The sequence below is a fragment of the Winogradskyella pacifica genome (genome assembly GCF_003386275.1).
Lineage (GTDB): Bacteria > Bacteroidota > Bacteroidia > Flavobacteriales > Flavobacteriaceae > Winogradskyella > Winogradskyella pacifica.
The window spans coordinates 1-115,343 of record NZ_QREI01000004.1; the positions used below are offsets into that span (position 1 = coordinate 1).

91 protein-coding genes and 7 tRNA genes (1 of these 98 running past the window's edge) are annotated in these 115,343 nt (G+C 33.4%); 68 read left to right on the forward strand and 30 right to left on the reverse strand.

Annotation, left to right across the window (positions count from 1 at the left end; all coding sequences use genetic code 11):
* Nucleotides 1–525: 525 nt before the first annotated feature.
* On the reverse strand, nucleotides 526–2,046 hold the full coding sequence (locus DFQ09_RS09515) for an OmpP1/FadL family transporter (protein ID WP_115809765.1): 1,521 nt from the start codon (nucleotides 2,044–2,046) through the stop codon (nucleotides 526–528).
* A gap of 35 nt (nucleotides 2,047–2,081) precedes the next feature.
* Entirely contained in the window at nucleotides 2,082–3,092 is a 1,011-nt protein-coding gene (locus DFQ09_RS09520; RefSeq protein WP_115809767.1) for a hypothetical protein, read from the reverse strand.
* 165 nt (nucleotides 3,093–3,257) lie between these two features.
* Between DFQ09_RS09520 and proS the strand changes: the two genes are divergently transcribed.
* The 4 genes from proS (at nucleotide 3,258) to era (ending at nucleotide 6,315) form a co-directional block, all read left to right on the forward strand.
* Nucleotides 3,258–4,736 carry a proline--tRNA ligase gene (proS, locus tag DFQ09_RS09525; protein ID WP_115809769.1) on the forward strand — a complete coding sequence of 493 codons (1,479 nt, stop codon included), beginning with the start codon at nucleotides 3,258–3,260 and terminating at the stop codon, nucleotides 4,734–4,736.
* 105 nt (nucleotides 4,737–4,841) lie between these two features.
* A tRNA-Glu gene (locus tag DFQ09_RS09530) sits at nucleotides 4,842–4,913 on the forward strand.
* A gap of 25 nt (nucleotides 4,914–4,938) precedes the next feature.
* A complete protein-coding gene (gene rpsT, locus DFQ09_RS09535) occupies nucleotides 4,939–5,190 on the forward strand; it encodes a 30S ribosomal protein S20 (RefSeq protein ID WP_020896549.1) in 252 nt (83 codons plus the stop codon).
* A gap of 243 nt (nucleotides 5,191–5,433) precedes the next feature.
* Nucleotides 5,434–6,315: a GTPase Era gene (gene era / locus DFQ09_RS09540; RefSeq protein ID WP_115809771.1), complete on the forward strand. Its 882-nt coding sequence runs from the start codon at nucleotides 5,434–5,436 to the stop codon at nucleotides 6,313–6,315.
* Here the strand turns inward: era and DFQ09_RS09545 are convergent.
* From DFQ09_RS09545 to DFQ09_RS09565, 5 genes are all read right to left on the reverse strand, one after another.
* Entirely contained in the window at nucleotides 6,306–6,806 is a 501-nt protein-coding gene (locus tag DFQ09_RS09545; RefSeq protein WP_115809773.1) for a GTP-binding protein, read from the reverse strand. The genes era and DFQ09_RS09545 overlap by 10 nt on opposite strands.
* A 19-nt stretch (nucleotides 6,807–6,825) precedes the next feature.
* Nucleotides 6,826–8,709 carry an OmpA family protein gene (locus DFQ09_RS09550; protein ID WP_115809775.1) on the reverse strand — a complete coding sequence of 628 codons (1,884 nt, stop codon included), beginning with the start codon at nucleotides 8,707–8,709 and terminating at the stop codon, nucleotides 6,826–6,828.
* A gap of 10 nt (nucleotides 8,710–8,719) precedes the next feature.
* Nucleotides 8,720–9,658, reverse strand: coding sequence for a PorP/SprF family type IX secretion system membrane protein (locus DFQ09_RS09555; RefSeq protein ID WP_115809777.1), 939 nt, complete (start codon nucleotides 9,656–9,658; stop codon nucleotides 8,720–8,722).
* 15 nt (nucleotides 9,659–9,673) lie between these two features.
* A complete protein-coding gene (locus DFQ09_RS09560; RefSeq protein ID WP_115809779.1) occupies nucleotides 9,674–15,340 on the reverse strand; it encodes a gliding motility-associated C-terminal domain-containing protein in 5,667 nt (1,888 codons plus the stop codon).
* A 321-nt stretch (nucleotides 15,341–15,661) separates the two neighbouring features.
* On the reverse strand, nucleotides 15,662–17,881 hold the full coding sequence (locus DFQ09_RS09565; protein ID WP_115809781.1) for a muramidase family protein: 2,220 nt from the start codon (nucleotides 17,879–17,881) through the stop codon (nucleotides 15,662–15,664).
* 352 nt (nucleotides 17,882–18,233) lie between these two features.
* Between DFQ09_RS09565 and der the strand changes: the two genes are divergently transcribed.
* The 3 genes from der (at nucleotide 18,234) to DFQ09_RS09580 (ending at nucleotide 24,860) form a co-directional block, all read left to right on the forward strand.
* Nucleotides 18,234–19,538 (forward strand): ribosome biogenesis GTPase Der, encoded by a 1,305-nt coding sequence (gene der, locus DFQ09_RS09570; RefSeq protein ID WP_115809783.1) that lies wholly within the window; start codon nucleotides 18,234–18,236, stop codon nucleotides 19,536–19,538.
* A 15-nt stretch (nucleotides 19,539–19,553) separates the two neighbouring features.
* A complete protein-coding gene (locus tag DFQ09_RS09575; protein WP_115809785.1) occupies nucleotides 19,554–21,992 on the forward strand; it encodes a T9SS type B sorting domain-containing protein in 2,439 nt (812 codons plus the stop codon).
* An 87-nt stretch (nucleotides 21,993–22,079) separates the two neighbouring features.
* Complete coding sequence (locus DFQ09_RS09580) at nucleotides 22,080–24,860, forward strand: outer membrane beta-barrel protein (RefSeq protein WP_115809787.1); 2,781 nt, start codon at nucleotides 22,080–22,082, stop codon at nucleotides 24,858–24,860.
* Here the strand turns inward: DFQ09_RS09580 and DFQ09_RS09585 are convergent.
* The 6 genes from DFQ09_RS09585 to DFQ09_RS09610 form a co-directional block, all read right to left on the reverse strand.
* Complete coding sequence (locus DFQ09_RS09585; protein ID WP_115809789.1) at nucleotides 24,857–25,366, reverse strand: TPM domain-containing protein; 510 nt, start codon at nucleotides 25,364–25,366, stop codon at nucleotides 24,857–24,859. The two genes, DFQ09_RS09580 and DFQ09_RS09585, sit on opposite strands and share 4 nt — an antisense overlap.
* A 70-nt stretch (nucleotides 25,367–25,436) precedes the next feature.
* Nucleotides 25,437–26,261, reverse strand: coding sequence for a TPM domain-containing protein (locus DFQ09_RS09590; RefSeq protein ID WP_115809791.1), 825 nt, complete (start codon nucleotides 26,259–26,261; stop codon nucleotides 25,437–25,439).
* Nucleotides 26,261–26,698, reverse strand: a complete 438-nt coding sequence (locus DFQ09_RS09595) for a TPM domain-containing protein (RefSeq protein WP_115809793.1) — start codon at nucleotides 26,696–26,698, stop codon at nucleotides 26,261–26,263. The genes DFQ09_RS09590 and DFQ09_RS09595 overlap by 1 nt, the downstream gene beginning before the upstream one ends.
* A gap of 12 nt (nucleotides 26,699–26,710) precedes the next feature.
* Complete coding sequence (locus DFQ09_RS09600; RefSeq protein WP_115809795.1) at nucleotides 26,711–27,307, reverse strand: LemA family protein; 597 nt, start codon at nucleotides 27,305–27,307, stop codon at nucleotides 26,711–26,713.
* A gap of 12 nt (nucleotides 27,308–27,319) precedes the next feature.
* Entirely contained in the window at nucleotides 27,320–27,649 is a 330-nt protein-coding gene (locus tag DFQ09_RS09605) for a MerR family transcriptional regulator (RefSeq protein WP_115809797.1), read from the reverse strand.
* A gap of 1 nt (nucleotide 27,650) precedes the next feature.
* Nucleotides 27,651–28,622, reverse strand: a complete 972-nt coding sequence (locus tag DFQ09_RS09610) for a M23 family metallopeptidase (RefSeq protein WP_115809799.1) — start codon at nucleotides 28,620–28,622, stop codon at nucleotides 27,651–27,653.
* Nucleotides 28,623–28,764: 142 nt separating this feature from the next.
* Between DFQ09_RS09610 and alaS the strand changes: the two genes are divergently transcribed.
* Together alaS and DFQ09_RS09620 are read left to right on the forward strand one after the other, a co-directional pair.
* Nucleotides 28,765–31,377, forward strand: coding sequence for an alanine--tRNA ligase (gene alaS, locus DFQ09_RS09615; RefSeq protein WP_115809801.1), 2,613 nt, complete (start codon nucleotides 28,765–28,767; stop codon nucleotides 31,375–31,377).
* A gap of 228 nt (nucleotides 31,378–31,605) precedes the next feature.
* Entirely contained in the window at nucleotides 31,606–32,556 is a 951-nt protein-coding gene (locus DFQ09_RS09620; RefSeq protein WP_115809803.1) for a GSCFA domain-containing protein, read from the forward strand.
* A 77-nt stretch (nucleotides 32,557–32,633) separates the two neighbouring features.
* On the opposite strand, the gene DFQ09_RS09625 is transcribed toward DFQ09_RS09620, so the two are convergent.
* From DFQ09_RS09625 to DFQ09_RS09635, 3 genes are read right to left on the reverse strand one after another with little or no spacing between them, the layout of a single operon-like run.
* Complete coding sequence (locus DFQ09_RS09625) at nucleotides 32,634–33,296, reverse strand: hypothetical protein (protein WP_115809805.1); 663 nt, start codon at nucleotides 33,294–33,296, stop codon at nucleotides 32,634–32,636.
* Between the two features lie 34 nt (nucleotides 33,297–33,330).
* Nucleotides 33,331–33,789, reverse strand: coding sequence for a pantetheine-phosphate adenylyltransferase (coaD, locus tag DFQ09_RS09630; RefSeq protein WP_115809807.1), 459 nt, complete (start codon nucleotides 33,787–33,789; stop codon nucleotides 33,331–33,333).
* Between the two features lie 59 nt (nucleotides 33,790–33,848).
* Entirely contained in the window at nucleotides 33,849–34,826 is a 978-nt protein-coding gene (locus DFQ09_RS09635; RefSeq protein WP_115809809.1) for a D-alanine--D-alanine ligase, read from the reverse strand.
* Between the two features lie 125 nt (nucleotides 34,827–34,951).
* On the opposite strand from DFQ09_RS09635, the gene DFQ09_RS09640 reads away from it, so the two are divergent.
* From DFQ09_RS09640 to DFQ09_RS09690, 11 genes are all read left to right on the forward strand, one after another.
* Nucleotides 34,952–35,500, forward strand: coding sequence for a PASTA domain-containing protein (locus DFQ09_RS09640; protein ID WP_115809811.1), 549 nt, complete (start codon nucleotides 34,952–34,954; stop codon nucleotides 35,498–35,500).
* Nucleotides 35,501–35,508: 8 nt separating this feature from the next.
* Nucleotides 35,509–36,546, forward strand: a complete 1,038-nt coding sequence (locus tag DFQ09_RS09645) for an RluA family pseudouridine synthase (RefSeq protein WP_115809813.1) — start codon at nucleotides 35,509–35,511, stop codon at nucleotides 36,544–36,546.
* 337 nt (nucleotides 36,547–36,883) lie between these two features.
* A complete protein-coding gene (gene yaaA / locus DFQ09_RS09650) occupies nucleotides 36,884–37,642 on the forward strand; it encodes a peroxide stress protein YaaA (protein ID WP_115809815.1) in 759 nt (252 codons plus the stop codon).
* A gap of 30 nt (nucleotides 37,643–37,672) precedes the next feature.
* Entirely contained in the window at nucleotides 37,673–38,395 is a 723-nt protein-coding gene (locus tag DFQ09_RS09655) for a TRAFs-binding domain-containing protein (protein ID WP_115809817.1), read from the forward strand.
* Nucleotides 38,396–38,957: 562 nt separating this feature from the next.
* Nucleotides 38,958–40,289, forward strand: coding sequence for an MBOAT family O-acyltransferase (locus tag DFQ09_RS09660; RefSeq protein ID WP_245940341.1), 1,332 nt, complete (start codon nucleotides 38,958–38,960; stop codon nucleotides 40,287–40,289).
* Nucleotides 40,289–41,950 carry an alginate O-acetyltransferase AlgX-related protein gene (locus DFQ09_RS09665; protein ID WP_115809821.1) on the forward strand — a complete coding sequence of 554 codons (1,662 nt, stop codon included), beginning with the start codon at nucleotides 40,289–40,291 and terminating at the stop codon, nucleotides 41,948–41,950. Before DFQ09_RS09660 ends, DFQ09_RS09665 begins: the two co-directional genes overlap by 1 nt.
* Before the next feature lie 203 nt (nucleotides 41,951–42,153).
* A complete protein-coding gene (locus DFQ09_RS09670) occupies nucleotides 42,154–44,247 on the forward strand; it encodes an ATP-binding protein (protein ID WP_115809823.1) in 2,094 nt (697 codons plus the stop codon).
* A 4-nt stretch (nucleotides 44,248–44,251) separates the two neighbouring features.
* Complete coding sequence (locus DFQ09_RS09675) at nucleotides 44,252–44,893, forward strand: response regulator transcription factor (RefSeq protein WP_115809825.1); 642 nt, start codon at nucleotides 44,252–44,254, stop codon at nucleotides 44,891–44,893.
* Nucleotides 44,894–45,254: 361 nt separating this feature from the next.
* Nucleotides 45,255–45,674: a hypothetical protein gene (locus DFQ09_RS09680; RefSeq protein WP_115809827.1), complete on the forward strand. Its 420-nt coding sequence runs from the start codon at nucleotides 45,255–45,257 to the stop codon at nucleotides 45,672–45,674.
* A gap of 35 nt (nucleotides 45,675–45,709) precedes the next feature.
* Nucleotides 45,710–46,327 (forward strand): SIMPL domain-containing protein, encoded by a 618-nt coding sequence (locus DFQ09_RS09685; protein WP_115809829.1) that lies wholly within the window; start codon nucleotides 45,710–45,712, stop codon nucleotides 46,325–46,327.
* Nucleotides 46,328–46,371: 44 nt separating this feature from the next.
* Nucleotides 46,372–47,052, forward strand: coding sequence for a Lipl32 family lipoprotein (locus tag DFQ09_RS09690; protein WP_115810344.1), 681 nt, complete (start codon nucleotides 46,372–46,374; stop codon nucleotides 47,050–47,052).
* An 85-nt stretch (nucleotides 47,053–47,137) separates the two neighbouring features.
* Here DFQ09_RS09690 and DFQ09_RS09695 read toward each other — a convergent pair whose 3' ends face one another.
* A complete protein-coding gene (locus DFQ09_RS09695) occupies nucleotides 47,138–47,704 on the reverse strand; it encodes a hypothetical protein (protein ID WP_115809831.1) in 567 nt (188 codons plus the stop codon).
* A gap of 228 nt (nucleotides 47,705–47,932) precedes the next feature.
* Between DFQ09_RS09695 and DFQ09_RS09700 the strand changes: the two genes are divergently transcribed.
* The 4 genes from DFQ09_RS09700 to DFQ09_RS09715 all read left to right on the forward strand — a co-directional run bounded on the left by DFQ09_RS09700 (nucleotide 47,933) and on the right by DFQ09_RS09715 (nucleotide 50,637).
* Nucleotides 47,933–48,730, forward strand: a complete 798-nt coding sequence (locus DFQ09_RS09700) for a tryptophan-rich sensory protein (RefSeq protein WP_115809833.1) — start codon at nucleotides 47,933–47,935, stop codon at nucleotides 48,728–48,730.
* Nucleotides 48,731–48,842: 112 nt separating this feature from the next.
* Nucleotides 48,843–50,138 (forward strand): DEAD/DEAH box helicase, encoded by a 1,296-nt coding sequence (locus DFQ09_RS09705; protein ID WP_115809835.1) that lies wholly within the window; start codon nucleotides 48,843–48,845, stop codon nucleotides 50,136–50,138.
* Between the two features lie 64 nt (nucleotides 50,139–50,202).
* Nucleotides 50,203–50,415 carry a DUF6500 family protein gene (locus DFQ09_RS09710; protein ID WP_115809837.1) on the forward strand — a complete coding sequence of 71 codons (213 nt, stop codon included), beginning with the start codon at nucleotides 50,203–50,205 and terminating at the stop codon, nucleotides 50,413–50,415.
* The gene (locus tag DFQ09_RS09715; protein WP_115809839.1) at nucleotides 50,416–50,637 is read left to right on the forward strand and encodes a VF530 family protein; all 222 of its coding nucleotides are present in this window, start codon (nucleotides 50,416–50,418) and stop codon (nucleotides 50,635–50,637) included.
* On the opposite strand, the gene DFQ09_RS09720 is transcribed toward DFQ09_RS09715, so the two are convergent.
* The 6 genes from DFQ09_RS09720 to trpA all read right to left on the reverse strand — a co-directional run bounded on the left by DFQ09_RS09720 (nucleotide 50,634) and on the right by trpA (nucleotide 54,382).
* Nucleotides 50,634–51,293 carry a hypothetical protein gene (locus DFQ09_RS09720; RefSeq protein ID WP_115809841.1) on the reverse strand — a complete coding sequence of 220 codons (660 nt, stop codon included), beginning with the start codon at nucleotides 51,291–51,293 and terminating at the stop codon, nucleotides 50,634–50,636. The two genes, DFQ09_RS09715 and DFQ09_RS09720, sit on opposite strands and share 4 nt — an antisense overlap.
* Nucleotides 51,294–51,555: 262 nt before the next feature.
* Nucleotides 51,556–52,446 carry a YitT family protein gene (locus tag DFQ09_RS09725; RefSeq protein WP_245940342.1) on the reverse strand — a complete coding sequence of 297 codons (891 nt, stop codon included), beginning with the start codon at nucleotides 52,444–52,446 and terminating at the stop codon, nucleotides 51,556–51,558.
* 196 nt (nucleotides 52,447–52,642) lie between these two features.
* The gene (locus tag DFQ09_RS09730) at nucleotides 52,643–53,095 is read right to left on the reverse strand and encodes a tRNA (cytidine(34)-2'-O)-methyltransferase (RefSeq protein WP_115809843.1); all 453 of its coding nucleotides are present in this window, start codon (nucleotides 53,093–53,095) and stop codon (nucleotides 52,643–52,645) included.
* Entirely contained in the window at nucleotides 53,085–53,309 is a 225-nt protein-coding gene (locus tag DFQ09_RS09735) for a hypothetical protein (RefSeq protein ID WP_115809845.1), read from the reverse strand. The genes DFQ09_RS09730 and DFQ09_RS09735 overlap by 11 nt, the downstream gene beginning before the upstream one ends.
* Nucleotides 53,310–53,370: 61 nt before the next feature.
* Entirely contained in the window at nucleotides 53,371–53,514 is a 144-nt protein-coding gene (locus DFQ09_RS18910; RefSeq protein ID WP_179349495.1) for a hypothetical protein, read from the reverse strand.
* Between the two features lie 97 nt (nucleotides 53,515–53,611).
* Nucleotides 53,612–54,382, reverse strand: a complete 771-nt coding sequence (gene trpA, locus DFQ09_RS09740; protein WP_115809847.1) for a tryptophan synthase subunit alpha — start codon at nucleotides 54,380–54,382, stop codon at nucleotides 53,612–53,614.
* 334 nt (nucleotides 54,383–54,716) lie between these two features.
* On the opposite strand from trpA, the gene DFQ09_RS09745 reads away from it, so the two are divergent.
* From DFQ09_RS09745 to DFQ09_RS09755, 3 genes are all read left to right on the forward strand, one after another.
* Entirely contained in the window at nucleotides 54,717–57,740 is a 3,024-nt protein-coding gene (locus tag DFQ09_RS09745; protein ID WP_115809849.1) for a tetratricopeptide repeat protein, read from the forward strand.
* Nucleotides 57,741–57,797: 57 nt separating this feature from the next.
* The gene (locus DFQ09_RS09750) at nucleotides 57,798–59,528 is read left to right on the forward strand and encodes a TonB-dependent receptor (protein WP_115809851.1); all 1,731 of its coding nucleotides are present in this window, start codon (nucleotides 57,798–57,800) and stop codon (nucleotides 59,526–59,528) included.
* Between the two features lie 117 nt (nucleotides 59,529–59,645).
* Nucleotides 59,646–61,310, forward strand: a complete 1,665-nt coding sequence (locus DFQ09_RS09755) for an amidohydrolase (protein WP_115809853.1) — start codon at nucleotides 59,646–59,648, stop codon at nucleotides 61,308–61,310.
* A 75-nt stretch (nucleotides 61,311–61,385) separates the two neighbouring features.
* Here DFQ09_RS09755 and DFQ09_RS09760 read toward each other — a convergent pair whose 3' ends face one another.
* Complete coding sequence (locus DFQ09_RS09760) at nucleotides 61,386–61,757, reverse strand: GxxExxY protein (protein ID WP_115809855.1); 372 nt, start codon at nucleotides 61,755–61,757, stop codon at nucleotides 61,386–61,388.
* 323 nt (nucleotides 61,758–62,080) lie between these two features.
* A complete protein-coding gene (locus tag DFQ09_RS09770) occupies nucleotides 62,081–62,779 on the reverse strand; it encodes a class I SAM-dependent methyltransferase (protein ID WP_115810347.1) in 699 nt (232 codons plus the stop codon).
* A gap of 71 nt (nucleotides 62,780–62,850) precedes the next feature.
* On the opposite strand from DFQ09_RS09770, the gene DFQ09_RS09775 reads away from it, so the two are divergent.
* The 4 genes from DFQ09_RS09775 to DFQ09_RS09790 are packed head-to-tail and all read left to right on the forward strand — an operon-like array spanning nucleotide 62,851 to nucleotide 66,000.
* Nucleotides 62,851–63,342 carry a YkgJ family cysteine cluster protein gene (locus DFQ09_RS09775; protein WP_092469023.1) on the forward strand — a complete coding sequence of 164 codons (492 nt, stop codon included), beginning with the start codon at nucleotides 62,851–62,853 and terminating at the stop codon, nucleotides 63,340–63,342.
* Between the two features lie 57 nt (nucleotides 63,343–63,399).
* Nucleotides 63,400–64,299 (forward strand): hypothetical protein, encoded by a 900-nt coding sequence (locus DFQ09_RS09780; RefSeq protein WP_147298343.1) that lies wholly within the window; start codon nucleotides 63,400–63,402, stop codon nucleotides 64,297–64,299.
* Nucleotides 64,300–64,304: 5 nt separating this feature from the next.
* Nucleotides 64,305–65,144 (forward strand): sterol desaturase family protein, encoded by an 840-nt coding sequence (locus tag DFQ09_RS09785; protein WP_115809859.1) that lies wholly within the window; start codon nucleotides 64,305–64,307, stop codon nucleotides 65,142–65,144.
* A complete protein-coding gene (locus tag DFQ09_RS09790) occupies nucleotides 65,134–66,000 on the forward strand; it encodes a glycerophosphodiester phosphodiesterase (protein WP_245940343.1) in 867 nt (288 codons plus the stop codon). Before DFQ09_RS09785 ends, DFQ09_RS09790 begins: the two co-directional genes overlap by 11 nt.
* Nucleotides 66,001–66,002: 2 nt before the next feature.
* Here the strand turns inward: DFQ09_RS09790 and DFQ09_RS09795 are convergent, their stop codons facing one another.
* Nucleotides 66,003–67,280, reverse strand: a complete 1,278-nt coding sequence (locus DFQ09_RS09795; RefSeq protein WP_115809861.1) for an exo-beta-N-acetylmuramidase NamZ family protein — start codon at nucleotides 67,278–67,280, stop codon at nucleotides 66,003–66,005.
* 8 nt (nucleotides 67,281–67,288) lie between these two features.
* On the opposite strand from DFQ09_RS09795, the gene DFQ09_RS09800 reads away from it, so the two are divergent.
* The 29 genes from DFQ09_RS09800 to DFQ09_RS09940 all read left to right on the forward strand — a co-directional run bounded on the left by DFQ09_RS09800 (nucleotide 67,289) and on the right by DFQ09_RS09940 (nucleotide 97,974).
* A complete protein-coding gene (locus DFQ09_RS09800; RefSeq protein WP_115809863.1) occupies nucleotides 67,289–68,521 on the forward strand; it encodes an ABC transporter permease in 1,233 nt (410 codons plus the stop codon).
* 691 nt (nucleotides 68,522–69,212) lie between these two features.
* Nucleotides 69,213–70,193 carry a PLP-dependent cysteine synthase family protein gene (locus tag DFQ09_RS09805; protein WP_115809865.1) on the forward strand — a complete coding sequence of 327 codons (981 nt, stop codon included), beginning with the start codon at nucleotides 69,213–69,215 and terminating at the stop codon, nucleotides 70,191–70,193.
* Nucleotides 70,194–70,362: 169 nt separating this feature from the next.
* Entirely contained in the window at nucleotides 70,363–71,475 is a 1,113-nt protein-coding gene (locus DFQ09_RS09810; protein WP_317124901.1) for a methyltransferase, read from the forward strand.
* 310 nt (nucleotides 71,476–71,785) lie between these two features.
* On the forward strand, nucleotides 71,786–72,913 hold the full coding sequence (locus DFQ09_RS09815; protein ID WP_115809867.1) for an FIST signal transduction protein: 1,128 nt from the start codon (nucleotides 71,786–71,788) through the stop codon (nucleotides 72,911–72,913).
* Nucleotides 72,907–74,637, forward strand: a complete 1,731-nt coding sequence (locus tag DFQ09_RS09820) for a PAS domain-containing hybrid sensor histidine kinase/response regulator (RefSeq protein WP_115809869.1) — start codon at nucleotides 72,907–72,909, stop codon at nucleotides 74,635–74,637. The genes DFQ09_RS09815 and DFQ09_RS09820 overlap by 7 nt, the downstream gene beginning before the upstream one ends.
* Nucleotides 74,638–74,670: 33 nt before the next feature.
* The gene (locus DFQ09_RS09825) at nucleotides 74,671–75,948 is read left to right on the forward strand and encodes a DUF2851 family protein (protein ID WP_115809871.1); all 1,278 of its coding nucleotides are present in this window, start codon (nucleotides 74,671–74,673) and stop codon (nucleotides 75,946–75,948) included.
* A gap of 40 nt (nucleotides 75,949–75,988) precedes the next feature.
* Nucleotides 75,989–76,216: a PspC domain-containing protein gene (locus tag DFQ09_RS09830; RefSeq protein ID WP_020896655.1), complete on the forward strand. Its 228-nt coding sequence runs from the start codon at nucleotides 75,989–75,991 to the stop codon at nucleotides 76,214–76,216.
* A 15-nt stretch (nucleotides 76,217–76,231) separates the two neighbouring features.
* Nucleotides 76,232–77,254 (forward strand): potassium channel family protein, encoded by a 1,023-nt coding sequence (locus DFQ09_RS09835; protein ID WP_115809873.1) that lies wholly within the window; start codon nucleotides 76,232–76,234, stop codon nucleotides 77,252–77,254.
* A 110-nt stretch (nucleotides 77,255–77,364) separates the two neighbouring features.
* Nucleotides 77,365–79,065, forward strand: coding sequence for an alanine/glycine:cation symporter family protein (locus tag DFQ09_RS09840; protein WP_115809875.1), 1,701 nt, complete (start codon nucleotides 77,365–77,367; stop codon nucleotides 79,063–79,065).
* 17 nt (nucleotides 79,066–79,082) lie between these two features.
* The gene (locus DFQ09_RS09845; RefSeq protein WP_115809877.1) at nucleotides 79,083–79,970 is read left to right on the forward strand and encodes a ComEA family DNA-binding protein; all 888 of its coding nucleotides are present in this window, start codon (nucleotides 79,083–79,085) and stop codon (nucleotides 79,968–79,970) included.
* Nucleotides 79,971–79,983: 13 nt separating this feature from the next.
* Nucleotides 79,984–81,150, forward strand: a complete 1,167-nt coding sequence (locus DFQ09_RS09850; protein ID WP_115809879.1) for an acyl-CoA dehydrogenase family protein — start codon at nucleotides 79,984–79,986, stop codon at nucleotides 81,148–81,150.
* A 204-nt stretch (nucleotides 81,151–81,354) separates the two neighbouring features.
* Nucleotides 81,355–82,734 carry an alpha-amylase gene (locus tag DFQ09_RS09855; protein WP_115809881.1) on the forward strand — a complete coding sequence of 460 codons (1,380 nt, stop codon included), beginning with the start codon at nucleotides 81,355–81,357 and terminating at the stop codon, nucleotides 82,732–82,734.
* Between the two features lie 109 nt (nucleotides 82,735–82,843).
* Nucleotides 82,844–83,734, forward strand: coding sequence for a tyrosine-type recombinase/integrase (locus tag DFQ09_RS09860; RefSeq protein ID WP_115809883.1), 891 nt, complete (start codon nucleotides 82,844–82,846; stop codon nucleotides 83,732–83,734).
* A 72-nt stretch (nucleotides 83,735–83,806) separates the two neighbouring features.
* A complete protein-coding gene (gene hpf, locus DFQ09_RS09865; RefSeq protein WP_092469053.1) occupies nucleotides 83,807–84,109 on the forward strand; it encodes a ribosome hibernation-promoting factor, HPF/YfiA family in 303 nt (100 codons plus the stop codon).
* Nucleotides 84,110–84,220: 111 nt separating this feature from the next.
* Nucleotides 84,221–84,294: transfer RNA gene (locus DFQ09_RS09870), tRNA-Thr, on the forward strand.
* 65 nt (nucleotides 84,295–84,359) lie between these two features.
* Nucleotides 84,360–84,441, forward strand: a tRNA-Tyr gene (locus tag DFQ09_RS09875).
* Nucleotides 84,442–84,589: 148 nt separating this feature from the next.
* Nucleotides 84,590–84,662 (forward strand) — tRNA-Gly (locus DFQ09_RS09880).
* Between the two features lie 70 nt (nucleotides 84,663–84,732).
* Nucleotides 84,733–84,804: transfer RNA gene (locus DFQ09_RS09885), tRNA-Thr, on the forward strand.
* 70 nt (nucleotides 84,805–84,874) lie between these two features.
* Nucleotides 84,875–86,062 carry an elongation factor Tu gene (gene tuf, locus DFQ09_RS09890; RefSeq protein WP_115809885.1) on the forward strand — a complete coding sequence of 396 codons (1,188 nt, stop codon included), beginning with the start codon at nucleotides 84,875–84,877 and terminating at the stop codon, nucleotides 86,060–86,062.
* A 63-nt stretch (nucleotides 86,063–86,125) separates the two neighbouring features.
* Nucleotides 86,126–86,198: transfer RNA gene (locus DFQ09_RS09895), tRNA-Trp, on the forward strand.
* A 52-nt stretch (nucleotides 86,199–86,250) separates the two neighbouring features.
* Nucleotides 86,251–86,445, forward strand: a complete 195-nt coding sequence (gene secE / locus DFQ09_RS09900; protein WP_020896663.1) for a preprotein translocase subunit SecE — start codon at nucleotides 86,251–86,253, stop codon at nucleotides 86,443–86,445.
* A gap of 20 nt (nucleotides 86,446–86,465) precedes the next feature.
* On the forward strand, nucleotides 86,466–87,011 hold the full coding sequence (gene nusG / locus DFQ09_RS09905) for a transcription termination/antitermination protein NusG (protein ID WP_092469059.1): 546 nt from the start codon (nucleotides 86,466–86,468) through the stop codon (nucleotides 87,009–87,011).
* 65 nt (nucleotides 87,012–87,076) lie between these two features.
* Nucleotides 87,077–87,517 carry a 50S ribosomal protein L11 gene (rplK, locus tag DFQ09_RS09910; RefSeq protein WP_020896666.1) on the forward strand — a complete coding sequence of 147 codons (441 nt, stop codon included), beginning with the start codon at nucleotides 87,077–87,079 and terminating at the stop codon, nucleotides 87,515–87,517.
* 10 nt (nucleotides 87,518–87,527) lie between these two features.
* Nucleotides 87,528–88,217 (forward strand): 50S ribosomal protein L1, encoded by a 690-nt coding sequence (gene rplA, locus DFQ09_RS09915; protein ID WP_115809887.1) that lies wholly within the window; start codon nucleotides 87,528–87,530, stop codon nucleotides 88,215–88,217.
* 19 nt (nucleotides 88,218–88,236) lie between these two features.
* Nucleotides 88,237–88,758: a 50S ribosomal protein L10 gene (rplJ, locus tag DFQ09_RS09920; RefSeq protein WP_020896668.1), complete on the forward strand. Its 522-nt coding sequence runs from the start codon at nucleotides 88,237–88,239 to the stop codon at nucleotides 88,756–88,758.
* A gap of 59 nt (nucleotides 88,759–88,817) precedes the next feature.
* Entirely contained in the window at nucleotides 88,818–89,189 is a 372-nt protein-coding gene (rplL, locus tag DFQ09_RS09925) for a 50S ribosomal protein L7/L12 (protein ID WP_115809889.1), read from the forward strand.
* Nucleotides 89,190–89,310: 121 nt separating this feature from the next.
* Entirely contained in the window at nucleotides 89,311–93,123 is a 3,813-nt protein-coding gene (gene rpoB / locus DFQ09_RS09930) for a DNA-directed RNA polymerase subunit beta (protein ID WP_115809891.1), read from the forward strand.
* A gap of 44 nt (nucleotides 93,124–93,167) precedes the next feature.
* A complete protein-coding gene (gene rpoC / locus DFQ09_RS09935) occupies nucleotides 93,168–97,469 on the forward strand; it encodes a DNA-directed RNA polymerase subunit beta' (RefSeq protein WP_115809893.1) in 4,302 nt (1,433 codons plus the stop codon).
* A 181-nt stretch (nucleotides 97,470–97,650) separates the two neighbouring features.
* Nucleotides 97,651–97,974, forward strand: coding sequence for a DUF3467 domain-containing protein (locus DFQ09_RS09940; RefSeq protein ID WP_020896672.1), 324 nt, complete (start codon nucleotides 97,651–97,653; stop codon nucleotides 97,972–97,974).
* A 190-nt stretch (nucleotides 97,975–98,164) separates the two neighbouring features.
* Here the strand turns inward: DFQ09_RS09940 and DFQ09_RS09945 are convergent, their stop codons facing one another.
* A complete protein-coding gene (locus tag DFQ09_RS09945; protein ID WP_115809895.1) occupies nucleotides 98,165–98,395 on the reverse strand; it encodes a (4Fe-4S)-binding protein in 231 nt (76 codons plus the stop codon).
* Between the two features lie 140 nt (nucleotides 98,396–98,535).
* On the reverse strand, nucleotides 98,536–100,125 hold the full coding sequence (locus DFQ09_RS09950) for a peptide chain release factor 3 (protein WP_115809897.1): 1,590 nt from the start codon (nucleotides 100,123–100,125) through the stop codon (nucleotides 98,536–98,538).
* A gap of 595 nt (nucleotides 100,126–100,720) precedes the next feature.
* Between DFQ09_RS09950 and DFQ09_RS09955 the strand changes: the two genes are divergently transcribed.
* From DFQ09_RS09955 to DFQ09_RS09990, 8 genes are all read left to right on the forward strand, one after another.
* Nucleotides 100,721–108,490 (forward strand): DUF7507 domain-containing protein, encoded by a 7,770-nt coding sequence (locus DFQ09_RS09955; RefSeq protein ID WP_115809899.1) that lies wholly within the window; start codon nucleotides 100,721–100,723, stop codon nucleotides 108,488–108,490.
* 14 nt (nucleotides 108,491–108,504) lie between these two features.
* On the forward strand, nucleotides 108,505–109,440 hold the full coding sequence (locus DFQ09_RS09960; protein WP_115809901.1) for a PorP/SprF family type IX secretion system membrane protein: 936 nt from the start codon (nucleotides 108,505–108,507) through the stop codon (nucleotides 109,438–109,440).
* A 12-nt stretch (nucleotides 109,441–109,452) separates the two neighbouring features.
* Nucleotides 109,453–111,408 carry an OmpA family protein gene (locus tag DFQ09_RS09965; protein ID WP_115809903.1) on the forward strand — a complete coding sequence of 652 codons (1,956 nt, stop codon included), beginning with the start codon at nucleotides 109,453–109,455 and terminating at the stop codon, nucleotides 111,406–111,408.
* Between the two features lie 125 nt (nucleotides 111,409–111,533).
* A complete protein-coding gene (gene idi, locus DFQ09_RS09970; RefSeq protein ID WP_115809905.1) occupies nucleotides 111,534–112,058 on the forward strand; it encodes an isopentenyl-diphosphate Delta-isomerase in 525 nt (174 codons plus the stop codon).
* Complete coding sequence (locus DFQ09_RS09975) at nucleotides 112,058–112,468, forward strand: 6-pyruvoyl trahydropterin synthase family protein (RefSeq protein ID WP_115809907.1); 411 nt, start codon at nucleotides 112,058–112,060, stop codon at nucleotides 112,466–112,468. The genes idi and DFQ09_RS09975 overlap by 1 nt, the downstream gene beginning before the upstream one ends.
* 11 nt (nucleotides 112,469–112,479) lie before the next feature.
* Nucleotides 112,480–113,442: a type I phosphomannose isomerase catalytic subunit gene (locus DFQ09_RS09980; RefSeq protein WP_115809909.1), complete on the forward strand. Its 963-nt coding sequence runs from the start codon at nucleotides 112,480–112,482 to the stop codon at nucleotides 113,440–113,442.
* An 82-nt stretch (nucleotides 113,443–113,524) separates the two neighbouring features.
* On the forward strand, nucleotides 113,525–113,794 hold the full coding sequence (locus DFQ09_RS09985) for a hypothetical protein (protein WP_020896681.1): 270 nt from the start codon (nucleotides 113,525–113,527) through the stop codon (nucleotides 113,792–113,794).
* A 69-nt stretch (nucleotides 113,795–113,863) separates the two neighbouring features.
* Nucleotides 113,864–113,937: transfer RNA gene (locus tag DFQ09_RS09990), tRNA-Thr, on the forward strand.
* Nucleotides 113,938–114,137: 200 nt separating this feature from the next.
* Here the strand turns inward: DFQ09_RS09990 and DFQ09_RS09995 are convergent.
* Both DFQ09_RS09995 and DFQ09_RS10000 read right to left on the reverse strand, forming a co-directional pair.
* Nucleotides 114,138–114,848: a DUF4369 domain-containing protein gene (locus tag DFQ09_RS09995; protein ID WP_115809911.1), complete on the reverse strand. Its 711-nt coding sequence runs from the start codon at nucleotides 114,846–114,848 to the stop codon at nucleotides 114,138–114,140.
* A gap of 51 nt (nucleotides 114,849–114,899) precedes the next feature.
* A protein-coding gene (locus tag DFQ09_RS10000) for a DUF819 family protein (protein WP_115809913.1) crosses the window boundary here: on the reverse strand, nucleotides 114,900–115,343 show its 3' end. It continues 867 nt past the right edge of the window; only the last 444 of its 1,311 coding nucleotides appear in the window; its start codon lies beyond the right edge, outside the window; the stop codon is at nucleotides 114,900–114,902.

Sequence of the window (115,343 nt, forward strand, 5' to 3'; positions counted from 1 at the left end):
TAATAATGAAGCTATGCCAACAAGTGACTACTGGTTTACAGTAGAGTACGACGAACCAAGCGACGGAGTACGTAAAGAATTTAAAGCCCATTTTAGTTTAAAAAGATAAATTGAATTGTAAATACAAAAAGCCTGAACATTTTAATGTGTTCAGGCTTTTTTTTGCTTCAAAGTGTTTGAAGTAAAGACCATATTTACTTTTCTTGTCTACGAACAGGTAAATTCATTAAGAGAAGTATAAAGTTTACCTTAAGCATTGCTAGATGGCTGTATAAGCTAAATTTTTATAAGTTGATTTTCTTATAAGATAAGTATATAAAACTTGGACTCATACTAAGGTTTAATAAATACATTTGATCAATATCTAGTATGTATTTAAAATCACTGTTAAGTCTGAATTTTAAATCATTAGAATATGAGTTCTTAAAAGGAATAGAATGGCCTTTTCTAATATGAAACAAAAAAAAGACGCGAACATATTGAATACGTTCACGTCTTTTTTTTTACTTTTTAAGTTGGCTTTATTTATAAATTAAAGCCTAATGTTAAAACAAAGTCAGTAAGTTTAGACTCAATTTGTGCCGTATCTGTTAAACCTTCTGTGTATAATTGGTAATTATAATCACGTTCGGATTGGCTGAAGGCAAAATCTATATTAAGATTACCAAAACTATATCCTAAACCTAAAGAGTATCCGTTAAGGTCACCATAAAAATTATCATTCTTATAAGGGCTTTCTTCAAAACGATAACCTCCTCTAAAACTAATTTGCTTAAAACGATATTCGCCTCCCAGTCTATAAGATACAGCCGAGTCTAAGTTATTGCTGATACTATTATTTAAACTAGAGAAAAGAGCTTCTGTTGTTGGTTTAAATTTTGAATTACTATAATCTTTTACGGCATAATCAAAACTTAATAAACCTGTTTTTCCAAAAACATAAGCCAAGCTTCCGGTAACTTTACCAGGAGTTTGTAATTTATATTCTTCATAAATATTAATTACATTCGGGTTTACAACTTGACTAAGGTTAGATCCACCCTCTAGCCTAGAAGTTGCTAGATATTGTGATGTTTCGTCAGAAATTCTATACCAAGTAGGTGAGTTGTAAGATAAGCCTACTCTTAATTCTTCAGTAATTTTAGCAATTCCGCCTAATTGAAAAGAAAAGCCACTACCTGTAGTTAGTAAATTGTTTTCAAAATCCACACGATTAACTAATGAACTCGCATTTGAATTGGACTCGTTAAGAAGTGTCGTTCGTTCATAATTAATAAAGTGTGAGTTCAGATTCAACCCAAAATAAAGTCTATCATTATAACTTGTTGCAACGTTAAATGCTAGTTTCCCATTATAGCCTCTGCTAGAGTAAGCATAACGTTGATTATAGTTGCCACCATTTATATTTGTAACATATTCTGTGTTTTCATCTGCATTATTTGAGGGATCAATGATAAATCCTTCATAACCTAAAAATGCTTGCTGGTTTCTATAGCCATAAAATGATCCTATTTCAGAATAAGCTTCTGATATTGACTCACCAGGCAAGGCTGAAATTTCATCTAATCGTAACCCTTGCGCATTAGACAGAAAATAATCACCTATTGTTCGGTTTGGGTTTACACCATTAGCAACCCAGTCGTTATCAAAATCAGCAGAACGATCATAGGCAAAACTTAACGCGAATTTATTCCAACCTGAGTTTCCGTTCGTGTTTTTAAAAATAAATGCAGCACCAAGCTGATTTAAATCGACATTAGAATTTGAAGAGGAATTCATCCCATTAAAATAACTAACATCATTATTCGTATTCAATAAACCTAATGATATTGAACCATGACTATTATTAAATACAGCAGAACCGGCAGGGTTAATATTAATACTAGACATGTCACCCCCTAAGGCTCCAAATGCACCACCCATCGCTCTATAGCGAGCTGTGCCTTGAATTTCATCCATGGAATACCTAAGTGCATCTGTAATGTCTTGAGCTAAAATATAAGACGTGCTTAGTAAGCTTATGCTTAACATAAGTAACTTTTTCATATGTAATTTTTTTTATTTTGGACGTACTATTATTTTTATCCTCTACCACCTCGTCTACTACTGCTAGAAGAACTACCACCGCTCGATCTAGAACTACTTGAAGAAGATCTTACAGTCCCAGAAGATCTAGATGAACTACTAGAACTTGAACGAGCAGTTGATGAAGATCTTGTGCTTCTTGTTGGAGCTGTAGATCTTGTGGTTGTGGTTCTACTTGTACTTCTAGTTGTAGTAGGTCTTGTTACTCTTCTATTAGAATTTGATCTTGTCGTTGTAGAAGAATTTCTAATAGTACGAGTGGGGCTAGTTGTCGTTGCACTTCTAGATGTTCTTATTCTACTAGATGTATTCGATCTCAAACTACTATTAAGACTATTTCGAGATAGACTAGAAGAATTCGACAATCTACGAGATGAATAATCACTTCTAGATAATGCAGAGTTACTTCTACGACTTAAGTTACTATTGTATAATAAAGACCCTCTTCTAGTGTTGTTATAGGCATATCTGTTATTTCTGTAATAATTAGTATTCCAACCATAATTGTTATAACCATATCCCCAAGGGCTATAATGACCATAACCATAGCCATAACCGTTACCATAGTATCCGCCATAAGACCAATGATTATTCCATCCCCAATTATTCCATCCCCAAGGTCGTGCCCAACCATAGTGGCCATAGCCCCATCCGCTATTCCAATTCCATGGACTATTATATCCATACCAACCGTTATCGATATAATTAATAGTAACCGTATTGCTGTTTTGTCCCCAACCTCCGTAGGCAGGGCGTTGTTCTAAAGTATCTATTATTTGTTCAGTATAATTCCCTTCATAAGAATCTATATCTGTAAAAACTTCAGATTCTTCTTGTATAGCATCTACTTCAGCCGAATTTTCAGCGAAATAATTTTTATAATAATTAGAATCATTAGTTGAAGTCGTAATTACAGGTTCTTCTGTATTATTTTCGTACTCTTCAGTAGCATAAATGCCGTCATTGTCATAACCTGCATACTGAAACGAACCACAAGAAGTTAACACGGTTAATAAACCGAATGCAACAAAAAAATGGCAATTTTTGAGTTATTATAGTTTTAAATTGCATATCTCTTTTATTTTATTGTTGAACATAGCAAAAATAGTTAGTTTTGCTGTATTATTTAATACATTTAACACAAGCACAATATTTGTGCCAAAACAAGGAAAATGAGCAAAAATCTTACGAGTAGAGCTGAAGATTATTCAAAATGGTACAATGAATTGGTTGTAAAAGCTGATTTAGCAGAAAATTCTGCCGTTAGAGGTTGTATGGTTATTAAACCTTATGGTTATGCTATTTGGGAAAAAATGCAAGCAGAATTAGATAGAATGTTTAAAGAAACAGGACATCAAAATGCGTATTTTCCATTATTTGTTCCTAAAAGTTTATTTGAAGCAGAGGAAAAGAATGCTGAAGGTTTTGCTAAAGAGTGTGCTGTAGTCACACATTATAGATTACAAAACGACCCTGATAACCCAGGAAAATTAAGAGTAGATCCTGAAGCTAAGCTTGAAGAGGAGTTGGTTGTAAGACCAACGAGCGAAGCTATCATATGGAATACTTATAAAGGTTGGATTCAAAGTTATAGAGATTTACCGATATTAATAAATCAATGGGCTAATGTTGTACGTTGGGAAATGCGAACGCGTTTGTTTTTACGTACAGCCGAATTTTTATGGCAAGAAGGACATACAGCACATGCTACTAAAGCTGAAGCATTAGTAGAAGCAGAGCAAATGAATGATGTTTATGCAGCGTTTGCTCAAAATTTTATGGCAATACCTGTTGTTAAAGGTGTGAAAACGGAAAGTGAGCGTTTTGCAGGTGCAGTAGAGACTTATTGTATAGAAGCTTTAATGCAAGATGGAAAAGCACTCCAAGCAGGGACATCTCATTTCTTAGGTCAAAATTTTGCAAAAGCTTTTGATGTTAAGTTTACTAATAATGAAGGTAAATTAGACCATGTATGGGCAACGTCTTGGGGAGTATCTACAAGATTGGTAGGGGCATTGATTATGACGCATAGTGATGATAAGGGTTTAGTGTTACCACCAAACTTAGCTCCATTTCAAGTGGTTATTGTACCTATATTTAAAACAGACGAACAGTTTGAAGCGATTTCAGAAAAAGCAGAAAGTATTATTAAAGAGCTAAAAGCATTAGGTGTTAGTTGTAAGTATGATAAAAGAACAACACATAGACCAGGAGCTAAATTTGCACAGCATGAATTACAAGGTGTGCCATTGCGAATTGCTATTGGTCCAAAAGATTTAGAAAATAATACCGTTGAATTGGCTAGACGTGATACTTTAACGAAAGAGAGTGTTCAAATTGATGATATAGCTTCAACTATAAAAGAGCTTTTAGAGGTAATTCAGGACGAATTATTTTCTAAAGCTAAAAACTTTAGGGATGAACATACTACAGAAGTAAATGATTTTGAAACATTTAAAAAGATTTTAGAGACGAAAACTGGTTTTATCTCAGCACATTGGGATGGAACTGCAGAAACAGAACAAAAAATTAAGGAGCTTACAAAAGCGACCATTAGATGTATTCCTATGTCAAATAAAATGGAAAAAGGCACTTGTGTTTATAGCGGAAAACCATCGACGCAGCGCGTACTTTTTGCAAAAGCGTATTAATTTTCAAAAAAATTTAATTTGGTGTTGCAAAAGTAAAATATAGTTGTATATTTGCACCCGCAATGCAAACATTGCAGGTTCATTTAAATATTTTAATAACCAAATGGCCCGTTCGTCTATCGGCTAGGACGCATGGTTTTCATCCATGTAAGAGGGGTTCGATTCCCCTACGGGCTACAATTTTTAATAAGAAAATAATATAATGGCAAATCACAAGTCAGCTTTAAAAAGAATAAGAAGTAACGAAAAAAGACGTGTACTTAATAAATATCAGCATAAGACAACTCGTAATGCTATAAAAAAATTACGTGATATCACTGATGCTAAAGAAGCGCAAACTATGTTACCTTCTGTTATCAGTATGTTAGATAAATTAGCAAAGAAGAATATTATTCATGCTAATAAAGCTGGTAACTTAAAATCTCAGTTAACTAAGCATGTTGCTGCAATCTAATTGTAGTTTCTACTAAAATACTTAAAGTCTTTCCTTTTGGAAAGACTTTTTTTGTTTCTACTATTTTTTAATAGTGAATAATAGTCTTAATCCATAAGTAGTGTTATTGTTAATATAAGATAGGATTTTCATTATATCATAATAAGACGTTTCTGACGTATCTATAGCGCTTTAAGTTTAGATATGCAGATTCTTTAGCGATACAATCATTATTAATCTTAACTTTGCATTAAAATAGTTAATATGCATAAAGCAGGTTTTGTAAATATTATAGGTAATCCAAACGTTGGTAAATCCACTTTGATGAATGCTTTTATTGGTGAAAAATTATCAATAATTACATCAAAAGCACAAACAACAAGACATCGGATTTTAGGAATTGTGAATGGTGATGATTTTCAGGTTATATTAAGCGATACTCCAGGAATAATTAAACCAGCATATGAACTGCAAGAATCTATGATGGATTTTGTGAAATCAGCTTTTGATGATGCAGATGTTTTAATCTATATGGTTGAAATTGGAGAAAAGGAACTAAAAGATGAAGCCTTTTTTAATAAAATTACCAATTCTAAAATTCCTGTTTTATTATTATTGAATAAGATTGATAAATCCAATCAAGAACAATTAGAAGAACAATCTGTATTATGGCAAAGTAAAGTACCTAATGCTGAGTTTTTCCCTATATCAGCAACTGAAGGTTTTAATGTTCAGAATGTATTCGATAGAATTATAGAATTATTACCTGAGTCTCCTGCATTTTACCCAAAAGACCAATTAACAGATAAGCCTGAACGGTTTTTTGTAAACGAAGCTATTAGAGAAAAAATCTTAATTCATTATAAGAAGGAGATTCCGTATGCTGTTGAAGTAGATACAGAAGAGTTTTTTGAAGAAGATGACATTATTAGAATGCGTTCTGTTATTATGGTGGAGCGTGAAACTCAAAAAGGTATTATCATTGGTCATAAAGGCTCGGCGTTAAAACGTGTTGGAGTAGAAGCGCGCAAGGATTTAGAAAAATTCTTTGGAAAACAAGTGCACTTAGAATTGTATGTGAAAGTAAATAAGAACTGGAGAAGCAATCAGAATCAGCTAAAACGTTTTGGTTATAATCAACGATAAGCGCTAAGGGTTTCTTTCATAAAATTATTTAGTCGGTGCATTTCTGGTTTTCCTTTTGCACGTCCTAATCGACCTGCAAAATATAAGATGAACCAAAGGATAATCATAAATAGCGATGCAAATAATTGTATGGCATAATCGTTTCCCAGGTTAGCATTCGTATATGCCCAAACTCCAAACCCTAAACATAAAGCTGCTACTATAAAGTGAAAAAACATAAACATAGTCCAAACCGTTGGACTAGGTCCAAATAAGCCATGAACAATTGCTTTATGGCTTGTTTCTTCATTAATTTCTAAATGCAACTGCGGAGACCAAAAATGTTGCTCTTTTTTAGGGAACTTTATAAAAACATGGTCATCTATCCTAGAGACTATAAATTCTTTTTCAGACGTATTCATACCCTCGAAAACTTTTAATATCGTTTCATTGCTCGAATTAATTTCAAACTTAAATCGTGGTCTTAAAACGATATCATTAGGCAGTGCCATAGTTTATAGTGTCGCCATTTTAACGTAGAATAAGGAATTCACAACGTCTATTAATTGAGAATTCTGTTTCCGTACAGTTTTCACCGCAAGGAACTAATGGCTTCGTTTCCCCATAACCTTTAGACGTTAATCGTGTTCTAGGGATTCCGTTCTCTACAAGATATTCCAATGTAGCACGGGCTCTTTTCTCAGAAAGATCCATATTAAATTCATATCCTGCTCTAGAATCTGTATGTGCACCAAGTTGTATTTCCATCCTAGGGTATTTTGTCAGTAGTGCAACCAATACATCTAATGTTCTTGCGGCTTGTGGTTTAATATCCCATTTCGCAAAATCAAAATAAATATTCTCTAATTCGATATACGTATTGCCTTCGTCATCATCCGTAACGATTTCTTCAGCATCCTTATAAGATTCAATTTCTAACTCAATATTAAACTCAATATTACCTTTGTCATTAGTGTCAAAAAATTCAAGTTGAGGAATGTACTTTGGTTGAAACCCTTCAACGGAATATTTTTGACTTGGTTGCGTCGGAAGTTTATAGCGTCCATCTTCTCCGACTAATTGTTCGGCAATTACATTACCATCCTTATCAAATAATGTTACTGTGGTATTTGGAAGTATTTTTCCTGTGACTTTGTCTGTAACTAAACCTTCAATAAAATAGGTTCTTTCATTTTCGATACGTTTAAAAGTATAGATATTATCTAATCCAGATCTGTTAGACGATATATATCCTGTATTTATAGAATCGGCGATGACAAAGGAAAAATCATCTTTTTCACTATTTATAGTTTCTCCTAAATTAAGGGCATCTAAAAATTCATTATTACTAACACTACTTGCAAATAAATCTAAACCGCCAAAGCCATGTTTACCATTTGAAGAAAAATACAGCGTACTATCTGCAGCAATAAAGGGGAATTGTTCTCTGCGAATTGTATTAATATTTTCGCCTAAGTTAATGGGTGCACCAAAAGTATGATCGGCATAAACATCCACATAAAAAATATCAAATGAGCCTAAAGTACTTGGCATATCACTTGAAAAATATAACCGAGTTTCATCACTATTTAATGACGGGTGCATTGTAGAGTAAGTTTCACTTGAAAAAGAAACAGGTTCTATATTTTTCCATTCATCATCAATGAGTTCTGCTTTAAAAATACTTACAACAGCAATTTTTGTTGAATCTAAGTCAATTCGTTTTTTTAGGTTTCTAGAAAAATACATGGTTTTGCCATCTTTGGTAAACACAGCATTACTTTCGTGTTGTTTTACAGTATTGATTGCATCGCTAAGTGGTTGTATGCTGTCTAAGGTTATATCATCGCCTTTTGAAACCACTCCTTCATATAAATCTAAATAAGGTTTACCATTCCAATTATAATTTGGGTTCTCTATGTTTTTAGTGGATGCAAAAACAACTTTATCTCCATGAAGTCCAATTCCAAAACTAGAACCACCAACATCTTCTGTTAGATTCTTTAATTCATATTTATAAGGAACAATACGTTTTAGTAACTCCTTTAATTCAGGTGTGTTTATAGTATCATTTAGATGTTGTGTCGAAATTTCATCTGCTTTTTCGTAATTCTTAGTGCCTTTTAAAACTTGAAAATATTTAAAATAAAAATCTTCGGTTAGCTCAGTATTAATTTTGGCATCATAAACCTGTTTGTATGCTTTGTAAGCTTTATCAAACTCGGAGTTATAATAATAACAATCTCCTAATTTTTCTAAATTTTCAGCCGTTTTGGGTAGGCTTGAAAAAATCTCGGCTGCCTCAATATATGCTTTGTTTTCATAAAGAATGTTTGCTTTTTTTGATGATTGAGAAAAACACAGGGTTCCTGTTATTAAAGCCGCTAATAGTATATATAGTTTAAAGGTTTTCATGTGTATTCAATTAGAAAAATCTAGGGGATTTATCGTAGCCTTTGCCGAGATTACCGATGTTAAATAATAATAATAGTTCATGCGAACCAGAATTAAATCGTCCTAAATTAGAGATTGTGTGGTCGTAAGCATAACCAATACGAACCGCTGACGACATAGAAAAATTAACCATACCTGTTACCGAATCATCATAGCGATAACCAACACCAAATTCTACTTTTTCATACATTAAGACATTAGCTGTTACATCTACAGATAATGGTGCATTGTTAACATACTTAGCCATAAAAGCAGGTTTAAATTTAAAGTTATCTCCAAAATTTAGAACATAGCCACCAGTTAAAAATAAATGCATGTTTTCTGAAGCTTCAGAAACAACTCCACTATCATCTTGAAGATATTTGGTCTGTAATAAATTAGGTGCTGATAAGCCTAAGTAATAATTTTCTGAAAAATAATATAAACCGGCTCCAACATTAGGAAGGGTTCTATTTATATTTTCTGCAAATAAAGGATCAGGCAGTGGATCTGAATACACAAATCCATCAAAATTAGTACTGTAAAATGTGGCTCCTGCTTTTATTCCAAAAGATAAACTTGAATTATCACCTGCAGGAATAACATAGGCAATATCAGCATAAGCACTTGTTTGTTTAACAACATCACCAATTTCATCATGAACAAAAGAAAGACCACCTTCTAAACGATCTGCAATCTTAGAATGTATAAATAACGATCCGGTTGTTGGTCCGCCAATAGATCTAGCCCATTGTGATCTGTAAAGTAAACCGATGTTCATCGAAGTATCATCATCAGTTGCGTATGCAGGATTTATGACACTCATATTATACATATACTGTGTGTATTGCGGATCTTGTTGTGCATATGAAGAGAACCCTAAAAATAGAGTTATAATCGCAATGCTATATGTAGTTAATTTACGTATCATTTTAGTATGTCATAATTATCTGTTTAGATAGACTCGTCCTTGTACTGCTTCGCGTTCACCATTGTTAAATTCTAAAATATAAAAATAAACACCAGCAGGAAGCGGCTTATTACTATTTTTCCATGTACCATCCCATTTAGGTGAATTAATATCACCTTCATAAAGTATGTTACCGTATCTATTATAAACGCTTAATTTAAAATTAGGATAGAGCTCATCTAACCATAAGATATTAAATTCATCATTAATGCCATCGTCATTTGGTGAAAAACCGTCAGGGATTAAAAGCTCCCCAACACATGTAATAAAGTTGATACTAACTTCTAACCTTGTTGTACTTTCGCAACCATATTCAGATGTTAAAGCACCATAATAAATAACACCTTCTTGTAATGTTTCTGTACTGTTATAAGCTATTCCGCCGACGGGTTGATCGTACCAAATAACAATTTCATCGTCAATAATATTATTTGACAAGTCTACCAACGTTGGGTTATCTTCCGAGCAAAATTCGTCACCACTACTAATAATCTCTGGTGTAGATAAATTTTCTATTGCTATTGTAACAGGTTCTATAGCATCTGTAATAGCACTACAACTTTGGCCTAGAACGAATAGTTGAGTAAGCGTAACAGAGGTTAAGCCAGAATTAGGTAATAAGGACTGTGGAATTATAAACGTAGCATTTCCTCCAACGATAGTAATAGCTACGGTATTTACTGAATTATTTGCGTCTGTAAGCTGATATACTATAGAGTAATCTCCATCTGGTAATAGATTAGCACCTGTAATGTCAATGGTAACATCTTCTAATCCGATACAAACAACATTATTAACTATAGACATTGTTAAACCTGTACTATCTGGAATATCTATAATAGTAACGGTTACATTAGCTGAATCTGTTAATCCACATTCTTCTGAGTTCACTGTATAAGTGTAAATACCAACAGGGTCTATGGTTGGGTCGTAAATTCCGGTACCACTTGTAAGTGCAGGTGTCCAAACACCTCCAGAATCTGGTGTACCTCCAAGACTATCAAAAAGATCTACGGGATCGGTTTGATCTATACATAAATTAAGGGCATTGTCATTTCCAGCATTTGGGTCTGGTATAATTGAAACAAGAACTTTAGACGTATCATCTGGGCAAGCAGAACCAATACTAGATATGGTATAGGTATAGGTTCCAGCATTGTCAATACTTGGATCAAATATTCCAGTTCCACTTGTCAGTTGTGGCGACCATGTTCCTCCAACATCAGGATTTCCACCTAAAGCATCAAATAAATCAACGATTGGGGAATTACTGCACAGTTCAACTGTTCCATCTGTTCCCGCATTATTACTACCAGAAAAAGATACAGCTACAGTTGCAGAATTCGTACCACAAGAATTAGTTAGGGTATATGTATAAAGACCTTCTAAATCGGTATTAGGGTCTAAAATTCCTGTGCCACTATTTAACGCAGGAGACCAAGTTCCTCCTGTTTCAGGTGTTCCCGATAGACCTTCAAATAAATCAACAGTATCTGTTGAGTCACATAAATTTAGTGTGCCGTCATTTCCTGCATCAGGACCTTGTGAAAGAGATACAATCACTGTTGCCATGGCATCAGGACAAGAAGGACTAGAAATAGTATAAGTATAAGAACCGGCGGCATCAATACTAGGATCAAAAATCCCTGTGCCACTAGCAAGTGCTGGTGACCATGTTCCACCTACATTAGGTGTGCCACCTAGGCTATTAAATAAATCTACCGATGTATCTGTACTACAAAAATCAATTGAGCCATCTGTTCCTGCATTATTAGTAGATGAAAAAGAAACTGTAACCGTTGCAGAACTCGTATCACATAAATTAGTTAATGTATATGTATAATTACCTTCTGGGTCTGTTGTTGGATCAAAAATACCCGTACCACTATTTAATGCCGGAGTCCATGTTCCTCCAGTTTCAGGTGTTCCTGCAAGACTATCAAATAAATCAACTGAATTCGTTGAATCACATAAATTTAATGTTCCATCATTTCCTGCATCCGGTCCTTGTAAAACAGAAACTTCAACTGTAGCAGTTGCATCAGGACAAGTAGAACCGACACTTGAAATTGTATAAGTGTACGAACCAGCGGCATCAATACTAGGATCAAAAGTTCCAGCTCCACTAGCAAGTGCAGGAGACCATGTGCCGCCAACATCAGGTGTGCCACCTAAACTATTAAATAAATCGACTGTTGCGTCAGTACTACAAAAGTCAATTGAACCATCAGTTCCTGCATCATTCGTGTTTGAAAAAGAAACGTCAACAGTTGCAGAACTCGTGCCACAAGAATTGTTTAATGTATAGGTATAAATACCTTCTGGATCAGTATTAGGGTCTAAAACTCCGGTGCCACTATTTAGAGCAGGAGACCAAGTTCCGCCAGTTTCAGGAGTTCCAGAAAGACTATCAAATAAATCTACTGTATTTGTTGAGTCACATAAATTTAGTGTTCCATCATTTCCTGCATTTGGACCTTGTGAAATAGAAACTTCAACTGTAGCCGTTGCATCAGGACAAGCAGGGCTTACGCTTGAAATTGTATAAGTATACAAACCAGCAGCATCAATACTAGGATCAAAAATCCCTGTGCTACTAGCAAGTGTCGGAGACCACGTTCCACCAACATCTGGCGTGCCCCCTAAATTATTAAATAAATCGATAGAAGTATCCGTGCTACAAAGTGCAATTGACCCATCGGTTCCTGCATCATTGGTATTTGAAAACGAAACGTCAACAGTTGCAGAACTCGTTCCACATGAATTATTTATTGTATAGGTGTAAATACCTTCTGAATCTATATTAGGATCTAAAACGCCTGTTCCACTATTTAGAGTAGGAGACCAGGTTCCACCAGCATCAGGAATTCCGGCAAGACTGTCAAATAAATTCACTGAATTTGTTGAATTACATAAGTTTAATGTACTGTCATTTCCAGCATTTGGGCCCTGTAAAATTGAAATTAAAACTGTTGCAGAATCATCAGGACAAAGTGTTGCACTATTTGAAACCGTATAGGTATAAGAATTTGCTGTATCTAAACTTGAATCAAAAATTCCTGATCCACTATTTAAAGAAGGAGACCAAGTTCCACCAACATCTGGTGTTCCTCCTAAACTATCGAATAGATCTAGAGTAATGGTATTATTACTACAAAATTCTACAATACCGTTTGTTCCTGCGTTATTAGCATCAATTGTGGTAACTGTGACATTTGCCGAAATAGCTCCACATATAGAGTTTATGGTGTACGTGTAAGTTCCATCTGCATCTGTATTAGGATCAAAAACTCCGGTACCACTAAGAAGTGTAGGTGACCATGTTCCTCCTGTTTGAGGTGTTCCGTTAAGACTATCAAATAGATCTGCTGTATTTGAAAGGCTACATAAAAGTAATGTACCATCACTACCAGCATCTGGTGATGGTACTACGGTGACCACAACAATGGCAGAATCATCTAAACACGGTGCTGTTCCCGTAGTTGAATAGGTATAAGTACCTCCAGAATCAATATTAGGATCAAATATTCCTGTCCCACTAGATAAAGAAGGAGACCATGTTCCTCCAATTTGAGGCGTACCATTAAGACTGTCAAAAAGATCTGTTGTACCATCAGCAGTACAAATTGTTACAGCTCCATCTAGTCCTGCGTCTAAGAAGGGAGTAACGGTTAATGTAATTGTAGCAATAGCATCTGCACATGGAGTTGTTCCTGCTACGGTATAGGTGTAAGTTGTATTAGTGTCAATTAAAGGATCGTAAATTCCTGTTCCGCTTGCCAATGCTGGAGACCAACTTCCACCAGTTTCAGGAGTGCCTCCGAGAAAATCAAATAAATCAAATGTTCCGTTGTTACTACAGATATCGATTGTAGCGTCTAATCCAGCATCTGGTTCTGGTATAATGGTGACGTTAACATTTGCTGAAGCATCTGGACAAGGAGAAATACCGTTTACTGTATAAGTATAAACTCCTGCTGTATCAATAGAAGGATCAAAAACCCCTGTTCCACTATTAAGTGCAGGAAGCCATGTGCCACCAACTTCAGGTGTACCTCCTAAACTCTCAAATAAATCTACTGTTGCTAAATCATTACTACAAATTTCTAATATTCCATCTGAACCCGCATTAGGTAATGGATTTACTACAACTGTAACTGTTGCAGATTCATCAGGGCAAGGAGCATTTCCTGTAAATTCATAAGTGTAAACACCAGGGCTATCAATCGAAGGATCAAAAATTCCTGTGCCACTATTTAATGCAGGAGACCAAATACCACCAACATCTGGTGTGCCACCTAAACTATTAAATAAATCTATAGTTCCTGTAGTATCGCAAATGTCTATAGTTCCATCTTCTCCAGCATCTTTATAAGGAGTTACCGAAACATTTACTATTGCAGTAGTGTCTATACATGGAGGAGTACCATTAACGGTATATGTATAAATACCATCTGAATCTATAGTTGGGTTAAATTCACCAGTACCGCTTGCCAGTGCAGGTGACCAAACACCACCAGAATCGGGTGTGCCTCCTAAGCTTAAAAATAAATCAACGACATCACTAGTGCTACATAAGTCTATAGTGCCGTTTGTACCAGCATTAGGTTCTGGTATTAATGTTACGGTCACTGTTGCAGACTCATCCGGACAGCTATTATTTGAACTAACAGTATAAGTATATATGCCTTCTGTATCAATATTTGGGTCAAAAACACCCGTACCACTATTTAAAGTAGGTGTCCAGACACCTCCAGAATCAGGAGTGCCTTGAAGTTCTGTAAATAGATTGATTGTAGAGTTTGTATTATCGCATAAATCTAAAGTGCCATCTCCACCAGCATTTGGTGCGATGTCTAACATAGCTAAAACGGATAAACGTCCTGTACTTTCACACGGAGGATCTAAAGTTGTAGCATAATATGTTTGCCCACTTACTAAAGGGGTAGAAGGTGGTAATTCTAATGCTGAAAATAAAGAGATATACCAATTGTTGTTACCGCTTGCAACTAAATCAGCAACTGTAGGTGTGAACTCTGGCGTAACACAAAAATTTTGAACCATATCTCCAGTTGGAACAGGAGTAGAGCCAACCAAAACTAAAACAGATAATCTTGAAGTTCTACAAGATCCATCTGCACTTGCTTGATCTGCGTAATATATAGTGTTGTCACTTAAAATGTCAGTGTCATTCAAAGGAGTACCTCCAGATGGTGATAAATACCATTGAACGTCGTTTCCTATAGCGATTAGACTATTCACTGTTGCTAATGAAGGGTCGTCTAAACAAACTCCTTGAAAGTTATCACCAACAGGTGGACCATAAATTGTAATATCTACTCTAGCTCTTGTTCCACAGCTTCCAGAATTATCATCAGCATAATAATCTTCACCGTTAATAAGACTTTCTGAATTGAGTAAAGGAACAGTTGAAGTAGGTGAGTCGTACCAAACAACGCCACCGCCATTATCAATAGCTTGTAAATCGCCAACGAGTACAGATTGTACATCACAAAGTGATTGTGAGCTATTTATAACTGTAGGACATTGTGCATTACCCGTTGTTAATCCACAGAATATTGAAATAACAAGAAATGCTAATAGTATAGGATATCTTTTAAAACTGTACTGTTTGGCTTTCATTAAAAAAATTTATAATAATTACTTTTGTTGTAATCAACGCCATATATTTAAGAACAGCAAGTTCTCTTGTCTTGCTATATTGAGAGATCGAGGGAAAACAAATATATGTAAATAGCCCTTACATAGCAAAATTAAAACCTACAGTTTTGTAGTTTTTTTATTCGTCTCAAATGTTAACTAAAACTAGGTGTTTGAAGGAGTTTTTGTTGTTACTCTTAATGCTTTTAGTTGTAAATTATATTGTTTTGCTTAAGTCTATACTATTTATAGATGTATAATTCGCAGTTTATTTGCTTGTAGGAATTAGTAATGTAATTGATTTTAATTACCATTAATTAGTTCTATCATGCCTTCGTTAGAATTATATTGCATTAAATAGATACCCGTGTTCGAATAGTTTCTGTCTGTGGTTTTTTGATAATCAAACTTTAAATGGGGTTGTTCTGAAAGTGTTGTGTTTATAATGTCTTCAAATGATGAGTTTTGAGAGATCCTTAGTAAAATGTCAAAGGTTACATTAAATCCTACAATAGCATTTTGTGAAGGTTTAGAACTAAATACATCCTCGTATTTAATTTCAAAATTGGTAATATCTTCTTTGTTTTGCGGATTTGTAATTGCAGGAAAAATGAGCTGTAAAATTCTAAATCTCATGTCTGAAACCTCACTTTGTTTTGGGAGTAGTGAAGATTCAAGCATAACCAATTGAATATTATGATCAGATAATTTGCCCATTAACGCTGTCGTTGTATTGAGAAGAACAATAGTTTTTTCGCTATCAAACACAATATAATTAAGTCTGCTTTTACTTAATTCATTATTTAAAGCATCAGATTTAAAAAAACCGGCATTATCAGCTTTTAGGAATTTAGCATCAGGAATTGTGGATGTAATTAGTTCTTTATTTCGAGCTTCATCAAGATCACTGATTACAATAACATTTGCATTTTGTTTTGCTAAATAGTTTAAGGTTTTTGTTTTTTGAATGGTGTCTGAAGGAATTGATCTGTAAACATTAATACTATCTTTAGAAACTAAATTAGATTCAATATCAATTATAGCTATCGGCGTATTAGATTCAATACTTGGAAAATTTGATCTGTTGTCTATAAATGGTACAAGAATAGCATTTTTGCTATGCGGACTTTCAATCGTTATTTTTGATTTTGCGATATTTTTCTTAATAAGTGTCACATCAAAATCAAGATTAAGTGCTTTTGCAGAATCAATAGCAATTTGAGCACCTTGGAAAAAATCGATATACTTTTGGAAATCGGCATTAATGCTAATCATCTTTTGTCGTTCTTCCGAAGAACCAAGTTCTTCACTAGAAAAAGGAGAGTAAAAATAAAGTCCGGTTGAAGTCTCTGTAACTAAGTTACTAAATAAAGCTTCATTTTTATTCGAATGAATTTTCGTTGGTGTACTTTTTGTGTTAGTATCAACAGTATCAACAGTATCAACAGTATCAACAGTATCAACAGTATCAACAATATCAACAGTATCAACAGTATCAACAGTATCAACAGTATCAACAGTATCAGTAATATCCGTAGTTGCTATAGTTTGTCCGGGGTTAATTGGCATTTTAATAATGTCTCCAACATTAACTGACGTCAGTAATTTCGGATTTAAAGTTGTAAATTCCTCAATCGTCATGCCTGCTTTTTTAGCCAGGCCAAAAAGTGTTTCTTTTGGTTCGATTACATAATTCTTAAAGCTATCAGTAGTGGTCGAAGAATCTACTCTAGTAATTGCAACTTCATTTGTGTTCGGGATTTCTTCAGAATTATTTGCGTCTGAGTTATCCACATTTAATCTGTGACCTGCCATTAACATTGGTACGGTGTGCGGATTTTTTTCTTCAAGCTCCGCTATAGTCATGTTAAAACGTTTAGCTAATTGGAATTTTGTATCACCACGCTGCACTAAATAGCCTCCTTCGGTAGAACTCTCTAAAGTTTTATCTGGAATAATTAAAGTTTGCCCTATTTGTAAGAATTCGGACAAACGCCCAGAATTTGCAGCCTCTAATTGCGCAAGACTAATACCGTTATTTCTTGCAATTCCCCAAAGTGTTTCACCTTTTACTACATAGTGCTCTCCGTCTTTTGCTGTGCGCGGAGTTTCTTTAATAGTTTTATCTACATTTATAGTGTGGCCTGCTTGAAGCATGCTTACAATGTGAGGGTTTTGTTGTTCTAACATTGCTATGCTTACACCAAAACGTCGAGAGAGACCAGATTTTGTTTCTCCTGATTTTACGACATAATTGCTGATGTTGTCATCCTTATCTACAGTAGTGTTAGTTGAGGTGGTTGTAGTGCTAGAATTTGGAATACGTAATATGTTACCAGCATAAATTATATCTTCAGAACCTGGGTTAAGTTCAAAAATGGCATTGACACTTACCCCATATTGTCTAGAAATCTTATAAACATTTTCACCTTTTTGTATCGTATGGTCTGTATAATTTTCTTGAGCGAAACTAAGATTAGAGCCTAAAATCAATAATGGTATAAGCGTAAAAAATCTCCTCATTATTTTTTGTAATTTAAATATAACACACTGTTTTTTTATGTGTTTGCGTGAAATGTGTTTTGCCTTTGAGAGTATAGGTAAGTCTACAAGAAAGGAGCAGTTCTTGGGGAATTAGACCTCTAAATCTGGCACAACAAATGTAAATAAAATCCTATTTAATACACGCATTAAAAGTACTAAAAATTAACGCTACCTCATTCAAATTAATACTTATTATCAACAGGATATTAACAATGTGCTAAGTTAACTTTCTCTGTAATTTTTTAGGTTTTAATATATAGAGTGAAAAGTCAATAATAGTTCACCATAACACGTAAGTATATAGTATCTTTGTAGCCTTAAATAAAAATCAATGAGCAATATAGTGGCTGTAGTAGGTCGTCCTAATGTAGGGAAATCGACATTTTTTAATCGTCTTATAAAAAGGCGTGAAGCTATTGTTGATGCTGTTAGTGGTGTCACAAGAGATCGTCATTACGGTAAAACAGATTGGAACGGAAAAGAATTTTCTTTAATTGATACTGGCGGATACGTAGTTGGTAGCGATGATATTTTTGAAGCAGAAATAGATAAGCAAGTAGAATTAGCTATTGATGAAGCAGATGCTATAGTTTTTATGGTAGATGTAGAGACTGGAGTTACAGGAATGGATGAAGACGTTGCTCAATTGTTGAGGAAAGTTAAAAAACCTGTATTCTTAGTTGTTAATAAAGTAGATAATAATAAACGTTTAGAAGATGCTGTTGAGTTTTATTCTCTTGGTTTAGGTGACTATTTTGCTATCGCAAGTATTAACGGAAGTGGAACTGGGGACTTATTAGATGCTATCGTAGAAGCGTTGCCAGAGAAAGAAGAAGTTGAGGAAGATCAGTTACCTCGTTTTGCAGTAGTCGGAAGACCGAATGCTGGGAAATCGTCATTCATTAATGCGTTAATTGGCGAGGATCGTTATATCGTTACAGATATTGCTGGTACTACTCGTGATTCGATTGATACTAAATATAACCGTTTTGGATTTGAATTTAATTTAGTGGATACGGCTGGTATACGTCGTAAAACTAAAGTTAAGGACGATTTAGAGTTCTATTCTGTAATGCGAAGTGTAAGAGCTATCGAACACAGTGATGTTTGTTTAGTAATGTTAGATGCTAATCGTGGATTTGATGGACAAGTTCAGAATATATTTTGGTTAGCAGAACGCAACAGAAAAGGTATTGTAATTCTTGTTAATAAGTGGGATTTAGTTGAAAAAAACACTAAGACTGCTAAAGAATTTGAACAGCATATTAGAAATGAAATCGCACCGTTTACGGATGTGCCAATCGTTTTTATATCAGTTTTAAATAAGCAACGTATTTTTAAAGCTATTGAAACAGCTGTTGAGGTCTATAATAATAGAACTAAGCGAATTAAGACCAGTGTACTTAATGAAGCTTTATTACCTATTATAGAGCATCAGCCACCGCCAGCCAATAAAGGTAAGTTTGTGAAAATAAAATACATTATGCAGTTGCCAACTCCGCAACCTCAGTTTGCATTTTTCTGTAATTTACCGCAATATGTAAAAGAGCCATATAAACGTTTTTTAGAGAATAAATTAAGAGAGCAGTTTGATTTTAATGGAGTTCCGGTAAGTGTATATATGAGAAAAAAGTAGTAGCTTTAATTTTTTATGAAAATAATAAAGCGCTTTATTTTTATCTTATGCTTTTGGTTATGCCATTGTTATGGGTTTACACAAAATCTTCCTCCTGAAATAAGTGTTTCAGGAGGACAGATATATTGCCCGCAATCACAAGTATCAATAGTAGCTTCTGTTTCTATTACCGATCCTAATCCTGAAGACACCTCATTATCCGAGATTTTTGTACAAATAGCTGAAGGATATCAAAACGGACAAGATACTTTAGAGTTAATTGGAACGAATCCCAATATTTCATCGAGTTGGAATGCATCGGAAGGACTTTTAACTTTATCTGGACCAGCAACTTTTGCTGAGTTTGAAAGTGCTATAGAAAATGTAGTTTTTCAAACAACACAAACAACATTCACTCAAGATAGACAGTTTTCAATTAATTTAGGAGACGCTAATTACTTACCAAGTACAGGGCATTATTATTTTTACGTATCTGATCCAGGTATTACTTGGACGCAAGCAAGAGATGCAGCTGCAGCACAAACTTATTTTGGTTTACAAGGCTATTTAGCAACGTTATCATCTGAAGAAGAATCGCAATTGGCAGGTGAGCAAAGTCCAGGGACGGGATGGATTGGAGGATCTGATGCCGAAGTTGAAGGTACATGGAAATGGGTTACAGGTCCGGAAGCAGGTACTGTATTTTGGCAAGGTAATGCTAATGGGAGTGCGGCAAATAATGAGTTCTCTTTTTGGAATTATAATGAGCCCAATAATGTTAATAATGAAGATTATGCGCATATTACAGATGCATCAATTGGTGTTTTAGGGGCGTGGAATGACTTGTCCAATACAGGTGATTTAGCAGTAAATAATCCATATCACCCTCAAGGCTATATTGTTGAGTATGGAGGTATGCCTAATGAACCCAATATTAGCTTATCCGCAAGTACGACGCTTATAATGCCAAGAGTTTTGGATGGTGATATTGCTGTTTGTGGGACAGATACTTTTACATTAACGGCTGAAGCTTCAACTTCAGAAGTTTGGTGGTTTGAAACGTCAACTTCAATGACACCAATTCATGTTGGGTTAAATTATGATGTAAATATTAATACGACGACAACCTATTGGTTATTGCCAGTTGTGCAAGGTTGTTCAACTAATACAGAACGATATCCGTTAACCATAACCATAAATGCTATACCAATTGTCAATAACATTACGATTAGCCAATGTGAGGATGATGTAATGGATGGTATTTCTAATTTTAATCTTAGTACTTATAACGATGTTATTGTCAGTGGTGATTTAAATAATTTAGACGTTAACTTTTTTGAAACGGTAGACTTGTCGATTCCTTTAGATGATGATAATTATACCAATCTAACCAATAATCAAGTGGTTTATGCACAGGTATTAAATACTATAACTGGTTGTAGTGTAATAGCAGAAGTGCTGTTGTCTGTAAACACAAATGTTTCAAATTATAGTATTTTAACTGAATGTGATAATTTAGACGAGACAGGTGTAGTTAGCTTTGATTTAACACAAGCAGAAAGTCAGATTTTAAATTCTCTAGCATCAGATGTTGTTGTTTTAGGGTATTATGAAACACATAGTAACGCGTTGCTTCAAGACAATCAATTGAATAGTAATTTTACTAATACTGAACCTTATAACCAAACCATTTTTGCGAGATTAGAACAAAATGGGAGTTGTTATAGTATTGCAGAGGTGAATTTAAATGCCGAACATTTGCCAAACCTACTTGAAAACGAAACTATTTTCTATTGTACAAATACATTTCCAGATACTATATCACTTAATGGAGGTGTAGTGGATGATGTTCCAAATAATTTTTATTATAATTGGTCTACAGGTGAAACAACAATGACTATTGACGTTAATGAACCTGGAACTTATTCTGTAGAAGTCACTAAACCTTTTGGTTGTACCAATACGAGAACGATTACAGTTTTACCTTCAAATACAGCAACTTTTGAAACCATTGAGGTTACCGATTTATCCGAAAATAATTCTATTACAGTAATTGTGTCGGGAGATGGAGATTATGTTTATGCTTTAGATGACGAAAACGGTATATATCAAGATTCAAATAGTTTTGAAAATTTACCTGCAGGAATTCATTCAGTCTACGTTAAAGATATAAAAGCCGACTGTGGAATTGTATCAACGGATGTTGTTGTTTTAGGATTTCCAAAATTCTTCACACCAAATGGAGATACTGTAAATGATACTTGGCAAATTAAAGGTTTTTCTCTAGAATTATCTAAAAATGTACATGTTGAAATATTCAATCGTTATGGAAAATTAGTTGGGTTAATAAATGCGTCAAACCCAAAATGGAACGGTTCTCATAATGGGAAATTACTACCAACCGATGACTATTGGTTTGCAGCAACATTGCCAGACGGTAGAACCTTTAAAGGTCACTTTACTCTTAAAAGATAATTTTATAATAATTTTAAGAAATTTCATACGATTTCTAACTTTCTTGCGTTTCTAAATCAGCTAATCATCAATCAACCAATCAATCACATGAAAAAACTAAGTCTAGTTTTTGCGTTTTTATTTGCATTACAATCATTCTCTCAAGACAAATCATTCGAAATTACAGGAACATTAAAAGCCGAGGACACTGAATTATCTTTAGAGTCTGCAACCGTTTACTTAGAACGTGTAAAAGACAGTTCGGTAGTGACGTATACCATATCAGATAAAGATGGAAAATTTAAAATTGAAAATTCAACCTATGATAAGAGCTTAAATTTCTACGTGTCTTATGTGGGCTATAAAACGTATTTCAAGGAAATTGTAATCGATAAAAAGACGATTGATTTAGGTACAATAACAATGTCTCTTGATAATCAATTAGGGGAGGTTTTGGTAAAATCTACAGCTCCGATAACGATTAAAAAAGATACTTTAGAGTTTAACGTAAAATCTTTCAAAACGAAAAAAGATGCCAACGTTGAAGACTTATTAAAACAGTTACCAGGCGTAGAAGTAGATGAAGAAGGTAATATTACGGTTAATGGAAAATCAGTAAATAAAATTTTAGTGAATGGGAAACCCTTTTTTGGTGACGACCCTACCATTACCACTAAGAATTTAACTAAAGATATAATCGAAAAAATTCAGATCGTAGATACAAAAACCAAATCGGAAGCCTTTACGGGAGAGGAAGGGGATAAAGAAAATAAAACGATAAATCTTACTATTAAAGAAGAAAATAATAAAGGGGTTTTTGGGAGGGTTTCTGCAGGAGCTGGAACTGACGATCGTTACGAGTTTGCAGGTATGGTAAATTTGTTTGATAATGATAGACGTGTAAGTGTGCTTGCGGGTGGTAATAATACTAACACACCAGGATTTAGTTTTGGAGAAATTTCAAAAATGTTAGGAGGTGGAAACAGTGTGTCTTTTGATGGTAATGGTTCTTTTACTATAGATGGTCGATCTTTTGGTGGAGGAGAAGGGATTACGACTTCGCAAAATGCAGGTGTTAACTATGCCGATATTATAGGTGAAAAAACCGATGTGTCCGCAGATTATTTTTTCTCATCGAGTAATTCTGAAAATGAGTCTTCATCCGAACGCGAAACTATTTTATCTGATTCGCGTTATTTTACCAATTCCGACTCTAAGTCTACAAACGATACGGATAATCATTCGTTTAATTTAGAATTCGAAATTGAAACAGATTCTACTTTTCAAATTAATATAGAGCCTTCATTTGGGTATTCAAAATCGAGAACATTATATACTAGTAATGAGGAAACCTTAGATGAAGATTTAATTTTAACCAATCAATCTAACCTAAACTCTAATGTAGAAAGTTATGTAAAACGATTTTCTAATGAAATTTCTATTACTAAACGATTAGGAAATCGTGGTGCTTTTATTAAAGCCGAATTAGAGACGCGTATCAATCAGCAAGAAAGTGATGATTTTTTAGAATCAAACACAGAAGTTTTTGGTAGCAATCCAGAAATCATCGATAGAAATCAATTTACCAATGGTGAAAATAATAGTTACGGTGTGTCTACAAAACTGTCTTATAGGTTACCAATCGTAACTAAAAAGTTTTTCTTAAATTTAGATTATGAGTACGCTAGAGATAAAGATAATAACAGAGAAAGCACTTTTGATTTTAATAATGGTACGCAAGATTTTACGGATTTTAATACGGATCTAAGTACAGATTTTCAATATACAGATTATAGAAGTATTCCATCTGTGGGATTGTCTTATAGAGGAGAAAAATTATCTACAAGTTTCGATATAGGTTATAACATAAGAACTCTTAAAAATCAAGATTTATTAAGACCAGAATTTAATGTAGAACGCGATTTTGAAAATATAGAGGCTAATTCATATATCAGCTATACGTTTAGTCCTAAGTCGTCAATTTATGCAAATTATTGGCTTGAAAATCAGCCACCAGGACTACGACAACTTCAAGCCTATGAAGACGTATCAAATCCACTTCAAACTGTAATTGGTAATCCTAATTTAGAACCTTCAAATAATCATAGTTTATATCTTGGCTATAATGGGTTCGATTGGCAAAAGCGTACTGGTTTTTATGTGGGTGTTAATGCTAGTGTTTCAGATAATCAAGTTGTGGCTAAAACGACTATAGATGAAGAAACGTTAAAGCGAACAACGACTTATGTAAACGTTGATGGGAATTATAATATTGGTTCTTGGGTAAACTACAATAAAGATTTTAAGGTTGATACCTTAAGAACTATTAAACTAAAGTTTAGAGCCAGTTATAATACTTCAGAACGAATTAACTTTAATAACGATGTAAAATATGCTAGTAAGTCCGATAGAATCTCACCAAGATTCGGTGTAGATTTTATATGGGATAAAGTATTAGAGTTTAAACCTTATTACCAGATAAGTTATACGAACACATCTTATGATATTGAAGCTTTTGACGATCGTCAATTTACAAGTCATAATGCGGGTGTAAGAACGGCTACTTTTTTACCAAAAAACTTTGAGTGGAGAAATGATGTTAGTTTTAATTATAATCCTAATGTGGCCGATGGTTTTCAGAAAAGTGCCTGGTTTTGGAATTCAACATTAGCCTATAGCATGTTTAAGGATAAAGCTATTATAACATTAAAGGTTTACGACTTATTAAATCAAAATACTAATGCTATGCGTATAGCCACTCAAGATTATATTGAAGATAAGCAGAGTACCGTTTTAAGACAGTACTTTATGCTAAGCTTTAGTTATAAATTTAATAGCTTAGGAAGTAAAGGTGAAACAGGTGGTGGTGATATGATCTATTTTGATTAATCCCAAAGTAGAATTAAAGAATCTAAAGCTTTATCAACACCCTTATAATAGTTGTTGGTTCTAAACTGAGGAATCATTATGCTATCAATTATAACGTTGCATTCGTAATCGGAAATGGTTTGTTCAGTGCCAATTCCTGTTGAAATTGCAATGCTTCTATCGTGATTAGAAATTGTGATGAGTAAACCGTTGTCTTTTTCTTTTGTGCCAATTCCCCAATTTTCACCAACTTCAGTTCCAAATTTCTGAATGTTTGTATTTTTAGGTAATGAATTTATGGTTAGAATCGCAATTTGGTTGGTCGTTTGTGTTTCGTATTGAATGATTTTGTAAGCTAAAGAATCGCTTTCAACTTTTGAGAATAAATGAGCTAAATCTACAACTCGTTTTTGAGATGCGTTTAATGGAATATGCGATGGGATTGTTTCAGCATCAGTTTTTGTTTTTTTACAATTCAAAAACAAAATGCAGACGATTGTAAGTTGAAAGAAGAATTTTAATCGCATGACTAAATTTTTAAATTGAAATAAATCCTACTGGCTACTGAAAGTAAAAATTAGACTTAAAACGAGAGGATTACCATCCTCCAGAAGCTCCTCCGCCTCCAAAGCTTCCGCCACCAAAGCCTCCACCAAAACCACCTCCGCCTCCGAAGCCTCCTCCAGAGCTGCCGCCAAAGCCACCTGAAGATGAACCTCTAGAGAAACTTCCACGTCCCATATTACTTAAAATAATGGCTTCGAGAAGTCCTCCGCTTCCAGCGCGATTTCCTCTATTACCTCCATTTCCTCCTCCACGAGTTTTAGAAATGGCGATTATAAAAATGATAAAAATGATAAATAGGAAAAAGATAACTTCAGTTGGGAATCCGTTTTCGGTTTGTCGTGTGCCTTTGTATTCACCAGTCATGACTTCAAAAATAACATCCGTAGCACGGTTTAATCCACCGTAATAATCATTTTTTTTAAAGTAAGGAATGATATCATTATTTATAATACGCTTACTTAAGGCATCTGTTAGTAAGTGTTCAACACCTTTACCAGTACTGATATTTATTTTTCGATCGTTTCTAGCTAAAAGAATAAAAATACCGTTGTCTTTATCAGCTTGGCCAATTCCCCATGCTTCTCCCCATTGTGCGCCTAAATAATTGATGTATTCGCCATTGGTAGAGCCAATGATTGCAACCACAATTTGTGTTGATGTAGAATCAGAATAGCGTATTAGTTTTTGTTCTAAGCTGCTTTTTTCTGACGCTGATAATAAATTAATGTCGTCATCGTATACACTAGTTTGAAACTTTGGTTTTTCAGGAATATTATATTGAGCTTGTCCAATTAGTGGACTTACTAAAAGTAATAGAACTAAAACCTTAAATGCGATATGTTTTATCTGTTGCATTATCCTTTTGAGATTGTATTGTCCAATTCATCTTTGTCATTATGATCCCAAGGAAAATATTGAGATAATGCTTTGCCTGCCTCCTGAATACCATCAATTAAACCTTGTTTAAAACGGCCTGACTTAAACTGACTAGAAATTTTATCGCGCGTAGAATTCCAAAAGTCAGCGCCAACACTATTATTAATGCCTTGATCTCCAAAAATCACAAAAGATTTATTGTCTACTGCAACATAGATGAGTACACCATTACGTTGAATGGTATTATCCATTTTTAAATAATGAAATACTTCTAAGGCATGTTCGTAGACATCAATATCACATTTCTGTTCTATATGTACACGAATTTCACCAGAGGTTTTGCCTTCAGCAATTCTAATAGCTTCAACAATTTCGGCTTCTTCCTTGGCTGTTAGGAACTGCTCAATATTTGGCATAAATAGATTTAATTAAAAGTCGAAATTAACGTCTGGAGCATTTTCGCTACCAGCATCTGCTTTATATCTAGGCATTTCTTCAAATCCAAACCAACCAGCTAAAACTGATCCTGGAAATTTTGAAGTATGTATGTCATAAATATTAACCTTTTCATTAAACCGATCTCTAGCGATATTAATTCGGTTTTCGGTACCTTCTAATTGACTTTGAAGTTCTAAGAAATTTTGATTCGCTTTTAATTCAGGGTAACGCTCAACAGATACTAATAATTTGGATAATGCTCCGCTTAACCCACTTTGTGCTTGTTGAAATTGCGCCATGTTATCAGCAGTTAAATTACTGGCATCAATTGTTGTAGAAGTTGCTTTTGCTCTAGCTTCTATTACAGCTGTTAAGGTTGATTTTTCAAAATCAGCAGCGCCTTGTACAGTTTTAACTAAATTACCAATAAGATCATTTCGTCTTTGGTAAGAACTTTCTACATTAGACCAAGCTGTTTTAGCATCTGCTTCATAAGTTACAGCTGTATTATTAAATCCTACAGCCCAATTGTAGATTCCAAATGCAATGATTGCAATTACGATTACAGGAATTAGCCATTTTTTCATGATAGTTTAGTTTTAAAGTTGTGTTTTAATTTTGTTAAGTTGTGCTTTGATGCTTTCAAGCTTTTCGATAATTTCAAATTTTTCTAAAGCTTGTTTTTTTTCTTCTTTGAGATGTGTTTTTGCACCTTCAAGTGTAAATCCTCTTTCTTTTACTAAATGGTAAATAAACTTAAGATTTTTAATGTCTTCTGGAGTAAATTTCCTGTTCCCTTTAGCATTCTTCTTTGGTTTTAAAGCATCGAATTCTTTTTCCCAAAATCGAATTAAAGAGGCATTCACTTTAAAAGCTTTAGCTACTTCTCCAATACCGTAATATCGTTTTTCTGGTAAGTCTATATGCATCTTAATCGAGGGATTGGTTTTCTAATGACGCTTTCTTAAGTAAGATATCGTATTCTTCAGCAGATAAGTTACCATAATAAAAATTAATAGGATTAATACGCTCACCATCTTTAAAGACTTCGTAATGCAAGTGCGGTGCTTCAGAACGACCTGTACTACCCACAAAGCCTATTAAATCTCCACGTTTTACGCGTTGGTTAACTTTAACGTTGTATTTATATAAATGGGCGTATAAAGATATGTAACCATAACCATGATCTATTCTAATATGATTTCCATACCCTGTAGATTGGCTATCTGCACGGGTAATTACTCCATCTCCAGAAGCGTAAATCGGTGTGCCACGTGGTGCTGTAAAATCCATACCGTAATGAAATTTCCGAACCTTAGTAAATGGATCCGTTCTATAACCATAACCAGATGCCATACGTGTCATATTCTCGTTACTTATAGGTTGAATTGCAGGTATAGCTTCTAAAAACTTTTCTTTGTCTTCTGCTAATTTTGCAATTTCATCTAACGATTTAGATTGGACAACAACAGCTTTTTCTAAAATATCTAAACGCTTATTACTTTCAGCAATTAGTTTAGTATTATCAAAACCTTCATACTTTTTATAACGGTTAATACCACCAAATCCTGCTCTTCGTTGCTCTGTAGGTATTGGGTTGGCTTCAAAATAGAGTCTATAAATAGCATTGTCGCGCTCTTCAACATTTTCTAAAGCAGCAAAAGCATCATCTGTTCGCTTGTTTAACAATTCGTATTGCAATTCCATATTTTGCAATTCTCTCGCCATTTGTCGCTCTTTTGGCGACTCAATATATTGACTAGCAATAAAAACCATCAAAAAAGCAAATAAGCCAGCAGCGGTTAAAAATACAGCGGCATACTTAAGAGTTGTTGCTTTTTTACGCTTTATCTTTCGGTAAGAAAGCGTTTCGGAATCATAATAATATTTTACTTTAGCCATGTTTGAATTTATGCTATTTTTGCAGCATTACAGACATAATTTCGGTTTGTAATTTATTCGCAAAGCAACCAAAGATAAAAAATTGTTTCGCATTTGTGGTAATTAAATACAAACAAGTACAAACAAGCTATAAATTCAGCATATGAAGTCTCAAGACGTACGATCTAAATTTTTAAAATTCTTTGAAGGAAAACAACATCTTATTGTGCCTTCTGCACCAATGGTATTAAAGAATGACCCAACATTAATGTTTGTTAATGCTGGTATGGTGCCTTTTAAAGAATACTTTTTAGGGAATTCAGAACCAAAGAAAAATAGAATTTCGGACTCACAAAAATGTTTACGTGTTTCTGGTAAGCATAATGACTTAGAGGAAGTTGGTTATGATACCTATCATCATACTTTGTTTGAAATGCTAGGAAACTGGAGTTTTGGGGATTATTTTAAGGAGGAAGCCATTGCTTGGGCTTGGGAATTGCTTACCGAAGTATACGGAATTGATAAAAGCATACTTTATGTAACCGTTTTTGAAGGCAGTGATGACGAGGATAATCTTAAAATGGATACGGAAGCATACGATATTTGGAAGAAATATATTTCTGAAGATCGCATTTTAAAAGGGAATAAAAAGGATAATTTCTGGGAAATGGGAGATCAAGGGCCATGTGGACCTTGTAGCGAAATCCACGTCGATATTAGATCTGCTGAAGAAAAAGCAAAGGTTGATGCTAAAACTTTGATAAACATGGATCATCCGCATGTGGTTGAAATATGGAATCTCGTTTTTATGCAATACAATCGTAAGGCAAATGGAGTTTTAGAAGCGTTGCCAAATAAACATATCGATACAGGAATGGGCTTTGAGCGCTTATGTATGGTATTACAAGATGTACAATCTAATTATGATACCGATGTATTTACACCAATTATTCGTGAAATAGAAACCATTACAGGTAAGACCTATGGTGATAACGAAGAAGTTGATATTGCCATTCGTGTTATTTCTGACCATGTTAGAGCTGTGGCATTTTCAATTGCAGATGGTCAATTACCAAGCAACACAGGTTCAGGTTATGTCATTCGTAGAATTTTACGGAGAGCCGTGCGTTATGGATTTACATTCTTAGATAAAAAAGAACCATTAATATATCGTTTAGTAGATGTGTTAAGTAAAAAAATGGGTGAGGCGTTCCCTGAAATAAGAGCACAAAAAGTATTAATCGAAAATGTAATTAAAGAAGAAGAAGCTTCTTTTTTAAGAACATTAGATCAAGGTTTGGTATTATTAAATCGTATTGTTGAAGAAACAAAAGGAGATACCGTTTCAGGTGAAAAGGCTTTTGAGTTGTATGACACTTATGGATTCCCTATTGATTTAACAGCTTTAATTTTATCTGAAAAGAATTTAAAATTAGACGAAAAAGGATTTAACGAGCAATTACAAAAGCAGAAAGAACGATCGCGCTCTGCTAGTGAAACGTCAACTGAAGATTGGACGGTTTTATTTGAAGACGATGTTCAAGAATTTATTGGATACGACACTCAAGAAGCTAATGTAAAAATTGCAAAATACCGAAAAGTAACCTCTAAAAAAGATGGTGAAATGTATCAGTTAGTTTTCAATTTAACACCATTTTATCCGGAAGGAGGTGGACAAGTTGGAGACAAAGGAGTATTGCAAGATACACATGGAGATGTGGTTTATATTTTAGATACTAAAAAGGAAAATAATGTTATTATCCATTTATGTAAAAATTTACCAGAACATTTAAATGAAAGCTTTAAAGCTGTAGTGAATAGTGAACACCGTGCATTATCTTCTAGTAATCACACCGCGACGCATTTATTGCACCAAGCTTTACGAACAGTTTTAGGAGAGCATGTAGAACAAAAAGGATCTTTGGTAAAACCAAAATCATTACGTTTCGATTTTTCTCATTTCTCTAAGGTCACACCAGAGCAATTGCAGGAAATTGAAGATTTTGTAAATGCAAGAATAGAAGGCAAGTTACCTTTAGAGGAACATCGAAATATCCCAATGGAAAAAGCTATTGAAGAAGGAGCTATGGCTTTATTCGGAGAGAAATATGGCGATACGGTGAGAACGATTCGCTTTGGGAAATCTATGGAATTGTGTGGTGGAATTCATGTAAAAAACACATCTGATATTTGGCATTTTAAAATTGTGTCAGAAGGAGCTGTTGCAGCTGGTATTAGAAGAATTGAAGCTATTACAAATAAATCGGTTAGGGATTATTTCGCTGAAAATAACACGGCTTATCTTGAAATGAAAGGCTTGTTGAACAATGCTAAAGAACCTATAAAAGCATTAGAGAATCTGCAAGGAGAAAATAGCGACTTAAAAAAGCAAATAGAAGAACTTTTAAAAGATAAAGCTAAAAATATTAAGGGAGAACTTAAAAGCGAACTAACCGAAATTAACGGTATTCAATTCTTAGCTAAGAAACTCGATTTAGATGCTTCAGGAGTTAAAGATGTATGCTTTGAGTTGGGAAGTCAGTTTGAAAATTTATTCTTAATATTTGGTGCTGAAAATGATGGAAAGGCCATTTTGTCTTGTTACATTTCTAAGGAATTGGTGGCAAGTAAAGGTTTAAATGCTGGTACAATCGTCAGAGAATTAGGAAAACACATCCAAGGTGGAGGTGGAGGACAACCGTTCTTCGCCACTGCGGGAGGTAAGAATCCTAATGGGATTGAGGCTGCTTTGGAGGCTGCTAAGGATTATTTATAGAACGGTTGTAACCCAGAGTTTCGCAGAGCAAAAGCGCAGAGATTCACAGAGGGTTAGTTTTAAATTTTCATGATTACGTTTTTTTTTTTTTTTAACTGCACTAAATGCTTGAAACACTTTTAAAAACAAAAAAAAATGTGATTTGAATTGCTGTTTTTCTCAGTGAATCTCTGAGAGACTCCGCGAATCTTTGTGTAATAACTTTAACCTCTAAGTAATAATTAACAAATGAATCTTCAAACTCAGATACCATTAAAATCACAACAGCATAACCAAATAGATTATAACTCTAAAGTGTTTTTGCTTGGTTCATGCTTTTCTGAAAATATAAGTGAGAAGTTTAATTATTTTAAGTTTCAGTCTACAGTTAATCCATTTGGTATTTTATTTCATCCCTTAGCGATAGAACATCTAATTACGCGTGCCATAAATAAGGACTATTATTCTGAAGATGACTTATACTTTTATAACGAACAATGGTTTTGCTTAGATGCACACTCAAAATTAAACAAGACCTCAAAAGACGAATTGCTAAGTGTTTTAAATTCTCAAATTGATGAGACTCTCGACAATTTAGTTAATGCAAGTCATGTTATAATAACCTTAGGAACAAGTTGGGTTTATAGACATATTGAATCGGATAAAGTTGTTGCTAATTGTCACAAACTACCCCAAAAACAGTTTCTAAAAGAATTAGGTTCTGTTGATACGATTACTGAATCACTTCAAGCCATTATCGCTTTAGTGAAAAGTGTGAATCCAGAAGTTAGTTTTCTCTTTACGGTTTCGCCTGTAAGACATATTAAGGATGGTTTTGTAGAAAACACACAAAGTAAAGCGCATTTAATTACGGCAATTCACAATGTTGTTGAACCTAGAAATAGCCTTTATTATTTTCCATCTTACGAAATTATGATGGATGAATTACGTGACTATCGTTTTTACAATGCAGATATGCTTCATCCAAATGAAGTCGCTATAGATTATATCTGGGGAAAATTTAAAACCGTTTGGTTATTAGCAGATGCTTTACAAACTTTAGATAAAATTGCAGCCATCCAAGCAAAAAAGGCGCATCGTCCTTTTAATTCGAATTCTGAAGCACATCAAAAATTTCTGTCAAAACTTCAGCTAGAAATGGAAGATGTATGTGCAAAATTTCCTCATATATCGTTTTAATGGTCTTATACTTTCTGTAGTAGTATTAGAAAGCATTTTGCGTATAGAGAGAGGTGCTAGTAGAAAAAACTACTGCGTTAATTTAAAATTTGACTCACTACTCTAAAAAGTATGGTAGTTGGTGCAATGACTAAACTTATATAGAATATATATTTTCCGTGTTTTCTGTCATTCTCAGCATAGGTGTGAATCTTCTGTCCATCTGGTAGGGTTTTTTTAGATGTCCATAAAAAATAACCGATTATTAAGCCTAGAAAACCGCCTAAAACAGCAAAAAAGTAGCCTGCAATAATCCAAGGTTTTTGGTTGCCCTCAGGTTCAGCTAATTGTTTTAAGCGCTCATTTTTTAGAGAATTTAGTAATTCTTTATCAATCGGTTTGCCTCTTTGAATTAATATTTTTTGAGCTAATGTATAGTCAAAAGCATTCCATTCGTCAGACTTTAATAAAATGTCATAAAGTTCTTCATCTGTGAATTTAAACAAATAATAATCTTTATCTATAGTTTCAATTAGGTTCTCGACTTCTTTTTCGAGAATGCTTTCAGCTTTTTGAAAGTCGGTTTGTTTAATCCGGACTTCAATCTCATTCTGTAAAGTGTTTCCTGTGAACGTAACATCAACAGAAGGTGCATTGTCGTCAAGTATGGTTTCTATGCCGTTTTCATTCAACAAAGCTTTTAATTCAGAGGCTTGTTCTAAACTTGGGAATTTCCTAAATATCGAATAATTGTCTTCCATTGCTAAGTTTGTTGATTTGCTATTAATGTGAATTCTATTTATTTACGCGAACACTATTTGGTACCAAAACAGTATAGTCACCATCATTCCTTAATACATCGCGCACAATAGATGACGAAATAAATGAAGTTTTAGCTGCCGTTAATAAGAATACAGTTTCAATTTTTGATAGTTTTCTATTGGTATGTGCTATGGCTTTTTCGAACTCAAAATCAGCAGGATTTCTTAAGCCTCTTAGTATAAATTGTGCATCAATTTCTTTACAAAAATCAATAGTTAAGCCTTTATAAGTAACTACTTTTACTTTAGGTTCATCTTTAAATGTTTCTTCAATAAATGCTTTTCTTTCCTCTAAAGAAAACATGTATTTTTTTTCGGCATTAATACCAATAGCTACAACAACTTCATCGAACAATTTAATGCCACGCAGTATAATATCGTGGTGACCGTTTGTAATAGGATCAAAGGATCCTGGGAATATTGCGCGTTTCATAAACTTAGTTTTAATATTTTTGTACTAATCGGAAATAGTTATAATTTCAAATATAATTATTATTTCTTCAAAGCTTCTTCAATGGCATTTCCAAATAAGTCATTTAGGCTAATACCAGCTTCCGTTGCTTGCTTAGGTAATATGCTTTCTTTAGTTAAGCCAGGAACCGTGTTTACTTCTAATAGATAAGGTTCGTCATTTTTAAAAATAAATTCACTTCTAGAAAAGCCTTTCATTTTTAAAATTTCATATATTTTTTTAGCTTCGGTTCTTATTTTGTTGGCATAATCTTCAGATATACGTGCCGGAGTAATTTCTTGTGATTGCCCCAAATATTTAGCTTCATAATCAAAGAAATCATTTTCAGAAACGATTTCTGTGATCGGTAAAACGAGAGTTTCAGATGTATACGAAATTACACCAACAGAAACTTCAACACCATCTAAAAACTGCTCAATAATAATTTCATTGTCTTCTTTAAAAGAGTTGTCAATGGCGGTTTGTAAATCTTCTTTCTTATACACTTTAGAAATTCCAAAACTACTACCAGCTTTGTTGGCCTTAACAAAACAAGGGAGTCCAACTTTAGCAATTATAGCGTCTTCATTAATGGAGTCGCCAAAATTAAGATAATAGCTTTCGGCCGTTTTAATGCCGTAAGGTTTTAAAGCCGCTAACAAATCGCGCTTATTAAAAGTTAATGCTGCTTGGTACATTGAGCAGCTGGTTTGTGGCATTCCTAATAATTCAAAATAGGCTTGCATATAACCATCTTCACCTGGCGAACCATGGATCGCATTAAAAACACAATCGAACTCAATTTTTGTTTCGTTTACTAAAACGGAAAAATTATTTTTATCTATCGGAAATTCTTCGTCCAAATCATTAACAAAAACCCATTTATCTTTAAAAATATGAATGCGATATGCATTGTATTTATCTTTGTCTAGAGCGTCAAAAACAACGTTGCCACTCTTAAGGGAGATCTTGTATTCACTAGAATAACCGCCCATTATAATTGCAATATTTTTCTTCATTATTTAGTTTAAAAATGCTACTGTGTAAAAGTATCATTTATTTTCAATAATCTAATTCTCTAATTCATACGTATTTTATTTTTGTGTCGTTATTATTTCTTAGTTTTGTCAACAATTATTTTCATATGAGTTTTGTTAAGTTTCTTACTAGTAAAGTGTTTTTTAAACAACTGGCATTAGCCCTTATAGCCCTTGTGGTGATTTGTTTTATAGCCCTAAAATGGTTAAGTGTAACCACTAATCATGGTGAGTTTATAATTGTACCAGATTTAAAGGGTAAATCTTTAGAGACTGTTGGTATCGAATTAAAGGATCATGATTTAGCCATGGAAATACAAGATTCTGCAAATTATAATCCAAAATATCCTAAGTATTCTGTTATTGAACAAAACCCAATTGCAGGATCACAAGTAAAGGAAAATCGCAAAATATATTTAATCTTAAACCCTTCTGGTTACCGTAAAGTCGAAGTGCCAAATATTTTAAAACGTACGTTTAGACAAGCTAAACCTCAATTAGAAGCTTTAGAATTCGAAATAGGGGACATCACCTATAAAGATGCCATTGGTGAAGGTGTTATTTCTATGTCTCACAAAGGTAAAACATTAAAACCAGGTACATCATTACCCTTAACTTCTAAGATAGACTTGGTGGTAGGAAACGGTAAACTATAATTAAAATAATGCCAAATATTTCTGATATCTCAGACCAAGACGAAAACGAATTATACGAGCATCACGCTTTTAAAGTTGTTGCAGGTCAACAACCACTTCGTATCGATAAATACTTAATGAATTTTATAGAAAACGCTACGCGTAATAAAATTCAGGCTGCCGCAAAAGACGGTAGTATTTTTGTGAATGACGTTCCTGTTAAGTCCAATTACAAAGTAAAGCCTAACGATTATATCACTGTTAAATTTGAACATCCACCGCACGAGAATCTTCTTGTTGCTGAAGATATTCCTATCGATGTGGTGTATGAGGATGATGATTTGCTTGTGGTGAATAAACCTGCAGGTATGGTTGTACACCCAGGGCACGGTAATTATTCTGGGACTTTAATAAATGCACTTATTTTCCATTTCGAAAATTTGCCTAATAACTCTAGTGAAAGACCAGGTTTGGTTCATAGAATTGATAAAGATACCAGTGGGTTATTAGTAGTCGCAAAGACCGAACTAGCCATGGCTCATCTGTCTAATCAGTTTGCTAAAAAAACGAGTGAGCGCGAATATGTTGCCATTGTTTGGGGTAATGTAGAAGAAGAGGAAGGTACTATTGAAGGTAATATTGGTCGCCATCCAAAGAACAGATTACAAAATACAGTGTTCTTAGATGATGAAGACGAACAAGGAAAACCAGCCGTAACACATTATAAAGTTCTTGAGCGTTTAGGTTATGTCACTTTAGTAACTTGTAAGCTTGAAACTGGTCGTACCCACCAAATACGTGTTCATATGAAACATATTGGTCACACTTTATTTAACGATGAACGTTATGGTGGAGAGCGTATTTTAAAAGGGACTACATTTACTAAATATAAGCAGTTTGTAGATAACTGTTTTAAAATTTTGCCACGCCAAGCTTTACATGCTAAAACATTAGGGTTTGTACATCCAACGACAAATGAATTCATGAGATTTGAATCTGAAGTTCCTGATGATATGACGCAATGTATTGAGAAATGGAGGCATTATGCCAAGCATGCCAAAGACTAATAGTTTTATAGCGTTTCATTTTTATTACACGTTTAAAAAAATATTAAACGTGTAATAAAAAGGATGCATTTCCATCCTTAACGCGCCTTACAATAAGTCCTGCGTAAAGATTAACTAAAAATGCACCATTTTTCTAATGGTGCATTTTTAGTTATAGGTGCTTTATAGTTAAGCTTTATAACACTATCAATATTAGTTTTCACTAATGTTAGAAATTTTTTCATTTACATCGTATTTTTACAATGAGAAAGAAAAATTGTTTAACCTTTAATGAGACACGTGCTTTAATGAGTGTTGATTTAAATTTAAAGAGATACCCACTTTTGTGGGCATTATTATGAAATTAGTATTATCACCAGCAAAATCGTTAGACTTCGACACTAAATTACCAACTTCTAAAACTACAGAAGGAGTGTTTTTAGACGAGGCAGAAAGATTAAATAAAGTATTAAAAAAGAAGTCCGCAAAGCATTTGTCTGCGCTTATGCACATATCAGATAATTTAGGTCAATTAAATTATGAGCGCAATCAGGAATGGGAATTACCATTTACAAAAGATAATGCACGGCAAGCTATTTACGCGTTTAGCGGAGATGTGTACAGAGGATTAGATGCGTATACGATTGATACCGAAAAGTTAGATAAAGTAGAAGATACTGTTAGGATTCTTTCAGGATTATATGGTGTATTGAAACCCTTAGATTTAATGCAGCCCTACCGACTAGAAATGGGAACAAAAATGCCAGTTGGTAAAAATAAAAACCTTTACGAATTTTGGAAAAAGAAAGTGACAAAGGCTTTAAATGAGGAGTTAGACGACGACGAAATTTTCCTGAATTTAGCAAGTCAAGAGTATTTTAAAGCCATAGATACAAAAGCCTTAAAAGTACCCGTAATCAATATTGCTTTTAAAGAATTTAAAAACGACAAGTATAAAATTATAGCCATTTTTGCAAAATTGGCCAGAGGTTTAATGGCGAGATATATCATTGATACGGACGCAAAAACTCTAGATGATATTAAAGGGTTTAATTACGAGAACTATGGTTTTAGCGAAGAATTATCTTCAGAAAATGAATTAGTGTTTACACGATAAATTATAATATAAAGAACTAATTTCACACACATGTTTTATTACTTAATTGTTGCCCTTCAGGCATTTTGTATTTATCACGCTTATAAAAATAGTAAGCCTTATTATTGGTATTTCGTTGTGCTTTTTATTCCTGTTATTGGTTCATTAATCTACATTATCACTCAGGTGTATAACCAAAATGACGCAGAAAAAATACAAGAAGAAATCACCACGGTTCTTAATCCCACGAAAAGGATAAAGGATTTAGAAAAGAAACTCGAGTTTGTAGATACTTACACTAACAGAATAGAGTTGGCAGATGCCTATTTTTCCAATAAAGATATTCCTAATGCGATTATAAGCTATAAGAAAACATTAGAAGATACCGTTCAAGATGATTTATATGCACGGCAGAATTTGATGTTGTGTTATTTTCAACTCAAGGATTATAACGCCGTCATTGAACAGGCAGAATTTATAAAAGATAAATCGGAATTTAAAGGTTCAAAACAGCAATTTTGCTATGGTTTAGCTTTAAACGAATTGGGTAAACCCGATGAAGCTGAAGCACAATTAAAACAAATAGACAGACCGTACTCTAATTATGCAGAACGTTTAGAGCTGGCAAAATTTTATGTAGAAAATAATAGAACTTCCGAAGGAAAGGAACTGTTAAATGAGATTTCTACCGAGTCTCTGCGCTTAACGAAACCTAACCGAAAACTTTACGGAGCAACGATTGTTGAGGTTGAGCGTATGTTGTCTGCTTTGTAAAGGGGCTTTATAAGAATATCTGAATCTGGACATCTAATTAAATAGAAGAAAAAAACTGACTATCAAAATAGTTATATTCCTGTAATTTAAATCTAGGTCTATGTAATAATAATAGACAAAAAAATCTTCAGTTCGCTCTACATGATTCAGGGTATAATAGCACATGTCAAAACCCAACAGTTATAAATCGGTAATCACAATGTGTTACCCATGCGTAGCAAATATTTCAATTAGTCGTTAGTTTTATATAGATAGATTAAAGCGAATAAATATCAAATAACAATATCTTAGACTTTATAAAATGTACTATATATAATTTTTAAAACAATTAATTTATTACTACTAGTTCACTTTAATCATTTCTGTTAGAAAATTGTAGGTGTATTATAATTTTTCGATTTAACTATATAGATAAAAAGAATAAAATTCATAGATTGCTCACTTTTTGAGTATAACTTTATTTATGTCATTTCTACTCTACTACAACTAATTTAATTATATGGTTTTTAGTTCATTACTATTTGTCTTTTGTTTTTTACCTATAGTATTGCTTTTAAATAAAGTGCTACCCCGTAGTTGGAGAAACTACTTTCTATTAATTGTTAGTTTAACTTTTTATGCTATTGGTGAGGAGGAGCTAGTTTTAGTGATGATAAGTTCTATTATCGTTAATTATGTAGCTGGCGGATTGATAAATCGTTATAGAGACTCAGATAAAGCTCGATATTATCTAGGTATAGCTATATTTTTGAATTTAGGTGTGCTAATTTATTTTAAATACACAAATTTCATATTTGATCAATTTGCGTTTAAAATCGAAAATATTCATCTTCCTATTGGAATTTCGTTTTTCACCTTTCAAAGTATTTCTTATTTAATTGATGTTTATCGGGAGCCTACTTTATATCAAAAAAACCCATTTAAACTGGGTTTGTATATATCTTTGTTTCCGCAACTCATTGCAGGTCCTATAGTTAGGTATGCTGATATTGCCAAAGATATTTCATCGCGTACAGAAAGTGCAGAACTTTTTAAATCAGGTGTACTTCGTTTTGTTACTGGTTTAGCTAAAAAATTATTGATAGCTAATACCTTAGCACTTATAGCAGACACAGCTTTTTATATGCCAGCAGAGGAGTTGCCTTTAAGTATGGCATGGTTAGGTATTATTTGTTATACGCTTCAAATTTATTTTGATTTTTCAGGATATTCAGACATGGCTATTGGTTTAGGTAGGATGTTTGGATTTCGTTTTCTAGAAAACTTTAATTATCCTTATATTTCTAAAAGTATACAAGAATTTTGGAGAAGATGGCACATATCACTTTCTTCATGGTTCAGAGATTATGTGTATATACCTTTAGGTGGTAATAGATTAGGTGAAAGAAGAACGTATTTAAACCTTATTGGAGTGTTTCTTTTAACAGGTATTTGGCATGGAGCAAGTTGGAATTTTATAGTTTGGGGTTTATGGCATGGAGCTTTTATTTTGATTGAAAAATCGAGTAGCTTGCCAATAAATAATGCAGCTTTAAAGTCCGTATTAAGTAGAGTTTATCTGCTTTTTGTCGTAATGATTGGTTGGGTGTTTTTTAGAGCAGAAGACTTAAGTTATGCTCTTGAATATATTAAACACTTAGTATGGTATTCTTCTGAGAATACAAATTACTATGCTTTGTATTATGTAAATGCTAAATCTATTTTAGTTTTAATCTTAGCCATAATTATTTCTACGCCAATAAAAAGAATACTTCTTAGAAAACTAGATTCTAACACTTTCTTTGTAAATTATAAAGCCTATATTTTGCCATTGTATATTGGTGTTTTAATGATGTTATGTACAATTGAAATGGCGTCTAATTCATTTAATCCTTTTATTTATTTTAGATTTTAATGAAAAGTAAATCATTTATTAAATTTTGTCTTTGGGTCATAGCATCAATTTTGATTTATCAAATCTTGTTGAGTACTGTTGCTCTGCTCTTTTCTTCTCAAATTACATCTGTAAAAGTTTATACTAACAGAAACACTAAAGGAGGGATTAATTTGTATTCTTTTGATCGTAAAGAGATAAAAGAGGACATTACCGTACTTAGTCAATTGCACGATTCAACAGATAATTTTTATAACTTTGAGTTGCCAAAGAAATTTAAAAATGATCGAATAAACCTTCATTTTTTAAATGATAAACAAAGAACAGCAGAGATTTTTGATATTCATTTGGTGAGTCCATACTATGATTTCAAAATTCAGAAGAAAAATCTTCCTGATTACCTGTTAGAATCTTCTCCTTGTTTAATTGTAGACGGCGAGTATGTATTCCAGAAAAAAGAGGGTAATGTTATAGCTCTTCACTTTTTACCATTCTCAGATATTATAAAAGAAAACATTAGGTATAAAACATTAGGTATATTAATACTTGGTTTAAGTATTTTAATTGTCTTTCTGTTCAAATACTTTAAAGTATTTAATAAAATAATTAAAAAAAGTGAGTCATCTGCACTATCTGTAAATGGGATTTTTATTTTAATTCTCTTTACACCAATGGTTATCTTTTTTATGCATTGGGATAATGAAGAGACGTCTGAAAACAGAAAGTTAAACTCTATAGATGATCTTAGGTCATATATGGATGTGATGTTTCCTTTCAAATCTTCGTTAGTTTATATGAATCATTTTATAAATGAAAAATTCTTTTTGGGACCTAATAATAGTAATAAAGTTGCGGTAGGTAAGGATGGATTTTTATATGTGTATGAGGAAGAAACAAGTTTAGCATTATATGATTTGAAAAGAAAATATTTGTCAGAGGCTGAATTAGATATTATAGAAAATCGTATTGTAAGTCATTATGACTATTGTGAAAAAAATGGGATTGAATATTTAAGGGTTATTTACCCTAATAAATTTGATATTTATACTGAAAACCTACCATTTGCTCTCCAATCAGCAATTAAAGATACTATTTCAAGAGGAGAACAAATTTCTAATAGATTATTAAGTAAAGGAATAGATGTTTTAAGTTTTAAAAACACTTTTGAACCTTATAAGTACAAAACTACTTATCGAAAAACGGATACACATTGGAATAATTTTGGTGGTTTTTTAGCTTATCAAGATGTTATGAATACCTTATATAAAAGGACTAATATAAAATCATACGAACCAACAAAACTTGAAGACTATACCTTTTTATATGAGTTAATTGAGTCGGGTGATATTATTACTAAGTTGGCTGATTACCCCTATAACATTTCAGATATGGGACCTGTTCTTTTTCCAAAATTTCCTTATGAGTACATAAAGGAAACAAATGACAAAAGATTGCCTTATGATTCAATGGTATTAAAAAACTCTAAAGCAAAAAGTGATAAAACACTTTTGATTTTTAGTGATTCGTACGTTATGGGACAGCGATTATTTTATGCGATGAATTTTCGTACTGTATATCATTTGAAAAATCAGGCTTTTAACAGAGACTTAATAGAGTTGCTTAAACCAGATGTAATTATAGAAGGGTATGCGGAGACAACCAATAATAATTTAATTTATTGATCTCAAATTAGCAATGGACTTAAAGTTCTATGGATAGCGGATGTTATCTGATTTTTAATCTCGTTTAAGCGTATTGTGATTGTCATCTATGATATGGTGATATAAAGTGCTTTAAAGACTTCTGTTTTTGAACGAAGTTGATAAATTTTTTAAATACCTGTTTTCGGGGATGAATACAAGTTCTACTATCCCTAAATTTGCGCATGTTTATTAAGCCCCAAAACATTTTTGTTTTTCTCTTGTTGTGCTATACTTCAATTTGTATAGCTCAAACAACTGCTGTTATTGACAGTGAAGACAAAAAAGTAAATCAGCTTTTTTACTATTTTAATAATGGTTCTGAAACCAAAGCATATCGGGAAGCTCACAAATCTTTGCGCACTTTTAAATCTAATAACGCCATAACCAATACCAATTTATTATTGGCTTACTACCATAATAGATATGTTGCTATAGATTCTTCTATTTATTATACACATCAAGCACTAAATAGTAAAAAGAATGTTAACGACTCTTTAGGCGTTAGACTAACCATATTATCTTACCAATTATTGGCTTTAAATAATAAAAACAAAGGCTTATATCAAGAAAGTAAAAAGTGGCATATTAAAGGAGCTGAACTCAGTGAAAAACATAATGAAACAAACCTATATTATACACATTTACACGGATTAGCTAGTACTTATGTTACTCTTGGTAAAACGGATGAGGCCTTAGAGCTTTTTGAAAAATGTATTAAGTTTTCTAATGATGAAGAACTTATTTTAGGAAGTTACATCAATTTAGGTTCTATTTATTCATCGCTTTCCAAATACGAAACATCTAATGCGTATTTACAGAAAGCAAAAGATATCTGTGAGAAGGATACTTATAAAAAACAAGCCTTAGTAAATGTTATTATTAATATAGGTGATAATTATTTAGGTAAAGGAGAAACAGATAAAGCACTTTTGGCTTTCTACGAAGCGAAAGATATAAGCAATGAAACTAGATCTTATAATTTAGAACTCATCATTTTAGGTAAAATAGGTGCTGTGCTATTTAATGAAGAAAGAGATAATGAAGCCCTTTTAATTTTTTCTAATACCTTAATTAAATCTGTCAATTTGGGTAATTTAGATATTGAGATGAATAGCTATCTTATGTTGGAAAAACTCTCACTTCGAAAAGGGGATCATCGCAGTGCATATAACTATGGAAAATACTATTACCAGATAAAAGATTCTATTGAGAATTCGCAAAGGCAACAAGAGATTAACAATTTAGAAGTTAAATTTAAAACGCTTGAAAAAGAAAAAACGATAAAAGTCTTACAGATAGAAAATCTTAATAAGAGTTTAAATATTAAGAACAAAGACGCAGATATAGAAAAGTATAAACTTCAAAAAGCTATAATAGCAAAACAAAATGAAAATCAGGTTTTGCAACTACAAAATGGTGTTGAAAAACGTAAAAATGAAATTGCATTACTTAAAGAGAAAGAAGCGTTAAAAGCTGTAGAGCTAGATAGAGAGAAGACCATTAAATATATTGTTCTCGTTGCTTTTTTTATTCTATTAATTCCTATTGTTGGACTTTTAGTTATCTACTATCAAAAATTACAAGCACAGAGTTTACTTAATTTAAAAGAAAAAGAGATTAACGAGCAGCAAGTCATTTCATTAAAAAAAGATCAAGAATTAAAGTTAATTAAAGCATCTGTTAGAGGTCAAGATCAAGAGCGAAAAAAAATAGCTCAAGAAATGCACGATAGTGTTGGTGGTAATTTGGCGGCTATAAAATTACAATTCAGTCAGCTTTATAATCACCCAGATAAACTGAAATTAATTTATAGTCAGTTAGATGATACTTATGAACAAGTACGAAATTTATCACATAACTTGTTGCCAAAAAAAATTAGAGAGAACGATTTTGTTTTTCTAGTTAAAGAATACATCCATACGGTTGAAGACGCTAGTGAGATCACCATTAACCTTTCATTTTACGACGAAGAAAAAATCAATACACTAAGTAAGATTTTACAAAACGAATTGTTTTCAATTTTTCAAGAATTAACAACCAATACTCTTAAGTACGCAAAAGCAAAGACCATAGATATACAGTTAGATGTGTTAAATGAATGTCTGTTTTTTGTTTATGAAGATGATGGTATTGGTTTTGATTTATCAATGATTACATTAGGCATAGGTTTAACAAATATAAAGAATAGGGTAGAAAATTATAACGGTATATTGCATATCGATTCTAAACCCAACAGAGGCACCAATATTAATATAGAAATTCCATTAAAAGCATAATTAAATGAAGCATAACCTCATTATAGCAGACGATCACAAAATGTTTTTAGATGGTTTATTAAGTATTCTAAATACAGAAAGTAGTTACAACATTTTATATACCGCAAAGCATGGTGGCCATGTTCAAAAATATATTTCGATAAATACGGAAGAAAAAATAGACCTTGTAATTACTGATGTTACAATGCCTGAAGTGGATGGTATTACTTTAAATAAGTGGATAAAGAATACGGATAGAAATATAAAGACATTGGTGGTTAGTATGCACAACACACCAGAAATTATAGATAGCCTTATTGAAAATAATGTAGATGGGTATCTTCAGAAAAATGCACAAAAGGAGGAATTCTTAAAAGCTATAGAAACCATTTTAGGAGGAGAGAAATATTTCTCTAAGGAAATTAAAGATATCTACCTTCAAAATAAATTTGAAAAGAATAAAGAAAAGGAAATTAAACTCACCAAACGAGAAGTAGAAGTCATCTCACTTATTGCTGAAGAGTTTACTACTCAAGAAATCGCAGATCAGTTGTTTTTAAGTAAGCACACTATTGAAAGCTACCGAAAGAACCTGATTACTAAGCTTAATGTTAGAAACCTCGCTGGACTTACAAAATACGCTATTAAAAAAGGCTATGTGTCTTAATAATATAAATATAATACCACCAATTATATACGAAGGTTCTATTTTATAATAGAACCTCTTTCTTATGGTTTCTTTTTTGTTTCCTAAGTGTAAGCCTTTTAAAGTTTCTGAAAAATACATTCTTAACTAGGTTATAGTTTTAATGTGATTATATCTAAAAAAACACAAACTCAAAACATAAATAATGCGTTGATATTTATTTGGTTACGATCTACCACCCTGTTAACAGGGTATTGTTTTTCACTTTAAACGGGGTTAAAACAGGGTAGCTATTGGTATAAATTTGCATAAGAAACATTATAAAAAACTAAACGTGTTTCTATTACAAAACCAAACAAATTCTAACCATTAAAACAAAATTATGACTTTCGGAATTACACTTATTTTATTAAGTATCATCGCAGTACCATCTTTATTATTATCAAAAAAACCTAACGCAAAAGAATTGTTAGAAAAAATAGAACCTTACCAAGGTTGGATCGGACTTATTTTATGTTTTTATGGAGTTTGGGGTATTATTTTTTCCATTTTAAACTTAGGTTGGTTGACAACATTCCCTATCTGGTGGGCAACATTATTAGCCGGTAGTATTGTACAAGCTGTTCTAGGGTTTATGTTAGGATTTAGCCTTATTAACAAATACGTTTTGTCTAAAAATGACGCTGCAAAAGAAAAAGCTATAGCTCTTAGAGAGAAACTAGCTCCAAAACAAGGAAAGCTAGGTATTGTAGGGTTGTTTGTTGGTGGTTGGATGATCGTTGCTTCAATCCTTTTCTTTTAACCAATTCTTTTAAAATTTTAAAATCAAATTTATACATGAAAAAAATTATCTTTTTAATGGCATTGTTATTTACAGTGCCATTAATAGCCCAAGAACATAAAAATACAATTACTGTAGTTGGTGAAACAGAAACAATAGTTGATGACGATAGTTATATAGTTCTAATCGGATTGCAACAAGTGCTTGTTTATGAAGGACAAGGTGAAGTAGAAGTAACCTCTTTAGATGAAGTTAAAAAGAATTACATCAAAAAATTAGAAGCTTCAGGAATCGAATTTAGCCAGTTTACTAGAAATACATACTATGAGTTTGCCATGTCGTATTCACAAAACAGAGAGTCGGAATATTACCACTTCAAAACATCAAATAAGGAAGATGTTCGAAAACTATCAAAGTTAAAATCCGCAGGAATGTCTGTTGTTAATACAGAGGTAGAAGCTAAGAAATTAACCAATCAGCAGTTAGTTGATCTTTCAAAAAAAGCAATAGATAATGCCAAAGAAAAAGCAAGCGCTTTAGCTAAAGAAATGAATAAAACTATTGGAGAAATTATTTCTATTGTCGATCAAAATTCAAGTACACAGTATATTCAAAGTTATGGGACTTCAACGTTACAAAGTTATGCCGTAACCGTCTCTTTTGAATTAAAATAATAAAATAACGAATGTCTTTTAATAATCAAAATCACTTAAAAATCATGAAAATTAAATTAGTAGTATTATCAGTATTTACTTTCTGTTGTGTGTTTAACGCAGAAGCTCAAAAATTAAAAAAGTTTGGAAGTTCAGTTGAGAAAAAAGTGGGACCAAAAACCATTAAAGTACCTTACACTGATGTGATATCGTATTTAGGATATGCCTCTGCAGGGAATGAAGATGAAATAGTAGATGGTAAAAAATTCTATTACATTTATTTATGGGTTCCTGCTGTAGCACCAGAACTTGGAGTAAGAATGCTATCTCCTGTTGCTAAAACAAAAGTTAAAGATGCAATAACATCTGATGAGTATACGGAAAATGCGTCTTCAAGCGATTATTTTGATACTTATATTACTTTAGAGCGTTCTACTATTTTTACAAAAGAAGGTGTTACTGAAGAGGGTGCTAAAAGCGCTACTTGGACAACCCTTGCTAGTAATGATGATAATAGCGAAATGCCTAAGCAACCTAGTGGAAGCAGCTACAATTCTTTATTGAGATATAAGAGTGAAGTAGGCAGTCCTACAAAAGCTTTAACTGCTGGTTTATACCGTATTGGTTTTACAACTTATAAAACAGGAGAAGTTAAAGGAACATTTTTAGCAGAAGTTGCAGCACCAATAAAATTACCAGGTGTTGTAATGGCTAAATCTATTACGGATCTTATAGAAGGATTATAAAATAAAAACGGGGATTAGTTTTTTAATTAAACACCTCTTTATGCAAATAAAGGGGTGTTTTTTTTGTTTTAGTATTTTCTTGTCATTAATCCTCAGTTCCCCAAGGAGCATCTGGAGTTTCAATAGTTTTAGTTAAATCAAAACGAACCGTAAATAAACGATCAGTACCTAAACGACGTAAGTTATAAGTTAGACTTGTTTCATCTATTGTAAACCACCAAATGTTGGTTGAGGCCGCAGGTAATATATTTGCCGTATGAGCATCGGCAGGAAACATTTGTAAATTAGCCAAACCTTGATTTGCACTTGTACCTCCATATTGGGTTAAATCTTCTTCCGAACCATCTTCATGTCTATGGTCGTGCTTTAATCGAATTATTTTTTCTTCATTCATATGCAAAACCCAAGTACGCGATTTGTTCTCACCTACAAAAAACGGAACTCTAATATCATTTGTGTCGCAATAACGCACATGCATTACTAATTTTTCACCTGTAAAGCCGTCACCTTCTTTGCCGCCTTCTGTAATTTCACCTTCGTAAGCGTTACCACAATGTGCTTCGAGTTGCTCCCAAAATTTTTCTGAATTGGTTTGTTCTTGTGCTATTAGTGTTAGTGGTAATACGAGTAAAAAAAAGAGTAGTGTTTTCATAATTAAATTTTATTCATGGGTGTTTCTCTAACAGCTAATATACATGAATTCTTCAAGTTTAATAATTTCCCTAAACCACAAAAGTTTTATGGGGAATCTAATGATTTAGCATTTTAAAGTTTGATAAAGAGCGCTTAACAAGATTTGTTTATATCATTTACGTTAAACAATGGCGAGAATAAGTTAATCTAATGCGTCATAAGTCTTAAATTAGAGAAAAATTAAATCATGAAAAAGACGCTTCAAATAGGAAATATAATAGCTCTAATTTTAACCATATTTATCAACTATCTTTCTAATACAGGACTCTTAAATAATACCACTATTGGTGAAGTGTCTAATAGTTATAGATCCTTGTTCACGCCTGCAGGTTATACGTTTGCCATTTGGGGACTAATTTATTTACTGTTGATAGGTTTTGCCATTTTTCAAGGTCGAAGCTTATTTAAAAACGTTAAAAATGACGATGTTGTACTGAGAACAGGTTGGTGGTTTATACTGTCGTGTTTATTTAATTCACTTTGGGTATTCGCTTGGATTTATGAATATACAGCAGTGTCTTGCATTTTTATTTTCTTATTACTGTTTTCATTATTAAAGATTGTAGTCAACAACAGAATGGAATTAGATGACGAGCCATTACCAATTATTGCTTTTGTTTGGTGGCCTTTTGTGATGTATTCGGGTTGGGTAACTGTGGCTAGTATTGCTAATGTCTCAACATTTTTAGTGAAAATTGATTGGGATGGTTTTGGCTTATCTGATGTCAGTTGGACTATTATACTTATCGCCATTGCAGTGATAATCAATGTATTGGTAACTTGGAAACGTAATATGAGAGAGTTTGCGCTTATTGGTGCTTGGGCATTAATTGGTATAGGAAATGCTAATAAACTTAATAACGAAACATTGATGTACATGGCTTTTGTGAGTGCAGGTGTATTAATAATTAGTAGTACTATTCATGCTTTTAAAAACCGTGGCACTAGTCCGTTAACTAAGTTACAAGAACGCAAGAATTCATAGTGTTAAGAATATAATAAGCATTTTTTTAGAGTCAGGCTTAAAATAGCCGTAACTTCGCACCAAATTAAAGGAGTGACCTAAATAAATAGAGTTTGCTTCATAAACACTATTTATGTCATTTAAATCTTTGGGCCTATCTGAGCCTTTACTTCAAGCTATCCAGAAAAAAGGATACGAAACACCTTCACCAATTCAAGCAAAAGCCATTCCTCCTGTATTAGAAGGAAAAGACGTTTTAGCATCAGCACAAACCGGAACTGGAAAAACAGCAGGTTTTACATTACCGTTACTTCACCTATTATCTAATGGTTCTCAGCAGAGACACAGACCAATTAGAGCTTTAATATTAACTCCAACACGTGAGCTAGCAGCGCAAGTTTATGCCAATGTTAAAGAGTACAGTGAGTTTCTAAACATTAGAAGTACGGTTATTTTTGGGGGAGTCAATCAGAAACCACAAGTTAATAAATTGAGTCAAGGAGTCGATGTTTTGGTCGCAACACCAGGGCGTTTAATCGATTTAGAAAACCAAGGTCTGTTATCTTTAAGTAAAGTAGAAATATTTGTTTTAGACGAAGCCGATCGTATGTTAGATATGGGTTTTTTACGGGATATAGAACGCGTTATGAAACTTATGCCAGCGAAACGTCAGAACCTTATGTTCTCGGCAACATTTTCTAAAGATATTAAGAAATTAGCATATTCAATTCTTAATAATCCTATTCAAGTTGAAGCCACACCTGAAAACACAGCTGTTGAGGTTATTGAACAAAAAGTCTATCGTGTTGCCAAAGGCAAAAAAACAGGACTGATTATAAAGTTAATTTCCGAAGGAGATTGGAAACAGGTTTTAGTGTTTACAAGAACAAAACATGGAGCCAATAAACTTTGCAAAAAGATGATAAGCGATGGCATTACTGCCGCAGCGATTCATGGAAATAAAAGTCAAGGAGCAAGAACAAAGGCATTAGCCGGATTCAAAAATGGATCGGTTAGAGTTTTAGTCGCTACAGATATTGCAGCAAGAGGTTTAGATATACCATTATTGCCACATGTTATTAATTTTGAATTGCCTAATATTTCTGAAGACTACGTTCACAGAATTGGTAGAACAGGTAGAGCAGGAGCTAGTGGAGAAGCTATTTCTTTAGTAAGTGCAGATGAAACGACTTTTTTACGCGATATTGAGAAGTTGATTGATATGAAGATTGAAGTTGAAATCCTCGAAGGTTTCGAACCAGATCCTAATGCTTCAACAGAACCGATAAAACCAGGTCAGAATAGAAATCAAGGACGAGGAAGAGGTTCTAATAATAAAAATTCCGGAAACTCAGGAAAGTCTAAAAGTTCGAGTTCAGACCGAAATAAAAGTAGAAGCCGCAATAGAAATAACGATAGTAGACGTTAGTAGCTAACGTCATTGCGAGGAAGCATGACGAAGTAACCTGTTTGTTGAAAGAAATTATAGTGATATGACTCCTAATCTCAAAGACAAAATCATAGAGGTTTGCGATAAAAAGATTGCCCAAAAAGGCACTAATGTTGGCATTTCCTTCTATGCATTTTTTAAAAACAAAAATGACAATCCAGAATTATTAATGGAAGCTGCAATCTGGTGGATTAAAACCCACCAATTAGATCATTTTGAAAAAGCGGTTAAGATTAAGGCTTTAATTGAAAACTAAATGTCAACGCAACCCAATAACCCACTTCACGGAGTAAAATTAGAACAGATCATAACAGAACTGCAAGCGCATTATGGTTGGGAATACATGGGCTATCAAGTAAGTATTCGCTGTTTTACGGATAACCCTTCTATTAAGTCTAGTTTAAAGTTTTTAAGACGCACACCTTGGGCAAGAACCAAGGTTGAAGATATGTATTTGGATTATTTAAAAAAGAACTAGTCCTCTTCGTCTTCAAACACAACTACTGTTGCGTCAAACTCAGCATCTTTAAACTCGTCTCTACTCATCCAGTATTCAGAAGTTGTTAAAGTGTAAGAGTTTTCACCAACCGAAATTAAATCCCAAACTATAGATTCAGCTTCATCAAACGCTTCTTCTCCAGCAAGATGATTTGAAAAGAGTCTTTTTATCACATTGTTATTAGCTAAAGTTTTATCAAACGCTTTTAAAACGACCTCTTTAGTGATGTCTTTATTTGGTGTGATTTCAAATTCAACTACAGTCGCTTTTGCATTTGGGAATGTTCCATTATAAGCTTTATGTAGCAATTGGTTGATATTGAATAGTTGATGGTGTAAACTAATATCAGCATATTCTTCAGATATCTTATCGAGTAATATTTCGTGCGAAATTTGCTCAATCTGATTTTCATTAAGTTGATCAGCTAATTTGTAATCTAAGATTATAGCTGCGGCTTCTTCAGGTTCAAAATCTGAAATAGCCATAAACAATAATTCTAATAATTCTGAAGTTGAAGATTCGCTTGATTCTTTTAATCCAAATTTTTCTAATAAAACAATATAGTCTTCATTTGTCCACGCGTCTTTTAGCGCGTCAACTGTTTTTACGCTATTGATAATAATGTGGTATTTCATGTGTTTTCTTTATTCTTTATTTCGGACACATGTTGTTCGCTATTTATCATTTCCTTGAGTGATAAAATTTAGAACATGCTCGTTTCATGTGTTTTCTTTATTCTTTATTTCGGACACATGTTGTTCGCTATTTATCATTTTCTTGAGTGATAAAATTTTAAACATGCTTGTTTCATGTGTTTATTTTTACTGTTTTTTCAACGGTCACATGGTTCATCCATGTTAATATTGGCATAATATAGTAAAGTTGGTTATGGATGTTTCATAATTTCCCTAAGGTTTTACCTTTTTTCTTATCGAGATAGTGTCGTAATACACCACCTTTAACATTGTTCACATCAAACTCAACAATAAAAGCGTTTTCGTCTATTTCTTCAATGATGCGATGCATTTTTTTAATATCGATACGATTAATAATGGTGTGAATAATATCAAAATCTTGCTGAGGTCCATTACTTCCAAATCCTTTAGAACCTTTGTAGGTGGTTAATCCTACACCTAATTCAATCATAATGGCATGCTTAATGTCTGCGTATTCATTAGAAACGATAGTGACACCAATAAAATCTTCAAAACCTTCAATGGTCATATCGGTCACTTTCGCAGTAACGATGTATGTAAGAATGGAGTAAAGCGCGACTTCCATTGAAACCACCATTGCAGTAATACTGAATAATATAATATTAAACATAAGAATAACTCTACCAATACTTAGTCCAAATTTATCATTAAGGTAGATTCCTAGAATTTCCGAGCCATCTAAAACGGATCCATTTCTAATGGCAATGCCAATACCACCACCCAAACATAGACCGCCAAAAATGGAGATAAGGAGTTTATCATCCGTAATGGTATCATAATTTCCAAAATGAATTAACAAAGCAAAGGCGAGGATACTAAGTATAGATTTTATAACAATTCGTATGGAAACCGTATAATAGCCCAAAATTAAAAAGGGTAAACTGAAGATGACTAAGAGTAATGAAATGTCTACTCCAATAAGATTGTTAACCAATAGGGCTATACCTGTAACGCCTCCATCCATAAAACCATTGGGTAACAAAAAGGCTTTTAAACCAATACTGGCTAAGATAATACCAAGGGTGATTTGAAAAAATTCAGAGAAAAAATTATAGGTTTTAGAGTGTTTCAATGTTTCGGTTTTAATTCAGGAAAAGTTACAAAAACCATTTAAAACGGATGTGTTTTACGTTTTTTTTATTTATCAGAATTGAAATTTTTTATAACACGAACTAATTTTGATTATTCTTGAATCAGACCTCAAGATTTAAATACGTACTATTTAGTCATGAAATAAAAGGAAAGTGTCTTTTGTAAAGTTGAAGATCCTATTTGATTTGCCTCAAACCTTCATATACAATAATACCAACAGCATTTGCTAAATTGAGACTTCGTATAGATTCGCTATATAACGGAATTTTGAATAATTGTGATGAATACTTTTCTAACAAGGGTTTTGGCAAGCCCACGGATTCTTTGCCGAAAACTAAAAACATGTCGTCTTCAAAGGTAATATCCCAATGCGATTTTGTGCCATGACTAGATAAAAACACCATCTTAGCCGCTTTATTCTTTGAGAAGAAATCGTCGATATTATCGTAATAGATAACTTCAAGATGTTGCCAGTAATCGAGTCCTGCACGTTTTAAACGTTTGTCATCAATTTCAAATCCAAATGGTTTTACTAAATGTAATTTGGAACCTGAAGCTAAAGCTAAACGACCAATATTACCAGTGTTATTAGGGATTTCGGGTTCTATAAGGACTATGTTAAGCGCCATTTTTTCGTGTTAATTTTACAATAATTAATCGTATTAGTAATATAAATGGAAAGCCGTGAAAAACCACATCAAACCAATCTTTTAAAGTCATTCCGTTTGCTCCTCCTGCAATCCATTTTATTTTGCCTAATAGATGTGGCTCCGGAAAAAATGGCGCTAAGCCTAAAGTGAGACATAACAGGATTATAATTCGCCAATCGTTAAGTATTTTCATTGTATAAAAAAAAGTCTATTCAAAGATATGAATAGACTTTACAATTTCTTGTTTTTAATAATTACTTTTTGGTCTGCTGACCTTTTATCGTTTTTTTGTCAATGTCAAACTCATTTGTTTTTTGGTTCACATTGCCCGTCGGATTTGTTGGGTTCGTTTGAGTTTTCGTTGTTTTAAATTTTTTACTGTCTTTTATAATTCCCATGATTTATCATTTTTTAGATTCATCATAATATAAAAAACTAAAAACCCTTTCTCTCACAATGCTTTCACAAAATATCTATGACAAATGTTAAAATCGTTTAAGACTTAGGATGAATTGACGTAACGAATTTATCAATAGTCTCAATACCATTAGTTGTTATATATTTAATAAAAGCACTGCCAATTATAGCTCCTTTTCCATATGCCGTGGCTTGGGTAAAGGTTTCATTATCTGAAATACCAAAACCTACAATTTGAGGGTTTTTTAATTTCATGTCTGCGATACGTTTAAAGTAGTCCGTTTGTGTATTACCAAAGCCAGAATTACTTCCTGTTACACTTGCAGAACTTACCATATAGATAAAACCGTTAGAAACAGAATCGATATAACGAATGCGTTCTTCAGACGTTTGAGGCGTTATTAAAAGGACATTAATTAAACCATATTTTTCAAATGTTGATTTGTATTCCGAATGGTAAACATCTACGGGTAAATCAGGAATAATGAGTCCATCAATACCAACCTCCTGGCATTTTTTACAGAAGGCTTCAACACCATATTGTAGCATCGGATTAAAATAGCCCATAATAATTAAGGGGATGGAAACCGTCTTTCGAATGTCTTTAAGTTGTTCAAACAGCAATTCGCTTGTCATGCCATTTTTTAAAGCTTCTGTAGAACTGGCTTGTATGGTTGGGCCATCTGCTAAAGGATCACTAAACGGTAAGCCTATTTCTAGCATATCCACTCCACTTTTTTCTAAGCGTTCAATAATGGTAACCGTATCGTTTGTATTTGGATAGCCAGCTGTAAAATAGATGGATAATAGCTTATGGCTTTCGTTTAATTTTTGGTTTATTCTATTCAAAATATAGGTCTTTATCAACCAATTCTGCAGTTTTCTAATGTTCAGAAATGGTTAGGATGTATGAAATCAATTATGAGAAAAATCAGCGGTTATCATTGATAAAAGCACTGATTTTACGAGATGTAAAAATAGAACTTAAAAATCGAATCTCCCAATGTCATTATAAACTTCTATAATGGCTTGCTGACCGTTTTACTTGCGAATACCTATAGATCACAATTGAAAATAAATATTTAATAACTCCGTGTATAATTATAAGCGTTTTCTATCGTTATAGATTTGGTATTGAATTATATTTGCCACAACATAAAATCATCAATAAAACACTCAACAAATGATGTTCTTTAAAAAACAATTAATCATCGTTTTTCTTGTAATTTCTTCACTTGCTATAGCGCAAAAATCAGCGATTTATACCAATGAGTTTCAAGATTATCAAAAGGCATTAACTTTATATAATAACAATCAATTTAAAGCAGCCCAAACTTTATTTGACGATGTAAAGTTGAATACAAACGATGCTACCATAGAATCCGATTGCGCTTATTATATAGCGAATTGTGCGGTGCGTTTAAATCAAAATAATGCCGATAATCTTATTACAGAATTCGTAGAAGAGTATCCGACAAGTACCAAACGAAATACAGCATTTTTAGATGTTGCCGATTATTATTTCAACAACGGAAAATATGCCTACGCACGTAAATGGTACGATAAAGTTGACGAACGCAATATGGCACAAGCCGAAAAGGAACGCTTCAATTTTAATTATGGCTATAGCTTGTATTCAACTAAAGACGAGAAGAAAGCCACTAAGTATTTTAACCGTGTTGTAAATTCTAAAGAATACGGCTCGCAAGCGAAGTACTACATTGGTTTTATGGCGTATCAAGGTGATGACTATGATAAAGCAAATGAGTATTTTGATCAAGTTAGCGATAACGAAAAGTATAAAGAGAAGTTGTCTTACTATCAGGCTGATTTAAATTTCAAATTAGGAAAGTTTGAAAAAGCCATAGAGCTTGCCGAAGCACAATTAGCCAAAAGTAATGCGGCTGAAAAATCTGAATTATCTAAAATTATAGGTGAAAGCTATTTTAACCTTGGCAAGTATGCCGAAGCGATTCCGTATTTAAAAGAATATAAAGGGAAAGATAGAAAATGGAATAATACCGATTATTACCAATTAGGGTATGCGTATTACAAGCAAAATGATTTTGAAAGTGCGATTTCAGAATTCAATAAAATTATAGGAGGAGATAATCCAGTCGCTCAGAATGCCTATTACCATTTAGGTGAGAGTTATATTAATTTAGAGAAAAAGCAAGAAGCGTTAAATGCGTTTAGAAATGCATCACAAATGGATTTTGATTTAAAAATTCAAGAAGATGCGTGGTTAAATTACGCTAAGATTAGTTATGATATTGGGAATCCATACCAATCCGTTCCTCAGGTTTTAACAGGGTATTTAAAACAATATCCAAACACGAGTTATAAAGATGAGGTTGAAACTTTATTAATAGATTCATACATCACATCAAAGAATTATAAGGAAGCTTTAGAGCTTTTAAAAGGCAAGAATAGTTTTGAAAATAAAGCGGCTTATCAAAAAGTAGCCTTCTTTAGAGCTGTAGAATTATATAATGAGAATAAGTATAATGAAGCCTTAACGCTTTTTAATGGATCACTTAAGGAACCAAGAGATCCTATTTTTGTGGCTAAAGCGACCTTTTGGAAAGCCGAAACAGAATATAATTTAAGCAATTATAACGACGCCTTAATTGGGTTTAAGCAGTTTGATGGTTTTAGCGAATCTTCAAGTTTAGCAGAAAATGAAAACCTGAATTACAATTTGGCATACACGTATTTTAAATTGAAAGACTATACGAATTCTTCCAACTATTTTGAGAAATTCATTAAGAATAAATCAAATGATAAACTGCGTCAAAATGATGCTTATTTAAGATTGGCAGATGGTTATTTTGTATCTAGTAAATATAATGATGCTATTGATGCTTATAAAAAAGCGATTCAGATTAATGAAATTGAAACGGATTACGCAGCGTTTCAAGTCGCTATGAGCGAAGGGTATTTAGGAAAAGGTTCTGATAAGATTTCAGCATTACAGTCTTTTATAAATACGTATCCTAAATCGGCATTACGAGATGACGCGATGTATGAATTAGCAAATTCGTACGTAAAATCTAATGACACAGACAAAGCCATGCAAACGTATGATCGCTTAAATTCTGAATACAAAACAAGTGCCTTTACTTCTAAAGCCTTGTTGCGTCAAGGTTTAGTGTATTATAACGGCAATGATAACACGCGTGCATTGACAAAATTCAAAAAAGTAGCGACTGATTTTCCGGGTTCTGGTGAAGCGGTTCAGGCAGTTTCTACAGTACGTTTAATTTATATCGATTTAGGTAAAGTAGATGAATATGCAACTTGGGTAAGGACTTTAGATTATGTTGAGATTTCTGATGTGGACTTAGATAATACCACCTATTTAGCAGCAGAAAAGCCATACTTAGATAATGAAACCGATAAAGCCATTCGTCAGTTTAATAACTATTTGACGCAGTTTCCAAAAGGGATTCATAATCTAAAAGCGCATTTCTATTTAGCGCAATTGTACTATAAAAAAGAATTATTAGATAATGCACAACCGCATTATAAGGCCGTTGTTGAGGCTTCAAAAAGTGAGTACACAGAACAAGCTATTGTAAAACTTACCGAGATTTACTTAAGCACTTCTAATTGGGAAAAAGCTATTCCGGTATTAAAGCGTTTAGAGCTAGAAGCTGATTATCCTCAGAATGTGGTTTATGCACAATCGAATTTAATGAATGCCTATTACCAAACCGAAGATTACGTTAAAGCAGAAAGCTATGCTGAAAAAGTATTGAGCAATTCAAAACTAGATAACAAAGTTAAGAGTGATGCTAAATTAACGATTGCACGTTCTGCGATTGAAACAGGTAATGAAGCCAAAGCAAAAACAGCTTATGCCGAAGTTGAAAAAATAGCTACAGGAAGCGTTGCAGCAGAAGCCTTATTCTACAATGGTTATTTTAAAAACAAAGCAGGTGATTACGAAGCCTCAAATACAACCATTCAAAAATTAGCTAAGGATTATGGCAGCTATAAATTGTTTAGTGCAAAAGGATTGGTGGTTATGGCGAAGAACTTCTATGCTTTAGGAGATGCGTTTCAGGCGACTTATATTTTAGAAAGCGTGATTAGTAATTTCCCTGATTTTACAGAAGTTGTAAGTGAAGCTAAGGTAGAATTAAACAAAATAAAAGTAGAGGAAGCGAAAACGAATTCATCAATCGAAACAGACGATAATTAATAAAGGAACAAGACAATTTAATTAGCGTTAAACTTATTTTCAATCAAATTAATACACATGAAAATTAAATATATAGGATTAGCAATGTTTACTTTGAGTCTGACATTTAGTTATGCTCAAGAACGTACCAAAGACACTATTGGAGACCAGACGGTTAACGTTATAAAACCATATACTCCAACAATTTCGGATGCCTTTAAAATTAAAGATAATCCAAAGTTGAACGATTCTAATGCCGTGAAGAAAAAGGAAATCAAGTACAATATTTTCTCAATTCCTGTGGCTTCAACGTTTACACCAGCAAAAGGTAAAGCAGCAACGGTTGATAAAGCCAAAGCGATAAAATTATATGATAATTATGCCTCATTAGGATTTGGTAGTTATACTACTATTTTGGGTGAAGTTTATTTGAACCATGAGTTGAGTAGAGATGAAAATGTCGGTGGTTATTTTAGTCACCATTCGTCTCAAGGTGGTATTGACGATGTGCTTTTGGATGATAATTTTTCGAAAACCAAGTTAAACGCTTATTATAAAAAGAGCGATAGAGATTTTACATGGCAAGTTGATGGAGGTTTTAATTTACAAACCTATAATTGGTATGGTGTGTCTCAAGAGTATTTCGATGAAAGCGATTTAGATGGTATTGATGCTGGCCAGACTTATAGTGATTTATATGTTGGAGGTAAAATTGATTTTGAAGACGCTATTGTTAAAGACGCAAGTCTTCGTTTTAGACGTTTTGGAGATAACCACGATTCTGCTGAAAACAGATTAGTAGCCAAGACTAGCTTTGATTTTGTGGTACAAGATGCTGTTATTAAATCAGAGTTTTCTATAGATTATATTGGCGGGACTTTCGATCGCGATTATTCTAATATTGGTGAAATTAATTACGGGAATGTCACGTTCGGATTTGCACCATCATATCAATTGGTACAGGATGATTTAACAATTGATTTAGGTGTGAAATTAGCCTACCTTAACGACACAGAATTTAGTGAGAATAAATTTTTCATCTATCCAAACATAGAAGCGTCTTACCGATTGGTGGATGAGATCTTAATTGCATTTGGTGGACTTAAAGGCGATCTAATTCAGAATTCGTATTACGATTTTGTAAACGAAAATCCATTTGTATCACCAACACTTTTGGTAACTCCAACAGATCAGCAGTACAAAATGTTTGTAGGTGCTAAGGGGAAGCTTTCTAGTAATATTGGTTATAGCTTAAAAGGAAGTTATAGTTCTGAAAAGAATAAAGCCTTATACAAGTCTAATGATGTGCCGAGTGATGCCTTAACAGAATATCAATATGGTAATTCATTTTTTGTTGCTTATGATGATGTGACTACGTTTTCTGTAGCAGGTGAGTTGAATGTAGATTTAAATAGAAACTTTACTTTAGGAGTAAAAGGGGAATACTTTGGTTACAGCACAGATAACGAATCTGAAGCTTGGAATTTACCAGATCTTACAGCCTCTGTGTTTTTAGACTATCAAATTTCAGAACAATGGTTTGCAGGCGCAAGTATGTTCTTTGTTGGCGAACGTGAAGATCAAAGTACTTATTTTGATATTTTGAATCCGTTGAATACAACTACCACAACAGTTACTTTAGATAGTTGTTTTGATGCTAACGCGCATGTCGGTTATAAAGCAAATGATCAATTATCATTTTTTGTTAAAGCCAATAACATAGCGAGTCAAAATTATAACCGTTGGTCAAATTTCCCTGTGCAAGGCATACAGCTTCTTGGAGGCGCGACTTACCAATTTGACTTTTAGAAGGACATGATCTTCTGAATTTAACTCAGAATTTCATTAAACAACATAGAAGATATTTAAAAGCGTTCCAATTTGGAGCGCTTTTCTTATTTTTACATATCTCAAAACCAACAACAAATGAAATTTCAGTATTACAATTACGCAGTTACAAATTGTATTAAACGAAGTAAAAAGGTAGTGGTGTTAGTCGCTATTTGTGCTATGTTTTCTTGTGAAAAAGATAAACAACAAGCTGATTTAATTGTCACAAATGCCAATATTTATACAGTTGATAATAGCTTTAGTAAAGCTGAAGCATTCGCTGTTAAAGATGGAAAAATAATCGCTGTTGGTACGATCTCTGAAATAGATAATACATACAAAGCTAACGATACACTTAATGCTGAAGGCAAAACTATTGTACCAGGATTTATTGATGCACATTGTCACTTTTTGGGGTTAGGGTTCAATCAGCAATCGGTAGATTTAGTCGGTACTAAAAGTTTTGAGGACGTTGTAAAACGTGTTTTAGATTTTCAGAATGAAAGAAATAACGAATTTATTTTTGGTCGAGGTTGGGACCAAAATGATTGGGAAGAGAAGGAATTTCCTAACAAACACTTATTAGATAAACTCTATCCAAATACACCTATTGCATTAGTACGTATTGATGGCCATGCTATATTAGCAAATCAAGCAGCTTTAGATTTAGGAAATGTAACCGTAAATTCTAAAATTGAAGGAGGAGAAGTCGTTGTAGAAAATGGTGAACTTACAGGTATTTTAGTAGACAATGCGGAAATGTTTGTGATGGAACATTGGCCACAACCCACCCGAAATGATATGGCTAATGCCTTATTAGAAGCACAAAAATTATGTTTCGATTTGGGGTTAACAACGGTTGATGATGCCGGATTACATAAAGAAGCTATTGAAATTATTGATAGTCTTCAGAAATCAGGAGAATTAAAAATGCGTATTTATGCCATGGTCTCTGCGTCTAAAGATAATCTGGATTACTTTTTAGATAAAGGGGTTACTAAAACAGATCTTTTAAACGTGCGTTCATTTAAATTCTATGCAGATGGAGCGTTAGGATCTCGAGGTGCGATGTTAAGAAAACCATATTCAGATAAACCTGGCCATTTAGGATTACTAGTTACAGATTTAGAAACTTTAAAAATATCCGCCGAGCGTATTGCAAATTCAGAATTTCAAATGAATACACATGCTATTGGAGATTCTGCTAATCATGCGGTGTTACAAACCTATACTAAAGTGTTAGAAGGAAAAGAAGACCGTCGTTGGCGTGTAGAGCATGCTCAAATTGTATCACCTGAGGATTTTGAGTTGTATAAAAACATTATGCCATCAATACAACCAACACATGCCACAAGCGATATGTATTGGGCAGAAGATAGAGTAGGAGCAGAACGTATAAAAGGGGCTTATGCTTATAAACAATTATTAGAAGCTTATGGTAAAGTGGCTTTAGGAACTGATTTTCCTGTGGAGCGTGTTAGTCCGTTTTTAACCTTTTATGCCGCTGTCGCACGACAAGATTTAGAAGGATTTCCAGAAGGAGGTTTTCAAATGGAAAATGTTCTAAGCAGAGAAGAAGCCTTAAAAGGCATGACGATTTGGGCGGCCTATTCTAATTTTGAAGAAAATGAAAAAGGAAGTATTGAAGTTGGGAAGTTTGCTGATTTTATTATATTAGATAATGATATTATGACGGTTGAAGCCAATGAAATTCCAAAAATTAAAGTTCTGAAGACTGTGGTTGGCGGTGAAGTTCAGTAATTATAAGTTGTAGCACAAAGTTTCTCAAAGAAGGCACAAAGTTTCACAAAGAAAATGCCTGTTGAGTAAAAATGTTTATAGAATCACGCGTCGGATTCCATTTTTTAGTGTTGTAACATGAAAGTTCAAAAGCAATCCTAATTTATAATTTCCAAGTTTTAAATAGGTTAATACTTGTGCTAAATGAACATCAGAGAATGCTTCAACAGTTTTAATTTCTATGACGACTTTGTTTTCGACAAGCAAATCAATTCTATAGCCATGATCTAACTTTATGTCTTTATAAACAATAGGTAATGCTTTTTCTTTTTGAACAGCAAGACCAGCTTTCTTTAATTCATGGAATAAACACTCTTGATAAGCCGATTCTAATAATCCTGGGCCAAGTTGTTTGTGCACTTCTATTGCACAGCCTAAAATGATATTTGATAATTTATTCTCATCTATAGGTATAAATGTATCTAATTAATTTTAAATACATTTTGGTGTCTTTTGTGCCTTCTTTGTGGAACTTTGTGAAATAGTCCTTAAAAGATCCTAGCCAAATAATCAAAATGCTCACCATCCATAACCTTCTCACACTTCAAACCAATTGTTAAACAAGCAGTTTTTAAGGTTTCAAAATCGAGATTGTCTGTGCACTTCTATTGCACAACCCAAAATGATATTTGATAATTTATTCTCATCCATAGGTATAAATGTATCTAATTAATTTTAAATACATTTTGGTGTCTTTTGTGCCTTCTTTGTGGAGCTTTGTGAAATAGTCGTTAAAAGATCCTAGCCAAATAATCAAAATGCTCACCATCCATAACCTTCTCACACATCAAACCAACCGTTAAACAAGCTGTTTTCAAGGTTTCAAAATCGAGATATAACCATTTCATAGGCACTTCTTTTTCGCCTTTATAAGATAAGAAATAATCTAATTCACCAGGATAACCTTGGTTGAGGTCTAGCCACATGCCGCCATCGTCATCTTCATACATATATGAAATATCGGAGGAGTCAATTAAAATTTGACCATCAGGATTTAAAAGTGACTTTAAATGCTTTAAATAGTTAGCTACTTCAGATAATTTTTGGAAAATTCCTGTACCATTCATCAATAGTAAAATCGTATCAAAACTTTCGGTTTCTTCTAAAAGTGGTTTTAATTCAACATTTAAAACACCACGTTTCATAGCGACTTCAACTGCACCTTCAGAACTATCAATAGCTTTTACTTTGATGTCTTGTTCTTGTAGCCACAACGCATGACTTCCAGAACCACAACCAGCATCTAAAACATTGCCTTTTGCTAATTTTAAAGCTGCTTGCTCAAGTTTTGGCATTTCAGAATAATTTCTAAATAAATAAGGAAGTGGTAATTCATCTTCATCTGAAATGTTTGTATATGTAATGATGTCCTCAGAATAGTTTCCATTCTGATAATCTAATAGGGCTTTTCCAAAGAGGTCTTTACTCATAGTCATTGGTTAGTTCGTGTGATTTCTGTTTTTATATAAATTGTATCGAGAACTTTAATTAAATTTGTTTTATGCAAGACCAAATTAATAATCTTCCAAAGCTCGCCAAAGATAAGCATAAGGAGAATAAAACCTTTTTTACCAAGCTAAAAAAGAAACCACCAAAACAGTTAGACTATTTAATGCAAGAGTTGCATGAAGAAGAATTTGAGCGGACCGATTGTTTAAAGTGTGCCAATTGCTGTAAAACGACTGGGCCTTTATTTACTCCCAAAGATATTCAGCGGATTGCAAAGTTTTTCAAAATGAAAGAACAGCAATTCATTGAAACCTATTTGCGCTTAGATGACGAAAATGATTATGTGTTGCAATCTGTGCCGTGTACATTTTTAGGGGCAGATAATTATTGTTCTATTTATGATGTACGACCTAAGGCATGTAGTGAGTTTCCACATACGGATCGGAAGAAGTTTCAACAGATCTCTAATTTAACGATGAAGAATGTTGCTATTTGTCCGGCAGCATATAATATTGTTGAAGAAATGAAAAAGCGTATTCAGTAATAATTGAAGTTGTATTCGGAATAATTTTTGATGCTTAACAGATAAAAAAAAAAGACTATGAATAATTTAATTGTAAAATTACTGTTTCTATTGTTTGCGTTTAATGTGTCCTATTCACAGCCATGGATGACCAATTTAGATATTGCACAAAATTTAGCGCTAACCCAAAATAAAATGGTGCTGATGGTTTGGGAAGAAAGTACTCTATATCCTTATGCTGTTTTAGCAAATGATGAGACTGGTAAAACAATCTTGATTGAAAATTTATTTGAAAGTGAAGTTATTAGTCCTTTAATTTGGGAGTATTTTGTTCCTGTAATTGTAGCTGAGCATAATTATGCAGAGTTATATGCGAAAATTAAGGACAACCGATCGCAACAATATATTAACAAGTTTAATGACGATTCTATTAAGATAATGGATGTTAATGGGAATATTTTAAACCTTTCTAATGATCCTGATAATTTTCAAAACATCACAACAATAATTAATAATTATGCCTTAAATACAGAATATATCTCGCCTGAACTCATTGGTTATAAGACGGAAAGGGATTTCTATTCGGCCTATTATTTAGCATCTAAGTATTTTGATTATTCAATGTACTTGAAAGAAAAAGCTAGACCAACTTTAATAGATTTAGGACTTATTTATTTAAACGAAGCTTCTGAATTTATTACAGCTAACGCATCCGAAGATCAGAAAGCCTTAACAGAACGTGTATCGCTTTTAGATGTTCAGCAATATTTAATAACAAAACGCCCTAAAAAAGTAATTAGACAATTAAACCGAATGGATGCTGAAAACATGGAGTCTAATAATCAGTCCTTAGTAGCATTTTTATATTACACAGCTTATAAGTCTATAAATGATGAAACTAATGCAGCATTATGGGAATCTAAAATTTCTTCAGTAAATTTGAAGAAAGCACAATTGCTTATTAATCTTAATTCATAACAGTTTTGGAAAATATGATCTCCTATTTTGAAACTATTCCTTCGACTCACCGAAGTCTTATTTTAGTAGGAGGTTTAACCTTTTTCTGGTTGTTAGAAGGTGGTATACCATTATTTAAGTTCAAATACAAAAAGTGGAGGCACGCACTTCCAAATCTCTTTTTTACATTGACCACCATCATAATTAATTTTGCTTTGGCTTTTTTGTTGTTATGGTCTTCAGATTGGGTTACGGCTAATAATTTCGGCATTATAAATTGGTTACCGCAAATGCCGTTATGGTTATATGCGTTGCTAGGAGTTGTGTTACTCGATTTTTTTGGAGCATATTTAGCACATTATGTAGAGCACAGAATAAAACCACTTTGGATGGTGCATTTAGTACATCATACCGATCATAGTGTAGATACAACTACAGGAAATAGACATCACCCAATAGAAAGTGTCATTCGGTTTTCGTTTACACTACTTGGTATTTTTATCGTTGGGACTCCAATTGCTTTGGTGATGATTTACCAAGCGCTATCACTTATATTTACTCAGCTTACGCATGCCAATATTAAAATGCCAAAAGGTTTAGATAAAGCATTAAGCTATGTCATTGTCTCTCCAGATATGCATAAAATCCATCACCATTATAGATTACCTTATACAGATTCAAACTTTGGAAATATCTTCAGTATTTGGGATCGCATGTTAGGTACTTATATGTATATGGATCGCGAAAAGTTGATTTATGGAGTGGATGTGTTTCCAGATGAAGTTAAAAACGGAAATATTAAAGAGCTATTAAAACAACCCTTTCAGAACTATGAAAAATCAACGCTTTCTGCAGATGAAAACTAATACCATTATCATCTTAATAATCTTATGTATGAGTTGTAATTCTAAAAAGCAAATTGATATTCAAGGCCACAGAGGTTGTAGAGGATTGTTGCCAGAAAATTCGTTGCCTGCTTTTGAAAAGGCTATTGATTTAGGAGTGCATACTTTGGAGTTAGACATTGTAATTTCTAAAGATCATAAGGTTGTGGTGTCTCATGAACCTTATATGAATCCAATTATATGTCTAAATCCTGAAGGAGACGTTCTACCTAATAACTCAGAAGAAACTTATAATTTATATCACATGAATTATGATGAGATTAAACAATTTGATTGTGGTTCAAAATTTCATCCAACATATCCTCAGCAAGAAAAGTTAAAGACCTACAAACCGTTATTATCTGAAGTTTTTGATTTGGTTAAAGCTAAAGATTCAGATGTTAAGTTTAATATTGAAATTAAATCTGAAACGTCATATTATGGCATTTTCACCCCACAGCCTGAAGCTTATGTGAAATTAGTTTTAGACGAAATTGAAAAAAATGACATGCTCAATCGTGTCAATCTTCAATCTTTTGATGTTGTCATTCTTGAAGAAATTAAAAAGCAATCACCAAAAATGGAGGTTGCCTTGTTAGTTGAGGATAATGAAACGATCGACGTAAAACTTGAAGAGTTATCCTTTAAACCAGAAATTATCAGTCCATATTTTAAACTATTGACTGCAGAATCGGTAAAAGCATATCAAGATCAGGGCTTTAAAGTAATTCCTTGGACTATTAACGCCACAGAAGATATGAAGCTCATGCAGTCTTGGGCTGTAGATGGTATTATTACAGATTATCCCGATCAGCTTATTGAAATACTAAAACAGTAGATTTATTTATAGAGTAAATACTGACGACGTACGTTCTTGTATGCGTCTAAATCATCTTTCCACGTCGCTTTAATTTCAGCTTCAGTTAAACCCGCTTCAATTTGTTTTTGCAATGTTGCAGTCCCGGCATGAGTGGTGAAATTAGCCGTATTAAACACTTTGGTTTTATCAGTAGCATTGTGATAAGCATCCATAATATATTTTAAAGTAAAATGACGTTCTGCTTTCACTTTAGATAAATCAACACCATAACAAACTTCGTTTTCATGTTTTGGGTGTTTAGATCCAAAATTAGGAACTGGAGTATATTTAAATGTATAATGATTCTTATCTAAAAACGGAGCTCCATAACGCTGAAACTGAAATTCAGTTCCTCTACCAGCATTAATATTGGTACCTTCAAACAAACCTAAACTCGGATATAACTCAATAGATTGGTCGTTCGGTAAATTTGGAGACGGTCTTAAAGCTAAGCTATAGGTGCGATTATGATCATAGTTTTGCATTTCAATAATCGTAATGTCGCAAGTTACTCCATTCGTTAACCAGGCTTCTCCATTAACCATTTTTGCGTATTCGCCAATGGTCATACCATGTACCAAAGGAATAGGATGCATACCTAAAAAACTACTGTGCTTTTTTTCTAAAACAGGACCATCAATATAATTACCATTTGGGTTTGGACGATCTAAAATTAAAACGGGAATATTTTGTTCGGCACAAGCTTCCATAATATAATGTAATGTAGAAATGTAAGTGTAAAACCGAACACCAACATCTTGAATATCAAAAACCATGAGATCTACATCTTCAAGCTGTGTTTTGGTAGGTTTTTTATGTTTACCATGAAGTGAATAAATGGATAAACCCGTTTTGGTGTCCTTGCCATCTTTTACTAATTCACCAGCATCTGCAGTTCCTCTAAACCCATGTTCTGGAGAAAATACTTTTTTGATATCAACATCTAAACTCAACAAGGAATCTACAATATGAGTATAGCCTTGGTTTTTAAAAATGACACTCGTCTGATTAGCAACTACAGCCACACGCTTTCCTTTTAATAGAGGTAAATATGTTGATGTTCTGTTGGCTCCAACAATAATTGGTTTATCAACTTCGTTGTTTACCATATAAGGAGTAGAAATACCGTTATCCGCTAAGTCTTTTAGAGCAGAGCTTTCAACGTCTCGCTTTACACTATTTTCACATGAAAATGTTACAAGGGAAATCCCAATAATTATAGAGAATAAAACTGTATTTTTGAAAACCTTTAAAAGCATATCTAAGAGTGAATTTCGAGTTATTTATAGCTAAACGTATAATTGGCAATAAAACGTATAAAAGTAGTGTTTCGGCACCAATAATTAAAATTGGTATCGCAGCAATTGCTATTGGAATTATTGTAATGCTTATTGCAATTGCTACAGGTATCGGATTACAACAAAAGATTAGAGATAAAGTTGTAGCGTTTAATGGTCATGTAGAAATTAAAAATTACGATTCTAACGCTTCAGACGAATCCCAAGTGCCAATTTCTATCAATCAGGATTTTTATCCGAATTTTACATCTGTAGATGGTATTAATCACATTCAAGGTGTGGCTCAAAAGTTTGCCGTTATTAGAACAGAAACGGATTTTGAAGGAGTGGTTGTAAAAGGAGTAGGAGCCGATTATAATTGGGACTATTTTAAAGAATTTTTAGTTGAAGGCCGACTTCCAGATTTTACAAAAGAGATAAACCAAGAAATTTTAATATCTAATTATTTAGCCAATCGCTTAGGATTTAAAGTCGGAGATAAATTTCAAACCTTATTTGGTAATCCTTTAAATGATAGGCCACGCATCCTTAATTATGAAATTGTAGGGGTTTACAATTCTGGTTTTCAAGAGCTAGATGAAAAGTTTTGTATTGCTGACTTAAGGCATATTCAACGCATCAATAAATGGGAACCCGATCAAATAGGGAGTTTTGAAGTCTTTATAGATGACTTCTCGCAGATTGAAGAAAAAACGGTTGAAATCTTTAAGGAAGTGCCGTCTTTAATGAACGCTACATCTATCACCCGAAAATATTACACGATTTTTGAATGGATTAAGATTTTTGATAACAATACATACGGCATTATCGCTATTATGATTATTGTCGCTGGAATTAACATGATTACCGCACTATTGGTTTTAATTTTAGAACGCACTCAAATGATAGGCATCCTAAAAGCTTTAGGAAGTTCTAATTGGACCATCAGAAAAGTGTTTCTCTATAACGCTTCTTACTTAATAGGTTTAGGTTTACTATGGGGAAATATGATAGGTTTAGGCTTGTTGTTTGCGCAGAAATATTTCAAACTATTTCCATTAAATCCAGATATTTATTATGTGAATAATGCTCCGGTTTATATTAGTTGGGATTATATAATTCTATTAAATATAGGCACGTTTGTGGCCTGTTTGTTAATGTTATTAATTCCTTCGGTAATTATTTCTAAAATTTCTCCAGTCAAAGCTATTCGATTCGATTAATAAAGAGGAAATTCCTCGGTATCTACATTAGATTAAATATTTGTTTTTGCATTACAACTTCGCGCCTTTGCGTCTTCGCGAGAATATTAAATTTAAAATATTCAGTCTTATAGTTTAAAAGAATCTCTCCGTGCATCTCTGTGACGTCTCCATACAACTTCGTGTAACAGCATTTAAGATTAATCATAACCTTTTGCATTTCAACTTCGCGTCTTAGCGTCTTCGCGAGAATATTAAGTTTAAAATATTCAGTCTATAGTTAAAAACAATCTCTCCGTGCATCTCTGTGATGTCTCCGTACAACTTCGTGTAAGAGCATTTAAGATTAATCATAACCTTTTGCATTACAACTTCGCGTCTTTGCGTCTTCGCGAGAATGTTTTAATTTATAATACTCAGTTTATAGTTTAAAAGAATCTCTCGGTGCATCTCTGTGATGTCTCCGTACAACTTAGTGTAACAGCATTTAAGATTAATCATTACTTTTCGCATTTTAACTTTGCGTCTTTGCGCCTTCGCGAGAATATTAAATTTAAAATATTCAGTCTATAATCTAAAACAATCTCTCCGTGCATCTCTGTGGTTTCTTCGTGCAACTTTGTATATCAGTTTTTAGTCATTAGAATTTAACTTTTTTTGGATTTTTATAACACAACATTTAACGTAACTTTGCTCCCTCGAAAAAACAACTATGGAATACGCAGAAAATATATTAGGTACAATAGGAAATACACCACTAGTTAAAATGAATAAACTAGTCGAAGATTTACCTTGTTTAGTACTTGCTAAATACGAAACTTTTAACCCAGGAAACTCTGTTAAAGACCGTATGGCTTTGCAGATGATAGAAGATGCTGAAGCCGATGGACGATTGAAGCCTGGCGGAACAATCATTGAAGGGACATCTGGAAACACCGGAATGGGATTAGCCTTAGCTGCTATAGTAAAAGGTTACAAATGTATCTTTGTAATGGCAGATAAACAATCTAAAGAAAAAGTAGATATTATGCGTGCTGTAGGTGCAGAAGTTATTGTTTGTCCAACAGATGTAGAACCAACAGATCCTCGTAGTTATTATTCGGTATCGAAACGTTTAGGTGAAGAAACTCCGAATTCTTGGTACGTTAATCAATACGACAACCCAAGTAATACAAAAGCACACTACGAAAGTACAGGTCCAGAAATCTGGAAACAAACCGAAGGTAAGATTACACATTTTGTAGTTGGTGTTGGTACAGGTGGAACAATTTCAGGAGTTGGAAAATACCTGAAAGAGCAAAATCCTAATATTAAGGTTTGGGGTGTGGATACTTATGGTTCTGTATTTAAAAAATATCACGAAACCGGGATATTTGATGAAGATGAAATCTATCCGTACGTTACAGAAGGTATCGGTGAAGACATCTTACCAAAGAATGTAGATTTTGATATTATTGATGGTTTTACTAAAGTTACCGATAAAGATGCATGTGTATACACACAACGTTTAGCTAAAGAAGAAGGTATGTTTTTAGGAAACTCTGCAGGTTCTGCCATAAAAGGAGTATTGCAATTAAAAGAACATTTTAAACCAGATGATGTGGTTGTCGTTTTATTTCATGACCACGGAAGTCGTTATGTCGGTAAAATGTTTAACGACGATTGGATGCGTAAGATGGGTTACATCGATTAACAAATTCCTGCGAAGACAGGAATCTCATTATATAAAAACAAAAATCCTGATCTAATTATCAGGATTTTTTTGTTTCAACCATTTTGACAGCGCTAATAGTCTCCATTTGCTTTTATTTCAATGTAGTAGTAAATAATTCTATTTTAATTCATTTCCTAATTCATCATAGTTGGCGGAAGCATTTGCCTACCTTCACCCAAAAGGGAAACCAACTATAATGACAGATCTTAAAGTAAATAAACCAGAACCATTTTTACCGCTAAAAGATGTCACTATATATAATAGAGGGGAAGATATTAAAAGTATTATAAAAGTATTAGAAGCTGGTAACCCTGTTTTAATTACTGAATTCTATAATAACGGCTCCGTACTGCTTAACGGTTTACAAGAACATCTTAATAGAACATTACCTAATACATCATTTAAAGAGCAGCGGGCGTTTCGTGCGGTTTATCACAAGCTTTCAAACCTTATACTTGTAGAAATTGAAAACCATCAAATACTAGTAAAGAAAGCTCCTGCTATCGGATGGTTTGAAAAATTATATCCAGAAACGAGCGATTTTTTATTAACCCTTCCGCAAGTACAAGGTCTAAATAGTGCATGGCAATGGTATACAAACGGCATTACAATTCCTGGATTGCGAAATAAAATTTATCCGTATTATGGAACGTATTTTCCAACACGCTTTGAGCATTTAGAATTGTTTGATAATTGGTTAAAACGATATTCAGGACCTAAAAAGTCTGCCATAGATGTTGGTGTTGGCAGTGGTGTCTTAGCATTACAAATGGTAAAGCATGGATTTCAAAAGGTTTTTGCAACAGATACAAATCCTAATGCTATAATTGGTTTAACAGAAATGATGGGAGATACTAAACTCTCTCGGAAAATAGAACTCGATTTTGGATCGCTTTTTGGCAAGTGGACAAATAAAACAGAACTCATTGTTTTTAACCCACCTTGGTTGGCCGAAACACGAGATTTAAATAATTTAGATGAGGCTATTTATTATAATGACACGTTGTTTTCTGAATTTTTTGAGGCCGCAAAGCAAATGTTATTACCAGATGGCAAACTGGTACTCATCTTCTCAAATTTCGCGCAAATAACAGGTGTAGCCACATCTAATCCTATTGAACAGGAAATCGCTGAAGGTGGGCGGTTTCAATTAGAAAAGTGTTATAAGAAAAGCGTTAAAAAAGGATCTGATAAAACAAAACGAGATTTAGATCATCGTAAGAATGAAGAAGTAGAACTTTGGGTTTTGACTCATGTTTAAAAATGCTGTTTTAGATCACTGATAAAAGTAGAAGTGAGAACGTAAATTTTATCATTTAAAAGCATAAGCCTGGGAGTTACTCAGGCTTATTTTTGTTTAATCTTATTGAGACTGTAAATAAGCAATTTGTTTTCTGTTGTAATTGACACAGAATAAGTTCTGAATTAAAATCACTTAGTACTACTTTGTAATTTACCGATTATAGAGGTTGAACTTTTTTGGCTGCTTATTGGCATTAAAATACCAAAATTTTACATATATTCGCTGAAATACATATTTTAACGATAAATCACGCTTAACCTAATAGGTAATGATAGTAAAGCAGTTATCTCTCAAAGAAACGACCTGGCATAATAGTATTCAAAATATAGATTTTGTTCCTAATATCGTCTTATTATTTGTGTCGCCTTTGTTTAATGCAAAAACAGATCTGGTTTATCAATTATTAAAAATGTATCCTGAGGTAAAACTTATAGGCTGTTCTACGGCAGGCGAAATATCTGGAATTACGGTAACTGACGAAACTGTATCATTAACTGCAATTCAATTTGAAAAGGTGCAGCATAAACTAGAAACAGTTGAAGTAAAAAATAGAGATCAAAGTTTCGATGCCGGTGTTGGTTTGGCTCAAAAATTAAAATCTCAAGATTTAAGACATATTCTCTTATTTAGTGATGGACTTAATGTTAATGGAGCAGATTTAGTGTCTGGTTTAAGAAGTGTTTTACCAGATACGGGTATTACGGGTGGTTTAGCTGGTGATGGTCTCAATTTTAAGGAAACATTTGTGATCTCAAATAGTCTAATTTCAGACGGAATTGTTGTCGGTTTAGGTTTGTATGGAGACGATTTAAGAATAAGCTATAGTTCTAAAAGCGGATGGGATGGTTTTGGTATTGAACGATTGGTAACCAAGTCTGAAAATAACGTTTTGTATGAACTAGATGGTTTGCCTGCTTTACAAGTTTATAAATCATTTTTAGGAGATAATGTAACAAGTCTGTCAAGCTTAGCTTTACGTTTTCCACTTAGTATACGTATCAATAAAACTGAAGAACCGGTTGTTAGAACTGTTTTAGATTTAGATGAAGAACAACAAAGTTTAACGTTTACGGACAGAATTCCAGAAGGTGCGTTTGTGCGCTTAATGAATTCTAATGTTAATCGATTAATTGATGGAGCAAAGGACTCTGCCAAAGAGGCGACTAATGCAATCAATAAAAATGCAGAACTAGCCATTTTAGTCAGTTGTGCAGGAAGACGATTAATGCTTAAACAGTTGGTCGAAGAAGAGGTTGAGGTAGTCCGAGATATTATTGGTGAAAAACCTGAAATTACAGGCCTTTACTCTTATGGTGAAATAGGTCCGTTTAGGGAGTTCGCACCTTGCCAGTTTCATAACCAAACTATGACAATTACAATATTATCCGAATGTTAAAAGGAAAACAACATCGGCTTTTAGATAGACAAATCGCTAAAGCTGGATTTGAAGCTGCAGATTTAGAGAAATTTAAAGATTTTTTTAATGCTGTAAATGATGCCTATCATGGTTTTGATGAAGACCTTAAACATGTCGAAATTATTTTAGAAGAGAGTTCTAAAGAACTTTATAAAACAAATCAATCTTTAAAATCTGAAGTTGTTAGAGCAGAATCTGAGATCAATATTATGGTTGATACAATTGAAGGTGTCATCTTTAAAACCGATATGGATGGCAATTTTAAGTATTTAAATAAAGGATGTCTTGAGTTAACGGGTATTTCTGCAGAAGAAGGATTAGGCAAAAATTATCTAGATTTTTTAATTGGTAAGAATAATAGCGAAAACGAAAAACTTCAAACGTTTTTTTCGGATTACCATGAAGATTTTGTTACCCTATTTAAGTTTTTTAAGCCTACAGGCGAAAAAGTATGGATTCAACTGCGTTTGGTGCTTACATACGATGATGACGGAATTGCTAACGGCACTATTGGTACAATGACCGATGTTACTCAATTAAAGGAAACAGAAATTAAACTAAATCTAGCCAATAAAACTAAGGACGAATTTTTATCTACAATGTCGCATGAAATCAGAACACCATTAAATGCCGTTATTGGTATGTCTGATATTTTATTAATGGAAAATTTTTTACCAGAGCAATTAGAAAATCTTCAAGTATTAAAATATTCTAGTGAGCATTTATTAGCTTTAATTAATGACTTACTAAATCTCAATAAATTTAAATCTAATGAAGTAAAATTAGTTGAAGATGATTTTAACCTTTCAGAACTAATTCAAAATATTCAACTACATTTTAAACATACAGCAGCTAATAATAGTTTAAGTTTCGAAACCATATTAGATAGTAGCATTCCGGCTGTTTTAAAAGGAGATAGTTTAAAACTATCTCAAGTATTAAAAAACCTACTGAGTAATGCTTTTAAATTTACTCATAAAGGCGGTATTGTTTTTAATGTAGAATTATTAAATTTAGACTTAGATGTTACAATAATTAGGTTTAGCGTAAAAGACACTGGTATTGGAGTCTCTTATGATAAACAAAAAGATATTTTTAAAAGTTTTGTGCAAGCCAGTGATAACACGTCTCAATTATATGGTGGTTCTGGGCTTGGGTTATACATATGCAAAGAGTTATTAAGTATTCAATCTACAAATCTTCAATTAGAAAGTGTTGAGGGAGAAGGTTCAAAATTTTGGTTTGATATTTCACTCAAAAATTCAGATAATGAAAGCGCTTTAAAACAAAATCAAATATCAAAAACAAATCCAATTGCTTTAAAAGTGCTTGTAGCAGAAGATAACCAAATTAATGCTTTGGTACTTAAAAAGTTATTTAATAAGTGGGAAGTCACTTATGAAATAGCGAAAAACGGGCAAGAGCTTTTAGATATTTATAATCACAAAGATTTTGACTTAATTTTAATGGATTTGCAAATGCCCATATTAAACGGATATGACACCACTAGATTTATTAGAAAAATGAATGATAAAAGTAAAGCTACAATTCCTATTATTGCGCTTACAGCTTTTTCTCAATCTGAAGTTAAAGAGAAAACAAAACGTTATAAAATGAATGGTTATCTCAGTAAACCATTTAATGTTAATGAACTGCATGAGCTTCTAAGTTTTTATAGTGTTAGAAAACAAGAAGCCGTATAGGGGTTTTAATCTAAGATTTTAGTATTTTAGGACATGCAAGAAGACTTCCTTCATTACATATGGAAACATAAAGCCTTCGATACATCTTTGTTAAAAACAACAAAAGATGAGTCTATTACTATCGCTAATTTAGGGCAACACAATCATAATGCTGGTCCAGATTTCTTCAATGCGCAATTAAGTATTGCCAATCAGCTTTGGGCTGGTAATGTTGAGATTCATATTAAGTCTTCAGATTGGTATGTACATAATCATGAAACCGATAAAGCCTATGATAATGTCATTCTTCATGTAGTTTGGGAGCACGATACCGAAATTTTTAGACAAGACAATTCTGAAATTCCTACTTTAGAATTAAAACATTACGTTGATAAAACCCTACTTCATAAGTATCAAAAACTGATGCAATCAAAATCGTGGATTAATTGTGAGTCTGATTTTAACGAGGTTGATGATTTTCTACTTAATAATTGGTTAGAGCGTCTTTATATAGAACGCTTGGAACAAAAATCAGAAACAATTCAACATTTATTAGAATCTTCTAATAACGATTGGGAAGCAGTATTGTTCAAAATGTTATTGAAAAACTTCGGGTTAAAAGTAAATGGTGAGCCTTTCTTAAGTTTAGCAAATTCCTTTGATTTTTCAATAATTAGAAAATTGCAAAATGAAGTATTAAATCTAGAAGCCTTATTTTTTGGACAGTCGGGCTTATTAGAAGAAAACAACATTGAAGATATTTATATTTTAGATTTAAAAAAGCGTTATAGATTTATAAAACGAAAATTCAATCTAGATAATAAAGGAGTACTACCGCTACAGTTTTTTAGATTACGACCGCCAAATTTTCCAACCATACGTTTATCGCAATTTGCTAATTTATATACTTCAGAACCAAATTTGTTTTCAAAAGTGATGGACTTAAATACGCTAGATGCGTTTTATCAATTTTTTGATAAAGGAGTTACTCAGTTTTGGATGACGCACTATACATTTGCCAAATCTTCAAAAGCTTATAAAAAAGGAATAACCAAGTCTTTTATAGATTTATTAATAATTAATACACTCATTCCGTTGAAATTTAGCTATGCTAAAGCACAAGGAAAGTCAATAGAAGAAGATGTTTTTAAGCTTTTAAAAGATATAAAAATGGAAAATAATAGTATTGTTTCTAAATTTTTAGACTTAAAAACTTTTGAGAAAAACGCCTTAAATTCTCAGGCTTTATTGCAGTTAAAACATCAATATTGTGATAAAAATATGTGTTTACAATGTGCCATTGGTAATAGCTTTATCGTGAAAATTAAGTAACTTGCAGCATATGCCCTAATTAAGCAATAGATATAAACTTATGAATTGGTTCTACAACCTCTTATTATATTTTCAAAAACGCGGCTATTACGTTTGTCAACGTATAGCAGATCGTTTAGGGATTAGAGCAAAAATCGTAAGAACTTCTTTTATATATCTTACGTTTGTGACTGTAGGTTTCGGATTCGCGCTCTATTTATTCCTAGCCTTTTGGATGCGTATTAAAGATATCGTTTATACAAAACGGTCTTCTGTTTTCGATTTATAATTTTGTTGATGTAATATGGATAATCCGTTATTAAAACTTTATAGGTCTAAGATCTACACAGCCATAATGATGTTGGTTTTGTTGCTTTGTATCGGAATTTTAGGCTATAGATTTATTTCGGGGTATTTATGGCTCGATGCTGTTTATATGACAGTGATTACTGTAACAACTGTTGGTTTTGCAGAAGTTATTCCTCTCGACCCCGCTTCTAAGATTTTCACAATTTTTTTAATTTTAACCAGTGTGGTAATTGTAGGTTATGCCATTTCTATCATAACCGATTATATTCTTAGTAGAAATAATATGGAAGACATAAAACAACGTAGGATGCAAAAGAAAATTGATGCAATGACTAATCATATCATTATTTGTGGTTATGGTCGTAACGGCAAACAAGCAGCAAAAAAGTTAAGTGATTACGGAAAATCCTTCGTCATTATCGAACGTAATAAGGATATTATTGAAAAATTTCAAGACGATGCAATTACGTTTATTGAAGGAAATGCTAACGAAGATGAAACCCTTTTTGCCGCTGGTATCGAAAAAGCGAGTACGCTAATTTGCGCCTTGCCAAATGATGCAGATAATTTATTTGTGGTATTATCAGCGCGTCAGATTAATGCAAAACTATCTATCATAAGTAGAGCTTCTGAAGAAACTTCATACCATAAATTAAAATTAGCAGGTGCCAACAATGTTATTTTACCAGATAAAATTGGAGGAGATCACATGGCTTCTTTAGTGGTGATTCCAGATTTGGTAGAGTTTATCGATAATTTAGGTATTATAGGGGAACGTAACATTAATATTGAAGAAGTTAAAGTAGAACAACTTTATAATATGAATGAAGTTAAAACAATAAGAGACTTAGATTTACGTAAAAATACAGGCTGTACAGTAATTGGGTTTAAGAATGATAAAGGCGAATATATTGTGAATCCTGAAGCAGATACAGAATTGATTCCTGGCTCAAAAATCATTGTTTTAGGACGACCAGAACAGATTATAAAATTGAATTCTCAGTACAATATTGAATGATAAATACATTCATTTTATGAGTCGATACTTTACAAGCTCAATTTTTTTTTGCATCTTGTCATCTTTAAAATGCAATAACTAACCATAAAACTAACTAATAACTACAACTCATGAAGAAATATCTTCTATCAATTTTTACATTTTTATTACCCTTTTTGACTTTTGCACAGGAAACAACTTCCGAAAAAATTGATGCTATTTTTAAGGATTACACAGGCTGGTTTGTTGAAGCTATTTTTTACGAAATTCCATTTTCAGAAACTTATAAAATTCCATGGGTACTTATTGTCTTAATTGGAGGTGCATTGTTTTTTACGATTTACTTTAAATTTATCAATATTACAGGCTTCAGAATGGCTATTAGAGTTGTTAGAGGTCAGTATGAAGATATTGAAAAGCATGGTGCCGATAATTTATATGGAGAAAATGCATCGGATAATTTAGCTGATATTCAACAAATAGAAACTGAAAAATCAAATGCAGATACCCTTTATGGAGATAGTACAAGTAATGAAGGTGAAGATGTTATTGAAACGATAAGAGATGAAAGTGCAGACGGTGAAGTTTCGCACTTTCAAGCTTTAACAGCAGCATTGTCTGCCACTGTTGGCTTGGGTAATATCGCAGGTGTTGCCGTAGCCTTATCTATTGGTGGTCCTGGTGCAACATTTTGGATGATTGTTGCTGGTCTATTAGGTATGGCTTCAAAATTTGCAGAGTGTACACTTGGTGTAAAATATAGAGATGTTGGTGAAGATGGTACCGTTTATGGTGGTCCAATGTATTACTTAACCAAAGGTTTAAAAGCCAAAGGTATGGGCGGTTTTGGTAAAGTGTTAGCTGTATTATTTGCCATATTTGTTATAGGTGGATCTTTTGGGGGTGGAAATATGTTCCAAGCCAATCAAGCTGCTGCACAATTTGTTAAAGTATTCGATCTAGATCCAGCGTCTAACGCAGGTATGTATTTTGGTATGGTTATGGCTGTACTTGTTGCTATAGTAATTATTGGTGGAATTAAGCGTATTGCTAAGGTGACTGAAAAAGTAGTGCCGTTTATGGCAGGAATATATGTATTAGCGTCCTTAATCATATTAGGAGCTAACTTTAGCTTAATTGATGATGCTTTTGCATTGATTTATCACGGAGCGTTTTCAGGACTAGGAATAGCAGGTGGACTTGTAGGTGTAATGATTCAGGGTATTAGAAGAGGTGCTTTTTCTAACGAAGCAGGTGTTGGTTCTGCTGCAATTGCGCATTCAGCTGTTCGTACAAAATATCCGGCATCTGAAGGTATTGTTGCTCTTTTAGAACCGTTTGTAGATACGGTTGTAATTTGTACAATGACTGCATTAGTAATTGTAATCACTAATTTTGATGGTGGTTTTATGGAATATGGAGTTGAAATAACAGAAGGTGTAGAAATTACAGCTACAGCTTTTGATTCTGTAATTCCGCATTTCTCAATTGTACTTACGATTGCAGTAATATTATTCGCATTTTCAACGATGATTTCTTGGTCTTATTACGGTATGCAAGGTTGGGTGTTTTTATTCGGAAAAGGTAAAATATCAGACTTAGCTTATAAAATCTTATTTTTATTCTTTGTTGTTGTAGGAGCATCAATAAGTTTAGGTGCTGTTATTAATTTCTCTGATGCTATGATTTTTGCAATGGTAGTACCGAATATAATTGGTGTAATTATATTATCACCTATTATTAAAATGGAATTAAAGAAATACTATAAAGCGATCAATGTTAAGAATGATGCTATTGAAGAAGGTGCAGAAGATTTAAATGAAATATTATAACTAAAAAATAATCTTATATGAAATCCCATTTCCAGTTTTCTAATAAACAGCGGAATGGGATTTTTTTATTGTTAGCAATTGTACTTATTGGTCAATGTGCATATTGGTTTGCTCCCAATATTTTTTCAAGGTTTAATAAAGACCTAACAGAAAATCAAAATCAAATAGACGCTTTTAAAAACGAATTAGATTCACTTCGTTTGGTTGAATTAGAGAATAGTAAACCAAAAATATACCCTTTCAATCCCAATTACATTACAGATTATAAAGGTTATTCTCTAGGAATGACCAATGAAGAAATTGATAGACTTCATAAGTTTAGAGACAGAAATCAATGGGTAAATTCTGCTAAACAGTTTCAACACGTCACTAAAGTTTCAGATTCTTTTTTAGGAACTATTTCCCCGTATTTTAAGTTTCCAGAATGGGTTACGAATCCTAAACCAAAATCTCAAGCATTTTCAAATTCCTATTCAAGTAATACAAAACCAAAAGCATTTGATCAAAAAATAGATTTAAATACTGCCACGGCAGCTCAATTAAAGAAAGTGTATGGAGTCGGAGAGAAACTCTCTGAACGGATAATTACCTATCGCAATAAATTTAACGGTGGTTTTATTGCAGATGTACAGTTGAGTGAAGTTTATGGCTTGTCTCCAGAAGTTGTAGAGCGCATTCGAAATGACTTCACAGTTAAAACACCAAGAGCCATTAAAACCTTTAATATAAATACGGCAACTAGAGATGAATTAGTGACCATTCAGTATGTAGATTATGAAGTTGCAAATAATATTATTGAAGAACGGACGCTAAGAGATGGCTTTAATTCTTTAGAGGATTTAACAAAAGTAGAGGATTTTCCTATCCAAAAAATCGAGATAATTAAGTTATATTTGTACTTATAACAAACAATAATTTATGTCTAATTTATATTTCACTGAAGAGCACAATTTATTCCGAGAAAGTCTCAGGAGTTTCTTACAAAAAGAAGTAGTTCCACATATTGACAAATGGGAAGAAACAGGTCACATAGAACGTTTCATCTGGAAGAAGTTTGGTGATATGGGATATTTTGGTCTTGCAACACCAGAAGCTTATGGTGGATTAGATTTAGATTTATTTTACACCGTAATTTTTCTTGAAGAAATGCAACGCATCAACTCTGGTGGATTTGCAGCAGCAATGTGGGCGCATGCTTATTTAGCGATGACACATTTAAATAAAGAAGGAAACCACGAGCAAAAAGAAAAATATCTTACGCCAAGTGCATTAGGTGATGCTATTGGTTGCCTATGTATTACAGAACCTTTTGGTGGTAGTGATGTTGCAGGTATGCGTACAACGGCTGTTAAAAAAGGAGATACTTATGTAATAAACGGTTCTAAAACCTTTATCACAAATGGTGTTTATAGCGATTATTTAGTTGTTGCCGCTAAAACGAGTCCTGACTTAGGAAATAAAGGGATTAGTATTTTTGTAATGGATAGAGATACACCAGGTATTTCTGCGACGAAATTAGATAAGTTGGGGTGGAGAGCTTCCGATACAGGTGAAATAGCCTTTGATAATGTGGTGATTCCTGCGTCTAGTATAATGGGTGAAGAAGGACAAGGATTTCCGTATATAATGCAACACTTTTCATTAGAGCGTTTAATTATGGGTGTAAATTCTCATGCTAGAGCACAATATGCTTTAGAATACGCAAAACAATACATGTCCGAAAGAACGGCTTTTGGAAGAACCATTGATAAATTTCAAGCTCTAAGACATACTTATGCCGATTGTGAAACACAAATGGAAATTTGTAAGCAATTCAATTATTACGTTGCTAAACGTTTAGACATGGGAGACTATGTTGTAAAAGAAGCGACAATGTCTAAGTTACAATCCACAAAAATGGCAGATGATGTTATTTACCAATGTCTTCAATTTTTAGGAGGTTACGGTTATATGGAAGATTATCCTTTAGCCCGTATGTCTAGAGATAGTCGATTAGGACCAATTGGAGGGGGAACATCGGAGATACTAAAAGAAATCATTGCTAAGATGGTAATCGATAATAAAGATTATAAGCCAGCGACTTAATAGTAAAATCATAATATTTATTTGTAGGTTTAATCCTATGTAATTGCAAACTCGTGAATAAATTCACGTGTTTTTTTATGATTTGTCGTGTTTTTGTATGAATATCTAATGATTTATCAACACGATAACGTTTTCGTAATTTTCAGAGTTTTGCCTGCTGTCTATAATCCTGTAGTTTTAGAATTGTAAACAACTCTAGATATTATGAGAAATTTTAAACTTTTAGGTATGGCATTTTTAGCCTTATGCCTTTTTAATTGCAGTCAAGATGAAATTGTTGAAGAGCAACAAGTAATTAAGCCTACAAAAACAGACATTGAATATTCTAAACGAGCAGGACTAAAACCAATAGGTTCGGGCGTAATGATGCAAGCTTTTTATTGGGACGTTCCTGCAGGTGGTACGTGGTGGAATACAATTAATTCTAAAGTTGCCGATTGGAGTAATGCTGGTATCGATGCTATTTGGCTTCCGCCAGCTTCAAAAGCACATAATGGCCCCTTTTCAATGGGGTATGATCCTTTTGACTATTTTGATTTTGGAGAATATAACCAGATGGGTAGTACAGAAACACGTTTTGGTTCTAGAGCTGAGTTAATTAATATGATTACTACGGCACATAATAACGGACTTAGTGTCATTGCAGATATTGTTATTAACCATAACAGTGGTGGAGCTAGTGAAGCTAATCCATATACAGGTGGAAATACATGGACGGACTTTAATCCTATGTCTGGGAGTTTTCTTCGTTCGGCTACCGATTTTCATGCTAATAATGTTCACTCTAATGATAGTGGTGCATTTGGTGGTTATCCAGATTTATGTCATCACCAAACGTATGTACAAGATTGGTTGTGGAAAAACTCAAATAGTGTAGCAAAGTACTATAGAGATGTTATAGGTTTTGATGGTTGGAGATTTGATTATGTAAAAGGATTTGAGCCATGGGTTGTTAAGGATTGGAAAAATGAAGTTGGTGGTTTTACAGTAGGTGAGTATTGGGATAGTAATGTGTCAACTTTAGATACATGGACAAGTAGTGCCGAAGCTAGTGCATTTGATTTTGCCTGTTATTATAAAATGAAAGATGCATTTATGGGAAATGATTTAACGGCTCTTAATGATAATATGTTATGGAAACAAAATGCATCAAAAGCAGTTACTTTTGTAGCGAATCATGATACAGATGAAATAATCGATAATAAAATTTTGGCCTATGCATACATATTAACACATGAAGGTTATCCTACTATTTTCTATAATGATTATGAAGAATGGTTGAATAAAGAGCGTTTAAATAATTTAATATGGATCCATAACAATTTGGCTGGTGGTTCTACAGATATTCTACATGTAGATACGGACGAATATATAGCAAGACGAAATGGATATAGTAATTCTGGTCTGGTAGTTTATATTAATAATTCGAACTCATGGCAAGAACGATGGGTGGAAACTAATTGGTCTAGCACTGTGATTAAAGATTATACAGGGCATTCGGGTTGGGAACCAACAACACAATCAGGTAAGTGGGTTAAAATTCAAGCACCCCCAAAGAGTTACTCGGTTTGGTCTGTAAAATAGATTTGGCTGAATAAAAATTTAAATCCTACCTATGTGTAGGATTTTTTTTGTTCGTACTCAATATTAGTTGAAGTTAATAGTTATATTTAAAATTCATCAAACAAATTTAATGAGTCTAAAATCGTTTTCAGATTATTTATTATTAGAAAAGGCATATTCTAAGCACACAGTATTGGCTTATACACGAGATGTTGAAAATTTTCAAGATTTTTTAAACAAGTATCACGATTCACAAAATGTAGCTCAAGTAGGTTATTCTGAATTACGACAATGGATTGTTGCTTTGGTAGATCGTAAAATTACTAACCGAACGATTAACAGAAAAGTATCATCACTAAATACGTATTATAAATTCTTACTAAAGACAGAAGATATTGATGTCAACCCTTTAAAAAAGCATAAAGCTTTAAAAGTAGGGAAGAAGGTTCAATTGCCGTTTTCTGAACAAGAATTAAAATTGGTGTTAGAAGATGCTATTAATATCGATGATTTTGAAAGTGCAAGAAATCAATTAATCATAGAGTTATTTTATGCAACAGGAATCAGACGTATCGAACTCGTAAATTTAAAGTTATCAGATATCGATAGTGGCAATCATCAAATTAAGGTAATTGGTAAACGCAATAAAGAACGTTACATTCCTTTAATTGATTCCATAACTAAATCATTAAAGTGCTATTTAAAATATAGAAGCGAATTGATTAGTATAGAAGATGGGGAGGTTTTGTTTTTAACAAAAAAAGGTCTTAAAATTTACGAAAAGCTTGTTTACAGAATAATAAATAAGTATTTTAGTATGGCATCTACGAAAGCAAAATGCAGCCCTCACGTATTAAGACATTCGTTTGCAACGCACTTACTAAACCAAGGTGCAGATTTAAATGCAATAAAGGAACTTCTTGGACATACAAGTTTGGCAGCAACTCAAGTGTATACACACAATAGTATTGCCGAATTAAAAAAAGTACACACCAAGGCACATCCACGAAATCAAAGTTAGGTTCAACTAACTTTTACAAATCCGTGTTAGATCAAATCATCTAACGCTTATGTTTAATTTAAAATAAACTAAATGAAAGTAAACACTCAATCCGTAAATTTTACAGCAGATAGCAAGTTAATAGAGTTCATTCAAAAACGAATGGATAAGCTAGATATGTTCTATGATAAAATAATTCAATCCGATGTATATCTTAAAGTTGAAAATACAAGCGATAAAGAGAATAAGATCTTTGAGGTTAAGCTTAGTGTACCTGGTGATAGCTTCGTAGTAAAGAAACAATGTAAATCTTTTGAGGAAGGTGCAGATGCCGCAATTGCCTCATTAGGAAGGCAAATCAAAAAGCGAAAAGAAAAATTAAGAGCACATAGTTGAATTTTTTTTAAAAAATGTTTTGAATAGTAAAATAAAGTCTTACATTTGCAGTCCGTTAGAAATAGCGGACTTTTTTACACTCTAATTTAGATGGTAAATAAGTAACAAAAAGCCGATGTAGCTCAGCTGGCTAGAGCAGCTGATTTGTAATCAGCAGGTCGTGGGTTCGAGTCCCTCCATCGGCTCTTTAAGAGTTTCGTTTTTAATAAAACAAACACTTAACGTTTTTGAAATATTGAAATTAAGTTTTGGGGAGATACTCAAGCGGCCAACGAGGGCAGACTGTAAATCTGCTGACTACGTCTTCGCAGGTTCGAATCCTGCTCTCCCCACAAATATTTTTCGCAATTAGTTAATAAAAGTTATACCTTTGCAAAACTAAATGTCGAAAATTATTTAGATTAATTAATCAAAGCGCCTAGCGAAGTGATTGATTTTGAAATATTGAAACCATTAATTAAGTAAGATTAATTAAGAAATGCGAGAGTAGCTCAGTTGGTAGAGCGTCAGCCTTCCAAGCTGAATGTCGCCGGTTCGAACCCGGTCTCTCGCTCAAAATTTGCGAATTAAGACGCGTGATTTTCACTTCGTAAATCTAACCAATCGGTAATCGTAAATGAAATGCCGGTGTAGCTCAGGGGTAGAGCGTTTCCTTGGTAAGGAAGAGGTCACGAGTTCAATTCTCGTCATTGGCTCTTTTTTCTAAGACACATTTAGAATAACAATTGAACACTAATAATATAATAAGATTAAAATAAATTAAACATGGCAAAGGCAACTTTCGATCGTTCAAAACCGCACTTAAACATAGGTACTATTGGACACGTAGATCACGGTAAAACAACTTTAACTGCTGCTATTACTAAAGTATTAGCTGATGCAGGTTATTCTGAAGCAAGATCATTTGATCAAATTGATAATGCACCAGAAGAAAAAGAAAGAGGTATTACAATTAATACTTCACACGTAGAATATGCAACAGCAAATCGTCATTACGCTCACGTTGACTGTCCAGGTCACGCGGATTACGTAAAGAACATGGTTACTGGTGCTGCTCAAATGGATGGTGCTATTTTAGTTGTTGCTGCAACAGATGGACCTATGCCACAAACACGTGAGCATATCTTACTTGGTCGTCAGGTAGGTATTCCTCGTATGGTTGTATTCATGAATAAAGTGGATATGGTTGATGATGAAGAATTATTAGAATTAGTAGAAATGGAAATTAGAGATTTATTATCATTCTATCAGTATGATGGTGATAATGGACCTGTAGTTGCTGGTTCTGCTTTAGGTGCACTTAACGGTGAGCAAAAATGGGTAGATAGTGTATTAGAGTTGATGAATCAAGTTGATGCTTGGATTGAAGAGCCTACTCGTGACATGGATAAGCCTTTCTTAATGCCTATTGAAGATGTATTCTCAATTACAGGTCGTGGAACTGTTGCTACAGGTCGTATCGAAACTGGTGTTGGTAATACAGGTGATCCAGTTGAGATTATCGGTATGGGTGCTGAGAAATTAACATCTACAATTACAGGTATTGAAATGTTCCGTCAAATATTAGATAGAGGTGAAGCTGGTGATAATGCTGGTATCTTATTAAGAGGTATTGAGAAGTCTCAAATCTCTAGAGGTATGGTTATTTGTAAGCCAGGTTCTGTAACACCACACGCTAAATTTAAAGCTGAGGTTTACGTTCTTAAAAAAGAAGAAGGTGGTCGTCATACACCATTCCATAATAACTACCGTCCACAGTTTTACGTTCGTACAACGGATGTAACTGGAAACATTGCGCTTCCTGATGGAGTTGAAATGGTAATGCCAGGTGATAACTTAACTATTACTGTTGAGTTAATTCAACCAATTGCAATGAACGTAGGTTTACGTTTCGCTATCCGTGAAGGTGGTAGAACAGTTGGTGCTGGTCAGGTTACTGAAATTTTAGAGTAAACATTACAGTTAAAATAATTAATTAAGGTGTCTCGATATTTCGGGACGCCTTGATTATTGTTTACGGGTTTAGCTCAGTTGGTAGAGCACTGGTCTCCAAAACCAGGTGTCGTGAGTTCGAGTCTCTCAACCCGTGCAAAAAGTATAAATGGATTATTTTTTTAATCCTTAATAAAAGTAATAATCAAATGGCAGGATTAATAACGTACGTAAAAGAATCGTTTGGAGAGTTAAAGAACAATGTGTCTTGGACACCTTGGCCTGAAGCTCAAAAATTAACAGTGATTGTTGCTGTGTTTTCAATTATTTTTTCATTAGCCATTTGGGGAGTTGATACTGTTTTTAGTAGAGCAGTAAAAGCTTATTTTGAAATGATTCACTAACAATTATACAAGAAGAGAGTATGTCTGATAAAAAATGGTATGTTGTTAGAGCGGTAAGCGGTCAAGAAAACAAAATCAAAACTTATATTGAAAATGAAATTTCAAGATTAGGTTTAGAAGATTTTGTAGATCAAGTTTTAGTCCCAACCGAAAAAGTAATTCAAATACGTAACGGAAAAAAAATTAACAAAGAGAAGGTTTATTTTCCAGGTTACATTATGGTTCAAGCCAATTTAAGTGGTGAGATTCCTCATATTATTAAATCGATTACCAACGTTATCGGTTTTCTAGGAGAAACAAAAGGTGGTGATCCTGTGCCATTAAGACAATCTGAAGTAAATAGAATGTTAGGTAAAGTAGATGAGTTGTCTGTAGAAGCAGATGCTAATGTCGCAATTCCATTTACAAAAGGTGAAACTGTAAAAGTTATCGATGGTCCATTTAATGGTTTTGATGGTACAATCGAGAAGATTAATGAAGAAAAGCGTAAGCTTGAGGTAATGGTTAAGATTTTTGGAAGAAAAACACCATTAGAGTTAAGTTATATGCAAGTAGAAAAAGTTTAATAATTGTTACATAAAGAGCGTGTTATCTATGCTTCCAATATAGATAGGCGTATAAAAATTAAAAAATGGCAAAAGAAATAGACAAAGTAGTTAAGCTACAAGTTCGGGGAGGTGCTGCGAATCCATCGCCACCGGTAGGACCCGCTTTAGGTGCCGCTGGAGTTAATATCATGGAGTTCTGTAAGCAGTTTAATGCTAGAACACAAGATAAACAAGGTAAAGTTTTACCTGTGGCAATCTCTGTTTACAAAGACAAATCATTTGACTTCGTAATCAAGACTCCACCAGCAGCAGTACAATTATTAGAAGCGGCCAAAGTAAAGAAAGGATCAGGAGAACCAAACCGACGTAAAGTAGCAAAAGTAACTTGGGATCAAGTAAAAGCGATTGCTGAAGACAAAATGGTAGATTTAAATGCCTTTGAAATCGGATCAGCTATGAAAATGGTTGCCGGTACAGCAAGATCGATGGGTATCACTGTTAAAGGAGGAGAAGCTCCAAACTAAATTTTTAGAAATGGCAAGATTAACAAAGAAGCAAAAAGAAGCAAGAGGAAAGGTTGATAATAACAAGATTTACTCTTTAGAAGAAGCTTCAGCTTTACTGAAAGAAATTACATACACAAAGTTTGATGCTTCTATCGATTTAGCAATCAGATTAGGTGTAGATCCACGTAAAGCCAATCAAATGGTACGTGGGGTAGTTTCATTACCACACGGTACAGGTAAAGACATGAAGGTTCTTGCACTTGTAACTCCAGATAAAGAAGAAGAGGCTAAAGCAGCTGGCGCGGATTATGTTGGGTTAGATGAATACTTACAGAAAATTAAAGATGGTTGGACAGATGTTGACGTTATCGTTACTATGCCAAGCATTATGGGTAAGTTAGGACCATTAGGTAGAGTATTAGGACCAAGAGGTCTTATGCCTAACCCTAAGACAGGAACAGTAACTATGGATGTAGCTAAAGCAGTTGCAGAAGTAAAAGCTGGTAAGATAGATTTTAAAGTAGATAAAACAGGTATTGTACATGCACCAATTGGTAAAGCATCGTTTGATACTGATAAAATTATTGGGAATGCTCAAGAATTATTATCTACAATTATGAAGTTAAAACCAACTGCCTCAAAGGGTGTTTATGTAAAGAGCATTTATATGTCTAGTACAATGAGCCCAAGTATTGCAGTTGATACAAAAATAGGATAGTAGTTAAACTTAGAATATTATGACAAGAGAAGAAAAATCCCAAGTAATTGAAGAGTTGACTGCTCAATTAGCAGATAATTCAAATATCTATTTAACAGATATTTCGGGATTAAATGCTGTAGCAACTTCAAACTTAAGAAGAGCATGTTTCAAAGCTAACATCAAATTAGCAGTTGTAAAGAATACACTTTTAGAGAAAGCAATGGAAGCATCGGATAGAGAATTCGGTGACTTACCTACAACTTTGAAAGGAAATACATCAGTAATGTATTCTGAAACAGGTAACGGTCCAGCTAAAGTAATTAAAGAATTCCGTAAAAAATCTGAAAAGCCTTTATTAAAAGGAGCTTTTATAGAGGAGACGGTTTACATTGGCGATGATTTATTAGATACTTTAGTTGATATTAAGTCTAGAGAAGAACTTATTGGCGAAATAGTTGGCTTATTACAGTCTCCTGCTAAGAACGTTATCTCAGCACTTAAATCAAGTGGAGGAACTATTGCAGGTATCGTTAAAACATTATCCGAAAGAGAAGGATAATTTTAGTATTACACACATAGAAAATTATATTATAACACACATTATTAAACAATAGAAAAATGGCAGATTTAAAAGATTTCGCAGAACAATTAGTTAACTTAACAGTAAAAGAAGTTAATGAATTAGCAACAATATTAAAAGATGAGTACGGTATCGAGCCTGCTGCTGCTGCAGTAGCTATGGCTGGTCCAGCTGCAGGTGCAGAAGCTGCTGAAGAGCAAACTGAATTTGATGTTATCTTAAAAGCAGCAGGTGCTTCTAAGTTAGCTGTAGTAAAATTAGTTAAAGAATTAACTGGTTTAGGTTTAAAAGAAGCTAAAGGATTAGTTGATGATGCACCAAGTCCAATCAAGGAAGGTGTAACAAAAGACGAAGCAGAAGCTTTAAAAACTCAATTAGAAGAGGCAGGAGCTGAAGTTGAGCTTAAATAAGCTTACTCATTCAACAATACAAGGTTTAGGTCTGGAGTCGTACTCTAAGACCTAAACCCTTTTGTGTATATAAACGTTATATACATTTTTAGTTTTTATTTTAATAAAATCTCGTTCATCAATGTTAGCAAAAAAGGCTGAAAGAATTAATTTCTCTTCTATTGTAAATAGGACAGATTACCCAGACTTTTTGGATATCCAAATTAAATCCTTCCAGGATTTTTTCCAATTAGAAACAAAGTCAGAAGAAAGAGGTACAGAAGGTTTATACAACACCTTCATGGAGAACTTCCCAATCACAGACACGCGTAATCAATTCGTACTAGAATTTTTAGATTACTTTATCGATCCACCTAGATATTCTATAGAAGAATGTATTGAAAGAGGATTAACATACAGTGTGCCTTTAAAAGCAAGATTGAAATTATATTGTACAGATCCAGAACATGAGGATTTCGAAACAATAGTTCAAGATGTGTATTTAGGTACTATTCCTTACATGACTCCGAGTGGTACATTTTGTATTAACGGTGCAGAGCGTGTTGTAGTTTCTCAATTGCATAGATCACCTGGTGTATTCTTTAGCCAGTCTTTCCATGCTAATGGAACAAAATTATATTCTGCTAGAGTTATTCCTTTTAAAGGATCTTGGATAGAATTTGCCACAGATATCAATCAAGTAATGTATGCTTATATTGATAGAAAGAAAAAATTACCAGTTACAACGCTTTTCCGTGCTATCGGATTTGAGCGTGATAAAGATATTTTAGAAATTTTTGATCTTGCAGAAGAAGTAAAAGTTTCTAAATCTGGTTTAAAGAAAGTTATCGGTCGTAAATTAGCTGCTCGTGTATTGAATACATGGCATGAGGATTTCGTTGATGAAGATACAGGTGAAGTTGTATCTATTGAGCGTAACGAAATTGTACTAGATCGTGATACAATTATAGACAAAGACAATATTGAAGAAATTCTTGAAGCAGACGTAAAAACGATTCTTTTACATAAAGAAAGTGCGCAACAAGGAGATTACGCAATTATTCATAATACATTACAGAAAGATCCAACAAACTCTGAAAAAGAAGCTGTTGAACATATTTACCGTCAACTACGTAATGCTGAGCCGCCAGATGAGGAAACAGCACGTGGTATCATTGACAAATTATTCTTCTCTGACCAACGTTACTCTTTAGGTGAAGTAGGTCGTTATAGAATGAATAAAAAGTTACAGTTAGATATCGGAATGGACAAGCAAGTTTTGACCAAATTAGATATTATAACTATTATAAAATACTTAATTGAGCTTATCAATTCTAAAGCAGAGATTGATGATATTGACCACTTATCTAACCGTCGTGTACGTACAGTAGGTGAGCAGTTATCTTCTCAGTTTGGTGTTGGTCTAGCACGTATGGCACGTACTATTCGTGAACGTATGAATGTTCGTGATAATGAAGTGTTTACTCCAATAGATTTAATTAATGCTAAGACTTTATCGTCTGTTATTAATTCTTTCTTTGGTACAAATCAGTTATCTCAATTTATGGATCAAACAAATCCTCTTGCAGAGATTACGCATAAGCGTCGTCTTTCAGCATTAGGACCAGGTGGTTTATCTAGAGAAAGAGCAGGTTTCGAAGTACGTGATGTTCATTATACACACTACGGACGTTTATGTCCTATTGAAACACCAGAAGGACCAAACATTGGTTTAATTTCTTCTTTATCTTGTTTCGCGAAAGTGAACGCTATGGGATTCATTGAAACTCCATATCGTAAAGTTGAAGACGGTGTTGTTGATATTAAAAATACGCCGGTATATCTTAGTGCTGAAGAGGAAGAAGATATGCTAATTGCACAAGCAACTATTAAGGTTGATGATAATGGTAAAATATTAGCAGATAAAATTATCTCTCGTCAAGAAGGTGATTTCCCTGTTATTGAGCCAACAAGCGTTAACTATACTGATGTTGCACCTAACCAAATTGCATCGATTTCAGCATCTTTAATTCCATTCTTGGAACATGATGATGCCAACCGTGCATTGATGGGATCTAACATGATGCGTCAGGCTGTACCATTATTACGTCCTGAAGCACCAATTGTAGGTACTGGTTTAGAGCGTCAAGTAGCATCAGATTCAAGAGTATTAATTAATGCAGAAGGAGCTGGTACTGTAGAGTATGTAGATGCTCAGAAAGTTACTATTAGATACGAACGTACTGAAGAAGCTGCAATGGTTAGCTTTGAGAGTGATACTAAAACGTATCCATTAGTAAAATTCAGAAAAACCAATCAAGGTACATCAATCAACTTAAAGCCAATCGTTGAGAAAGGAGATAAAGTTGAAAAAGGACAAGTACTTTGTGAAGGTTATGCAACTGAAAATGGAGAATTAGCACTTGGTAGAAATATGAAAGTAGCCTTTATGCCTTGGAAAGGGTATAACTTTGAGGATGCAATTGTAATTTCTGAAAAAGTAGTTAGAGAAGATGTATTTACATCTATTCATATTGATGAATATTCTTTAGAAGTTAGAGATACAAAATTAGGAAATGAAGAGTTAACTAATGATATTCCTAATGTTTCTGAAGAAGCAACTAAAGATTTAGATGAAAATGGTATGATTCGCATTGGTGCGGAAATCAAGCCAGGTGATATCTTAATTGGTAAAATTACACCTAAAGGGGAGTCAGATCCTACACCAGAAGAAAAACTTTTAAGAGCTATCTTCGGTGATAAAGCAGGTGATGTTAAAGATGCATCTTTAAAAGCATCTCCATCGCTTCATGGTGTAGTTATTGATAAAAAATTATTTGCCAGAGCCGTTAAAGATAAACGTAAGAGAGCTCAAGATAAAGAAGATATCGAAAAGCTAGAAGATGTTTACGATAACAGATTCGATGATCTTAAAAATGTTCTTGTTGATAAATTATTCAACATCGTTAATGGTAAGACAGCTCAAGGTATCTATAACGATTTAGGAGAAGAAATTATTCCTAAAGGTAAGAAGTATACATTAAAAATGTTAAATGCTGTAGATGACTATACGCACTTAACATCTGGAAAATGGACTACTGATGACCATACAAACGAACTTGTTGCAGATTTAATCCATAATTACAAGATTAAGGAAAATGATCTTCAAGGATCTTTAAGACGTGAGAAATTTACAATCTCTGTTGGTGATGAATTACCTGCAGGTATCATTAAGTTAGCTAAAGTTTATATTGCTAAAAAGCGTAAACTAAAAGTTGGTGATAAAATGGCAGGTCGTCACGGTAACAAAGGTATTGTTGCTCGTATCGTTCGTCAAGAAGATATGCCTTTCTTAGAAGATGGAACTCCAGTTGATATTGTATTAAATCCACTTGGTGTACCTTCTCGTATGAACATTGGTCAGATTTATGAAACCGTTTTAGGTTGGGCAGGTAAAGATTTAGGAAAGAAGTATGCAACTCCAATTTTTGATGGTGCAACTTTAGATCAAATTAATGCTTATACAGATGAAGCTGGTATTCCAAGATTTGGTCATACCTATCTTTATGATGGTGGAACAGGTGATCGTTTTGATCAACCAGCAACAGTTGGTGTGATTTATATGATTAAGCTTGGTCACATGATTGATGATAAAATGCACGCACGTTCTATCGGACCGTACTCATTAATTACACAACAACCATTAGGTGGTAAAGCACAATTTGGTGGTCAGCGTTTTGGTGAGATGGAAGTTTGGGCACTTGAGGCATATGGAGCATCAAGCACACTACGTGAGATCCTTACTGTAAAATCAGATGATGTTATTGGTAGAGCTAAAACTTACGAAGCAATCGTTAAGGGAGAGCCAATGCCAGAACCAGGACTTCCAGAATCGTTCAACGTACTTATGCACGAATTGAAAGGTTTAGGATTAGATATTAGATTAGAAGAATAATGTAAGGGCAACTTTCGAGTTGCCCATACATAACAAAAAATAACATGGCAAGAAGACAAGATAAAAATACAGTGCAGAAATTTAACAAAATTTCTATTGGTTTAGCGTCACCTGAGTCTGTTTTAGGAGCGTCTCGTGGTGAGGTATTAAAGCCAGAAACTATTAATTATCGAACACACAAACCAGAAAGAGATGGTTTGTTCTGTGAGCGTATTTTTGGTCCTGTGAAGGATTTTGAATGTGCTTGTGGTAAATATAAAAGAATTCGTTACAAAGGAATTGTTTGTGACCGTTGTGGTGTAGAAGTAACAGAAAAGAAAGTACGTAGAGATAGAGTAGGACACATTAATTTAGTGGTACCTGTTGCACATATCTGGTATTTCCGGTCGTTACCAAATAAAATAGGATACCTTCTTGGATTACCATCTAAGAAATTAGATATGATTATCTATTATGAGCGTTACGTGGTTATTCAACCAGGTGTTGCCATGAATGCAGAAGGTGAGCCAGTTCAAAAAATGGATTTCTTAACTGAAGAAGAATATCTAAATATTTTAGAATCTCTTGAAAAAGAAAACCAATACTTAGACGATACAGATCCTAACAAATTCATCGCTAAGATGGGTGCTGAGTGTCTTATCGATTTATTAGCACGTATTGATCTAGATCAGTTATCTTACGATTTAAGACATAAAGCTAATAATGAAACATCTAAGCAACGTAAAACTGAAGCTTTAAAACGTTTACAAGTAGTTGAAGCGTTTAGAGATTCAAACTTAAACAGAGAAAACAGACCAGAATGGATGATCATGAAGGCTGTACCTGTAATTCCACCAGAATTAAGACCTTTAGTGCCTTTAGATGGTGGTCGTTTTGCGACTTCAGATTTAAATGACTTATACCGTCGTGTAATTATCCGTAACAACCGTCTTAAGAGATTAGTTGAGATAAAAGCACCAGAAGTCATTTTGCGTAATGAAAAACGTATGTTACAAGAATCTGTAGATTCATTGTTTGATAACACACGTAAATCATCTGCAGTAAAAACAGATTCTAACAGACCATTAAAATCATTATCAGATTCACTTAAAGGTAAGCAAGGACGTTTCCGTCAAAACTTACTAGGTAAGCGTGTTGATTATTCTGCACGTTCTGTAATTGTTGTTGGACCAGAATTGAGATTATTCGAATGTGGTTTACCAAAAGATATGGCTGCTGAGCTTTACAAGCCTTTTGTTATTAGAAAACTAATTGAAAGAGGAATTGTAAAAACTGTAAAATCTGCAAAGAAAATTATAGATAGAAAAGAACCTGTAGTTTGGGATATTTTAGAGAATGTTTTAAAAGGACATCCAGTACTTTTAAACCGTGCTCCTACGTTACACAGACTTGGTATACAAGCATTCCAACCAAAACTTATTGAAGGTAAAGCGATTCAGTTACACCCATTAGTGTGTACTGCTTTTAACGCCGATTTCGATGGTGATCAGATGGCTGTGCATTTACCATTAGGACCAGAAGCTATTTTAGAATGTCAACTTTTAATGTTGGCTTCACATAATATATTGAACCCTGCAAATGGTTCTCCAGTAACTGTACCTTCTCAGGATATGGTACTTGGTTTATATTATATGACTAAGTTGCGTGTAACTGATGAAACCTATACTGTAAAAGGTGAAGGTTTAACATTCTATTCTCCAGATGAAGTAAATATTGCTTACAATGAGAGAAAAGTTGATTTAAATGCTGGAATTAAAGTAAGAACAAAAGACTTTAATGAAGAAGGTGAGTTAACAACTCAAATTATAGAAACAACTGTAGGTCGTGTACTTTTTAACGAACATGTACCTGAAGCTGCTGGTTATATAAATGAGGTATTAACAAAAAAATCATTAAGAGAAATTATTCACGGTATTCTTAAGAAGACAAGTGTACCTGAAACGGCTGATTTCTTAGATGCAATTAAAACTCAAGGTTATAAGTTTGCATTCCAAGGTGGATTATCATTTAGTTTAGGTGATATTATTATTCCAAAGGAGAAGCAAGGTATGATTGATGCTGCTAACAAGCAGGTTGATGGTATTATGGGTAACTATAACATGGGACTTATTACTAACAACGAACGTTATAACCAAGTTATTGATATTTGGACGTCTACAAATGCTGAATTGACTGAATTGTCAATGAAACGTATTAGAGAAGATCAACAAGGATTTAACTCGGTATTTATGATGCTTGATTCTGGTGCAAGGGGTTCTAAAGAACAAATTCGACAGTTAACAGGTATGCGTGGATTAATGGCTAAGCCTAAAAAATCTACAGCAGCTGGTGGAGAAATTATTGAAAATCCAATTCTTTCTAACTTTAAGGAAGGACTTTCAATTTTAGAATACTTTATTTCTACTCACGGTGCACGTAAAGGTCTTGCCGATACGGCTCTTAAAACGGCCGATGCAGGTTACTTAACACGTCGTTTGGTAGATGTTTCTCAAGATGTCATTGTTTACGAAGAAGATTGTGGCACATTAAGAGGTATTGAAGTTTCAGCACTTAAGAAGAACGAAGAAATCGTTGAAAGCTTAGAAAATAGAATCGTTGGTAGAACTTCTCTTAACGATGTATATAATCCATTAACTGAAGAGTTATTAGTGGAAGCAGGTGGTCATATTAATGATGCTATTGCTAAGAAAATTGGAAATTCTCCAATTGATGCTATAGAAGTGCGTTCTGCATTAACTTGTGAAGCTAAGAAAGGAATCTGTGTTAAATGTTACGGACGTAACCTTGCTACTGGTAAACTAGTACAAAGAGGTGAAGCTGTTGGTGTTGTAGCTGCTCAATCTATTGGGGAACCAGGAACACAGTTAACATTACGTACATTCCACGTAGGTGGTATTGCAGGTAACATTTCTGAAGAGAATAAATTAACTGTAAAGTTTGATGGTATTGCTGAGATTGAAGATTTAAAAACAGTTAAATCAAAAGATAAAGAAGGTAAAGAGGTTGATGTTGTTATCTCAAGAACTTCAGAATTGAAATTAGTAGATGCTAAGACGGGAATCGTCCTTAGTACAAATAATATACCTTATGGTTCTTTCATCTATGTGAACAGTGGAAGCAAACTTAAGAGAGGTGATGTAATTTGTGAATGGGATCCATATAATGGTGTTATTATTTCAGAATTTGCTGGTAAAGTGAAGTATGAAAACATCGAACAAGGGGTTACATATCAAGTTGAAATTGATGAACAAACAGGTTTCCAAGAGAAAGTTATTTCTGAATCTAGAAACAAGAAGTTGATTCCAACGTTATTGATTGAAGATTCTAAAGGTGAAACTATTCGTTCTTACAACTTACCAGTTGGCGCTCACATTATGATCGATGACGGTGAGAAAATTGATATCGGTAAAATTTTAGTTAAGATTCCTCGTAAATCATCTAAAGCTGGTGATATTACAGGTGGTCTTCCTCGTGTAACAGAATTGTTTGAAGCACGTAACCCTTCTAATCCTGCTGTAGTAAGTGCGATTGATGGTGTTGTTTCATTCGGTAAAATTAAACGTGGTAACCGTGAAATCATAATCGAGTCTAAATTAGGTGAGGTTAAGAAATACTTAGTGAAGTTATCTAGTCAAATTCTTGTACAAGAAAATGATTATGTAAAAGCTGGTATGCCTTTATCTGATGGTTCAATTACACCAAATGATATTCTTAACATTAAAGGCCCATCTGCGGTTCAACAATACTTAGTAAATGAAGTACAAGAAGTATATCGTTTACAAGGTGTGAAGATTAATGATAAGCACTTCGAAGTTGTAGTAAGACAAATGATGCGTAAAGTTAGAATCATTGATTCTGGTGATACTATTTTCTTAGAGAACCAATTAGTTCATAAATCAGATTTCATTGAAGAAAATGATAAAATTTTCGGAATGAAAGTGGTTGAGGATGCTGGTGATTCAGAGAACTTGAAATCAGGTCAGATTGTAACCGTAAGAGATTTAAGAGATGAAAACTCTAGCTTACGTAGAGAAGATAAAAATCTTGTAACAGCGAGAGATGTTAGTCCTGCAACTGCAACTCCAATCTTACAAGGTATTACAAGAGCTTCACTACAAACTAAGTCGTTTATATCTGCAGCATCGTTCCAAGAAACTACTAAGGTTCTTAACGAAGCCGCTGTAAATGGTAAAGTTGATTCGCTTGAAGGACTTAAAGAAAATGTAATTGTTGGTCATAGAATTCCAGCAGGTACAGGTGTTAGAGATTACGAAAACATCATTGTAGGTTCTAGAGAAGAGTTTAATGAAATGATGAAGGCTAAAGAAGAAATGAACTTCAACTAGTAGTTGTCATTCCTATGAGATCTAAGATTAAGAATTCATTAATTTCGAATAACTAATTAATGATTGAAATAGGAATCTAAATAACAAAAAGCCTTCAAGCATTTATTTGCATGAAGGCTTTTTAATTTAAATAAATATAAACAAGGTTTTCAATTACTTGGAAGCAAAAAATAATTTTATAATGGCAGACGAAAAAAACAATCCTAATAACAAAAAAGGACAGATTAATATAGAGCTAGACGAGAAAATAGCGGAAGGGACGTATTCTAACTTGGCAATAATTAATCACTCAGTATCAGAATTTGTGGTAGATTTTGTAAGCATTATGCCTGGTACTCCAAAGAGTAAAGTAAAGTCTCGGATTATCTTAACGCCACAGCACGCGAAACGTTTATTAAAAGCCTTAGGTGAAAATGTAACACGTTTTGAAAAAGCACATGGTGAAATTAAGGATTACGAGCAACCACCAATTCCCCTAAACTTTGGGCCAACTGGTCAAGCTTAATGTTTCATTATGTTAGTTGCTTTATGAGGCAACTCATAACCGCTTATCAGAGGACTTCTAATACATTTATATTTGAGTAAAAGATTAGATTTAATAGAAACTGATATATGTCTTAAGTCATATATAGACATAAAAAAACCTTTGAATTACGCATTCAAAGGTTTATTGTTGTTTGATTAATTCTTAAAATTTAGGCTACTTCCTTTTGATTTAAGTGATATTTTAAAGCTCCAGAAGGGCATTTATTGATCTGATTAATAATGACATCAGTTTGTGCCCCTTCGAGATCAATCCAAGGAATTACAGAACTTCTAAATACATTAGATAATTGTTTTGCACATAATTCAGCATTTGTACAACAGCGAGGTGCATAGGTTACAGTAATCTCATTGTTACTGAAAACGTTTTCGTTAGTATCCATAATAAGTAGATTAGTTTGGGGTTAATCTCAATTTTAAGCGATAAATAGTTAGTAAACCTAATTGAAACAATAGCTAAAAGCAAAAATCTTCGATAAAATACGTGTTATTTTAACATTTTAAAAAGACCTTACCATTGGTTTTATTCAAATTCAGAGGTCATGTGGAATGTTATACTTGGGTATTTTTGTTGCGTCATTTGTAAAGAAAACATAGAGTCTGCTAAGAACACCAATTGATTTTGCTTATCTCTAGCTAAGAAACGCTGTTTTACACGCAAGAACTCTTTAAATTCAGCACTTTTTTTATCCTTAGTTTCAACCCAACACGCTTTATGTACATTCAAGTTTTCATAGGTACATTTTGCGCCATATTCATGTTCTAGTCGGTATTGGATAACTTCATATTGTAAGGCTCCAACAGTACCAATTACTTTTCTACCATTTAAATCTAAAGTAAATAATTGTGCAACTCCTTCATCCATCAACTGATCTATACCTTTATAGAGTTGTTTGGCTTTCATCGGATCTGCGTTATTGATGTATCTAAAATGTTCTGGAGAGAAGCTTGGCACACCTTTATAGTTTAATAGTTCTCCTTCAGTTAATGTATCTCCTATTTTAAAACTTCCGGTATCTTGTAAGCCCACAATGTCACCAGGATAAGAAATATCAACAATCTCTTTCTTTTCCGCGAAAAAGGCATTCGGACTAGAAAACTTCATTTTCTTATTAAGTCGTACATGCAGATAAGGTGTATTACGTTTAAACTCACCTGAAACAATTTTAATAAATGCTAATCGGTTTCTGTGATTAGGATCCATGTTGGCATGAATCTTAAAAACAAATCCACTAAACCGATCTTCATCAGGTTTAACTAAGCGTTCTTCACTATTTTTTGATCTCGGTTTTGGTGCAATGTCAACAAAACAATCTAATAATTCTCTAACTCCAAAATTATTTAAGGCAGAACCAAAGAAAACAGGCTGTTGCTTACCACTTAAATAGTCTTCTTTATTGAAATGAGGATAAATTCCATCTACTAACTCTATTTCCTCTCTTAATGTATTAGCAGCTTTTTCTCCTACAAGTTTATCCAATTCTGGTGATGATAAATCTGAAATTTCAATAGTTTCTTCAATATCTTTTCGATTATCTCCAGAAAATAGATTGATATTTTTTTCCCAGATGTTGTAGATTCCTTTAAAGTCGTAACCCATTCCAATAGGAAAACTTAGCGGCACAACTTTTAATCCAAGTTTTTGTTCAATTTCATCTAATAGATCAAAGGCATCTTTACCTTCTCTATCCATTTTATTAATGAAAACAATCATTGGGATGTTACGCATTCTACAAACTTCAACCAATTTTTCGGTCTGCTCTTCAACACCTTTGGCGACATCGATTACAACGATAACACTATCTACAGCGGTTAAAGTTCTAAAGGTATCCTCAGCAAAATCTTTGTGACCAGGCGTATCTAGAATATTAATTTTTATACCATTATATTCAAAGGCTAAAACAGAAGTGGCTACCGAGATTCCACGCTGACGTTCAATTTCCATAAAGTCACTTGTAGCTCCTTTCTTTATTTTATTACTTTTTACAGCACCAGCCTCTTGTATGGCTCCACCAAATAACAAAAGTTTTTCTGTTAAGGTCGTTTTACCAGCATCTGGATGCGAAATGATTCCAAAGGTTCGTCGTCTGTTTATTTCTTTTAAAAAGCTCATAGGTATTATTAAAAATCGAGTGCAAATATAGGAGTATAAAAAGATAAATTATAGAACCATAATAATTATAAGTTATTAAAATAAATATTCATCTTTTAAAGATGTACAAAGACTATTTTATTCAACGGTAAAAGATAACGGATTCTTACAAGTAAAATGTTGTTTTTGTTGAGATTAGTTGTTTTCTGTAGCCGGTATTTTACAATACTACGTGCTTAGTGTTAAAAAAAAACGTATTTCATCGAAAAAATGTACACCTAAACTAATCTTAGTTAAAGAATGTTAATTTTATGAAATATCATTAATAAAATATAGTTTTTGTTGAATTTAATTAAATTTATTGGCTGTTATGTCAAAAAATTAAGATTAAGTTAACAGAATTTTAACCTTTTTTGTCTTTTTCTGTTTGCCCGCTATTTTTAATAATTTTTCCCCTACGAATCATTGTTAACAAGCATAATAAATATTTCACAGTTGTAAAAATGTTACGACCTAACGTGAGAGTTATTGTGTTTAACAAATCTACCAATTGTCATTGATGAACTATTGGTTACTGGATAATATATACTAACTAACTATTATATACTTATAAATTATGGAAATACCTACTTCCTCTCACATGACCATTAAACGGTTTTTAATGCCCACAAAATCAACACTATTCTTAATGGGTTTGGCGTTAATGCTATTTTCTTTTGCTAACCCAGAAGACTTAGATGCTTATGAAAACATTAGCGAGTTTGTCGCCCCAGTCACCAATCCATGTAATACAGATTTTCCTACACCTATTACAGTATTAAATTATGATGATTTATCTGTTACATCCAATACTGAGGGCATCTGTATTTTAGGTTGTGGTATAGTTGATGAAAGCTATTTAATTGATTCAAATAGCAATAATTATACGTCTTTAAGTACAGCGATAGGATTAAGTGTTACCCATACTTTAAGGGTTACGGATGCTACTACTGATGAATTTTATACGGCAGGTGGTTTTGCTGGTTTTTTAATTGAGAACACCTCTGTTTTACAGGTGAACCTACTTGATAAAACGGTTATTACTACGTATTTAGATGGTGTAGAGCAAGAGTCAAAGGAAAGTAGTTCATTAGCTGTTGTAAATAGTGACTTATTATCGAGTAATCAATTTTATGTCGGATTTGAAACAACGCTAGATTTTGATGCTGTTGAAATTTCGATATCAAGTGTCGTAGGTGTTTTTTCTACAACGAAAATATATGCTGCTGTAACTGAAAATTTTTGTGCAGGACCAGAATTATTATGTAATACTCCAACCATGTTTGCGAAACCAGAATTTCCTGCTAGAATAGTGGAGGAACACACAGGGATGGGCGGTGTTTTAAGTGTTGGAAATGTTATTGATGCTGAAGCAGCTGTAGATTTTAATACAAATAATTATGCGAGTATAAATATTGTTTTAGGTGTCTTAGCAACAGGAAGTTTAGCTATAAAAGATGAATTTATAAACTATCCGGCAAATACATATGCTGGTTTTGATATCGAAAATTCATCCGTACTAAATTTAGATTTATTTGATAGTGTTACTATTACAACATATTTGGATGGTTTACTTCAAGAAAGTCAAACAGGAAGCTCTGAACTCATAGCTATAGATAGTGCTTTACTATTAACAGGAACTGAACGCTCGCGTGTTGGTTTCGTATCAACGTTACCTTTTAATGAGGTTCAAATCAGTATTAATCAAACTGTTTCAGTAGACTTAGGAAGTACAAGAGTTTACGGATTAGTTTTAGAATCATTTTGTGAAGGGGAATTAGATTGTAATACAGCAACAGTATTAAGCAATCCATCGCAACCGGTAATTATTAATACTTCGAATACAGGAGTAGACGGTTTAGCTTGTGTGGGTTGTGAAGTTGATAATGCTATAAATGTAATCAGTGAAAGCAATTCGGATTTTGCAATGATAAATGTTGTTGCAGGTGTGGCTAATTCGGCTTCTATTTCAGTAGAAAATGTATTAAGTACGTTTCCATCAGGAAGTACGGCAGGATTTATAATTAGAGATACCAATGATTTATTAGAAGTCGATTTATTAAACTCGCTAACATTAACCACCTATTTAGATGGTATAGTACAAGAATCTGAAACATCGAGTAGTTTACTAGCTCTCGAGGCTTTAGGATTAATAAATATTACACCTTCATATACTGATGGATTTTATTTAGTAGGATTTGAAACGAGTCTTCCCTATGATGAATTAAGAATAACAGTTGGTGCGTTGGTGGCAGTTATAAACAGTATAGAGGTTTATGGAAGTTATGTAGACACCTCAATTAAAATTGAGGGAACGATCATTAATGAGACTGTTCTTGGTGTTTCAGATGGAAGTATTTTCGTATCTGTATCAGGTGGTACGCCTCCGTATTTATATTTATGGAGTCCTAACGGCGAAATTTCAAATTCAATTAGCGGTTTATCTCCAGGAACTTATGCAGTAACGGTTACAGATGCTTTAGACTGTGTAGATACGGTTGAATTTATTGTTTATACAGATGGTGTTCAGTATCCTGTACCATGTAATACTCTAGATCCAGTAGCAATTACGTCGATGGGTTTTACAGATTTATCAGTGTTTAAAAATACGACAGGAGCTTGTGTTATAGGATGTGGTGTTCATAATGAAGGGAATCTATTAGATGAAGATAATAACAACTACGCAACCATAGCAACGGTCGTTGGTTTAGGTGTAACACATTCGTTAACAGTAACAGACGAAACGGTTGATGAGTTTTTTACAGGAGGTGGTTATGCTGGTATGTTAATAGAAAACAATTCTATTCTACAAGCAGATTTATTGGAAGCTATTGTAATTACAACCTATTTAGATGGTGTAGAGCAAGAATCAGAAACAAATACAGCTTTAGCTGTAGTGAATAGTGCATTATTAGGAACTGATAAATATTATGTAGGGTTTTATACAACTATGGATTATGATGCCGTTGAAATTTCAATATCAAGTTTATTGAACGTGCTTTCTACTACCAATGTCTATCATGCTGTGACCAACAGTTTTTGTGAAGGTCCAGATTTAATATGTAATACGCCAACAGCATTAACAAAGCCAGATTTTCCGGTAAGAATTGTGGACGAACGCACAGGTACTGGTGGGATATTAAGTGTTGGAAGTATTAATAATACAAATCGTCTTTTTGATTCAAATACGGGGAATTATGCTACAATCGATCTGTTAGCAAGTGTTGCGGGAACTGCTTCATTAGCGGTTAAAGATGAAATAACGGATTATCCGGCGATGACTTATGCAGGATTTGATATCGAAAATGCAACGCTTTTAAATACTCAATTGTTCGATGCTATAACGGTTTCGACCTATTTAGACGGCACATTTGTTGAGTCGCGCACAGGGTCAACTGAGCTTGTTCCTGTAAATTCAGGTTTATTACTAACCAGCAACGAAGCTTTAAGAGTAGGGTTTGTTTCAACAGCTCCTTTTGATGAAGTGCAAATCACCCTCTCTCAACTTGTATCCTTAAATTTAGGAAGTACACGCGTCTATAGTATGGTCTTAGAATCTTTTTGTCCAGGGACGATTAATTGTGATGAGCCTTATGTGTTATCTAATCCAAACGATTCTGTAATTATCAATTCATACAGAACAGGAACAGAAGGCATAGCATGTGTGGCTTGTGAAATTGATAATTCACAACATGTAATTTCTCAAGATGGAAGTGATTTTGCTCTAATTAATGTTGTAGCGGGAGTTGCTAGCACAGCTTCAATTTCGGTACAAGATGTACTTTTAGATTATCCGATGGGTACAAGAGCAGGATTTATTATAAGAGATACAAATGATTTATTAGAAGTTGATTTATTAAACTCAATAACACTGACAACATATCTTGATGGTCTTCAACAAGAACAAAGAACAGCAGGTAATCTATTAGCTTTAGAAGCATTGGGTTTAATTAATATTACTCCATTAACTACTGATGGTTTATACATTGTTGCTTTTAATGCTGCTTTAAGCTTTGATGAAATACAAATTACCATCGCATCACTCGTAGGTGTTCTTAATTCAATTGAAGTGTATGGTGGTTATATTGACGCCACAAATTCAATATTATGTGATACAGCAAAAATTGCGATTGTAAAAACAGGAGTCTTTAATGATGAGAATAGTGATAACTGTAGCGATTCTGATGAAACCATAACTTACAATTTCAGTGTAACTAATGAAGGAGTTGTCGATTTAGCGTCAGTAGAATTAACGGACTTAATGTTAGGTGGAGTACTTACTTTGGTTTCTGGAGATGATGATGCCGATAATGAATTAGACGTTGATGAAACTTGGCTATATACAGCTAATTATACCTTAACACCATCTGATATAGATGCGGGTGTTGTGAGTAATCAAGCTACAGTTGAAGCTATAAATGTTATCGATGGTACAACGGAAACAGACCTATCAGATAATGATAGTGTTTTTGAAGATCATCCAACCGAAACAATTCTATGTCAATCTGCAGATATCGCAGTAATTAAAACAGCTGTTTTTAACGATGAGAATAATGATAGTTGTAGTGATTCTGGCGAAACTATAACGTATACATTTAATGTTACTAACGAAGGAAATACAAGTATTACTACAGTAGTGTTAACGGATGCCATGTTAGGTGGAATTATCGCTTTAGCATCTGGAGATGATGATGCAGATAACGAATTAGATAGTGATGAAACTTGGATCTATACAGAAGATTATACATTAGTACAATCTGATATTGATTCGGGTATTTTAAATAATCAAGCGACGGTTACAGGAATAGATAGTATCGATGGTTCAGAGGTAACAGATCTTTCTGATGACAATAGTGTTCTAGAAGATCATCCAACCGAAACAATTCTATGTCAATCAGCAGATATCGCAGTAATTAAAACAGCTGTTTTTAACGACGAGAATAATGATAATTGTACGGATTCTGGAGAAACTATAACCTATACATTTAATGTAACTAACGAAGGAAATACAAGTATCACTGCGGTAGAATTAACTGATACTATGTTAGGTGGAATTATCGCTTTGGCATCAGGAGATGATGATGCTGATGATGAATTAGATGTTGATGAAATATGGGTCTATACAGCAAATTATACAGTAGTGCAATCTGATATTGAAGCTGGTATTGTCAGTAATCAAGCGACTGTTACAGGAATAGATAGTATTGATGGTTCAATAGTAACAGATCTGTCTGATGACAATAGTGTTTTAGAAGATGAAGCAACTGAGACAGATTTATGTCAAACAGCAGTAATTGCTGTAATCAAAACAGGTATTTATAACGATGATAATGCAGACGGTTGCGGGAATGAAGGAGAAACTATTACGTATACATTTTCCGTTACTAACGAAGGAAATACGAGCATAACTACAGTAGAGTTAACAGATACGATGCTAGGCGGAACCATTGCGTTAGCATCAGGAGATGATGATACAGATAATGAATTAGATGTTGATGAAACTTGGATTTATACAGCAGATTATACGCTATTACAAACAGATATTGATGCTGGTGTTGTCAATAATCAAGCGACCGTAACAGGAGTAGATAGTATTGATGGTTCAACGGTAACAGATCTTTCAGATGATAATAGTGTTTTAGAAGACGATGCCACTGAAACTGACTTATGTCAATCTGCAGAAATTGCAGTCGTTAAAACGGGTGTATTCAATGATGAAAACAATGATAGTTGTAGCGATGCAGGAGAAACGATTACGTATACGTTTAACGTAACCAACGAAGGGAATTCAAGTATTATTTCTGTAGAATTAACAGACACAATGTTAGGGGGAATAATCGCTTTAGCGTCTGGAGATACAGATGCGGATAATGAATTAGATGCTAATGAAACTTGGATTTATACAGCAGCGTACACACTAACACAACCTGATATTGATGCTGGTGTTGTAAACAACCAAGCAACCGTAACAGGAATCAATATTATAGACAGTTCAGTATTAACGGATTTATCAGATGATAATAGCGTTTTGGAAGATGAAGTTACTGAAACCATTTTATGTCAAACAACTGAAATCGCCTTAATAAAAATGGGAGACGTTAACGACGCTAATAACGATGGGTGTGGTAATGTAGATGAAACAATTACGTACACATTTACGGTAACTAATGAAGGAAATACGACTATCACTTCAGTCGAGCTTTCCGATACGATGTTAGGTGGGATAATCGCTTTAGCGTCTGGAGATACAGATGCAGATAACGAGTTAGATGTTGATGAAACCTGGATTTATACCGCAGATTATACACTAACGCAATCCGATATTGACGCTGGTGTTGTAACTAACCAAGCAGCGGTTATTGGTTTAGATAGTATAGATGGTTCTATTGTAACAGATCTTTCAGACGATGATAGTATTTCTGAAGATGATGTCACTGAAACATCAATATGTCAAACGGCAGAAATAGCAGTAATCAAAACAGCGGAAATTAATGACGAGGACAATGATGGATGTGGTAATGTAGATGAAACGATTACTTACACATTTACGGTGACTAACGAAGGAAATACAAGTATTACCACAGTAGAATTAAATGATATGATGTTAGGGGGAATAATCGCTTTAGCGTCTGGAGATACAGATGTAGATAACGAGTTAGATGTTGATGAAACATGGATTTATACCGCAGATTATACACTAACGCAATCCGATATTGATGCTGGTGTTGTAAATAATCAAGCGACTGTTACAGGTTTAGATAGTATAGATGGTTCTGTAGTAACAGATCTTTCAGACGATGATAGTGTTTCTGAAGATGATGTTACTGAAACGGCTTTATGTCAAACTGCAACAATAGCAGTTGTGAAAACCGGCATTTATAATGACGTAAATACTGATGGCTGTGCGGATGCAGGCGAAACAATTACATACAATTTTACGGTCACTAATGAAGGGAATTCAAGCATCACTTCGGTAGAGTTAACGGACACTATGTTAGGTGGAATAATGGATATGTCTTCTGGTGATGATGATACGGACAATGAATTAGACGTCGGTGAGACTTGGTTCTATACAGCAGATTATATATTGACACAAGCCGATATTGATGCAGGTGTTGTAAATAACCAGGCAATCGTTACAGGAATTAGTATCATAAATGGTGCTGTATTAACCGATTTGTCTGATGATAATAGTGCATTAGAAAATGATATCACAGAAATGTTTTTATGCCAGAGAGCATCTATCGCAGTTGTAAAAACAGGCGTATTTAACGATGATAATTCAGATGGATGCGGAAATTTAGGAGAGACAATCACCTATACATTTGAAGTTACTAATGAGGGTAATATAAGTGTACCTGTAGTAGAGTTATGGGATAGTATGTTAGGTGGAGTAATGGTTTTAGCGTCTGGAGACGATGATGCTGATGCTGAGCTAGATGTTGATGAAACGTGGTGGTACACGGCAGATTATATGCTAACACAATCTGATATAGATGCAGGTGTTGTAAATAATCAAGCTACTCTTACGGGAATGAATATTATGGATGGTACCATGCTAACAGATTTATCAGATGATGATAATGAGATGGAAGATGATGTCACAACTACTGTAATATGTCAATCAGGATCGATATCTCTCGAAAAAGCAGGTGTATTTAATGATGAGAATAGAGATGGTGTTGCTGAGATAGGTGAGACTTTAACTTACACATTTGCGGTTTATAATACAGGATCAATTACGCTCTATAATATTAGTATAGAAGATCCGCTTCCAGGTATAGTGATTGAAGGCGGGCCGATTGTTTCTTTAGCGCCTGGAGAAATAGATGATTTTACTTTTACAGCAATATATACACTGACACAAGAGGATATTGATAATGGCGAGATAACAAATCAAGCTGTTGCTACTAGTACTGGATCGGATGGTGCAACCTACACCGATACATCTGATGATCCAAATAATTTTGATGATGTAGATAATAACGATGATGATGAACCAGATGACCCTACAATTACAGACTTGCCTGAAATATTGAGTTCAGACTTTGAAATATTTAATGCAATTACTCCAGATGGAGACGGTGAAAATGATTTCTTTAAAATAGTTGGGATAGAAGATTTTCCTAAGAATAATCTTAAAATATTTAATCGATGGGGAATTTTAATTTACGAAATGGATGGCTATGGAATAAATGGTAAAGTATTTAGAGGATTCTCAGATGGTAGGAGTACTATTAATAGGGATGAGGAACTACCTACAGGAACTTATTTCTATATACTGAGACGATTTGTCGGAAACCAAACATTAACTAATGAAGGATATTTATATATAAAAAATAACTAAACCCCAAAAATCTTATGAAATATTATTTTTTATTACTACTAGTTTTTATGAGTGTTAGTTTGAGCTTTTCTCAACAAGATTCACAATACACTCAATATATGTATAACACACAAGTTATTAATCCTGGCTATATAGGGTCTAAAGATGTACTTAGTTTTGGACTATTATATAGATCGCAGTGGGTAGGGTTTGAAGGCGCGCCAAAAACAGGAACATTCACAATAAGTTCTCCAATAGGCGAAACTAAAAAAATGGGAATAGGACTTTCTATTGTAAGTGATCAAATTGGGCCTGCTACAGAAACAAACATTGTTGCTGATTATTCATATTCTCTAATGTTTTCCGATGTATCAAGATTGTCATTTGGTGTAAAAGCAGGAGTGAATTTCTTAGACGTCGATTATACTAAGCTCAACATTTATGATGTTAATGATTTTCAATTTGAAGAAAATATAAATAATAGGCTTTATCCACAAATAGGGGCTGGGATATATTATAATACAGATAAAATGTATTTAGGATTATCGGTACCTAACCTTTTAAATTCTAAACATTACAACACCAATAATATAGATGATATAAGTGCTGATGCACTCGCCATTGAGCGCTTACACTATTTTTTAATTGCAGGTTATGTTTTTGATATTAACGAGAATTTAAAATTTAAGCCAGCAACGATGATTAAGATGGTTGATGGGTCACCGCTTCAAGTTGATGTCTCAGGAAACTTTCTGATTTATGAGAAATTTACACTGGGCGCTGCCTATCGCTTTGATGCGGCAATTACTGCCATGGCAGGATTCCAAATTACCAATAAACTGTTTATAGGTATGGGATATGATTATCAAACAACAGATATCGAAACTTATAGTGATGGCTCATATGAGGTATTCTTAAAATTTGATGTTTTCAAAAATGTCGAACGTATACTAACCCCTAGATTTTTCTAAACTTTTAAGATTATGAATACACCTATATATAAATCATTACTCTGTTTTTTATCAGTTATTTTCTTTGTGAGTTCTTTTGCTCAAACAGGTAAATTAGAAAAGGCAAATGTTAAATACGATAAATATCATTACATCGATGCTCGGGAGATTTATTTAAAAGTAGTCGCTAATGGTTACCGATCTGCTGAAATTTATAGAAAGTTAAGCGAGACTTATTATTTTAATAGTGAGTATTCCGGTGCTTCTAAATGGTATTATAAGTTATTAAATGAGTTTCCAGATGATTTGGTCGTTACTGATTATTTTAGAGCAGCACAATGTTTAAAAAGTTCAGGCGAACCGAGAGAAGCAGAACGTTTAATGGAAATTTATAAAACTAAAGGAGGCACGGCTCTAACTATAGATTCTTATAAAAATGTAGCAGATACGCTTTTTGAAAAAGGGGTGAATGATAAATTATTTGAGCTAGCTAAAATAACGGTCAATACTGAGTACTCAGATTTTGGTCCTGCATTCTACGGTGATAAAATTGTTTTTGCATCAAGTGATAAATCTGTAAATGCTTTTGAAGATCAATCTGTTGATCTTGCAGGATGGGATAAACAACCTTTTTTAGATTTGTATCAGGTTGTTGTAGATGAAGACATGAATCTTAAAGAGGTAGAACTTCTTAAAGGTGAAATTAATACGAAATATCATGAGTCTACTGCTGTTTTTTCTAAAGATGGAAATACAATGTATTTTACAAGAAATAATTTCTTAGACGGTAAGAAAAGAAAAGATAAAGATTTTGTCATCAGGCTTAAGATTTATAAGGCGACCAAGGCAGGAGATGCATGGGGAAATATTAAGGAGCTTCCGTTTAATAGCGATAGCTATTCTATTGGCCACCCAGCATTAAGCACTGATGAAAATAGACTTTATTTTGCTTCTGATATGCCTGGTACATTTGGAATGTCAGACTTATGGTATGTTGATATTTTAGGAAACGATAGCTATGCCAAACCTGTAAATATGGGTAATAAAATTAATACGGCTGCTAGAGAAACATTCCCATTTGTAAGTACAGAAAACAACTTGTACTTCTCTAGTGACGGTCATAAAGGGTATGGAGGCTTAGATATTTTTGTAACAAAATTAAACGAAGATGATTTTGGAGAGATCGCAACCTTTGGCGAGCCTATTAACAGTGTAAAAGATGATTTTAGCTTTATTATTAAAGAAGGACGAATTGGGTATTTTACGTCAAATAGAGACGGAGATGAAGGCAGTAAAAGTGATGATATTTATCAAATTTGGGAGCATTGCGAAATTACAATTCAAGGACCAATTACAGATGAAGATACAGGTGAATTAATACCTAATGCAGAAGTTACGCTGTTGGATAGTAACAATGACGAAATTCAAAAACTAGTTACAGGAGATGATGCACTATTTACATTCAATTTAGAGTGTAACCAAAGGTATGTCATTAGAGCAAAAAAAGAAGGTTATAATCCTAAAGAGGAAATCTTTGAAACGCCTAAAAATCCTAAGACCATTGAGATGCCAATTGTTTTAAATATTCCTTTGACGATGAAGGTTTCAGATCCTTGTCCACCTAATGATTTAGGTTGTAAGTTAACGTTGCAGCCCATTTATTTTGATTATGATCAGTCTAATGTTCGCTTAGATGCAGAGATAGAATTAGCTAAAATATTAGCAGCATTAAATGAATATCCACAGTTAAGAATCCATATAGAATCTCATACAGATTCTAGAGGAAGAGATGCCTATAATCTAAAGTTGTCTCAGCGAAGAGCTAAATCTACATTACAATGGTTATTAGATAAAGGGATTGCTAAAAATAGATTGTCAGCAAAAGGTTATGGAGAGTCTCAATTGATTAATAAATGTGTTAATAATGTAGCGTGTAGCGAAGAAGAACATCAATTAAATCGTAGGTCTATGTTTATTATAAAAGAATAACCCATAATTTTTACTCATTACAAATCACCTTGACTGTCTTATATAGTCAAGGCTTTTGTATTATTTCAAATCCTTTTTATGAAAACATTAATGGATTTTAAAGTTTTACTTGGTACTTTTGCTACATGATAGAAGAACAAGTCATCTTAGTAGATGAAAATGATAATAAAATTGGTTTAATGCCAAAGATGGAAGCGCATGAGAAGGCGCTTTTACATCGTGCATTTTCTGTATTTATATTTAATGATAAGAACGAACTGATGCTTCAGCAGCGTGCTATGCACAAATATCATACTCCAGGTTTATGGACTAATACATGTTGCAGTCATCAACGTGATGGGGAAACTAATTTACAAGCAGGAAAACGCCGTTTGCAAGAAGAAATGGGTTTTGTAGCAGACTTAGAAGAAAAGACCGCTTTCATTTATAAAGCACCATTTGATAACGGATTAACAGAGCATGAGTACGACCATATTATGGTTGGGTATTTTAGTGATGACCCAACTATTAATCCAGATGAAGTGGCGAGTTGGAAATGGATGTCATTAGAAGCTGTAAAAGCTGATATTGCTGAAAATCCAGAACTATACACGGCTTGGTTTAAAATAATTTTTGAAAAATTTTATGAATTTATAAACGTCAATAAATAATGCGAGTTACAGTTCATAGAAAAGCACATTTTAATGCAGCGCACAGGCTTTATAGAAAAGAGTGGAGCTTTGAGAAGAATGATGCCGTCTTTGGCTTGTGTAATAACCCTAATTTTCATGGGCATAATTATGAATTAATTGCGAGCGTTACAGGCGAAATTGATCCTGAAACAGGTTATGTAATTGATATCAAAATATTGAAAGATATTATTAAATCTGAGGTCGAAGATGCCTTTGATCATAAGAACTTAAATGTTGAAGTTCCTGAATTTAAAGACCTAAATCCTACAGCAGAAAATATCGCTGTAGTTATTTACAATAAAATTAAACCCAAACTCGATCCTAAGTTTCATCTTGAAATTACACTATACGAAACACCTCGTAACTTTGTAACCTATTCGGGAGATTAATATAAAGAAACATGTTATACCCGTTAAAATTTCAACCGATTCTTAAAGATAAAATTTGGGGAGGAGAAAAGTTAAATCAATACTTTAATAAAGTTTCTGATTCTAAAAATCTTGGTGAGAGCTGGGAGATCAGTACAGTGCCAAATGATGTTTCTGTTGTTGCTAACGGTGAATTAAAAGGAAAATCACTTCAAGAGTTAGTAAATGATTATAAATCTAATCTTTTAGGAGATAAAAACTGGAAACGTTTTGGAAACAAATTTCCTTTATTAATAAAATTCATTGATGCTAAACAAGATTTAAGTATTCAGTTACATCCTAATGATGAATTAGCCAAAAAGAGACACAATTCATTTGGTAAAACCGAGATGTGGTATGTAATGCAAGCAGATAACGATGCTAATCTTATTGTTGGATTCAAAGGAGAAGTCGATAAAGCAACCTATCTAAAGCATCTTGAAAATAACACCCTTACGGAAATTTTAAATTTCGATAACGTAAAAGAAGGAGATACTTATTTTATAGAAGCAGGAAGACTCCATGCCATTGGGGCAGGAGTATTATTAGCAGAAATTCAGCAAACTAGTGATGTAACGTATCGTGTTTACGATTGGGATCGTGTTGATGACAATGGTAATGAGCGCGACTTACATAATGATATCGCCATTGATGCTTTTGATTTTGAAATGAAAAATGATTTCAGAATCGACTATCCAAAACAGAAAAATGTATCTAATGAAATGGTTAGCTGCCCTTTCTTTACTACAAATTTTATAGATATAACGTCCGAGATAAAAATCGAAAACACTCACGATTCCTTTTTAATATATATGTGTGTCGATGGGGATGTTGAGGTTTCCACTAAAGATTCTATAGAACATATTTCAAAAGGAGAAACTATTTTGATACCTGCTGAAATTAAAAACTTTGCATTAAAATCGGTTTTTGGTAAACTTCTAGAAGTGTACGTTTAAAACTTACGATAAAAAATAATAATGAGAATCAAATAACTAAAAGGATTTAGTACTTTTGCGGTTATTATAAAAAATAATTATCATGTCGAATAAAAGAGATTTAAAAAAAGATATCAACTACGTATTAGGAGATATTATTGAAGCAGTTTACGTTTGGGAATTAGCGAATGCTGAAAAGCCAACTAAAGAAAGCGAAGCTGTTATAGATGAAGCTATCGTAACATTTGATGAGTTAATTGCTCGTGTTAATGATAGAGGTGCAGAAAATAAAAAAGCTCATTTTAAAGCGATTAGCGCAGACCTTGAAACTAAAGGAAGAGCTCTTATCGAAAAAATCAATAAATTAAAGTAAATTGATTTGCAAATTTGAAAATCTATTTTAAATTTGCGCTCGCTTACCGAAATAAGGTAAGCAATTTTTGCCGATGTAGCTCAGCTGGCTAGAGCAGCTGATTTGTAATCAGCAGGTCGTGGGTTCGAGTCCCTCCATCGGCTCTTCATTAAAACTTCAATTACTGTAAAGTAGTTGGAGTTTTTTTTGTTTAATGATGCATCGCATAAGAGAAGACTAGGCAGAACGAGATATAGGTGCTTCTGTCTTTATATAAGTTTTATAAAATAAAAAATCCAATCATTGATATGATTGGATTTTTTAAATACAGTATAAATACTACAACGAAGTTTTTTATTGCGTACTAATTATTAGAATTTCTATTCGCTATAACTTCACTTAACTTTTTACCGTATAGCGAATTTTTAATTTCAGGATTAAGACTATTATAAATTGAATCTATGTACACCGGATTTGCATTTCGAGTCTCGTATAAGGCCAAATACGGTGCTATTTCACTATCTTTATTATTCATGGCGAATTGAATAGTGTATGCATACTTACGCTTTATTAGATGATCTGCTAATCTATTCAATGAATCAACGGCAATACTGTCGTTTTTTTCTCTAGCCTTAAAACTTTCTTCAATAATATCAAGATTTTTGTCATTGTAACGCGATAAAACGCTGAGGTATTCTTTTAAAAGTTCTTGCTGTTTAGAACCTTTGATTTCAGAATCATAATTAAAACCCTTTAATGACGTTGTAATTTCAGTAACACCTTTATCTGCAAAAAACGGAATATAATGTTCTGCTCCATCATTTTTAAACAGTTTTAAATAGAGTAGAATAGGCTCGTCAATATGCGTGTGTAACGTAAATTCGGACTGACCAGAAATGACCATAGAATCTAAATCTACAATGCTAGAATCACCATCTTTTTGAAGATAAACAACTCCTTTTTTTAAGCCTTTAACACTGCCTTTTAAAGTGAAGTTGTCGTTGCTGCTTTTGCCACAAGAAACGGCTAATGCCACTAAAATTAGTAGACTTAGTACTTTGTTTAATTTTGTCATCGTTTGCTAAATAATTAGGTGCGCAAATATCTTATAATAGTTTTAATATTGCTAACTAACAGCTGCTAATTCCATTAAAATTGTACAGCCAATGGCTGCAATAGTTCCAACGGCATAACCAAATACGGCAAGTAAAACTCCAACAGTAGCTAAAGAAGGGTGAAAAGCAGAAGCGACAATAGGAGCAGAGGCTGCACCACCAACGTTAGCCTGACTTCCAACGGCTAGAAAGAAATAGGGTGCTTTGATAAGTTTAGCAACAACAACTAAAAGTATAGCGTGAATGGTCATCCAAACAACACCAATTGCAATTAGTCCAACGTTATCAAAAATCATTGTTAGATCCATTTTCATCCCGATACTAGCTACAAGAATGTAAATAAAAACACTACCAAATTTACTGGCACCAGCACCTTCATAGTTTTTAGCTTTTGTGTTAGATAATACGATGGCGATTATAGTAGCTACACTAATCATCCAAAAGAATTTTGAACC

What these genes read in the sequence shown, in the direction of transcription:
- DFQ09_RS09855 (WP_115809881.1), top strand. Translation starts at nt 81,355, where the DNA reads ATGAGAAATTTTAAACTTTTAGGTATGGCATTTTTAGCCTTATGCCTT.
- DFQ09_RS09750 (WP_115809851.1), top strand. Translation starts at nt 57,798, where the DNA reads ATGAAAATTAAATATATAGGATTAGCAATGTTTACTTTGAGTCTGACA.
- rplJ (WP_020896668.1), top strand. Translation starts at nt 88,237, where the DNA reads ATGACAAGAGAAGAAAAATCCCAAGTAATTGAAGAGTTGACTGCTCAA.
- DFQ09_RS09635 (WP_115809809.1), bottom strand. Translation starts at nt 34,826, where the DNA reads ATGAAGAAAAATATTGCAATTATAATGGGCGGTTATTCTAGTGAATAC.
- DFQ09_RS09745 (WP_115809849.1), top strand. Translation starts at nt 54,717, where the DNA reads ATGATGTTCTTTAAAAAACAATTAATCATCGTTTTTCTTGTAATTTCT.
- DFQ09_RS09795 (WP_115809861.1), bottom strand. Translation starts at nt 67,280, where the DNA reads ATGCTTTTAAAGGTTTTCAAAAATACAGTTTTATTCTCTATAATTATT.
- alaS (WP_115809801.1), top strand. Translation starts at nt 28,765, where the DNA reads ATGAAGTCTCAAGACGTACGATCTAAATTTTTAAAATTCTTTGAAGGA.
- nusG (WP_092469059.1), top strand. Translation starts at nt 86,466, where the DNA reads ATGTCTGATAAAAAATGGTATGTTGTTAGAGCGGTAAGCGGTCAAGAA.
- DFQ09_RS18910 (WP_179349495.1), bottom strand. Translation starts at nt 53,514, where the DNA reads ATGGGAATTATAAAAGACAGTAAAAAATTTAAAACAACGAAAACTCAA.
- DFQ09_RS09860 (WP_115809883.1), top strand. Translation starts at nt 82,844, where the DNA reads ATGAGTCTAAAATCGTTTTCAGATTATTTATTATTAGAAAAGGCATAT.
- DFQ09_RS09625 (WP_115809805.1), bottom strand. Translation starts at nt 33,296, where the DNA reads ATGGAAGACAATTATTCGATATTTAGGAAATTCCCAAGTTTAGAACAA.
- DFQ09_RS09975 (WP_115809907.1), top strand. Translation starts at nt 112,058, where the DNA reads ATGCGAGTTACAGTTCATAGAAAAGCACATTTTAATGCAGCGCACAGG.
- DFQ09_RS09850 (WP_115809879.1), top strand. Translation starts at nt 79,984, where the DNA reads ATGTCTAATTTATATTTCACTGAAGAGCACAATTTATTCCGAGAAAGT.
- DFQ09_RS09960 (WP_115809901.1), top strand. Translation starts at nt 108,505, where the DNA reads ATGAAATATTATTTTTTATTACTACTAGTTTTTATGAGTGTTAGTTTG.
- DFQ09_RS09580 (WP_115809787.1), top strand. Translation starts at nt 22,080, where the DNA reads ATGAAAAAACTAAGTCTAGTTTTTGCGTTTTTATTTGCATTACAATCA.
- DFQ09_RS09685 (WP_115809829.1), top strand. Translation starts at nt 45,710, where the DNA reads ATGAAAAAAATTATCTTTTTAATGGCATTGTTATTTACAGTGCCATTA.
- DFQ09_RS09655 (WP_115809817.1), top strand. Translation starts at nt 37,673, where the DNA reads ATGTTTTATTACTTAATTGTTGCCCTTCAGGCATTTTGTATTTATCAC.
- DFQ09_RS09965 (WP_115809903.1), top strand. Translation starts at nt 109,453, where the DNA reads ATGAATACACCTATATATAAATCATTACTCTGTTTTTTATCAGTTATT.
- DFQ09_RS09955 (WP_115809899.1), top strand. Translation starts at nt 100,721, where the DNA reads ATGGAAATACCTACTTCCTCTCACATGACCATTAAACGGTTTTTAATG.
- DFQ09_RS09815 (WP_115809867.1), top strand. Translation starts at nt 71,786, where the DNA reads ATGATAGTAAAGCAGTTATCTCTCAAAGAAACGACCTGGCATAATAGT.
- tuf (WP_115809885.1), top strand. Translation starts at nt 84,875, where the DNA reads ATGGCAAAGGCAACTTTCGATCGTTCAAAACCGCACTTAAACATAGGT.
- DFQ09_RS09565 (WP_115809781.1), bottom strand. Translation starts at nt 17,881, where the DNA reads ATGAGGAGATTTTTTACGCTTATACCATTATTGATTTTAGGCTCTAAT.
- DFQ09_RS09555 (WP_115809777.1), bottom strand. Translation starts at nt 9,658, where the DNA reads ATGATACGTAAATTAACTACATATAGCATTGCGATTATAACTCTATTT.
- DFQ09_RS09845 (WP_115809877.1), top strand. Translation starts at nt 79,083, where the DNA reads ATGAAATCCCATTTCCAGTTTTCTAATAAACAGCGGAATGGGATTTTT.
- DFQ09_RS09560 (WP_115809779.1), bottom strand. Translation starts at nt 15,340, where the DNA reads ATGAAAGCCAAACAGTACAGTTTTAAAAGATATCCTATACTATTAGCA.
- DFQ09_RS09730 (WP_115809843.1), bottom strand. Translation starts at nt 53,095, where the DNA reads ATGGCGCTTAACATAGTCCTTATAGAACCCGAAATCCCTAATAACACT.
- DFQ09_RS09985 (WP_020896681.1), top strand. Translation starts at nt 113,525, where the DNA reads ATGTCGAATAAAAGAGATTTAAAAAAAGATATCAACTACGTATTAGGA.
- DFQ09_RS09675 (WP_115809825.1), top strand. Translation starts at nt 44,252, where the DNA reads ATGAAGCATAACCTCATTATAGCAGACGATCACAAAATGTTTTTAGAT.
- DFQ09_RS09600 (WP_115809795.1), bottom strand. Translation starts at nt 27,307, where the DNA reads ATGAAAAAATGGCTAATTCCTGTAATCGTAATTGCAATCATTGCATTT.
- DFQ09_RS09775 (WP_092469023.1), top strand. Translation starts at nt 62,851, where the DNA reads ATGCAAGACCAAATTAATAATCTTCCAAAGCTCGCCAAAGATAAGCAT.
- DFQ09_RS09780 (WP_147298343.1), top strand. Translation starts at nt 63,400, where the DNA reads ATGAATAATTTAATTGTAAAATTACTGTTTCTATTGTTTGCGTTTAAT.
- rplA (WP_115809887.1), top strand. Translation starts at nt 87,528, where the DNA reads ATGGCAAGATTAACAAAGAAGCAAAAAGAAGCAAGAGGAAAGGTTGAT.
- DFQ09_RS09585 (WP_115809789.1), bottom strand. Translation starts at nt 25,366, where the DNA reads ATGCGATTAAAATTCTTCTTTCAACTTACAATCGTCTGCATTTTGTTT.
- yaaA (WP_115809815.1), top strand. Translation starts at nt 36,884, where the DNA reads ATGAAATTAGTATTATCACCAGCAAAATCGTTAGACTTCGACACTAAA.
- secE (WP_020896663.1), top strand. Translation starts at nt 86,251, where the DNA reads ATGGCAGGATTAATAACGTACGTAAAAGAATCGTTTGGAGAGTTAAAG.
- der (WP_115809783.1), top strand. Translation starts at nt 18,234, where the DNA reads ATGAGCAATATAGTGGCTGTAGTAGGTCGTCCTAATGTAGGGAAATCG.
- DFQ09_RS09680 (WP_115809827.1), top strand. Translation starts at nt 45,255, where the DNA reads ATGACTTTCGGAATTACACTTATTTTATTAAGTATCATCGCAGTACCA.
- DFQ09_RS09700 (WP_115809833.1), top strand. Translation starts at nt 47,933, where the DNA reads ATGAAAAAGACGCTTCAAATAGGAAATATAATAGCTCTAATTTTAACC.
- DFQ09_RS09980 (WP_115809909.1), top strand. Translation starts at nt 112,480, where the DNA reads ATGTTATACCCGTTAAAATTTCAACCGATTCTTAAAGATAAAATTTGG.
- DFQ09_RS09595 (WP_115809793.1), bottom strand. Translation starts at nt 26,698, where the DNA reads ATGCCAAATATTGAGCAGTTCCTAACAGCCAAGGAAGAAGCCGAAATT.
- DFQ09_RS09805 (WP_115809865.1), top strand. Translation starts at nt 69,213, where the DNA reads ATGGAATACGCAGAAAATATATTAGGTACAATAGGAAATACACCACTA.
- proS (WP_115809769.1), top strand. Translation starts at nt 3,258, where the DNA reads ATGAGCAAAAATCTTACGAGTAGAGCTGAAGATTATTCAAAATGGTAC.
- rplK (WP_020896666.1), top strand. Translation starts at nt 87,077, where the DNA reads ATGGCAAAAGAAATAGACAAAGTAGTTAAGCTACAAGTTCGGGGAGGT.
- DFQ09_RS09575 (WP_115809785.1), top strand. Translation starts at nt 19,554, where the DNA reads ATGAAAATAATAAAGCGCTTTATTTTTATCTTATGCTTTTGGTTATGC.
- DFQ09_RS09670 (WP_115809823.1), top strand. Translation starts at nt 42,154, where the DNA reads ATGTTTATTAAGCCCCAAAACATTTTTGTTTTTCTCTTGTTGTGCTAT.
- DFQ09_RS09940 (WP_020896672.1), top strand. Translation starts at nt 97,651, where the DNA reads ATGGCAGACGAAAAAAACAATCCTAATAACAAAAAAGGACAGATTAAT.
- DFQ09_RS09645 (WP_115809813.1), top strand. Translation starts at nt 35,509, where the DNA reads ATGCCAAATATTTCTGATATCTCAGACCAAGACGAAAACGAATTATAC.
- DFQ09_RS09590 (WP_115809791.1), bottom strand. Translation starts at nt 26,261, where the DNA reads ATGCAACAGATAAAACATATCGCATTTAAGGTTTTAGTTCTATTACTT.
- DFQ09_RS09715 (WP_115809839.1), top strand. Translation starts at nt 50,416, where the DNA reads ATGTCAACGCAACCCAATAACCCACTTCACGGAGTAAAATTAGAACAG.
- DFQ09_RS09665 (WP_115809821.1), top strand. Translation starts at nt 40,289, where the DNA reads ATGAAAAGTAAATCATTTATTAAATTTTGTCTTTGGGTCATAGCATCA.
- DFQ09_RS09705 (WP_115809835.1), top strand. Translation starts at nt 48,843, where the DNA reads ATGTCATTTAAATCTTTGGGCCTATCTGAGCCTTTACTTCAAGCTATC.
- rplL (WP_115809889.1), top strand. Translation starts at nt 88,818, where the DNA reads ATGGCAGATTTAAAAGATTTCGCAGAACAATTAGTTAACTTAACAGTA.
- DFQ09_RS09720 (WP_115809841.1), bottom strand. Translation starts at nt 51,293, where the DNA reads ATGAAATACCACATTATTATCAATAGCGTAAAAACAGTTGACGCGCTA.
- DFQ09_RS09690 (WP_115810344.1), top strand. Translation starts at nt 46,372, where the DNA reads ATGAAAATTAAATTAGTAGTATTATCAGTATTTACTTTCTGTTGTGTG.
- DFQ09_RS09950 (WP_115809897.1), bottom strand. Translation starts at nt 100,125, where the DNA reads ATGAGCTTTTTAAAAGAAATAAACAGACGACGAACCTTTGGAATCATT.
- DFQ09_RS09790 (WP_245940343.1), top strand. Translation starts at nt 65,134, where the DNA reads ATGAAAACTAATACCATTATCATCTTAATAATCTTATGTATGAGTTGT.
- hpf (WP_092469053.1), top strand. Translation starts at nt 83,807, where the DNA reads ATGAAAGTAAACACTCAATCCGTAAATTTTACAGCAGATAGCAAGTTA.
- DFQ09_RS09545 (WP_115809773.1), bottom strand. Translation starts at nt 6,806, where the DNA reads ATGGCACTGCCTAATGATATCGTTTTAAGACCACGATTTAAGTTTGAA.
- DFQ09_RS09515 (WP_115809765.1), bottom strand. Translation starts at nt 2,046, where the DNA reads ATGAAAAAGTTACTTATGTTAAGCATAAGCTTACTAAGCACGTCTTAT.
- DFQ09_RS09605 (WP_115809797.1), bottom strand. Translation starts at nt 27,649, where the DNA reads ATGCATATAGACTTACCAGAAAAACGATATTACGGTATTGGAGAAGTA.
- DFQ09_RS09550 (WP_115809775.1), bottom strand. Translation starts at nt 8,709, where the DNA reads ATGAAAACCTTTAAACTATATATACTATTAGCGGCTTTAATAACAGGA.
- DFQ09_RS09820 (WP_115809869.1), top strand. Translation starts at nt 72,907, where the DNA reads ATGTTAAAAGGAAAACAACATCGGCTTTTAGATAGACAAATCGCTAAA.
- coaD (WP_115809807.1), bottom strand. Translation starts at nt 33,789, where the DNA reads ATGAAACGCGCAATATTCCCAGGATCCTTTGATCCTATTACAAACGGT.
- DFQ09_RS09620 (WP_115809803.1), top strand. Translation starts at nt 31,606, where the DNA reads ATGAATCTTCAAACTCAGATACCATTAAAATCACAACAGCATAACCAA.
- rpsT (WP_020896549.1), top strand. Translation starts at nt 4,939, where the DNA reads ATGGCAAATCACAAGTCAGCTTTAAAAAGAATAAGAAGTAACGAAAAA.
- DFQ09_RS09945 (WP_115809895.1), bottom strand. Translation starts at nt 98,395, where the DNA reads ATGGATACTAACGAAAACGTTTTCAGTAACAATGAGATTACTGTAACC.
- rpoB (WP_115809891.1), top strand. Translation starts at nt 89,311, where the DNA reads ATGTTAGCAAAAAAGGCTGAAAGAATTAATTTCTCTTCTATTGTAAAT.
- DFQ09_RS09825 (WP_115809871.1), top strand. Translation starts at nt 74,671, where the DNA reads ATGCAAGAAGACTTCCTTCATTACATATGGAAACATAAAGCCTTCGAT.
- DFQ09_RS09830 (WP_020896655.1), top strand. Translation starts at nt 75,989, where the DNA reads ATGAATTGGTTCTACAACCTCTTATTATATTTTCAAAAACGCGGCTAT.
- DFQ09_RS09995 (WP_115809911.1), bottom strand. Translation starts at nt 114,848, where the DNA reads ATGACAAAATTAAACAAAGTACTAAGTCTACTAATTTTAGTGGCATTA.
- DFQ09_RS09640 (WP_115809811.1), top strand. Translation starts at nt 34,952, where the DNA reads ATGAGTTTTGTTAAGTTTCTTACTAGTAAAGTGTTTTTTAAACAACTG.
- DFQ09_RS09770 (WP_115810347.1), bottom strand. Translation starts at nt 62,779, where the DNA reads ATGAGTAAAGACCTCTTTGGAAAAGCCCTATTAGATTATCAGAATGGA.
- rpoC (WP_115809893.1), top strand. Translation starts at nt 93,168, where the DNA reads ATGGCAAGAAGACAAGATAAAAATACAGTGCAGAAATTTAACAAAATT.
- DFQ09_RS09755 (WP_115809853.1), top strand. Translation starts at nt 59,646, where the DNA reads ATGAAATTTCAGTATTACAATTACGCAGTTACAAATTGTATTAAACGA.
- DFQ09_RS09840 (WP_115809875.1), top strand. Translation starts at nt 77,365, where the DNA reads ATGAAGAAATATCTTCTATCAATTTTTACATTTTTATTACCCTTTTTG.
- DFQ09_RS09710 (WP_115809837.1), top strand. Translation starts at nt 50,203, where the DNA reads ATGACTCCTAATCTCAAAGACAAAATCATAGAGGTTTGCGATAAAAAG.
- DFQ09_RS09835 (WP_115809873.1), top strand. Translation starts at nt 76,232, where the DNA reads ATGGATAATCCGTTATTAAAACTTTATAGGTCTAAGATCTACACAGCC.
- DFQ09_RS09695 (WP_115809831.1), bottom strand. Translation starts at nt 47,704, where the DNA reads ATGAAAACACTACTCTTTTTTTTACTCGTATTACCACTAACACTAATA.
- DFQ09_RS09610 (WP_115809799.1), bottom strand. Translation starts at nt 28,622, where the DNA reads ATGGCTAAAGTAAAATATTATTATGATTCCGAAACGCTTTCTTACCGA.
- era (WP_115809771.1), top strand. Translation starts at nt 5,434, where the DNA reads ATGCATAAAGCAGGTTTTGTAAATATTATAGGTAATCCAAACGTTGGT.
- idi (WP_115809905.1), top strand. Translation starts at nt 111,534, where the DNA reads ATGATAGAAGAACAAGTCATCTTAGTAGATGAAAATGATAATAAAATT.
- DFQ09_RS09735 (WP_115809845.1), bottom strand. Translation starts at nt 53,309, where the DNA reads ATGAAAATACTTAACGATTGGCGAATTATAATCCTGTTATGTCTCACT.